The following is a 115,343-nucleotide window of genomic DNA, read 5'->3' as shown; positions in this document are numbered from 1 at the left end:
CTACGTCGGTAATGCAATTCCCATACAATGATTGCCTAGTAAACCTACTAGATACTCCAGGACACGAAGATTTCTCGGAAGATACGTACCGTACGCTAACAGCGGTTGATTCATGTTTGATGGTTATCGATGCTGCGAAAGGTGTCGAGGATCGTACTCGTAAACTAATGGAAGTAACACGTCTGCGTGATACGCCAATCGTAACGTTTATGAACAAACTTGACCGTGACGTTCGTGACCCAATGGAAGTGCTTGATGAAGTAGAGAGCGAGCTAGGTATGGCTTGTGCTCCAATCTCATGGCCAATTGGTTGCGGTAAAGAGTTTAAAGGTGTTTACCACATTCACCGTGATGAAACGATCTTGTATGAATCTGGCCACGGCCACGAGATCCAAGAAGTTCGTATCATCAAAGGTCTAGATAACCCTGAGCTAGATGAAGCAGTAGGTGCTGATCTTGCGGAAAGCGTACGTGAAGAGCTAGAGCTTGTTATCGGTGCTTGTCCTGAGTTTGACCATGAATTATTCCTAGCGGGTGAACTAACGCCGGTTTACTTCGGTACTGCATTGGGTAACTTTGGTGTTGACCACATGCTTGATGGTCTAACGAAATGGGCTCCAGCACCTCAAACGCGTCAAGCGAACGAGCGTGATGTTGAAGCGACAGAAGAGAAGTTCTCTGGTTTCGTATTTAAGATCCAAGCAAACATGGACCCTAAACACCGTGACCGTATCGCATTCATGCGTATCGTATCAGGTACTTACGACCAAGGCATGAAGATGAACCATGTTCGTACTGGTAAGAACGTAAGTATTTCGGATGCGGTAACCTTCATGGCGGGCGACCGTGCGCGTGCTGAAAAAGCATACGCTGGTGATATTATCGGTCTACATAACCATGGCACAATCCAGATTGGCGATACCTTTACTCAAGGTGAGAGCCTTAAGTTCGCTGGTATTCCTAACTTCGCACCTGAGCTATTCCGTCGTATCCGTCTACGCGATCCACTGAAGCAGAAGCAACTTCTAAAAGGATTAGTTCAGCTTTCAGAAGAGGGCGCAGTACAAGTATTCCGTCCTATGCAGAACAACGATCTGATCGTTGGTGCGGTTGGTGTACTTCAGTTCGACGTGGTTGTAGCGCGCTTGAAAGCGGAATACAACGTAGAAGCTATCTACGAAGGTGTTAACGTTGCAACAGCTCGCTGGGTTGAGTGTGACGACGCTAAGAAACTGGAAGAGTTCAAACGTAAGAACCAATCTAACCTAGCGCTAGATGGCGGTGACAACCTGTCTTACATCGCACCAACTATGGTGAACTTGAACCTAGCTTCTGAACGTTTCCCTGAAGTTCAATTCCGAGCGACGCGCGAGCACTAATTTCTCCGCGATCTATTAGAGTTAAACAAAAACGTCTATTGTTCTGCAATAGGCGTTTTTTAATGCGTTTTATTTGAGGTTTAAAGGCTGAGGTTAGAGGCAGTTATGTTGGGTTGGATAAAAACTTGGGTTAAAAGATACGATAAGTGGTGTGAAGAGCTTGGGTTAACGCCTGAGAACAAGCGCAGTTGTGTTGCTTATCGCCGTGATCCTCAAGGGAAACAAACAGAGAGTAGGGAAGATGACACAGCAAATAAGTGACTTTCCGCTGTTTGATACTCATTGCCACGCGGATTTTGAGGCGTTTGAGCAAGGTTTTACACCTGAACAAAGTATTGATGGCTATCTTAAAGAAGCAAAGCAAGCTCAAGTTGAGAAGTTAATCATCCCTTCTATTGGCCAAAGTAACTGGAGGAAGCTCGATGAAATCGCTCAATCTCACCCCAATGTTTACTATGCATTAGGCTTCCATCCTTACTTTTTAGAGCAGGCCAATGACGAACAATTTTCGGAACTTCGCCAATTACTCTCTTCAAAAAACAGCCAATGTGTCGCGATAGGTGAGTGCGGGCTCGACTTTTTTGTGGACGTTGAACGAGAGAAACAAGAGCGCTTTTTCATCCAACAAATGGAGCTTGCGAAGGAGTTTGACCTGCCTTTAATCATCCATGAGAGGAAGTCTTACAACCGACTTATCGAGCTAATAAAGCAGCATAAGTTCACCTTAGGTGGTGTGATTCACGGTTTTTCTGGGAGTGAACAGCAAGCTTTGGCGTGGATCAAGCTCGGTTTCTATATTGGCGTCGGTGGAACGATAACTTACCCAAGAGCGCAAAAAACACGCACAACCATCGCAAAATTGCCCCTTGAATGTCTGGTATTGGAAACGGATGCTCCGGACATGCCCATGTATGGAAACCAAGGAAATGTTAATCATTCCAAATATTTAGTTACGATCTTAAATGAACTTTTTTTGCTTAGAAAAGAGCCAAAGCAATCGATTGCAGCGCAAATTTGGCAAAATAGCCATCGCGCATTCGGTATATGTGAATAAAATCGAAGGTTTTTGTTTATCGTTTGCGTAAATTGCACTGAGCTTGTGATTTGGGTCACATTTGTGTGTGAATGGTACATGAATCTTCTACGAAAGTGTGAGGACGGCATTACTTTATTAGTGGTCGCATGAGTATAATTGCCTCCGCTTTATAGCCCCATTTTGTAACACGCCAATAAATAACTAATAAGGAAGTCATAAACTATGAGCCTGTTTATGAGCCTAGTCGGAATGGTTGCACTGATCGCAATCGCAGTACTACTATCTGACAACCGCAAAGCTATTAATCTAAGAACAGTGGGTGGCGCTTTCGCTATCCAATTCGCACTTGGTGCATTCGTACTTTACATCCCTTGGGGTCGTGATCTACTTGCAGGTTTCTCTGCTGGTGTAGCAAACGTGATCGACTACGGTAAAGACGGTACTGGTTTCCTATTCGGCAGCCTAGTTAACTTCTCAGTTGACGGTATCGGTTTCATCTTTGCGTTCCAAGTACTACCAACTCTGATTTTCTTCTCTGCACTTATCTCTGTACTTTACTACATTGGTGTTATGCAAATTGTAATCAAAGTTCTTGGTGGTGGTCTTCAGAAAGCTCTAGGTACTTCTCGCGCCGAGTCTATGTCTGCAGCAGCAAACATCTTCGTTGGTCAAACTGAAGCACCTCTAGTTGTTCGTCCATTTGTTCCTAAAATGACTAACTCTGAACTATTCGCAGTAATGTGTGGTGGTTTGGCTTCTGTAGCTGGTGGTGTACTAGCAGGTTACGCATCTATGGGTGTACCTCTAGAGTACCTAGTTGCAGCGTCATTCATGGCAGCACCTGGTGGTCTACTATTCGCTAAAATCATCAAGCCTGAAACAGATACGCCAGACGACAACATCGCTGACGAAATGGACGGTGGCGATGACAAACCAGCTAACGTTATCGACGCAGCAGCAGGTGGCGCATCAGTTGGTCTACAACTAGCACTTAACGTTGGTGCAATGCTACTAGCATTCATCGGTCTAATTGCTCTAATCAACGGTATCCTAGGTGGCATCGGTGGTTGGTTCGGTATGGAAAACCTAACTCTAGAACTTCTTCTAGGTTGGATCTTCGCACCGCTAGCATTCATCATTGGTGTTCCATGGGAAGAAGCAACTATCGCTGGTTCTTTCATTGGTCAGAAGACAGTTGTTAACGAATTCGTTGCATACCTAAACTTCGTACCATACGTTGGTGAAAACGCTCAAGTTGTTGCAGCAACTGGTCAAGTGATGTCTGAGAAGACTCAAGCTATCATCGCATTCGCACTATGTGGTTTCGCAAACCTTTCTTCAATTGCGATTCTTCTAGGTGGTCTAGGTGGTATTGCACCAAGCCGTCGCCACGACATCGCACGTATGGGTGTTAAAGCGGTAATTGCTGGTACTCTATCTAACCTGATGGCAGCAACAATTGCTGGCTTCTTCCTGTCTTTCTAATTAGTTAGAAATCGATATATAGACGCCATAATAATATCGCCCCGTAGCAAGAAATTGCTGCGGGGCTTTTTTGTTTTTAGGCCTGCCGTTTTTAGTATATGCACGCGCTTATGCTTAGATTCGATGTAGGGTCTAGAATGTTTTTTTGAGATACAAACCGTTTGCGTTCTAAGGAGCACTACAATTTATTGATGGATACCTATAATGTATAAGCTAAAGGGATAGGATGTCTCTGTTGGCAAGAAAGTAACCTCGAAATCAACTCGAACGTTATTCTTCTGGGATTAAGCCAAAATTAGCGATACGCTATAGATGTTAGACACAACATGACTGATTTGTTGTGCCATAGACCAAACTGGTACTGTGCGGTGACAAGGATTGCAATTGGTAGTGAAAGTTATCAAGTCTTCAGGGAACCAAGTCCGTTCATTTGTGGCTACTGAGCATTACTAAAATATCCATCTATACTGGATGGAGGGCGAAGTAGTTAACTATTTGAATATATTGATCGGAGATAGAAATGAGCGATTTAAAAGCAGCAGCTCTACGTGCACTTAAACTTATGGACCTAACTACGCTAAATGACGACGATACTACTGAAAAAGTAGTGGCGCTTTGTCATGACGCGAAGACTGCAGTAGGCAACACCGCTGCAATCTGTATTTACCCTCGCTTTATCCCAGCAGCTAAGAAAGCGTTGCGTGAGCAAGGTACTCCAGAAGTACGCATTGCGACTGTAACTAACTTCCCTCATGGTAATGACGACATCGAAATTGCTGTTGCAGAAACAAAAGCAGCGGTAGCGTACGGCGCAGACGAAGTTGACGTAGTATTCCCATACCGTGCTCTTATTGCTGGCAACGAAGAAGTTGGCTTTGAGCTAGTTAAACAGTGTAAAGCAGCTTGTGGTGACATCACGCTTAAAGTGATCATCGAAACAGGTGAACTGAAAGAAGAAGCACTAATCAAGAAAGCTTCTCAAATCTGTATCGAAGCAGGTGCAGACTTCATCAAAACTTCAACAGGTAAAGTGCCAGTAAACGCGACTCCAGAGTACGCGCGCATGATGCTTGAAGTTATCCGTGACATGGGCGTTGCTAAAACAGTTGGTTTCAAACCAGCTGGTGGCGTACGTACTGCTGAAGATGCAGCACTATACCTAGCAATGGCTGATGAGCTACTAGGCGCTGAGTGGGCAGACAACATGCACTACCGTTTTGGTGCTTCAAGCCTACTAACTAACCTTCTTAATACATTAGAAGTGACAGACCAGACTGCTGATCCAGCAGCATACTAATATCCCAATCGGGTGTAACAAGATTTAGTCTGTTTGATGGAGTGGCGTTAAGTCACTCCACATTACCTCTTTCCCTACAAACCATACTCACTAGAGTTTGGGAGGCACTAATGTATCTACCTCAAGAAATTATTCGCAGAAAACGTGACGGTGAAGTCCTAACAGCTGAAGAGATTAACTTCTTCATTCAAGGCGTAGCTAAGAACACGGTTTCTGAAGGCCAAATTGCCGCATTCGCAATGGCTATCTTTTTTAATGAAATGACGATGCCAGAACGTATCGCACTAACGTGTGCAATGCGTGATTCAGGCATGGTGATTGACTGGAGCCACATGAACTTTGATGGCCCAATCGTTGATAAACACTCTACTGGTGGTGTTGGCGACGTTACTTCTCTGATGCTTGGCCCAATGGTGGCAGCATGTGGCGGTTTCGTTCCAATGATCTCTGGTCGTGGTTTAGGCCACACTGGCGGTACGCTAGACAAGCTGGAATCTATTCCGGGTTACAACATTACACCAACCAACGATGTGTTCGGTGAAGTAACGAAAGATGCTGGCGTGGCTATCATCGGTCAAACAGGCGATCTAGCTCCTGCTGACAAGCGTGTTTACGCAACTCGTGATATCACAGCAACAGTCGATAACATCTCGCTGATCACGGCTTCAATCCTATCTAAGAAACTGGCTGCGGGCCTTGATTCTCTAGTGATGGATGTAAAAGTAGGTTCAGGCGCATTCATGCCGACTTACGAAGCATCTGAAGAGCTAGCGAAATCTATCGTTGCAGTAGCAAACGGTGCGGGTACTAAAACAACAGCAATCCTAACGGACATGAACCAAGTGCTGGCTTCTTCAGCGGGTAACGCAGTAGAAGTTCGTGAAGCGGTTCAGTTCCTAACGGGTGAATACCGTAACCCTCGCTTGTTAGAGATCACTCTAGCATCGTGTGCTGAAATGCTGGTGCTCGGTAACCTAGCTAAAGACTCAGACGAAGCGCGCGAAAAACTGATGGCAGTACTGGATAACGGTAAGGCAGCAGAGTGCTTCGGTAAAATGGTAGCGGGCCTTGGTGGTCCAGTTGATTTCGTAATGAACTACGATAACTACCTAGAAAAAGCAGACATTATTAAGCCAGTGTACGCGTTAGAAAGCGGTGTGGTATCAGCAATGGATACTCGTGCAATTGGTATGGCTGTGGTTGGTATGGGCGGCGGTCGTCGTGTAGCAACTGACAGCATTGATTACGCAGTCGGTTTTGATCACTTCATTCGCCTAGGTGAAGTAGCAAGTGAAGATAAGCCATTAGCAATGATTCATGCTCGTAACGAACAACAGTGGCAAGAAGCTGCAACTGCATTACAAAATGCAATCACTGTGGGCGGAGAATATACAGCAACGCCAGACGTTTACCGTCAGATTCGTTCTGAAGACGTGTAAATAACAGATATCGGTATGCCTCGCGTATACCGATAAACAGAGTTCTGGTGCAAAGAGCAATAAGTTGGTGAAGAAAATGAAAAGAGCATTTATTTTAGTTTTAGATTCATTCGGTATCGGTGAAACAGCGGATGCAGACAAATTTGGTGATGTAGGTTCTGACACTATGGGCCACATCGCAGATCATTGTGACCAAGGTCTTGCAGACAATGCAGATCGTAAAGGTTCACTGACGCTGCCAAACCTGTCTAAGCTAGGTCTAGCGATGGCTCACAAAGAGTCTACGGGTCGTTTTGCTCCTGGTATGGATGCAGACGCTGAGATCATTGGCGCTTACGGTCACGCTGCTGAGCTGTCTTCTGGTAAAGACACGCCATCAGGTCACTGGGAAATCGCAGGTGTTCCTGTACTGTTTGACTGGGGCTACTTCACCGACAAAGAGAACAGCTTCCCAAAAGAACTGACTGACCGCATCCTTGAGCGTGCAGGCCTGTCTGGTTTCTTGGGTAACTGCCACTCATCTGGTACGGAAATCCTAGATAACCTAGGTGAAGAGCACATGAAGACTGGTCTGCCAATCTTCTATACTTCTGCAGACTCTGTTTTCCAGATCGCTTGTCACGAAGAGACATTCGGCCTGCAAAACCTATTAGATCTTTGTCAGATTGCTCGTGAAGAGCTAGAAGATTACAACATTGGTCGTGTTATCGCTCGTCCGTTCATTGGCCCAGGTAAAGGTCAATTCGAACGTACTGGTAACCGTCGTGACCTTTCTGTTGAGCCACCTGCAGCTACCATTCTTCAGAAGTTGGTTGATGAGAAGGGCGGTAACGTTCACTCAATCGGTAAGATCTCTGATATCTACGCGGGTTGTGGCATCACTCAGAAAACCAAAGCAACAGGTATCCCTGCGCTATTTGAAGCAACCAAAGATGCGATCAATGAAGCGGGCGACAACACTATCGTGTTCACTAACTTCGTTGATTTTGACTCAGCTTACGGCCACCGCCGTGATGTTGCTGGTTACGCAGCGGCACTTGAGTACTTCGATGGTCGCATCAATGAAATCATCGATATGATGAAAGAAGACGATGTGCTTATCTTAACTGCTGACCACGGTTGTGATCCGACATGGCCAGGTACAGACCATACTCGTGAGCACATCCCTGTGATTGTTTACGGTCAGAAGGTTCCAGCCGGTTCTTTAGGCCGTCGCGATACATTTGCTGATATCGGTCAAAGCTTAGCGTCATACTTTGGTACATCGCCAATGGGACACGGTACAAGCTTTCTATAATAGTTAACGAAGAGAGAGGGAAACTTCTCTCTTCTTTTTTTGTTTTGAGATTAAGGATATTTTCAATGGCTACTCCACATATTAATGCTGAAATGGGTGATTTCGCTGACGTAGTTTTAATGCCAGGCGATCCGCTACGTGCTAAATACATCGCTGAAACCTTCTTAGACGAAGTGGTTCAAGTGTGCGACGTTCGCAACATGTTTGGTTACACCGGTACTTACAAAGGTCGTAAGGTTTCGGTAATGGGACACGGTATGGGCATTCCATCTTGTTCTATTTACGCGACTGAGCTTATCAAAGACTTTGGTGTGAAGAAGATCATTCGTGTGGGCAGTTGTGGTGCAGTGAGCGAAGATATCAAAGTGCGTGATGTGGTGATCGGCATGGGCGCATGTACTGACTCTAAAGTGAACCGTATTCGCTTTAAAGATCATGACTTTGCGGCGATTGCGGATTACAAAATGGTGCGCGCGGCAGAAGATGCAGCCAAAGCTCTCGGTGTCGGCGTAAAAGTCGGTAACCTGTTCTCGGCTGAGCTGTTCTACACGCCAGATCCAGAGATGTTCGAAGTAATGGACAAATACGGCATTGTTGGCGTAGAGATGGAAGCGGCTGGCATCTATGGTGTATGTGCTGAATACGGCGCAAAAGCTCTAACGATCTGTACTGTTTCTGACCACATCAAGACTGGTGAGCAAACGACATCAGATGAACGTCAAACGACTTTCAACGACATGATGGTTATCGCACTAGACTCAGTGTTGCTTGGTGACCAAGAATAATCTTGATTTGTCTTAGCTTGATAAGTGAACAGATAACAAAAAGCCCCGTTGCTGCCTGAGCGTCGGGGCTTTTTATTGGATTGCTGTACTTATTCTGAGTCTAGTATTTATTGTCAGCCTAGTGTGTTTATGAGCTTACATTTTTCAATAGTAAGTTCTCACCAGACTTAGTTGGTCTTCTGCGAATCAGCATGATGAACAACACGCCACTCACAAACCCCATCAACACCATACCGATCATGTAGCGATCACTTTTGCGGTAGTGGTGATCAGAAATCGCCGTCATCTTACCGGTTTCAAAAGTCACTCGAATAAAGCCGATGATCGTTTTCTCTGGTGAATAAATAGGTTCAACTAATTGTTGTCTGCCGATACTTGCTGTTGAAAGTGGCGTATCTAAGCCAAGAACCTCACGTACCGAGAGGGCTTTTTCGCTCGAAGCCAGTCGAATACCCTCTGCATCATAGATGGTGGTATCGAACACCAGTCGGTCTTGAGATAGCTGGTTAGTCAGATCAAGCAATCGCTCTTGGTCTTGTTGCGTGATCATCTTGCTGGCTGAAAGTGATGCCTGAGAGATAAGCAGCTTGGTAAGAGTTTCCAACTGTTTTGCTTGGATCTTCTCGTTACCTTTACTGATCACGACCGTATTTTTAATCGTTACAACGAACATGGTAGCCAACAAAATGAGGGCTAGCATTCGTAAAGCGTTACGTATTGAGAACAATGATTCATTCATGTTTCACGAAGCCTGAAATAAACAAATGTTATGATTAAGACATATTGAGACTTGCGTTTTCAAATTGCAATAGGTTAACGTTTAGCATAGTTAATTAGGAATCATACACATGGACGCTCAGAAATATCTGCCGATAAAAAGGCATACGACATTATTAACTCGACTCCCCGAGACTCGTTTCGCTTCTCAACTCGCTAAATCCAAGGCCAATTGGATTGTGTTTGGTGAGTACCTATCTCCACAATCTTTCGATGACATCGACTTTTTCACTGGCACTTACAACACCATCCTCGATACGTGGAAGGTTGGGCATTATGAAGTGGCTTTGATGTCAGGCAATCTAACGCCAGCACACGAAGAAATCCTCCAAGCGCTAAAGCTTGATTATGCTTGCCTTAGCGAGGTACCAGACTTATCTAAGCCAGGTTTGATCGTGATGGATATGGATTCCACAGCGATTCAAATTGAATGCATCGATGAGATTGCCAAGCTAGCTGGAGTGGGAGAGTTAGTCTCTGAAATCACAGAACGAGCAATGCAAGGCGAGCTCGACTTTGAACAGAGCCTACGCCAGCGAGTAGGAGCACTGAAAGGTGCGGATGAATCGATATTAGAGCAAGTGCGTCAGTCATTGCCATTCATGCCAGACTTGGTCGGGCTGGTGAATACTCTAAATAAGCTTGGCTGGAAAACGGCGATTGCATCAGGCGGTTTTACTTACTTCTCTGACTACCTGAAAGATACCCTTGATCTAGACCATGCTCAATCAAACACGCTTGAGATCGTCAACGGTAAGTTGACGGGTGAAGTCTTAGGCGATGTTGTTTCGGCGCAGACCAAAGCGGATATCTTGGTAGAGTTGGCTGAAGAGTACGAATTGGAACTACATAATACCGTTGCCGTTGGTGATGGTGCCAATGACTTGGTGATGATGGGCTCTGCAGGTTTAGGCATTGCCTACCACGCAAAACCAAAAGTAGAGCAGCAAGCTCAAACTGCTGTTCGTTACGCAGGTTTAGGCGGTGTGCTGTGTATCTTGTCGGGTGTATTGGCTAAGCAACAGAAGATCAGCTGGCAAGCGAAACCTTAGGGGCTCTACCTAAGTGCTATTGGCTATGTATCTTATTTAGCAATAGTGGCTCAGACACAAAAAAAGCAGGCTATCAGCCTGCTTTTTCAATTTTCATGCTTAAGTTAATACGCCACTCGAGGCTAGCGTGTTAGCTCCAATCGAATCAGCACTTCATCGGTAATGTCCTCTATCTCGCCATAACCGATAAACGCCGTCACCTCATTCTCTAGCTTCTTAGCTTGATGCATACTGATGCGTGAAAGCTCTTCTAAATCCGACTGGAATAAACTCGTTAGCGGATTAAAGATAGGTGCCGTGGTGACTCGCAATACATACACATCACCTAAGTGCTGCGCTTTCTTGATGAATAAGATGCGTTCCTTTGCTGAGGCGAAGTCTTTGACCAACTTGGTGTGTACCGACTGGATTTTGTCGCCAAACTTCACTGCAGCAATGTACACGTCATGATGCTTAGGCTCCGCACCTTCAATTCTTTTTAGTGGCTCAGCCAACAGTGAGTTGGTGTGACCCTTGAAGATTGGCTCGAGTGAGAACTTTTGATTATGGCCAAGCTTAGCAAGTAACGTTAGATGCTTATTCAGTGGGAAATTCACACCAATGATCTTACAGCGCAGCGTTGAACTTGGCTTATCAATGAATATTGGGTTACTGACCATCTTGCTCAACAAAATGTTGTGCAGTGATTCGAGTAGCGAATGTGTTGGCAGTATCTCTTGCTTCTTAATCAGCTTACTTTGGTTTTGATCGATAAGCCCATTAAGGAAAGCGATGGTACGCATTGTCTTGGCGTTCTCGGCAATAACCAACTGCACGTTGCGACCATTCGGACTCACTCGAATTACGTGGTAAGGCACTGTGCTCAGTGGCAGGTTCTTGTCATAGAGCTGCAGTTCATTGAAGTTCACTAATACCGGATCATTAATCTTGAGTACCATTGGGTGTTCAAGGCTAATGCTCAGTCCACGCTTCGAAATATCTAAGGTGTGTCCGTTCGCCGCTGTGCCATCTTGTGATGTAAGTTGCAACGGTGACTTAAATTGGTATCTCGGCTCTTTACGACGAGTCTGAGAGTCAAAGTAGATGCTTTGAATATTGCCGACGACAGTACGCGGGTGACGGAAGCGGTTCAATTCACTGCTTGGAATGCGTGGCTTTTCACTCAGAAGATAGTCCGCCGCACTTTCGTGATCGCCAATCTCTTGCAAGATTCCGCAATGCGTCAGTTGAGCTGAGCTTTGAGCCAGCGTATCCGAGTGTTTAGCTAATGCTTGTCGCTCAGTGTCTGAAAGTTCGAAAACCGAGAACTTGAACGCCTTCCAACTTTTACGTTTGCCACCGATGTGCCAGAACAGCTGTCTTTGTTCACGAGAGGCTTCAGGCAGCATCATTGAATAGAACAAGGTCTTGTTTTGGTGTTCATGGGTAAAAGAGTAGATAACGTTACTGGTTCCCTTCACTCCTGGTTTCGCCAACAGGTTCATACGTTGCTCGTTGAACAGGGTACCCAGCGCTTGTTGATTTCGTTCGTCGTGCCAATATTGCCATAATGGATGGTTGTTATCCGTCAGTAGGGCAAGCTTTAGTTCGCTGCCGCTGAAAAACAGGGGTAGGTTACAAGTATGCTTTAGATAGGTATGTTCGATTCCTCGAGTACGAGTTCGAATAATCCTATCTTGATTCTCATGGCTGGTTTTCTTACTGGTGCTATTTAAAGACTCATCGAGTAAGCGAGCCACAATATTGTTGTCGCTTACCTTGATGGTTCTTAGAAATTTGACCGCGTTGTTCTCATAAGATTCGTCGATACCCAAAACACGAAATTCAACCGCTTGGTTAACATCGTTTTCTTGGGACTTTTCGATAAGCTCTGAGAACTTAACGCTGATGATCTCGCCGAGGTTGTATCGAAAGGCGCTCGGTACTTTGAACTTTGCACCCGACGGGGAGATATCAACCGTTACACCATGTAGGCTTTGCCCTTTCGATGTGGTGATCTCGACCTGCGAGCTAATCTTGAGTCTGTTCTCTTGGCGTTTTAAGTCGTAACCTAGGTTAATAGCTTCCGCTTCGTACGGGCTATTGGCGCTAGTAATGTCGTGGTTACCTTGAGAAGATGTTTTAACAACGCTCAGAGGCTGAGTTCGCGGAGTCATTACTAACTCCCATGCGCCTTCTGTGTAACCTTTAAACTTTTTCGTACCACGTTGATATGCGTTTAAAGCGATATCATCGAGCCAGTGCTTACGGCCATCGAGAGTGAACTGACGACACTCATTATCAATACGCCCGCGTAAATCAATGCTCTTTGTACACGGAGCCATGATACGATTCAGTTCCATTTTAACGAGCAGTTTTAGAGACGGAGATTCGCCTTCTGTCATTTGAGAAAGAAGGAATTCGAAATCTTCGGCGTGGTAGGCCGGGATAAGACGTTCTGCTACAGATAGAATTTCAGATTGCTGCATACTTTTCTTGTTAGAATGGACGGTGCATTTATGTTATCGACTAGTTTAAATCGATCTTTAAGTATAAGTGGTATGACTGCAACGTTTATTTTCACCCGTACGGTCAAATAAGTCACAAATTGACAACATCATTGTGTAACTGAGTAAATTATTGAGGTTTTATGGCTAAGGCAAAACGAGCTTATGTGTGTAATGACTGTGGTGCTGACTTTCCACGTTGGCAGGGGCAGTGCAACGCATGTGGTGCTTGGAACACGATTACAGAAGTTAGGTTAGCCGCTTCACCTCAAGTAGCGCGCAATGAAAGATTATCTGGTTATGCAGGTGCAGTAACAGAATCGAGCGTTCAGACATTATCTGAAATTAATCTACAAGAAGTACCACGCTTTAGTAGTGGCTTTAAAGAGCTAGACCGCGTACTTGGTGGTGGTGTCGTACCGGGTGCTGCGATCCTGATTGGTGGTAACCCGGGTGCCGGTAAATCAACGCTGCTATTACAAACCATGTGTCAGCTTTCTTCTCAATTACCGACTCTCTATGTAACCGGGGAAGAATCTCTGCAACAAGTCGCGATGCGTGCGTCTCGACTTGGATTGCCAAAAGAGCACCTAAAGATGCTCTCAGAAACGAACGTGGATAAGATTTGTCAGGTTGCAGAAAAAGAACAACCTAAGATCATGGTTATCGACTCGATCCAAGTTATGCACGTTGCGGATGTTCAATCTTCTCCGGGCAGTGTTGCACAGGTTCGTGAATCGGCAACCGCATTAACGCGCTACGCAAAACAGAATAACGTTGCTGTGTTCTTAGTTGGACACGTAACTAAAGACGGCACCTTAGCAGGGCCAAAAGTACTTGAGCACATTATTGACTGTTCTGTTTTATTAGATGGCGGAACCGATAGCCGTTTTAGAACGCTACGCAGCCACAAAAACCGTTTTGGTGCAGTGAATGAACTGGGTGTGTTTGCGATGACAGGCCAAGGGCTAAAAGAAGTCAGCAACCCATCCGCTATCTTCTTGTCTCGTGGTGAAGAAGAAACCTCGGGCAGTTCTGTCATGGTGGTGTGGGAAGGGACGCGTCCACTTCTTGTCGAAATCCAAGCGCTGGTGGATTATTCACAGCTGGCTAACCCACGTCGCGTCGCTGTCGGCCTAGAGCAAAACAGGCTTTCTTTGTTATTAGCGGTGCTGCATAAACACGGCGGCTTACAAATGGCTGACCAAGATGTGTTTGTGAATGTCGTCGGTGGTGTTAAAGTAACCGAAACCAGTGCTGATCTTGCGTTGGTGATGGCTCTACTTTCTAGTTTCAGAGATCGCGCATTGCCAAAAGATGTGGTGGTATTTGGAGAAGTAGGCCTAGCGGGTGAGATTCGACCTGTACCGAGCGGACAAGAGCGTTTAAATGAAGCATTTAAACACGGCTTTAAGAAAGCGATTGTACCGGCGGCTAACATGCCTAAAGGTGGCATTCCAGGAATGCAGATCCACGGTGTGAAAAAATTATCGGAAGCAATTAATGCTTTTGATGAGTTGTAATTGAACTCACTTCAGCTACTCTATACAGCAGCAATTCAGCCTAACCTTAACGCCGATTAGGCTTTAGGTTAGCACTATAATTAACAATCATTTAGATTGTTACTACTGAGTGCCTTTTTCTATATGTTAGAAAAAGGCAAAGTTTTTTAGTCCCAAATGCATGCAAAGCTATCAGTCTTCACAGATTGTGATATACTCTGCGCGCATTTTATATCCTATTAACAGAGTAAGACAATGGCAGATTTATCGAAATACAGAAACATTGGTATTTTCGCGCACGTTGATGCGGGTAAAACAACTACCACTGAGCGTATCCTTAAGCTAACTGGTCAAATCCACAAGACTGGTGAAGTACATGATGGCGAATCAACGACTGACTTCATGGAACAGGAAGCTGAGCGCGGTATTACTATCCAATCAGCAGCTGTAAGCTGTTTTTGGAACGATCACCGTCTAAACGTTATCGATACTCCTGGACACGTTGACTTCACAGTTGAAGTATACCGTTCTCTTAAAGTTCTTGATGGCGGTATCGGTGTATTCTGTGGTTCTGGTGGTGTTGAACCTCAATCAGAAACTAACTGGCGCTACGCTAACGAATCAGAAGTATCTCGTCTGATCTTCGTTAACAAACTAGACCGTATGGGTGCAGACTTCTACAACGTTGTTGACCAAGTTAAAAACGTTCTAGGTGCAACTCCTCTAGTAATGGTTCTACCAATCGGCCGTGAAGACGAGTTCGTTGGTGTTGTAGACCTACTAAGCCGTAAAGCATACGTTTGGGATGACACTGGTCTTCCTGAAAACTACGAAATCAAAGATGTTCCAGCGGACATGGTTGATGACGTTGAGCAATACCGTGAAGAGCTAATCGAAACTGCTGTAGAGCAAGACGATGACCTAATGGAAGCTTACATGGAAGGTGAAGAGCCTTCTATTGAAGACGTTAAGCGTTGTATCCGTAAAGGTACTCGTGATATCGCATTCTTCCCAACGTTCTGTGGTTCTGCGTTCAAGAACAAAGGTATGCAACTTATCCTTGATGCTGTAGTAGATTACCTACCAGCACCAACTGAAGTTGACCCTCAGCCTCTAATGGATGAGAACGGTGAAGAAACTGGCGAACACGCTATCGTTTCTACAGATGAGACTTTCAAAGCGCTTGCATTCAAAATCATGGATGACCGCTTCGGTGCTCTAACTTTCGTTCGTATTTACTCTGGTAAACTGAACAAAGGTGACACGATTCTTAACTCATTCACTGGCAAGACTGAACGTGTTGGCCGTATGGTTGAGATGCAAGCTGATGACCGTAACGAACTAACTAGCGCACAAGCTGGTGACATCATTGCGATCGTTGGTATGAAGAACGTGCAAACTGGTCACACTCTATGTGATCCTAAGCACCAAGTAACGCTTGAGCCAATGGTATTCCCAACTCCAGTAATCTCAATCGCTGTATCTCCAAAAGATAAAGGCGGTTCTGAGAAAATGGGTATCGCTATCGGTAAAATGGTTGCAGAAGATCCATCTTTCCAAGTTGAGACTGACGAAGAGACTGGCGAAACTATCCTGAAAGGTATGGGTGAACTTCACCTAGACATCAAGGTAGATATCCTTAAGCGTACATACGGCGTTGACCTAACTGTAGGTGCTCCTCAAGTTGCTTACCGTGAAACTATCACTCAAGCAATTGAAGATAGCTACACGCACAAGAAGCAATCTGGTGGTTCTGGTCAATTCGGTAAGATCGATTACCGTATCAAACCAGGCGAAGCAGGTTCTGGCTTCAAGTTCAACTCTGTAGTTGTGGGCGGTAACGTTCCTAAAGAATTCTGGCCTGCAGTTGAGAAAGGCTTCGCATCTATGATGGAAAACGGCGTACTAGCTGGCTTCCCAACTCTAGACGTTGAAGTTGAACTTTTCGATGGTGGTTTCCACGCAGTCGATTCATCTGCTATCGCATTTGAAATCGCAGCGAAAGGCGCATTCCGTCAATCTATGCCTAAAGCTGGCGCGCAACTTCTTGAGCCAATCATGAACGTTGACGTGTTCACTCCAGACGATCACGTTGGTGATGTTATCGGTGACCTTAACCGTCGTCGTGGCATGATCAAAGATCAACAAGCTGGCGTTACTGGTGTTCGTATTAAAGCTGACGTACCTCTTTCTGAGATGTTCGGCTACATCGGTCACCTACGTACTATCACTTCTGGTCGTGGCCAATTCTCTATGGAATTCGCACAATACGCACCATGTCCAACTAACGTTGCTGACGAAGTGATTGCAAAAGTTAAAGCAGAAAAAGAAGCTGGTAAGTAATTAGCCCTTTTCTCAATTAGCTAAAAAAGCCCCGCAAGTGAAAGCTTGCGGGGCTTTTTATTGCTTGTAACATACTGCGAGATGCGAGATGCGAGATGCGAGATGCGAGATGCGAGATGCGAGATGCGAGATGTGATATTGATATTGATATGGCCCCTAAAAAGTAGACACAGGGGTTGTCCCGTATTTAATCAACACGGGACAGATAAAGTAGGGAGAGATTAACGCTTTAAGTCGATGTAAATCTGCTCTACCTTGGTACGAGCCCAATCTGTTTTACGCAAAAATTTTAAGCTCGATTTAATGCTCGGGTCTTTTTTAAAGCAGTTGATGTTCACCATGTAACTCAACTCTTCCCAACCGTAATGTTCAACTAATTCAGTCAGTAGCTTCTGTAGAGTGATACCGTGAAGTGGATTATTGTCTTGTGTCATGAGATGTTCTCGCCATTTATTTGAGCTAAGTATACCAGTTTCGCTTTATGAATTATCCGACCATTTGAGTTCGTAATCGGTGTGGATAATCGAAAGCTCTTCTCTACCTGTATCACCAAATAATTTAACCTGAGCCTGCATCCATTCTTCGAAACGTTTTATCTTCTCTCGATGGAAGTAACCTGGAGGCGCGCATAAAAAGTAATTGTATTTAGGCTTCAGCGCGATATTACCGATTCGGACGAGTTTCTTTTCCTGCAAATAGCGATACACCAAGCTGTGCTTAACCAAGGCAACGCCCTGAACGGATAATGCACCCTCTAAAACAAAATGTGAGCCGTCAAATTGCAATGATGAACGTCCTGCCTTCGCCCCAGCAACGTCTAACCATAGATTCCAATCCATATCAGGCCAACGGTCTTCAATTAACTCTGCTTTATGCAGATCGCTGATGTCATAGATTCCATATTTTTCTTGATAGATAGGATGACAGACAGGGTAAACAACTTCGTCCATTAACCAACGTGATTCAATATTTGGGTAGTTACCATGACCATATCGAACACAGACATCGACAGCTGAGTCTTCAAAGGTAACCAGTTTGTTGGTCGGTTCTATTAACATAGATAAATCTGGGTGACGGTCGCGGAAGTCGCCAATTCTAGGCACTAACCAATGTTGTGCAAAAGAGGGTACGGTCGAAATCGATAACTGAGTGGGGTTGGGGTCTTGGTTTATTCGTCTTACTCCATCTTGAATATGAGCAAAGCCTTTCTTCGCTTGTAGATAGAGCACTTCACCTTCATGAGTTAATACTATTTTTCGGTGCTGGCGAATAAACAGGTCTGCGCCTAACCATTCTTCAAGTTGGCGAATTTGTTGGCTGACTGCTGCAGCCGTGACAAATAGCTTTTCTGCTGCGAGCTTGAAACTGCCAGTTTCAGCCGCAGTATAAAAATAGTAGATCCCTTGGAATGGTGGCGTTCGCTCTCTCACATTAGTTTTCCTTAACTGAGTACCAGTATCTATCGTTTGTCGCTAATGCGTCACTGGTCGATTATTGACCATAAGAAAGCAAAGCGTCAATAGGAGAGCGATTATGAACACGATAACAACGACATCAAATACTCATCATTCATTCTTATCATCATTATCAGGTAAGAAATTCTATTCTAAATTTAGGATTTATCTTCAGAATCGTAGGACGAGAAAACACCTAGCAGAGCTATCGGATCATTTACTTGAAGATGTTGGTATTACCCGAGAGCAGGCTAATGAAGAGATGAAAAAATCTTTTTGGGAGTAAATAAACTTCACGCACGTAACTCTATCTATATAAAAGGAGTTACGTGAACGCGGAGTGTGATAAGTAATGCTGAGTTATCTTTGCAAAGCCAAAGCAAAAGCCAAAGTTAGCTCTTAGATATTTCAGACACTTCTTCATGCAACCACTCAGTAAATGCCTCAATACGTTCTTTCCTCGGCGAGCTAGGGTCAAAACATAAGTTAACTTGAACCCCAGGTGTCATGCCTATATCAAAGGGTTTCACTAGTAAGCCGCGTTCGATGAAGTCACCAGCCAAGCTGTCTGTAGCTAGGCAAACCCCGTGACCCGCCATGACTGTGGTTAGACCCATATCAAATGTGCCTACTTCTACCCATTGGACAGTACTACTTTTGATTGGAACATTTACTCGTTTGAACCACTCCTCCCAAAGATAGTGCCCCCCTTTAAATTGGATCAGCCAACACTTTAGAAGCTGTTCTGGTGACGAAAACTTCAAAGAGTTAGCAAGAGCAGGTGAGCAAAAGGGATATAAAGGTTCATTGATTAGGACTTCAAGCGATAGACCTTGCTCAACAGGGAGATCCTCACCTTGAAGAATCGCGACGTCAATCTCATCATATTTTAGTTTAGGAGTATCATTCTCGGTGAGGAGTTTGATTGGTATTTCGGGGTGTTTGACTGAAAACTTCCACAACCGAGGTAATAGCCAACGCGATGCAAAAGATGGCAGACTTCGAACCACGATAACGCCTTGTAAGGGTTCAGACTGGATCTTGTTCAACCCGACAACAAGCTCTTTAAATCCATCTGACACATGTTGGAAGAGAGTCCGACCCTCTTTAGTCAATGCCATTTCACGCCCTTTCCTAATGAACAGCTTGCACTCTAGTTGTTCCTCTAACTGACGGATCTTTTGGCTGACAGCAGCTTGGCTAACAAAGAGCTCTTCTGCTGCCTTGCTGTAGCTACTCAAGCGAGCTGCGACTTCGAAGTAACGAAGTCAGGAAAGGTGGCGTAGTCTATTATCCATAACGTCTTCTTATAGTTCTTGTTAGAAATGGTTGTTCGCTTATCGAACAGGTTGTTTTCATAATAACGACAGAACGATGGCAAATACAAGAGAGTAATTATGGAAGCATTAATCCGTTGGACAAGATTTTATGGGACTAAGTTGTTTAAAAATAATAAGATCAAAGGAGGTAAGGCTAAGGCGAAACAGAATAAGGTTTTATGTGCAGAACAGCTGAGTCGTAGGATGAAAGAAGATATAGAGTAAGAGAATAACGATGCTTCTGATTATACTAAATGTTTATAATCATGACTTATGTATCCATTAGCGTGAAGGCTAGTTTCGCTGGTTCTATCTCGGCCACAATATTCATTTGTACTCGCTTAATCCAGCCTGACTTTACCCATTAATCATCGAGTACTTATAAAAATCCATTCCTACTAAACTAAATGCTTATTTTTCAATTTACGTTGTCTTATTTTTGAGACTTTAACTCTGATTTATATAAAAACAAGCGTCATAATGTTTTTTTCCTTTCTTTGTCTAATGGATATAAAACAGACAGTTATTTTTGGGATTAATAAATGAAAATTAAATTACTATGTTTTATTAGAACCTTTAATTTTATATAAGCAATTGAATTAAATTAAATTAAACAAAAAACAGTTTGAATCCACCTCCGTATTAATAGTGTTGAAATTGATTAATTGAATGCTGCTTGAATAACTCATTTATCAATTCTATATCTGTAATGTTGAGTCTTTCTATATCTCCTAGGATTCTATTGGGCTAGATAGGGTGAATAGAAAGACGAAAGGGTGGGGGCTGTATGAAATTTATTTCAAGAGGTTCAGAAGGTAACCGCTATCGAAGCGGTCTAAAATCCAAAATAAAAGGTATCGCTATTATCGAATTTACGATTGTGGTGAGCCTGTTTTTTGCGCTTTTTTTAACGGTTGTTGACCTTGGTATTTATGGGTTCGTTAAACTGACCATGCAACACTCGGCAAGGGAGGGGGCAAGATATGCCATTACAGGTCGTTCTGACTTGGATCCTGACTCATCGAGTGATCGCGAAGCGGCTATCTTGGAAAAAATCTCTCAATCGTCGAGCGGTTTACTCGATAAAGTGATGGATGTTCAGAATATACGTGTTGAAGATGTCTATGGTAATGCAATCACCGGCTTTGGCGGTTCTGGAGACATTATTTCTATTCATCTTGATTGTGAGTGGCCATCTGTAAATCCCTATATGTATGTTTTGCTCGATGATGGAAAATTCAAATTTACCGTCAGCGCAGCGATGAAAAACGAAGCTTTTTAGGGAGGGACTGGATGTTTCCTTTTAAATTGAAAAAAGCCGCTCAGAAAGGTTTTGCAGCAATCGAAATGACGTTGATAGCGCCTTTATTTATGCTACTGATCGTGGCGGCTGTCGACATAACACATCTCATTCAAGCTAACCACGTTATTATCAGTATCAGTCGAGAAGGTGGAAACATTATCTCGCGAAGTAACACTGATACCCCACAAGAAGTCATGGACATCATAGCGACAACATCAGGCACTTTGGATTTAACGCAAGACGGCGTTATTTACATTACTGAGTTGGTCGGTCAAGAAGATGCTTCTCCATACATTAAAAGTCAGTATCGATGGAACCAGCACGGGTTAAGTAAAAACAGTGCTATTTGGGCGAGCTGCAGCAATTGGGCCAATGATGGAGAGTGCTCGGATGTGGATGCTGATGATCCTCCTGTTGTTAACAACTTAGCGGTTGCACTTGATGATGGAGAGATTGTGTACAGCGTTGAAGTCTTTTACGACTACTCGCCTATTTTTAGTCGAGTGTTTGATGATGAATACATTCTGAGCGACACAACATATATGTAAGGGAGGTCGATATGGATAAGGGAACCCCAATCAAATATCGTTACAGTCGTGGGTTAGTGGCTTTGATGTCAATTATTGCGCTGCCTTTTATACTCTTAGTTGTTGGTCTTTCTGTTGATGCTGGTCGAGCTTATATTGTTAAGTCGAAATTATTTGCCGCGGTCGATGCAGCCAGCATTGCGGCTGCAAGGGCGGTCGCTAATGGCGAAGATGCTGGACGGGCAGCTGCTCAAAAATATTTTGCAGCTAATATCCCCGCAGACTTCTATTCAGCCACTCCTAGCTTAGGCGCAGTCAATTTCGCTAATGATTCGTTTGGTAATATCTCTATCGATATCTCAGCAACAGCGCAAGTGCCCACTGTCTTTTTGCCATTGATAGGGCTAGACACGTTTAACCCTGGTGTATCCGCACAGTCGATCCGCCGCCCTGTAGATTTAGTGTTAGTGATTGATAACACAACATCTTTGAGGTTAGGGAGTATCGGCGACGTGACTCAAGATGTCATCGATAGGTCTAAGTCATTCGTTGAGAATTTTCATGAAGGTTTTGATCGTATCTCGTTGGTGAAATTTGCGTTTGGGGCAGAGGTACCTGTTGGGTTCACATCGACTCGAGGACACAGTCGAAGCACTATCAAATCTGAAATTGATAGCTTTAACTTTGGTAGTACCTCGAACGCACAATATACCAATGCATCGGAAGGGATGTATCGAGCTCTGAATGAACTGAGAACGGTGACTGATCCGGCAAATTTGAAAGTGATCGTGTTCTTTACCGATGGAGCACCAAACACCTTTGCAACCACGTTTGATTTTGAGGACGGGGATTCACATACGGGCGCTATTCGATCAAGCGATGGTTCCAGTGGTACGCCGAGAGGGCTTTGGAGGCATGACTCGATAGCCACCACTTTATCTGGTGGCTATGAGGGAAATGATATTGATGACCATATCAGTGAGATGCCCCAGTACTACACGACTCATGATTCAAGCGCCACCGAGTTCAACATTCTAAATCCGTCTCATGCGTTGCGTCCAGTCGCGCAATATGATCCAGATAGTCATTCAGCGAATGATTTGTATACCCGTGTAAATCGGGTTGCGCGTAATCTCGTCGAAGATATTGCGGAAAAAGCCAGAACGGAAGATATTTATGTATTTACGTTAGGGTTAGGTTCATCTCTAACATCAGCGACAGGACCTGATAGCGAGTTTGGTGAAGACTTATTGCTACGGATGGCGAATTCTAGTGCGCTATTAGATGATCCTGATCTTAGTGCGGATTATGACCCTGCTCAGCTTGAAGGAGTGTATTGTCATGCCATCGATGAAGAGGCGCTAGGTCCTTGTTTTGATGAGATGTTAGACGTAATTATCAGGTTAACCTTGTAATAGTTGTCTGCGGGTCGGTTTACTTGCAATAAGGCTGTCAGTAGAAAAACGGTCAATAGGAAGAAAGGCCAACAGAAAGTGGGTCATATAAAAAGAGGGAGCTCTCAAGCTCCCTCTTAGTGCTAGTTTCAGTTTAGTAGCACTCTTTATTCAGTGTTAGGTGGAAGTCATGGTTATTCTTCCCAAACCACCAATTTATCTTTCGGCCAGTTATGACCAACTTCATGGTATTTCTGCTCAAGGATATGTCGCTTGATTTTGAGAGTCGGGGTTAACACGCCATTCTCAATGCTCCATGGTTCCTTAATCATCAATACACCTTTGATCTTCTCATGTGAACCGAGCTGCTCGTTCATTTTCTCGATAACGCGCTTTGTCGTTTTCTCATAGCGAGCTCTATCGAAATTAGGGAAGTCATGCGGTACCACAAGTAGGATTGGGCCTGGTAGGCCAAGCCCTATCAAACACATCATTTCTACGCGGCTGTACTCAAACAGTTTGTTTTCGATTGGTACAGGGGCAACAAACTTACCTTTAGCTGTTTTAAAGGTATCTTTCTTACGCCCACGAATCGTTAGGTAACCTTCACTATCGATATCACCGATATCACCGGTATGAAGCCAACCATCCGAGTTAAAAGACTCTTGGGTTGCAATATCATTCTTGTAGTAACCAGAGAATAAGCCTTTGCCTCGAACTAGAATCTCTTCATCTTCAGCTATTTTGAGTTCGATCCCTGGACCTGCATTACCAACCGTACCAATTTTATCGGCTCTGAATGGGTAGTTGAGCGTGCTGTAGGCGAAAGACTCTGTCATGCCCCATGCCTCGGTAATGTGCAGGCCAACACTCTCATACCATGCGAGTAGAGCGGGTGATACAGGTGCAGAACCACAGCCGAGAACACGAGCTTGGTCTAACCCTAAGCCATCAGCAAGCTTCTTCTTAATGATGTTGTTGATAAACGGAATCTTCAATAAGAAGTTCAGTTTCTTCTGTGGCAATTTGTCTTGGATTCGCTGCTGGAACAGAGTCCATAAGCGAGGAACTGAAATAAACAGTGTAGGGCGATGCATTTTCACATCATCAATAAAGGTGTCTAAAGATTCTGGGAAAGCCGTAACCACGCCCCCCATTACTGAAGAACCAAAGATGTAAACGCGTTCTGTAATATGAGCAAGCGGTAGGTAAGAAAACAGGCGATCGCCAGGTTGGATCCCAATATGGTCAATCAACCTTTGAACAGACCAAGTAAACGCACCGTACGTGAGCATTGCGCCTTTTGGTAACCCTGATGTACCCGATGTATAAACAAGTGACATAAGCTTATCGTCGTGATGCTGAGGGCGTTTGGTTGATCGTTCATGTGTATCAATGAGCTGTTCGAAAGTGTGTTGGCACTTCGCTGCACTGTCGTATGGTAGTGAAATACTCACTAAGCTCGGATTGTCATCAAGTACTTTTTGAGTGGCTTTAGGATCGTCAAGCTTACCCGCAATCACAATTTTACTTTCACTGTGTTCAATACAGTACTGAATGGTGTCTGCACCCGCTGTAGGAAAGATTGGGACGCTGACAAAATCTCCTAACATCATGGCAAGATCGCAGATGAACCATTCTGCACAGTTTTTCGATACGAGAGCGACTCGATCGCCAGGTTGGGCTCCGAGTCCTTCTAATGCTGACGCCAATTTCAGTGCTTTGTCTGCTACTTCTTTATAAGTAAATTCGACAAATTGGCGATTAATAATCTGTTTCAAATAGACTTCATCTGGGCGTTCTTCTGCCCATTTTAAAATCATGTCATTGGGTGTAGGGAGAGCTGTTGCTTGTTCTTGGCTAAACTCGTTAGGCTGAATCATTGTCTAACTCCATGTTTTTCGCTAAGTTATTTTTGGTTATTTTTGTTAAAATCATGTTAAATGTACCATGATTTTTTCTTTTAGGGAGTAAAATTAGCGTTTTCTGTTATCTGTGCAGGCACGTCTATAGCTTGCAGGGGTTACGCCCGTCCTTTTCTTAAAAATTCTTGAAAAATACGACACATCCTTGTAGCCACATTGATAAGAAATTACAGCTATTTTTGATTCGGTATCGGCTTCGATTAACTTCTTGGCTAACAGGATTCGTTTATCGCACACAAAGTCTCTAAAGCTTACTCCAAAGTGTAGATGAAACTTCTTAGAAAAGTAGGTTGCTGAGCAGTGACATTTTTCAGCTATGTCTGTTTCTCTTATTTCCTTGTTAATGTTATCCATAACAAAGTTAACAACTTCAGAAGTAAACTGTTTTGTCGGTTCTTGGTTATTGTTATTCATGTCTCGATCGAGGTCGAAATGTGCTTCAAAGATGTGTTGGGTTTTATGCTTTAGTTCTTCGAATGAACTGGTCAGATGATGACTGATTGTTTCAATTACGAAGAATACATTCTTATGATTTCGAACGTTATTAGGTATCTGACCTGTACAAATAATAACAATTCGCTTGTTCAAGTTTTCACAAATAGATAGTGCCATTTTAAGTAGTTGAAGTTCATCCGTTTTATTCAATATAAAAAATACTAACCTTACATCTAAGTGGCTGATTATAGATATGTCCTGTTTATGGTTTTTTATGAGAAAGTAACGACTTATTTTATTGATGATGATTGAATTAAAGTCGCTATCTATATCTGACAGTAAAGGTGTAATTATATTCATAGTTATTAAACCGGTATCATACTTAAATAAGCAGTAAGAGAAGTATTGATGAATGTGTTTATTTAAATAGATTAGAAGTGCGACAAAAAAGTGCAAGTAAATGGCAAGAAAATCCTAACCGAATATATGGTTCGGCTCTAGATTTAGTTTACAGGTAAATAAAACCTGATACGTAAATCAAGGAGAGATTCTTATGAGTAACTTATTGAAAAACATTAAAGAATTCATGAATGATGAAGAAGGTCTGACGGTCATAGAATATGTGATCGGTGCTGCTATGCTCGTTTTAGGATTGACAACTATATTTAGTGGAATAGGTAGTGCGTTATCAACGAAACTAAGCGCGATTGTTGGTGCGATTAGTACGACGACAGCACCATAGAAACTATGAATATTAAGAGAATAAAAAAGCAGAAAGGACTAACCATTGTCGAATACATTATCGGTGCGGCTTTGCTTGTTTTTCTCGCTTGGGCAATATTCTCTGGTATAGCTGTATCCTTGTTCAGTAAATTTCAATTAATTGTGTCAGGTATATGAATGAATGATAAGTGAATCTCTAGTTTTTTGGGTGCTATTGGTTGTGGTATCAGTATTTGATGTGAAAGAAAATCGAATACCGAATAAGGTTCTGATTTTATTTGTATTGTTGTACTTTATTATTGCGATTAATAGTGGATTAACTTGGGGTTCACTTGGCACTTCTTTGGTTGGGGCGGCTGTTTTTTTCTCTTCGGGACTTATCTTATATTTCTTGAGAGCAATGTCTGCTGGCGATGTGAAATTTTTGGGTGTGATAGGGCTATATGTTGGATGGGGTAACCTACTCGATATTACTTATTATATTATCATTTCCGCGGGAATAATTGCTGTGTTTTACTTACTTTATAACCGTGCGAACAGCGAGTCTCTAACGGTAAAAGGTTATTTTGAAGAGAAACTAATGTTAGTTAGTGGAATGTCAACCAGCACAAAAACTGTGTCAACGGTTCATTCTAGGTATTCAAATAAGGTGACGATGCCTTTCGCACCTTCAGTTGTTATAGGCTTAGCGATGTATAGCTATTTTACGTAATTTAAATTGAAATTCGATGTGTTGGAGAGAACATATGGATATTAGAGGGATACCGTCCCCGAGTAATTTAAAGCCTCAAATATCAGCTCCTTTGGTTCCGACTTCCATTGAATCGCTTGGTATACCTGAAGTTGTGATTGAAAACTTATTACTTAAACACTTATCCGCTTACCCTAAGTCTGATGTGTTGGAGCTTTCTAACCATTTGTGTGTGGTTACCCATATTGTTGAGAATGGACTTGCGGTACTTAGAAAGAAATCATTCATTGAAGTCTTTCAACCAACTTCAGCTTTATCTTTAGACTCCTCTTCACACAGTCATGTTCGCTACTCCTTATCAGAAAAGGGCATAGAAGAAGCAGATCTCGCTTTTACTCGAGATGCTTATTTAGGCCCGGTTCCCGTTTCACTTGCTCAATACAGTGACATTGTAAAACAACAAGACTTGCGAGCGGAATTGGTGACCAGACCACATGTTGAAGCGGCTCTTAGTGATGTTTACGGCGTAGACAAAATGATCTCCGTGCTAGGCCCGGCAATTAACTCGGGACGAGCTCTGCTTTTGTATGGGCATGCCGGTACAGGTAAAACATTTGTTGCGACACGCATAGTTAATGCATTACACACTTCAGTTTTTATCCCTTATGCAGTCTATGCCTTCGGTAACATTATTAAGGTTTTCTCTACGCAACACCATAAACCGCTTGATCACAACGGCAGTGAAACATTGGTTTCTCTTAAGGATCAGTACGACAAGCGTTGGCTCAATTGTGAGAGACCGAATATTCAGGTGGGCGGAGAGCTAACCATGGATATGCTTGAAGTTAATCATTCAGAGAACAGCCGAGTGTGGTTGGCACCGTTACAAATGATGGCGAATAACGGAATTCTGGTGATTGATGACCTCGGGCGTCAGCCAATGCCAGTCGATAACCTGCTCAATCGATGGATTGTTCCAATGGAATATTACTTCGATCATCTTTCGTTGCCGAATGGTCAGCAAGTGACAATGCCATTTGTGTTGACCCTCGCTTTCTCTACTAACTTAAATCCGGAGAAGATCAGTGATCCGGCATTTTTGCGTCGCTTGGGTTATAAAATCGAATTCAAGCCTCTTAATCTGCGTGACTATGAATCCTTGTGGATGAATGTTGTGGCAGAGAAAGAGCTAGAACTTCAAAGCGGTTTCTTTGAGCGCTTATCTCAAATGCACACGCTTTACAAAGTGCCTCTTTTCCCTTGCTTACCTAAAGATCTCGCTGGTATTAGCAAAGATATCCTTTCATTTGAGCAGCTCCCGCCCGTTATTACTTTCGATATTCTTTCCATGGCATGGGAAGTCTACTTTACCTCTGATGGACACGAGGAAGAAAATAATGAATAAGAGTCAGGTATTCCTATTGTTTTTACTGTCCGTAGTATTCGGCTTAGCGGCTGTATTTTTTGCTAAGCAATGGATGGACAACCAAGTTCAACCGACGATAGAAGTCGAAGAAGTTGAACGTCACCCGGTTGTAGTGGCCTCTCAAGAAATTGAAGCTGGAACCATAATTGAAGAGCAGTATTTAACGACGAAGTTGATGGAAGTTGATTGGATCAATGAAAACAACTATTCGGATAAATCTGAGCTGATTGGTCAGGTTGTCGCTAATACCATTTATGCCGGAGAGGTGCTTCACAAGCTGCGTTTCACAGTTCCTGGTGAAGGCTCCACACTTGCGGCTTTGATTCCTGAAAATAAACGAGCGGTAACAATTCGAGTCGATGACGTTATCGGTGTAGCTGGGTTTCTATTACCCGGGAACAAGGTCGATATTCTCAATACCGTTTCCTACGGTAAAAACTCTGCGGCCACTCGAACTGTGTTGAAAGACATTAAAGTGCTCGCGGTAGACCAGACCGCCAGAACCAAAGAAAACAGCCCCATTATTGTTCGTGCGGTAACACTTGAGGTGACCCCCAAAGATGCAGAAAAGCTTCTGACGGCTAAGAGCAAAGGCAGTATTCAGCTTACCTTAAGAAATCCTCATGAAGTTGAGAAGAAAGTCGTTCGTCGATACGTGCCTAGACCAAGCGTGACCATTATCAAGGGTACGGAAACATCTAATGTGCGCGTCAAGGATTGAGGTGAGATATGAGAATAATATTAGCGTGTGTTTTGAGCCTGCTTTGTTTTTCGAACGTAAGTTTTGCTGCATTGCAAACCGGAAAAACAGTCACGGTTCCGCATCATAAATCGACGCATGTCGTGTTATCAGGTAAAGCGAGCAAGGTTTCACTTGGCGACCCTGATGTTTTGGACATCGTGATTTTGAAATCTAACGAAGTGTTTTTGATTGGTAACAAGTTAGGTGCAACCAACTTGATGGCTTGGGATTCTCGAGGCCAGTTGATTGAGTCTATTAATATCGAGGTGACTCATGATCTTAATAGCCTGAAATCCAAGCTGTATGAGTTTCTTCCTGACGAGACTATCGAGGTACATAGCGCTCAGAATCGCTTGCTGTTGAGTGGGCAAATCAGTAATCAACAGAAGATGAATGTCGCTATGAGAATTGCTGAAACCTACGCCGCAGGGCAGGCTGCAGATGATTCTAAAGAGAGTGGTAGTGAGCAAGCTGCTGCAACTGGTGTTATCAACTTAATGTCTATCGGTGGCGCCCAACAGGTGATGTTAGAGGTAACTGTCGCCGAGGTTCAGCGGAGTTTAGTGAGAAAGTTCGATGCTAATTTCCACTTCTTCCAAACCAGTGGTTCCAACTTTTCGTGGGGAGCTTCATCTGTTCCTGCTGGTGTACTGGGTGCAACACCAATCTTCGATATTCCTACCTCAACTGATTACGGGATTCTAGGGTCTTTCATCGATAGTAATACCTTATTTACCTTTGCATTGGATGTCGCCAAGCAAAATGGTGTCGCGAAGGTATTAGCAGAGCCGAATTTAACTGCATTGAGTGGCTCTAAGGCCGAGTTTCTAGCGGGTGGTGAATTTCCAATTCCAGTTCCGGATGATGATGGGATTACCATTGAATACAAAGAATACGGGGTAGGGCTGAAATTTATACCGACCGTACTCAGTGATAAAAAGATCAACCTGAACTTAGCGGTTGATGTAAGTGAAATTGCGAACAGCAGTTCATTGACTATCGACCCCGGCTCGACCAACGCGACTTACTTTATTCCACCAATTACACGTCGAAGCGCCTCTTCTACGCTTGAGCTTGCAGATGGACAAACCATCGGTATTGCAGGGCTACTGAGCGAGAACGTGCGTGATATCAGCAACAAAATGCCGGGTATTGGTGATGTGCCGATCCTAGGCCAGCTTTTCAATAGTCAAGAATACGTATCGGGAGAAACAGAGCTTGTCATTCTTGTTACTCCTCGACTCGCTAAACCAGTGGACAGAAGTAAAGTCACATTGCCAACAGATGCCTTTGTTGCCCCTAATGACCTGGAATATTACTTGTTAGGTAGAAGCGCTTACATTGCTGAGCCTTCTGATTCTGAAGGCAAGAGTAATTCAAGTTCCGCTAAAGACATTGCGCCAACTGATGGTGGTAGCGAAGGTTCATTTGGTCATGATTTATAAGGAGATAGATATGATTAGAACAATGATGGTCTTTCTCGCACTGGTATTAGTAGGTTGTGCGAATGACGCGCCTTTGGGGCAGTCGGTTGCTAAGTTGAAAATGGAGCAAACATACAACCCAAATGCGACTCAGGAAAACTTGCAGGTTTTACCTGATGGTACCGGAGAGCGCATGCAGGCTGGTTACGACAGCTACGTGGGTAAAGGCGATGAAGATCTTTCAGAGAGCAATAGTCAGGTCTTACAGAGCTTTAATTAGTTTGGAGGTACTTTATGTTGTATCAAGTATCAAGAAAACCTAAAAAACAGGGCGGATTGGTTGTCATATTTGTGACTATCGCGTTGCTTGTCTTCCTTGCTGTGTCAGCGTTAGCCGTGGATATCAACCATATGCTAGTGAATAAAACGCGCTTACAGAATGCGGTTGACTCAGCGGCGTTAGCGGCAGCGACTATTTTGGATAACAGTAAAGATCAAACCGCGGTATCTGCAGAAGTTACATCAACATTGAATGCTATGGCGGGGGCTTCTGGTAATCATGAATTTGATTTCTCAACTGCAGTGGTTAGCGTTGAATACTCTAACGACCCTCAAAGCTTTGCGGGGACCCCTACGTTTGGTGCTGATGATGATGTATATGTTCGAGTTAATGTCAGCTCATTAGATATGGATGAATTCTTTATTCAGATGTTTGGTTTAGCAAAAAGCGTATCGGCAACAGCGGTTGCAGGACCAAGCTCAGGACTGCAAGTTGTGAATAATATTGTACCCATTGGAGTGTGTACTGGTGACGGGACTTCAGATAACGATATTAACGAAGATGGTTATGATGATGCTACCGGTGAGGCAATTACCAATGTCTTTGGTTATGAGGTAGGTACAGTTCATGCTCTAAAAGTGGGCGATAAAAAACTGTCTCAAATGGGAAATGGTAATTATCACCTACTGGACTTTGGATCTGGAGGTAGCACGGTAAAAGAAGCCTTGGCTGGTTACTATGATTACTCTGTCGCTATTGGCGATAGTGTTACTACCAAGCCTGGGGGAACGGTTGGGCCTACAGCTGATGGTTTAAATACTCGTTTTGGTGATTATGGTGGCGGCTTATCAAGTTCAGATTACCCATCTGATTATGTAACGACTGAGCCCAGCTCTGAAATTAAGATAGACAGTAAAACGGGTGATATTGATTTTGATGGCTCTTATACCTATTCCCAATATGAGGCTGACACCAACGCATGTATAGCAAGTATGGGCTCTGGTTGTGTGTCTGGTGGTACAGCATGGCGACGTATTCTTCCTATTCCTATGGTCGATTGCTCAGGTAAAAGTGGTGGAGTAACCAGTTTTACCGTTCAGAAAATAGGGTGCTTCTTCTTATTACAAAAGGCGCCAACTAACAATTCCGGTACTCCTGCAGTATTTGGTGAATTCATACATTCTTGCAGTGTTGCTGGCGGTTCTGGTGGGGCTGAGTCATCAACTGAAGGTCCTTACAAAATTGTTTTGTATAAAGACCCAGATGGAGGAGGCTCTTAGTTATGGATAACAACTTTAAAAAACAACAGGGCCTCGCTGCAATTGAAATGTTGATTGCGACACCAGTATTACTGTTTTTCTTGGTGTTGGTTCTTGAACTGGGAAACATCCTAATTCACTACAATGTCATCTCAAAATCGGTTCAAAACGGAGCTCGTTATGCTGTAAGTGAGGTGTATGGAACAAAGGGTGGGACATTAGCTCCTACTGCGGAAATTCAAAATATTGTGGTTTACGGTAAGAACACTGTAGGTACGGCGATACTTTCTAGCCTTGCAACTTCTGATGTAGTTGTCACTCCTCCTTCAGCAGACAGTTATGTGAGAGTAACGGTTAATTACGACTATGTTCCTCACTTTTTATCGATTCCATTTTCATCTGAAAGCTTATCTGTTCCCTTAAGTGTGTCGTCTGTTATGAGGGTTTTCTGATGAAACCAATCAACAAGCACAACGGCTTAGCCATTATCGAGTTTACGATAGTTTCTTGGTTGGTTTTCTTGCTGATTTTTCTGATTTTGGCTTTGGGGGCTTATGTATTCTCACTCCAGATTGTTAACGAGGCGACGAGAAAAGCGGCAAGGCTAGCGACCGTTTGTTACGTCTTAGACCGCGATAACATTGCGGGGATTGTTGTAGAAGACATTCCACTACTGGGGTTTAGCGATAGCAACTTGGAGGTGGCGTATTTGGATGCTGCTGGCTCTGAAATTACCTCTGATTTCGAAACCAATTTTAGTGCGATTAAGTTTGTACGAGCAAGAGCGACAGGCTATGGCATTCAGCTGATCAGCAACCTCAGCTTTTTAGGGACAAATGGGTTTCTTGCGGCACCTGCGTTTGAGACGATTTTACCCGCTGAGAATTTAGGTGTAATCAAAGCCAATACAAATACTAGGACAAGATGTCCGGAACAAATACAGGGTGGGTAATATGGGCGAAGCAATTGATATTTTACCGAATGAAGACGATGCGATTCGCCTTAAAACCAACTTGAATGTATGGCTTATCTATAGCAATGAAAACTTTCATGCTCATATGAGGCAGCAATTGAAACGTTGTCGAAATGTTCATATCGACTCTTTTTCATTATTAGGCATGACCGAAGAATATGTGAGAAGCCTAGATACTCCCGACCTTATCTTTGTCGAAGCGAGTGGTGGTTGGGCTCAGAAAATGGTCGATCTGCAAAGCTACAATTTGCAGTTGGAAGAGTATGATTTATCTTTGGTCGTGTTTGGTGATGAGAGTGACAATGGGTCATTGAAAATAGCACTAAGACTGGGTGCTTCTGACTTCCTATCTCATGACATTTCTATCTCTGGTCTCTTACCGTTACTTAAGAAAACCGCAGCGGAAAAAATCGAAAACTCTAGTTATGGTGAAGTGTTCCTATTTATTAATACCAAAGGTGGAATGGGGGCAACAACCTTAGCGTTAAATACAGCTGTTGAAATCGCGAGTTATCATCCTGATGAAGTGCTTTTACTCGATATAGATCTTCAGTTTGGTGTTATCCCTGAATATTTGAATATCACCCCGGCCTACAGTATTTCGGATGCTATCGACAGCTCAAATGATTTGGATGAGATGTCTTTGAATAGCTTAGTTAACAAGCACTCATCGGGGTTACACGTTTTAAGCTTCAAACATGAAAATAACGCGGATGATTATGAACATGCCCAAAAGATTGGGAGGTTATTACCCGTATTACGTCGCTTCTATCGCTACATTGTTATCGATTTCTCTCGAGGGTTAGATCATATCTTCGCATCGGCTATCTCCCCTGCGACTAAGGTGTTACTCGTTACTCAACAAACCTTAGTGTCGGTCAAAAACAGTAACCGTTTAGTCAGAACTCTGAAATTTGAGTACGGGTTACAACAAGACGCAATCGAGATCATCGTGAATCGTTATGAGAAACGACAAACCATTAAGTTATCAGACATAGAACAAACCGTTGGGAAGCATGATATCCATTTAATGCCTAACGATTTTAAGGTCGCATTGGAGAGTGCCAATTTAGGTCAACCATTGGTTGAGTCAAAAAAGAAGAGTTCGATTACACGCTCGATCATCGATTTGTCTCATATCCTTTCTCCTCCAGAGCAAGAAGAGAAGAGTTGGCTCAAAAAGATATTTTCATAGGTTGTTTGTTCTAAGCATAGATGAGGGATCGTTATGTTCTTTAAACGAAAAAATATAAATCCGGAGTTTGAAAAAAAAGTAGAACAGTTTTCGCAACAAGAAAGCGAGAACATTGCTGCCTTTCCTCAAGGAGCCGTTAGTGATTCTGTTGTTCTTAAAGGGCTAGATGCCAACGAAGAACAAGAAAAATCGGTTAATGAAGCAAAAAAAGTCTTAGAACAAGAGCTTTCAATTAAGCACTATTTTCATAAACAGCTCTTAGAGACACTTGACCTTGGTCTGCTTTCAAGCCTTGATAAAGAGCGCGCTAAAGTTGACCTTCATGAAGCGATTGTTCAGCTAATGGCAGACGATCAAAGCCATGCTCTGAGTGCGGAAGGCCGGAAAAGAGTGATCAAACAAATCGAAGATGAAGTGTTTGGTTTGGGGCCTTTAGAGCCATTGCTAGCCGATAAAACCGTATCTGATATTTTGGTTAATGGGCCTAAAAATGTGTTCGTTGAGCGAGGTGGTAAGTTAGAAAAGACCCCTTATACGTTTTTGGATGACCGACATCTTAGAAACATCATTGACCGTATTGTTAGCCAAGTGGGACGTCGAATTGATGAAGCCTCTCCTATGGTGGATGCACGATTGGCCGATGGCTCTCGGGTAAATGCAATTATCCCACCTCTTGCCTTAGATGGCCCATCGGTATCCATACGACGCTTTGCGGTAGACAGCCTAACTATGGACAACTTGCTGGAATATAAGTCAGCCTCTCCGCAAATGGCGAAATTTGTCGAAGCGGCCGTTAAAGGTGAGCTCAATATATTAATTTCAGGCGGTACGGGGTCAGGGAAAACCACGACGCTTAATATCTTTTCTGGTTTCATCCCACGAGATCAACGAATCATCACAATAGAAGATTCCGCAGAGCTTCAACTCCAGCAACCCCACGTTATTCGTCTTGAAACTCGTCCGGCAAACCTTGAAGGAAAAGGTGAGATAAGTCAGCGAGAGCTAGTGAAAAACACGTTACGTATGCGACCTGACCGTATCGTTGTCGGGGAGGTGCGTGGTAGTGAAGCGGTCGATATGTTGGCTGCGATGAATACCGGGCATGACGGTTCCCTTGCAACCATTCACGCCAACACCCCTCGTGATGCACTAAGCCGTGTAGAGAACATGTTTTCGATGGCGGGCTGGAACATTTCTACCAAAAATCTCAGAGCGCAGATTGCTTCTGCTATCCATCTAGTAGTTCAGATGGAAAGGCAAGAAGATGGTAAGCGCCGTATGGTTAGTATCCAAGAGATCAATGGTATGGAAGGAGAGGTCATCACTATGTCTGAGATCTTCCACTTTCAGCGTCAAGGCATCGATGAGCATGGCAATATTTTAGGTTATTACACCGCAACCGGTGTAGTGCCTCAGTCTCATGACCAATTGGTTAAGCGTGGTCTTGATCTGCCTTTTGAGCTCTTTACTGAATCACATAGCTGAGGAACGGATTATGGATAACGTAACTGTCTCGCTGGTCCTATTGTTTGTTGCGGTGTTGTTTATTTCGCAAGCCTTGTTATTGCCAGCAGCCGGGAAAAAAGCCAAACACAAAGAGTTATCTCGCCGTCTAAAAGAGACACAAAGAAATATTGATGAAGAGAGCTTGTCGCTCTTAAAAGAGCACTACAACAAAGAGCTATCACCGCTCGACCGAAAATTAATTGTGATTCCTTTCTTTGCCGACCTAAAACGTATGCTGGAATTAGCGGGTCTCCACCTTACGTTAAGTCGCTTTTTGTTCATCGTATTTTTGTGCGGAACCTTATTGGCTTTAATGGCTTTAGTGTTTAATCAAGTGTGGTTCATTTGTGTAGCCGCTTTCGTCTTCGCTTGGGTTGTCGCTTATCTGTTTGTCCAAAATAGAGTGACATACAGGATGGCTCGATTCGAAGAGCAGCTGCCAGAGGCTCTGGATATTATTCGAAGAGCCTTACAAGCGGGGCAGCCATTGGTTCAGTCTTTCAATGAGGTGGGTGAAGAGATGCCTGAGCCGATCGGTGTTGAGTTTAAGAACACCTATAACCTGCTTAATTATGGCTACGACTTGAGGCTCGCGATCATGCAAATGACAGAGCGAGCACCGACCGTTTCGATGTTGGCTTTCTCAAGTGCCGTCATGTTGCAGAAAGAGACAGGGGGGAACCTCTCTGAGAATCTGCAAAAAGTATCTGAGGTATTAAGAGCCCGCTTTAAACTCGAAAGAAAGATCAAAACCCTCTCAGCTGAGAGTCGCCTTTCTGCTTGGATACTGACCCTTTCTCCGTTTGCCCTGTTTTTCGGTCTTAAATTCGTAAACCCTGAATACATTGAGCCTTTGTACAGTGACCCTAGAGGAATATCGATGGTCAGTATTGGAGTGATCTTGTTGGCGATTGGGGCATTGTGGATAAGAAAAATAATAAATATCGAGATATAAATTATGGAATTCTTTGATTTAGAAGTATGGAAACAAGCACTCTCTGAGTTCGGGATCAGCAGTCAAACCTTACTCTACGGGATGATTTTGCTGACCACGATGTTACTTACCCTCACTCTTGGTTTTCTTTTTGTTGGCGCTCGTTCACCGTTGGATAAAAAGTTAAAACAGATTTCTGGAGGTAGCCAAACGGGCAGCCGGAAGTCTTATGATTTTACGAATACCTTGGAGTCGTTAACGCCATTTATTGGGCGAGGGAACAAAAAGGACAACGAAAGCTATTCAGAAAAGCTCATGCACGCTGGATACCATGAAAAAAGTGCGCTTTCAGTCTTTTATTCCATCAAAGTGCTTTCCGCTCTTATCGGGTTTGTCTGTGCGTTCGTGGTGTTTTATCTGGCGATTGGTGACAGTTATAACAACTTATTGATTGTGACTTGTATCTTTGTCGGCACGTTTTTACCCAACTTTGTATTGAGTAAAATGCAAAAAGAGAGACAGAGAAAAATTAGAAATGGGGTACCTGACGCGCTCGACCTTTTGGTGGTTTGTACTGAATCAGGCCTTGGCTTTAATGCGGCGCTGGGACGAGTTGCTAATGAGTTATACATCTCACAGCCCGAACTTGCCGATGAGCTGGATACGGTTTTTGCCAAAATTCAGGCGGGTGTCACGATGCCAGATGCTTTGAGTCAACTTGTCGAACGGACTGGCCTTCATGAATTAGACGGGCTCGTCTCTTTGCTCTCACATGCCTCCAGAATGGGGGGGAGCTTAGCGCAAACGTTACGAGACTATACCGAAGATTTTCGAGATAAGCGCCAACAAGCTGCGGAAGAGATTGCAGCAAAAATACCAACTAAAATGTTGTTTCCTATGTTGTTATTTATTTGGCCGTGTTTTTTTATTGTTGCCCTAGGACCTGGGATGATGATTGTTATGGACGCATTAAGTGCGCCAGGAGTTGGTTTATGATGCTAATGAACAGAATGGTTTTACTTTTGCTGCCGCTATTAGTTTTAGGGTGTGCTTCTTCTGATGAGCCAACCAATCAGTTTGATGCTGAGTTGTATTCGGGGAAGCCCATTGACACCTTAACCAGTGACGATCCTCCGGTTAGTGAAAAAGAAGCGATCATGCGTGGTGATGTGGCGCTGAGAGATAACAATATCGATCTAGCGCTTTATGAGTACATCCGATCTCTGTCTTTCCCTGAGCAAGAGTTTCACGATAAAACGCTGTTTACGATTGGCCGAATTCACTCATCGAGAGGCAACTACGCGCTCGCTGAAAAAGCCTATTTGGCGGCACTAGATTTTAATCCGGCGCATACTGAAGTGTTGGAGCAACTTGGGGTTCTATATACCAAGCAGCGCCGCACCGATGAAGGACGAAGTTATTTTTTTAAAGCGATTAATGCCGATCAAGTTCGCTTGAAAAGCAGTGAAACGACTAAAAATTACCAAGCGTTAAGCCAAAGTGAAGTTGCTGGCTTGAAGGTGGATAGCATGTCGCCAGCACTCGCTTATATGGGAATTGGGGTATTGGAGGATGTTGAAGGTAAGCATCAAATAGCTCAAGAGTATTTTAAAAAGTCGCTCACTATCGATAAAACCTCAGTAAAAGCCTTGTTGAACATGGGCTACTCCCATTACATGTATGGCAACTACAAAGAAGCGTATCAATACACTCGTTCGGCGTTAGAGATTGAGCCTAACAATGAGAAAGCTCAGAATAACCTTGCCCTTATTTACTTAGCTTCCGGCGATGTGAAAAAGGCGATCAACGTTTTTATGCGTCATATGGATGCTCCCGAAGCGTTGAATAATGTCGGGTATTTTTTAATTCTCCAAGGTCGACCTGATGAAGCGATTCCTTATCTTCAACAAGCGATCGATAAAAAGCCGTCTTACTACAAAATTGCTAATGAGAACCTAAATAGAGCGTTGGCAGAGGTAAGGGAAATGAAAGCCAGCACCCCGATATAACGCCCTATCAAGTTAAGTCATTCTAAATAAGATAGCCCCTGATGAGTTTCCTGATCAGGGGCTATTATTTGTAACTCAGTTTAGTATCTAAAGTTGGGTATCTAAGTGCTTAATTATAAATAGTTAAGCATCGCACCAGCGGCGATAAAGGTACCCACTAAACCTACAATCGGCATCTTAATTGTTTTCAATAACCACACACCAACAATGATCAGAGCGAAGTCTATGCCGCTGCTTACTGCGCTTGTGAAGATCGGTTGATATAGCGCTGCCAACAATAAACCGACAACCGCCGCATTCACACCAGTAAGAGCGCCTGCCACCAAAGGTTTGCTTGCAATCGCCTGCCAGTTTTTCAATATACCGAGTAGCAATAAGAAGCCCGGTAAGAACACAGCAATCGTTGCGAGTAGTGCGCCTGTGATCGGTGCCGATGGCATCAATACATAACCTAAGTAAGTCGCAAGTGTAAACATAGGCCCTGGTACTGCCTGTGCTGCTGCATAACCTGTTAGGAAGGCATCTTGAGACAGTTGGTCACCAATACCATTTTGTAGCAACGGAAGTACCACGTGGCCGCCACCGAATACTAAGCTACCTGCTTGGTAGAACAGGCCAAATACTTCAATACCTTGAGAGTAAGCACTGAATAGAGGCAGACCAACCAGCAAAGTAACAAAAATCACCAGAGGCGTTACCGATATTTTTTGCGTTGAAGGTATCGTTTTTAGCTCTTGAGACGTCAAGAACTTACTGCCAACCATCGCTGCAAATAGAAGCACTAAAACTTGAGGCCAGATGCCTGGAATCAGTAGTAGTACAATCGCGGTAATCACACATAAGGCGGTCGCTATCTTCGATTGGCAAAAGTTCTTGTACATACCAAAGGTTGCATCAGCTACAACCACTACCGCTAATAACTTAAGCCCGTGAATGATTGAATTGAAAAGTGGAGCTTCCAATAGCTGGTTGCTGACTAACGCCAATATCAGCATCAGAATCACAGATGGGGAAGTGAAGCCGACAAATGCAGCAATAGCACCTGTTAATCCACCTTTCTTGTAGCCGACCGCAAAGCCAACCTGACTTGAACCTGGGCCCGGTAGAAATTGACTAAGAGCGACAATCTGCCCGTACTCTTCGTCGGACAACCAGTTCAGTTTCTCAACAAAGGTTTTACGGAAGTAGCCAATGTGTGCTGCTGGTCCACCAAAGCTAATCCAGCCAAGCCAGAAAAAGGTTTTAAAAATTGAAAGCATGATCGATTCCAGATAAATGTTTAGCGTAATTTAGGTGGAGTTGAACTATGATTCAAATTAATTGTTTTAATTATAACTATGAATAAAATGGGTTAGTTGACATGGCTGATTTTAATTGGAAAGGGATCGACCTTAACTTGTTGATTGCACTGCAGGCTTTGTATAAAACGAATAGCGTGAGTAAGGCTGCTGAGCGTTGTTATGTAAGCCAATCTGCGATGAGCCATAGCTTACAAAGGCTACGAAAGTTGTTTGATGACCCTTTGTTTGAGCGTGTAGGTAGCAAGATGGAGGCGACCGACCGAGCCATTGAACTATCGAGCACAGTGGACGCGCTACTGAATACCATCCAGTCTGAAGTTCTGTTATCTAAACGTTTTGAGACCGAGAGTTTCAAAGGGAGCTGGAAAATAGGGTTGACGGATTACGTAGAGCAGATGTTTGGCCCAATGATATTCGATTTGATCAAAGAAGCTTCACCAAACTCTCAAGTCGCATTTTTTAATGTTAATCGAGGCAACTATCAGCAAGTATTTGAAGAGGCAAAGCTGGATATCTCGATAGGTAGTTTTGGAGAGGTGCCTAAGCTGTTTGGTATTGATCAACTCTACACCGAGCAGCATGTTTGCTTACTTGATAGCTCAGTGCTTGGTGTTGAACTGCCGATGTCGCTAGAGACATTTGTGTCTGTCGAGCATGCATTAGTTTCCCCCAATGGTTCTCTAAAAACGGGTGTAGATATTAAATTAGCGGAACTCGGTTATACGAGAAAAGTGGCGATTGCATCGAGTAATTTTTTGACGGTAAAACGACTGATAAGTGGCAGGAAGTTGCTGTGTATCGTGCCTAAGTTGGTCGCCCGAACTGACCCTAATGTGGAGAGCTCGCTGATAGCCGTTGCCCCGCCGATAGAGGTTCCTGATTTTGACATTCAACTTGTTTACCGCAAGGGAAAGCAACTCGATGATAAAAGTATCCACCTGAGAAAAACCATTAGTCAGGCTGTTGAAGAAGTAACGGGTCGAAGAGATTAACTCGTTATCCGATGTGATAAAGGGTGGGACATATCTAGTTTATGGAGCTTTGATTGGTGGTGTCCGTCTTCGCAACCAGTAACCAATAGCGTGCCAAAGAGCGACGACTAATATCGCCCCTAAGTATCCGTCGATTGCATAGTGCCAAGCCAAGTGAACGGAGCCGATCTGGACAATAAAAGCATAACCCCACGCCAAATATCCCAGCTTTTTGTTCAACCTAAATGCTGTCATTGCCATTAACACTGCGATAGTGACATGCAAACTAGGCATCGCAGATATTCCCGTTCCTCGGCCTCTTATGCCAGTAACATAGCTATCCCAAAGCATATCCTGCGCGGATAGCATCCAAAGTGGGAATAGATTCGCTTGCTTTAACTGGAGGTCTTGCGCTTGTAGACGTTCCATTAACCTAAGATAGAGATCTTGTTCATAGAAGTGGTGAAAGTAGGCGGGTCCCGCAGACGACAACAGCGTCGCTATGACGTTACCTAGGAGAAACCAAGATATCAAAAAGGTCAGGATAAACTGATTACGAAGTTGGTCATCTTTTCGATAGATGATGAAAAAAAGTAACATTCCCCACATCAGAAAAAACCATAAGTTGTATAAGAAGTTCATCACCAAAGTTGAAGCTGCATTTGGCAGGAAGAAGTGTGTGAGTTCCCATGGAGATACGCCAAAGTGCAACCACTTATCTAAGTGGTAAAAAGCGAGGTCTAAAGTGTAAGGATTGAAGTGCGGGATGAGTGATTTGATAAACGTGTAACTCGAAAATGAGATGTTCAAAGCGAGCATTAACAAGACAAAGTAAATGGGTTTCGAGATAGGAAATAGCAGTGATTTCACTTTTTTGATGAATCGTATAGTCGGTTTTTTTTCTCTCTTAAACAGTAAATAACAGTAATAATACGTTGCCCAGATAATAAAAGTGACATAGCAAATGGTAATTAAGACATCGATATAACTATAGATGTCATACTTCATATTATTTGGGACAAATAGGTTGATGGTTAAGGTGAGCGGAGCAATGAATGCCACGTACCATAAAATCAGTTTGTTTCTTCTAAATTCATGGAGTAGGGAAGCTAGCAAGGTTGATTGTTCTTTTCGAGGCGCGGGCTTGGCGGTGGTCGTTTCTGAATCCATATAGCCCCTCCTCAAGATTTCCAATCATGATTAAAGGTTAGTTCATCTGAGCTGTTTTTCTACTCTGGGCTTGGTCTCTGCGACAAAAATAAATGAAATAATTCCTTCCATTTTTCACAACCCGACTATACTTAATTTACGACTCAAGGCAGTCGTAAAGAATAGGCTTTTTGATTTACCTAAGTAAAAAAATTGGTTATATCCTCATGATATAGCTTAAAAATCTACCAGGCTAAACGGACTTAGTTGGTCTTAAAAGCGCTAGCTCCCCCTAGCGCTTTTTTCTTTTGGTCGAGATAAATTTCGAAGTATCAACAACAACCTAAAAAGAGAATCGAGTCCATTTCTTAGCTCGCCAGCGATAGGCCATGATGATTCCACGGAACCACTCGTCCATCGCGATTGCCATCCAAGCACCCAATACGCCATAACCCCAATGCACGCCAAGCAAATAGCTCATGGCAACCCCAATGCCCCACATGCTGAGAATGCCCATTTTGATCGGGAATTTAATGTCGCCAGCAGCCTTTAGACAAGAGATAAAGATAAGGTTAAATACTCGTCCAGCTTCAAGAATGATGGAACCTGCAATCAGTGCCGCCGTTAGCGCCATGATCTCTGGATCTTGCGTGAACAGATCGAGAATTTCGAAACGGAACACATAAACCATGCAGGTAATCGCAGTTGAGGCGATAAAGCCAACCACAAAGTAACGTTGCACGCGCTTGGTGATCTCGTCGATCCAACCCTTACCAATGTAATAGCCTGTTTGGATTTGGCTGCCTTGACCAATTGCCAGTGCAAATGCAAAAGAGAGACGAGCGATGTTTTGTGCGTAAGTAAACGCAGCCAGTGAAGATGTGCCCATCTGTACCACGAAGAAGGTAATGCTGATCTGAGCCATGTTATAAGAGAGCACTTCTCCTGCGTTCATCGAGCCGATCTTAATGATTTTTTGATAGATGGCTTTAGGCACAGATTTAAACTGCTTCACTGGTAGATCAATCCCTTTGCTTCTGACCACACCAATCAAGATCAACATCCCGATCACTTGGCTAATGACGGTCGCGGTCGCAACCCCTTGCACGCCGTATACTGGCAAACCAAAAGGTTGATATAAGGCGCAGTAGTTACCGAATACGTTGATAACGCCTGCAATCATGTTGATCACCATCGGTGACTTTGAATAGCCATGACTGCGCAAAATAGTGGTGAGAACCACACCTATGGTTACATTGAAGGTGAGAGCACCACTGATGAACAGGTATTCTTGCGCGTACTGTTCGACTTGAGGTTCGAGTTGATAAAGCGGGATAAAATATTCAGCAACAAGAACGGCAATCACACTCAGTAGCACACCGGCAATAATGGCCAGAATGATACTTGCTACACCCACGTGAGCGCTCTCTTGAGTGCGGGAAGCACCATTGTATTGCGCGATTAGAATACCCGTACCACTGCTGACCATGGTCGAGACAATGATCAGGAAAAAGGATATCTGAGAAATAACACCAACGGCAGACACGGCTTTGTCCGAGTATCCCGATAACATGAATACATCACTGGTGTTGAGTGCGGTTCTTAAAAGAACTTCGATAAAAATTGGCCAGGTGAGCGCAACGATTCCCATACGTTTGTTTAGGGTGGAATCAGCATTAGGCATTTAGGTTTTCTCAAAAAAGGGGTAGGCGACGCTATAGTTTAGCTATTATTTAGTAAACGACTATCAAATTAATGTCCGGAAGGCTAATAAGGATAAATAAAATTCGAATAAGTCTTCAGAATTCAATATTTCAGTGAGGGTGATGAAATTTTTGAATGGGATTTCATAGCAAGAGCACTCTTTGCTTTTTGTGAGTAAAAGCTTGCCTGTGTTAGCTGAGTACAACGAACAGAGTAAAAGGATTATGGTAGGCCAAATGGTCTAAGTGCTTGTTTTTCGCTTACGTTACTTCAGATATAAAAAAGGCACTCAGCGAGAAACTGAGTGCCAAAGTCTGAAATTTATGAGGTTAGATTTTCATTGAATTTCAGAAGACAGGTATAGGTTTTTACTTACTCTGCGTCAGTAAAGAAATCGTTGTATAACATGTATAGGTGGGCAGCACTCCAAGAGAAGTTTGGAGCACCTTGTTGTTCACCGTTTAGCGGGTTGTAGTTCTCACGGATAGGACCGTCTTGTACCAAGCCATCGGCGTGGTCGAAGAATGCGCCTGCCATTTCAATCGCATCGTCACGGTAGCCGTAGCTGTCCATACCTTTTAGGCCGAAGTAGAACTGGTCTACCCATACACGTCCACGCCAGTAAATATCTGGGCCAAATGCTGGGCTAGAAAGCGCTGCTGTGCCCAGTGGAACGTAGGTGTTGAACTCTGAGGTATCTTTCATCACAGAGACCACGGCATCAGCGTGAGCTTGTGTTGCTGCACCGTTGAACAGTGGTGACCAACCCTCAGGGCCTTTACCACGCTCGACAATCGGTTTGCCTGCGCAGCCATTGGCTAAAGGCTTGTCTTCAATACGAATGTCATAGAAGAAGTTAGTGCCTTCGTCGAACATACAGGTGTTGATGTAGTTCGATAGGTGCTCTGCTTTTTCACGGAACTCTTTCGCTTCTGCGTCTTTACCTAGAATGTCAGCCATTTCTGCTAGGTACTTGTTATCGCTGTACATGTAGCTTGCTTGGTCAACGGACTCTTGCAGTAATGAATAGCCAAGCAAAGTGCCGTCTTCAGCGCGGTTTTGAGCGAATTCAACATCCCAATCACTGCGCTTGCCACCGTTAGCAACGTACGCGTCTAGCTGGTCTTTATCGATGAAACCGAAGGCTGCTGCATCATCACGACCTGATTCCCAAGACGCAGCGGTTTGAGCTGGGCTCTCGATGTAATCGTAGTTGCCTTCTGCTACCACTTTATCCAGTTCAGCTTGGCCTACGACTGTTTCGTGTTTATCGCCACGAACCACGGTGAAGTACATTTCACCTTCAGGTGTGTTGTGTGCTTTGTCGCGTGCTGCGCCGTATTCTGGAACACCGTTGCCGTTGTTATCACGGTTGCGTAGCCACCAGTCGTGGTAAGCCACTAGCTTTGGATACATCTCTTCTAGCCAAGCTTCATCGCTGGTGGTCTTGTAGACTTCCATCACGGCCCATGCAGCTAGGCTTGGTTTGGTATTACGTTCGTTCCAGTTACCGCCGTCGCCGCCACGTTCTGGGCTTAGGTTGTAAGCCAATAGATCTGGCACGTAACCTTCATCCCAAGGGCGAACAGGATCGTCAGCTTGAATTTGGTAGGCAAACATCGCGCGGATGTTATCTTTCGCTACATCTGGGTTGAAGTGAGCCATTGCGTAGGCTTGCTTCCATGTGTCCCAAGGCCAAGTTTGGTTGCCCGAGAACCAACGCGCCGTCACGGATGGTGTCACAGAGTCAAACTCCATCGCACCTGCAGCGCCACGCCAGTTACCGTTTAGGGTTTCCATCGCTTTAACCGCAACACGCTCTTGCTCTGGTGTCGCGTTCGGGTTGGTTAAACCCATCTCAAGATAGCCTTCCCAACGTTCTGCTGATGCGGCTAAGAAGTCGGTAGGGTTTGCCATGATCTTTTTGATTTCAGGCTGTTCCGCTTGCGCTTCTTCTGCCGTTAGAACATGCGAGTATGTGGTGTAGATAGTCGTCGATGCTTCAATGTTTGCCGTTGAAGTAAACGCTAAACCATCAACCGTGGTTTTCGTTGGAATCGACTTGTGAACTTGGTATTCAGACTCACCAGAAGTCAGTAGATCCCATGTCGAACGAACCTTACCGAAGGTCACCTTTAGGCCATCGTCGGTTGCGACGATTTGACGGTCATATTCAGGGTAAGTTTCAGCGATTGTTTTGTCGGTTTGTGCCACGCCTTCTTTGGCGTGCGTCTTTTCTAGCAGTTCACCATCCCACACTAATTCAACCGGTGAGTCGGTAGTGATTTTTGTTTCTAGCAGAGAGGTACGGTTTGAAGCAAAACGCATCGTCATTTCTACGGTCACATCGTCAGATTTTAGCGTCTGAACCAATGCGCCCGGTAGGCTATAAGCTTCCATAGTGAAAGCCACTTTTTTGCCGTCTTTGAACACGCTTAGGCGGTCGAAGTTATCAGCCATGAAGTTGATATATTCTTCGGTAAGCAGTGCTGTACCTGGGAATCCGCCCATGCCTTCTGCACTGTCTGGCAGCAGATGACCGTGCCATGCACCTAGGTCGAAGAATGGGTTAAAGCGTTGGTGGTCATCGAAGTCGTAGTCACGCATGTATTCAGGTGAGCCAGTACGGTCGATAACGTTCTTAAATTCGTTGGCTTGCAGTTGCTCTGTGTCAGAGCCTGAGCCTGAGCCTGAGCCTGAGATTGAGTTTGAGTTTGAAGCACAACCAGTAACGACAAGGGCTGCACCGATAGCGAGAGCTGCGAATGATTTATTCAGTTTCATGATCAATTCCTGTTATTACCAGTAGAAGTATTGCATTGCGAACACCTGAGCGTCGCCGATTTCAGTGTCGCTGCCTACGCCAAAGCGGCTATCGAAAGCAGTCGCAAACGCGCCGTTGCCGTATTCATACCAAACGCCAGCATTGATGTAAGAGGTGATTTCTTTGTCGCCATTGTCACCGTCAAAGTTTGCGTAGTTGTAGGCTGCAGATAGGTAAACGCCTTGTGCCGCTTCGTACCATGCACTGGTTTGAATACCAGACTCGCTACCGAAAGACTCTTGGTTGCCTTTATCTGTATCGTGCCAAACACGAGTGGCGAAGTTTTTGTACTCAGCACCCAATAGCAATAGTTCACCACCATCGTTGTTACGAACTTCACCACCACCCATTAGGGTTAAGTCGTCGGTCAGATCGTATTGAAGGTAACCATTGACCATGGCGTTCTTATCTTTCCATTGGTCTGCGAAGCTGTCGTATTTACCGAAGTGAACAAGAGCATCGTCTTCCGAGAAGTCAGACTCTGGCGCGAAAGAAACGCTGTAGCGAAGCTTGCCTTCTAGGTTTTGAATCTTCACACCAAGGTGCACGTCTCGCGTGTTTGAGATCGCGTAGCCGTATTCAACCGTAGGGTCACCCCACCATTGAACGTCATCTAATGAAGAGTCCATACGACCAATCATGAATTCTGTTTTGTTATCTGTGCGGTAGCCAGCGTAAAAGCGGTTGAAACCACCTTCAAAACCGCCCCAGCCGTGGCCCGTTGCCCAAGCATTGCCTTCGTCATCGGCTTGTACTGTCCAGCCCTCCATATAAGCAAGACCAAACCAATTACCGTGCTCGATAGCCAAGCCAGCTTCAATGTAAGTACCGTCTGCGTAGCGGCCTTTATCATCACCTTCGAGTGCCACGTGACCACCAAGGCCAAGCTCACCATAAAAGTTAAATAGGGTTTCAGTTTCTGTCTGAGGAGGCTGAGTATCACTGTGGTTTGCTGCGGACTCTTCCGCGTGGGCAGTGGTACTTAAGGCAGCAAGAATACAGCTTGTAATAAGAGTGTTTTTAGTAAAACTACTTTTCATTTTAATCACTTCTGTGTCGGGGTTATAAATGAAGGTTCGCAAGCAGTTCTGACTTCTAATATGGGGTGCTCTTCAAGGCGTATTGGTCAGGTTACTTACGATCGCAAAACCAATATTAATGATAATTTTGATGTTTAAAATTAATTAAGTTTAAAAGTGTGATCTATTTTTAGTAAATATTTACTTTGTTTTTATTTTGACTTTCAGTTGAATTTGCAGAGGTATGGCTAGGGTTGTAAGTATTCGGGAGGTGAATTGTTTGATGGGTGGTTAGATTGTTGGTTCGAATGTTTTGATTCTTGAATGGCTTTGATTTAATCGAGATGGTTAGTGGAAATGTACCGACAAATAAAAAGGCACTCACCAAATGTGAGTGCCTGAAGTTTAAGTCAGAGTGCAGGGTAAACTAAGCGTTCGCCGGTTCAGGTTTTGCTTCTAGTTTTTTCTCTTCTGGAGATAAGCTTTTTTCATATTTTCCGTACTTCCACCACGCGTAGCCAAGGAAGATAACAATCCCGCCCACGTTGTAGAAGATGATGGTCATGATGTCAGCACCTGTTGGGAAGGTTGACGCAAAGAAGCCAACAGTGAAAATGCCGATCAGAATCGAGACCACGGTAATGCCTGTCATACGTGAGCCCATTCTGAAATCACGAGGTAAGTGATCCAACTTCAAACGTAAATTAAGGTACGCGATCATGATGAATAGCGGTGGCAACATCGATGCTGCAGCTGTCATGTTGATGATGGTGCTCATCAAGTCTTGCACTGTGTCAGACGCCAACGTTGGGATGAACATCAGTGGAATCACGATGAAGAACTGAACCCATGCCGCACGCTCTGGAACGCCTTGTTTGTTTAGAGCGACCGTTTTCTCACCGAAGATACCTTTAGGGATTTCAGAGAAGAAAATCTTAACGGGTGTTGCCGTCCACATCAGCAGAGAGCCCAGCATCGCCGTGAATGAAACCACACCAACGAAACGGTTCATCAAGATTTCAGACAGGCCAAAGTGTCTTGCTAGCCCTTCAAATACCTGAACTGAGCCGCCTGTGAATTTAAGCTCTTCACGCGAAACAAACACGTTTGCTAACACAGATCCTACCGAGTAAAGCGCACCGATGAAGATACCGGCAATGATGATGACTTTAACGAAAGACTTGTGACCGCCTTTGATGTCGTTAACGTAAACCGCGACCGATTCTGCACCGCCTGCCGCCATGAAGATCCAAGTGATTACGCCAAGGAATGCCCAGTTGAAGCTTGGTGTCATGGCTTCGATGGTGATTGGGTCAGCTGGCTCGATACCGCCTACCAAAGCCCCGCCAGATAGCAAGATGTAAGACATCGTTAGCAGCAGCATCAGTGATGATGTTAGTGAGGTGATAGGGCCCAGTAATTTTGCGCCGTTATTCGAGATATGAGTCGCGACCGCAAACAAAATGGTACTCAGAATCGCGGTGGTCATTGGCGTGAATATGTACTCGAAACCTAAGAACGCATACGACGCATAAGCGATGATTCTAGGCAGCAGAGAGGTGAAGAAGAACAGGTTAACAAACCAGTAGGTGTAAGCTGAAATAAACGCCCAGCGACCGCCTAGAGAGCTTTTAACCCAAGAGTAAACACCCGCTTCAGAGTCTTTATTCAGTGACACAAACTCTGCAACGATCAAACAAAATGGCACAAAGTAAAAGATGGTTGCTAGAAAGAACATCGGAGCCGAGGAAAGGCCGATCTCGATGTTGTTATTAATGATGTTATTGAAGCTGTATACCGCCGCGAAGGTCATAGACAGTAGGGCAAATTTGCCTATCGTACTGCGTTTATTTTCGGACATGATGTTCTCCGGTGAATCACGTTGATGATCGTTATAACTTGGTCCTAGAGAGGGAAGCTCTAGGCCGCACTTTTATTGTTATGTTGGTTTGGCAAACACCCGCTTTGTTTTGTCAGGGTTGGCTCATTGTTGTTTTTATAGATTTACGATCGGACTTCTTTGGGATTTTTTTCTTTGGTATTTCAGTAAACTTATTACCAAAACAAAGAGTTAAAGATTAAGAAGTTCATTGAAGAGATTGCTTGTTTCATGAGCGACGATTTATAAGGCGTGTAGGGGCTTTTTTGTCGCTTTCTTTATATGAATCAGTTTGTCTCTTCAGCAAGAAGATTAAAGATTAAGCGGCGGGAAGTTAATCGAAATTGATCAAATATGTGACCTTGAGTAAATAAATTTAGTTAATGTTTTACCTTGGTTTTTATTTGAGTTTTATTACCTATTAATTGGTGTTTTTCGTGAACTGAAACCTTGACGGAACGCCGTTTTTATTTTTGGGTTTTTTATTTTAATTGTCTGATTTAAAACAAAAAAAGCGCCAATTAAGGCGCTTTTAACTAGATGTATAGATTCTGGATTACGACTGCTTAGCCGTTTCTAGCTTTGCTTCTTTACCTGCTTGCTTCTTTTCAAAGCGAGAGATCCACCACCATGCGATACCAGAGAATACCGCTGTCATGAAGACGTTGATGAAGAAGGCTTGAACAAGGTCAACACCTGTCGGGAATGCCGATGCTGTCATGCTCACAATGAAGATACCAATCAGTACCGATACTACTGCCATACCTTGAACTCGAGTACCCATGCGGAAATCACGCGGTGTGTCGTCGTGTTTCAAGCGGAATACAAAGTAGGCCACCATGATGAAGATTGGCGGTAGCATTGCGGTACCTGCTGTTAGATTGATTGCTGTATTCATCATGTCTTGTACAGATTCAGAGCCGAAGCCGTTCACCACAAGCATCACGAATACAAACGCGAACTGCCACCAAGCTGCACGTACTGGCACGCCGTGTTCGTTAAGCTCTGTTGTCTTCTCGCCGTAAACACCTTTAGGGATTTCAGAGAAGTGAATTTTTACTGGAGCTGCTGTCCACATCATCATCGAACCGAACATAGCAACGAATAGGATAATACCGACGAAGCGACCCGTTAGAGATTGTGAAATGTCGAAGTAGTTCGCCATACCTGTGAAGATTTCAACCATGCCGCCAGCGTAGGTCAGTTCATCACGAGCAACGAATACGTTTACTAGAAGAGAGCCCACTGCGTACATTGCGCCGATTGCGATACCTGCACCAATGATAACCTTGATGAAAGACTTGTGACCGCCCTTAACATCGTTTAGGTAAGCGGCTGCGGTTTCTGCACCACCGGCTGCTTGGAAGATCCAACACATGATACCTAGCGTTGCCCAGTTGATGGTCGGTGTCATTGCTTCAAGCGTGATTGGTTCTACTGGCTCATGGTTGCCGCCCAGTGCCATTAGTGCACCGATAACGTAGATTGCAAACAGAGCGAATACACCGTAGGCCACGATCTCGGCAATCTTACCTAGCCAGCTCGCGCCTTTGGTTGAGATGTGAGTTGCTGCAGCAAACAGAGCAATCGAGATAGCCGATGTGACGACTGGCGAGAAGGCGTATTCATAGCCCAACATCGCGTAAGACGCATAGGCGATTACGTTTGGTAGCAGGGATACAAACCAGAAAAGGTTTACGAACCAGTATAGGAAGGAACCTAGGTAGGCTGCTTTTGAGCCTAGTGGTTTTTTTAGCCAGTCATACATGCCTGACTCAGAATTTTTATTTGCTGATACGAATTCAGCAATGATGAACACGAACGGAATGAAGTAAATAAGGGTCGCGAGCAAAAAGATAGGGGCTGAACTCAATCCCAATTCGATGTTGTTGTTTACAATGTTGCGAACGTTAAATACCGCTGCAAATGTCATGGAGAGTAGGGCAAATTTGCCTAACTTACCGCGTACAGATTCAGACATAGTGTCCTCCGAGGAATCACGTAATTATAGTCGTTATTTCTCAATGCTTCCTTGTAGGGAGGAAGCATTGAGGCTTTGTTCAGCATGTTGGAGCCTTGAACGGCAAGGCTCGATACATACTGTGAATAGATAGCGTTATTGTTTATTTATTGAGGAAGTAACCGTCTTCAATGGTCACTTTCAGTACCACTTTTCGAACTCGGTTATCACCGTGGAAACGGTAAGCCTGATTGTTGTCAAAGATCGCCACTTGGCCTTCAGCTAGCTCACGAGTTTCACCGTTCCCCATTAGGTGTTCGCGGTCGGTTTCATCGCTATAAGCTTGGATCTGCTCTAGCTCTGATTTCGCTGCGAATTCAACCGTTTCACGGCCTTCTAGGTAGTAGTGCACGTCGAAGTAACGACGATTACCGGTGAAGTTTTCTGTGTTACGAGCCACACCGTCTTCAATCATGTAAGCCAGTGAATCACCAATTGAATACATCACGCCATCTTTGATGTTTCCGATGTTTTCAATCGCTTCTACACAGCGTTGCCATTTACGACCATCGCGGTAGACGACTTTAAATTGTTCTAAGTTCTCTAAAACGATCATCGCTTATGCCTCGTTCAGTTGTGGTTGAGCTTTTGGTGCATTCACCGTAAAAAACTCATCGCCAAAGTTGTGATTGATTAGGTGCTGCGCATCGCAATCGCCTGCTTGGAATGGAATCAGAGTTAAACCGTAGCGGAACTCGTCCATGTAAACGCGGTAAGAATCGAGCACTTCGCTGCCCCAAGAGTTAGAGCCTAAGCCCATCACTTGGTGATCTAGGTTTAACGTGATGTAACCGCTTTTCTCTAGCTCAATGGTGTGTTGTGCTTGGTGCAGGTTTTGGTTGGTGTAGAACCATGCGCTGAAGTTGATTTCTTGCTGTGGTTTTACTGCAATACCATTACCCGCGCGGCTTGAAAGCGCAGCCCAACGAACGTGTTGGCGGTTGCCGTTGTTCTGTGGGAACGGGTAGTTCTCGAACATGTCTGCAACGGTTGATTGGTACACATCAATCATGTTGGCTTGCTTGCTGTCTTGGTAGTTCTCTTCAGGGCCGCGTCCGTAATATTGGACTTGGTCGAAGTCGCCGTTGATGCCCATATCAAAACCAATCACAGGAATTACATGAGGGTACTCACCGTAACGTTCGCCGCTTAGCTCAACGTTCAATTGGCCTTCAGCATTAACTTGGTAGCGATATTCACAACGCATGCCGAAATCGAATACTGGTGGAGCAATGATGCTGGTGGTGGTGATCTCTACCTTGCCATTTACCTGTTCAACGTTAACGCATTCAAGGTCAATGCTACGGAAGTGCTCCTGCATAATTTGCAAGTGTGCAGGCTCCCAGTAACCATCGTGCTCTTGTTTATGGTTATCGATCATTGGCTTGAAGAAGTTGATTCGTGGTTCTGACTTAATCATCTCTTCGCCATTGACCAACCATGACGTCAGCTTGCCGTTCACTTTCGAGAAGTTCAGTGCGAAGTTGTGGCCTTTGATTAGGTAAGCTAAACGAGACTCTTCCACATTCAGTGCTGTCGCATTGTTGTTAGTGAAGGCTTCTAGCTGTGCTGTGTTCTCTTTCACTTGGAATTGATACACCGCGATGTCGTGGTTCGCTTCGCTGTAAGGCGTACGAGAATCCTTGCGCACGGTAAAGTTCACAAACACTTCGCGCTCATCAAGTTGTGGCAAGTTAAGTGTCAGTTCACGGCTCGAGTTTTCTGCCAGTTCTTCAATCTTGATGTGTTGCACAGCAATGGTTTCACCTTCAGCACGGATTTCCGCAGTGATGGTGTAGTCATCGATGTTTGAGAACCAAAGTTTGTTGTCTACCGTGAAGATGCCCGTTTGTGCATCGAAATCGCGAAGCTTCACTGGGGCAATCACTTGCTTGTACTCTTTCAAGCCAGGGCCTGGCGTTTGGTCTGGGTAGATCAAACCGTCCATGCAGAAGTTGTAGTTGTTCGGGTAGTCACCGTAGTCACCGCCGTATTTGTAGAACTCTGTGCCTGCTTCATCACGCGCTAGAATGCCGTGGTCACACCATTCCCAAACATAGTGACCTTGAATTGCGTCATGCTTGTAGAACACGTTTTGGTATTCAGTTAAACCACCCGGGCCGTTACCCATTGCGTGTGCGTATTCGCAGATGATGCGTGGTTTTTCGTGTGGGAATTCACCGAAGGCATTCATCAGTTGAGCACGTGAGTACATGGTTGAAATGATGTCGACTACTTCAGCATCACGGTCTTCTTCATAATGAACCAGGCGCGTGTCATCAATTGCTTTTGCTGCATCGTACATAGAGCGGATGTTGCAACCGTAACCAGACTCGTTACCTAGCGACCACATGATGATAGAAGGGTGGTTCTTCTGAGCGTGGATATGACGTTCGATACGTTCAACAAACACCGCTTCCCATGCGGCATCGTTAGTGATGCGGCTTAGGTCGCCAACGTTAGCAAAGCCGTGAGTTTCAACATCGGTTTCGCCCATCACGAATAGGCCGTAGATGTCACACAATTCGTAGAAGCGTGGGTCGTTCGGGTAGTGCGCTGTACGTACTGAGTTGATGTTGTGTTGCTTCATCAGTACTAAGTCTTTTTCTACGCGATCCATGCCCACAGCACGACCTTTCAGGTGGTCGTTGTCGTGACGGTTCACACCGTGCAACATCACGTACTTGTTGTTGATGTAGAACAGACCATCGCGAACTTTAATATCACGGAAACCAACGCGTTGTGGAATCACTTCCAACACCTTGCCGTCAGCGTCTTTCAGCGTAAGCAACAGTTGGTATAGGTAAGGGTTTTCAGCGTTCCATTGAACAGGGTTCACGACATCGATAGAGAATTGAGTATCTACATTGCCACCAGTCTTATGATTAGGGACGGCTAAGCTATCTACAGAGCCTTGCGAGATAACTTGGCTGCCATCAAGCAATGCGTACTCAAGGGTTGCGTTTACCGCTGCTGCTAGGTTTTCTAGTTCCACTTTGCACGACAGAGTAGCGCTTTGGTAAGCGTCGTCGAAGTCAGTGCGAACGGTAACGTCTTGAACGTGCAGCTGTTCTTTACCTACTAGGTAAACGTCACGGAAGATACCGCCCGTCCACCACATGTCTTGGTCTTCAATGTAGGTTGAATCGGCCCACTGCATCACACGAATAGAAAGTAGGTTGTTGCCTGCTTTTACATGGTTAGAGATATCGAATTCAGCGGTGAGGCGGCTGCCTTTGCTGAAACCGACGTATTCGCCGTTTACGTAAACTTCGAAATAAGTTTCAACGCCATCAAATTTGATGATTGTTTGCTTCTCGTCCCAGCTTTCGCCAAGGAAGAAAGAGCGTTGGTATGCACCGGTTGGGTTGTCTGATGGTACGAAAGGCACATCAATTGGGAATGGGAAACCTTCATCTGTGTATTGAAGATCGCCGTGGCCTTCCATTTGCCACATGTTTGGAACCGTGATGTTTCCCCAGTCGCTCATTTCCTGAGAATAGAACTCTTCAGGAACCAATAGCGGATTGGTGAAATAGCTGAAATTCCATTGGCCACTCAATAGTTGGAAGTGGCTGCTCAGTTCACGCTGAAACGTTTTTGCATTTTTTTCTGATGCGTACGAGAAGAAGTATGCACGCGGTGCCATACGGTTCTCATGTAAGTTCAGGAAGTTTTCCCAGTTGTTCACGTTGCCTCTCTCTCGGTCTAAATGCAGTTTGCTGACCGACGTTCTTATGCGTAATTGGGTCGTAGTGAATACGAGTATTTTTGGACTGAGGTAATTATTAGTAAAAGTTTTACTAAATGAAATTGGTGAAAACGTTTTACTTTAACTTCATCACGTTTTTTATGGTCTTTTTACGGTGCTGTGTGATCCACTTAAAAGAATGCTATTGGCTGTTTTATGCAGCAGGTTAAAGAGGGGGACATGTGTCGATTGATGTATGTGACGGGCACAAAAAAGGCCACCTTCAACAAAGGTAGCCTTAATTTATCTATTTGATATATTTAATTATTTTGTTGTATCGCGCAGCTTGAGTTTGCTTGGTACATAGACGCGTAGTGGGATGGTTCGGCCGTCGCGTACTTTCTCAATCAGCAGATTAACGCCTTGAATTCCCATCAATTCAGAGTGAATACGAACAGTTGATAAAGATGGGAAGGTAAATTTAGCTGTTGGGATGTCGTTTACACTGATCAGCGCAATATCTTCAGGGATGTTTAATCCGTGCTCATGAACTGCTCGTAAAACGCCAATTGCGATGGAATCTGACGCAATAAACATGGCTTTAGGGTAGTCGCCCGTCGCGAGCATCTGTTTTGCAAGCTTGTAACCTGATGAGCTAGAGAAGTCACCACGGTAGATGTCTTGCTCACTGACAACGTTCTTGAGGCCACCATATTCAGCAAAAGCGACTTCACGAATATCAGGGGTATTGACGTCGTCTTGGCCACCAATAAAGCCGATGCGCTCATAGCCTTGGTTGATAAAGAAGTTGGTGATCTCTTTGCTGATCAAAGCCAGGTCGATATCGACAGAGTCATAAGGTTCTGAGTGATCGGTAAAATCGACATAACAGATATTATCGCTCAGCTTTTTAGCTTGCTCGATAACCTCTGGTGTCATTCTACCCACCAACAAAACACCTGTGATTGGTGCTGAATTGATCTGTATTTTACTTTCATAACAGTTGGTTAGCTTAACTTCCATCTTTTCACATTGGGTTTCAATCCCGTGGCGAATCGATAGATAGTAAGGGTCGTTAACTTCCGCTTCTTGCTTGTAGTTATACAGTGCTAGGAAGTGATGGTTTTGTTTTTTACTGCTAACGGTTTTTCGTGAGCTGCTGGTTTTGTATTCCAACTTCTCTGCAATTTCAAAGATACGCCTTTTGGTCTCTTCCTTGACGCTTAATGTTGGATCTTCATTGAGAACCCTTGAAACTGTAGCCAATGATACATTCGCTTCAGTCGCGATATCTTTTAACGTTGCCATACTCACTTCCTGTTATTGGAACATTGCGCTGCTTTGAAATTGGTATTTAGTAAAAAAGCAATGCACCTCTTTATTCTACAGACCTATTGTAATCAAACTGGACGTCATTGCATTAACTTTTAGTAAAATAAATGCTCAACTCATCTGTGATGTCTCAAATCTAACTATCTATAATTATCTTATTAAAATTCAATAAATTAGAGGTTAACAGCTATACATTTCCTCTATGTCATGATCAGTACGAATGATGAAAGTTAGTGTAAACGTTTACACTTCGTGGTTTTGATCACAGAATTATAGTCAAAATGGCTGCTACTATTTCTGACATACGGTGCTACTGAGCTGAATGTCAGTTCGAGTTAGCCCACGAATGACGACAAAGAGAGGTTGATTGTGAAAGTACTGGTTACGGGCGGCATGGGTTACATCGGAAGTCATACATGCATTCAAATGATACAGGCAGGTATGGAGCCGATCATTGTTGATAACCTTTGCAACAGCAAAGAGCTAGTGCTGGAACGAATCGAGTCGTTAACTGGCAAGCGCCCAACGTTTTATCTTGGCGACATTCGTGACCAATCTTTTCTAGATAGCGTGTTTTCAGAAAACGATATCCAAGCGGTGATTCACTTTGCTGGCCTGAAAGCGGTAGGGGAGTCGGTGGCTAAGCCTTTGGAGTACTACGATAACAACGTTAATGGTTCACTAGTGTTAGCTCGCAGCATGAAGAAAGCGGGCGTGAAAAGCATCGTATTTAGTTCTTCGGCTACCGTTTACGGTGATCCAGAAGTAGTGCCGATTACTGAAACTTCACCAACTGGCGCGACAACTAACCCTTATGGTCGCAGCAAATATATGGTGGAAGAGTGCTTGAGCGATCTGTTCAACGCGGAGAACGACTGGAGCGTCACTTTACTGCGTTACTTCAATCCAGTTGGCGCACATCCATCGGGCACTATGGGTGAAGACCCACAAGGTATCCCAAATAATTTAATGCCGTTTATTGCTCAAGTAGCGGTAGGTCGCCGTGAAAAACTGGCTGTTTTTGGAAACGATTACCCAACAGTCGATGGCACAGGCGTTCGTGACTATATTCATGTAATGGATTTGGCTGATGGCCACGTAGCAGCACTAAAAGTGGTTGGCGAGAAAGCGGGCTTACACATTTACAACCTAGGTACGGGCAAAGGCTCAAGTGTACTCGAGATGGTTGAAGCCTTCGCACAAGCATCGGGCAAACCGGTTCCTTATGAACTTTGCCCACGCCGCGCAGGTGACATTGCCGAATGTTGGGCAAGTACTGAAAAAGCAGAGCGCGAGCTTGGCTGGAAGGCGACGCGTAGCGTGATGGAGATGACGGCGGATACATGGAATTGGCAGTCGAATAACCCACAAGGTTACTAAAGAACTTTTAAGCTATTGAAAAAATAGAGATTCCAGATATCTCGTACCTTTATTCTGGAATGACGGATGAGCATAAGGCTATGAAGTGGTGGCCTTTGCACAAATAGCACAACGAGATTACACGTCATTCCCTACAGCGAGGCACGAGCGTGATAGGGAATCTCCTTGTAGAAGAATTATTCATCTTGGTGAATTGACCAAGACACAAAATTTGAGAGCAATCTAAACATGTCAAAAGTTGAATTTAACCCAGTAGACCACCCGCATCGTCGTTATAACCCATTAACGGGTCAGTGGATCTTAGTATCACCGCACCGAGCAAAACGTCCTTGGAGTGGCCAAGATGAAAAACCATCGACTGCGCAGCTTCCTGCGTATGAGAAAGAGTGTTTCTTGTGCCCAACCAATACGCGTATCTCGGGCGACGAAAACCCAGATTACGACGGCACTTATGTATTCAGTAATGACTTCGCGGCGTTGATGCCTGATTCACCTGACGCTCCAGAGTCTGATAACCCTCTATTCAAGACTCAAGGTGTTCGCGGGTTGAGCCGCGTGATCTGTTTTTCTCCGGACCACAGCAAAACGCTGCCAGAGTTACCAGTAAACAAGATTCGCGGTGTTATCGACACATGGAATGAACAGATTGAAGAGCTAGGTAAAGACTACCTATGGGTTCAAGCGTTTGAAAACAAAGGCGAGACCATGGGCTGTTCTCAGCCTCATCCGCACGGTCAGATATGGGCAAACAGCTTTTTGCCCAACGAGATTGAACGCAAAGAGAAATTGTTAAAAGAGTACTTCGAACAACAAGGTTCGAATCTTTTAGTGGATTACGTTGAAGCTGAAATGAAAGACGGCTCTCGCACTGTGGTTGAAACTGAACATTGGATTGCGGTGGTGCCTTACTGGGCGGCGTGGCCATTTGAAACCATGTTGCTACCAAAAACACACATTCGCCGTATGAGCGAACTGACTGACGAGCAGCGTGATGATTTAGCGCTTGCGATTAAGAAGCTGACCAGTCGTTACGACAACTTGTTCCAGTGTTCATTCCCTTACTCAATGGGCTGGCACTATGCACCGTTCTTCGAAGAAGGTACGGACATCGATCACTGGCAACTGCATGCGTTGTTCTACCCGCCGCTACTACGCAGCGCATCGGTTCGTAAGTTCATGGTGGGCTACGAAATGTTGGCTGAGTCTCAGCGTGATTTAACTGCAGAACAAGCCGCGCAACGTCTTCGTGATTTGAGTGACGTTCACTATAAAGAGCAGGAATAGCCTACTTCGTAGATAACGAGCGAGATTCCTGATATCTCGTCCCTCGATTCTGGAATGACGGCAGGTGAAAGGCTGATGTTGTCATTCCCTACCGTGAGAGACGAATGAGATAGGGAATCTAAAAGAATTAAAGTGGTGCCGTGAAGGGGCCATAGCCAATTGAACAAAGAGTTTAACCAGAGAGTTTACTTATGTCTGACCTAATCCAAAACGTGAAAGCATCTTTTGAGCAAGTCCTTGGTTACCAAGCGACTCATATTATCCAAGCACCAGGTCGTGTGAACCTGATCGGCGAGCACACTGACTACAACGATGGTTTTGTTCTACCGTGTGCCATTAACTACCAAACGGTAGTCGCCGCGGCTAAGCGTGACGACAACATTGTTCGCGTAGTATCAGTGGACTACGGTAATGCAGTCGATGAGTTCGATTTAACTCAAGAGATCACATTCCAACAAGACAAGATGTGGGCGAACTACATTCGTGGTGTGGTGAAGTGCTTAAAAGGTCGCGGCTTTGAATTTACAGGTGCAGACATCTCTGTAACGGGCAACGTGCCTCAAGGTGCAGGTTTAAGTTCTTCTGCGGCGCTGGAAGTGGTGATTGGTCAAACATTCAAGGTGCTTTATAACCTAGAGATCAGCCAAGCTGAAGTGGCGCTAAATGGTCAGCAGGCCGAAAACGAATTTGTGGGCTGTAACTGCGGCATCATGGACCAAATGATCTCTGCAGAAGGTCGCGCAAACCACGCGATGCTTTTGGATTGTCGTAGCCTAGAGACTCAAGCGGTTTCAATGCCAGAAGATATGGCTGTGGTTATCATTAACTCAAACAAGAAACGCGGCTTAGTCGACAGCGAATACAACACACGTCGTGAACAGTGTGAAGAAGCGGCGCGCATCTTTGGTGTTCCGGCACTTCGTGATGTGACCATTGAGCAGTTCAAAGCGAAAGAGTCTGAGTTAGATGAAATGGTCGCGAAACGTGCTCGTCACGTGATTACTGAAAATGACCGTACTGTTGAAGCGGCTCAAGCTCTGCGCACTCATGATATGAAACGCATGGGTGAGTTGATGGCTGAATCGCATGCATCAATGCGTGATGATTTTGAAATCACGGTGAAAGAAATCGATACGCTGGTTGATATGGTCAAAGAAGTGATCGGTGAGCAAGGTGGCGTGCGTATGACTGGCGGTGGTTTCGGTGGTTGTATTGTGGCATTGGTTCCACCTGCATTGGTTGATGAAATCAAAACAACCGTTGAACAGAAATATCAAGCGGCGACGGGTCTAAAAGAATCTATTTATGTGTGCCAAGCGAAAGACGGAGCAGGCTTAGTTGAAGTAATCTAACGGCTTCGAGACTTAATATAGAGCTTACCAAGTAAAAAGATCATGGTAGGCCAAATGCTAAAGCCTTTACTTCAGGTAGAGGCTTTTTACTGGCACTAGAAGGAATTTAGAATGACACAAGAGCAAAACCTGCATCAATCCATGGCGCAGACTCCAGCCTATGATGGCCAACCCGCTCAGTTAGTGACGCTATCAAATACGCATGGGATTCAAGTGACATTCATGGATATTGGTGCAACATGGTTGAGCTGTATCCTGCCAGTAAAGGGAAACAAAAGAGAAGTGTTGTTGGGTGTTAACTCAATGGAGAACTTCGATAAACAAGCCAGCTATATGGGCACAACCGTTGGCCGTTATGCTAACCGCATTGCTAATGGTCGTTTCAAAATTGATGGTCAGAATTACAAGCTGGAAACCAACCAAGCGGGCAATACCTTACATGGTGGCCCGAACGGATTTGATAAACGCCGTTGGAATATTGCCGAGCAAACCGAAACGTCAGTGGTGTTCAGTCTAGAGTCTGCTGATGGCGACCAAGGATTCCCGGGGAATTTGAATGTGTCGGTACGTTATGACATCACCGAAGACAATCGAGTGTCCATTAATTACTCTGCAACCACAGACAAGCCGACTGTAGTCAACCTAACGAATCATGCGTACTTCAATCTACTTGGCGCTGAAGCTGGACACGATTGTTTGTCACACATTGTCAGTATCAATGCTAATCAGTTCTTACCGACCAATTCGGTGGGTATTCCGTTAGGTAACCTTAAATCAGTGAAATCGACCAGCTTTGACTTCAATCAGCCTATGATGATCTCAGAGCGTTTGTTGGGCGATGAACAGCAGAAAGCAGCAAAGGGTTACGACCACTCTTTCTTATTGGCTGATGGCTGCAAACGCACTCAATGCGCCGCGACCGTAACCTCACCGGATGCACTCGTCACACTAAAAGTATTTTCAACCAAACCTGCGATGCAGCTATACACCGGAAACTGGCTTGGTGGCACACCAAACCGAAGTGGTGGCAGCTATGAAGACTACGCTGGTTTGGCGCTAGAAACCCAGTTCTTACCTGACTCTCCTAACCACCCAGAGTGGAAGCAGGACAGTTGTATTCTCAAGCCTGAACAAGAATATAACTACAGTACCTGTTACCAGTTTGAATTTTCGGGGGATTCTTCAAACTAGTACGCTCTAGCTCAAAGCGGTTACGTCAATATCTTTTGTTTGTGAATAGGACGATGTGAATTATCGCGTTGTTCTTGGGGGATGAGCAAAAGTGGCGCTCAACAAGAGTGCGGTTTATTAAGCGCGATTGTTGAGTATCTGAGTAAGGTAGGAAAGCCCTAACAGAAGCGATTCTGTTAGGGCTTTTTTTTGTTTATTGCTTGATGAGTCGACCAGAACCTAGACTTTCTCTACCGAATTACGGCGTACCAGAGTTGGAGAGAACATCATTGGTTCAGTTGAGGTGTTTTCACCTTTGGCTAAGTGCAACGCGAGTCGTGTCGCTTTCTCTGCCATCATCTGAATCGGGTAGCGAATAGTGGTGAGCTTTGGATGAACATAGCGGGCAATCAAACCATCATCGAAACCGATGATCGACATTTTGTCCGGCGCTTGAATACCGTTTTCATCAAGGACAGACAAAGCACCAGCTGCCATGTAATCGTTGTACGCCACAATGCCAGTGATTGGCAGTGATTTAGTCAGAAGGTTAGTCATGGCGTATTCGCCACCGTCACTAGTCGGCGCTGAGTATTCAATATAGCTGTCAGAGAGCGCTATTTTGTAATCTGAGAGTGCCGCTAAGTAACCTTGGATACGCTCATCGGCATCTTCAATGCTATGCGATGAGGCGATACAGGCAATGTTCTTATGGCCATGGCGGATCAGATATTCCGTCGCAAGATACGCACCTTTTTTGTTGTCTAAGAAAATACAGTGGTTGGCAATCTCAGCAATATAACGGTTGATCAGTACTAAGCCTTTGACCTCTTTTGCATAGGCAATCAGTTCTTCGTCGGTGAGGCCTTTAGAGTGGATCACCAGGGCGTCACAACGGCTGTTAATCAGCAATTCAATCGCTTGTCTCTCATCTTCACGATCGTGCGAGCCATTACCGACAAGGATATGTTTTCCGTTCTCACGAGCGACATTGTCGACAGCCTTAACCAGCGTGCCAAAAAAGGGATCGGAGATGTCACCGACCAATACACCAACAGTGTTCGTGCTTTGGCTTACCAGCGCTCGAGCATTGGCATTCGGTCGATAGCCAAGTTTAGACATCGCTTTAGTTACAGACTCTACCGAGCTTGCACTCGCCTTGGGAGACTTGTTGATCACTCGAGATACGGTTGCAACAGAAACACCAGCTTCCTTTGCTACATCTTTAATTGTTGCCATTTTTAACCTCTATACATTGCTTCATCTATTTAACACCGACAATGATAGTAAGGCAACGAAACTCTCATTTTACTTCCAGTAATGAGAACTTTACCGCTTGTAATTATTAGGCTTAATGCTAGTGTAAACATTTACATTTTACTTAATTTTAGTAAATGATTTAATGAGTGAAAATAAACCAATATAGGAAGTGAGAAATGGATACTGTCTCTTATGGTGACTTTGCTAAGTTAGAAATGCGTGTGGGTAAGATCATTGAGGTTGTGCGTCATGAAAACGCCGACAAGCTTTACATAGTGCAAGTGGATGTTGGTGACAAGACACTGCAAACGGTGACCAGCCTAGTCCCTTACTACACAGAAGAAGAGTTGATGGGTAAGCAGGTTGTTGTTTTGTGCAATCTAGCGAAGGCGAAGATGAGAGGCCACACTTCTGAGTGCATGTTGCTTTGTGCAGAAACGGAAGATGAATCTGAAAGTGTATTGCTAACACCTGAACGTGCGATGCCAGCAGGTATTCGTGTCGTTTAAGCTCACTTTAGGTTGGTGAGTCAATGTGTTCACCAACCTAAATCAACTAGCTGCGTACAGTTAGTATCAAGCCATCAATCACACTGTGATGGTGATCGGAAACCCCAGCAAGGTTGCCGTATTTAGGCTGGTGGCGATCATTTTCTAATGGGTGATGCCAACCTTGTGTGTGTTTAACGAAGTGCGCCGCAAAGCTTTCAGACACCTCTAAACATCCTGCTAATACAGTATCGACGTAGGTTTGAACGATAGGGCTGTTTTCGCAAGGTGCTTCAATCTCGTCTTTGATGTAAACCCAGATCGGTTGATCCTGTTTGAATTCATCTTGGCTTTCTATCTGAGAGGCCTTTAATTCGATACGGTGATAACCACGCTCACGGCGATCAAACTCAGCCAGTGCAATATCATCCACCTCAAGCAACACACCATTCACTTGTCCTTCGCCGAGATTGACGATCAAAGGGGATAAGACATAGCTGTCATCGATCTTGCTCCAATGGCGAATCAAGCCATGAACAATCGCAGGGATCGCTTGCCCTGTCTGACCGGTAAGCTGGCGTGAAGATGAGTTGATTAAACTGCCATAACCAAAAATATACATCGCATTCCTTGTCTGAGTTGTTCCATTTAAGTCTAGTCTTACTATATGTGGCGAGATACCAAAAGTCAGTAAGTTTCTATTTATACATCTATATGTCCTTATGACTCTTTTGGTTGTGTTTTTTTGACTTGTTTATTGGCTAGTGAATCTCGTGAGTCGCTGTTTTTACTGGTTTTATCTAATTGGCGCGTTTCATGCAGTGTTATCTGCATATTGCATCGGATTTGATGCATACAAAATTTGGTTTAGGTAATACCTTGGCCGCTTATCTGAGAATTAGGAGCGAGTTTGTTAAATATCACAGATAAAAGTGTAGAAGACGCGATTCCAGCCTACCTGCGTTTAGGCTTTCGACCTTTCTTCTTTTTAGGCAGTCTCTATGCAGTGATCGCGATTGTCGCTTGGGTCATCATGTTCCAAAACGGTCAGCCTGAGATTTTAAAAGTTCCCGCACTGTGGTGGCACGTGCATGAGATGCTGTTTGGTTTCTCAATGGCGATAGTGGTCGGTTTTGTGTTAACGGCAGTACAAACGTGGACGGGTGTCAATGGCACCAAGCATTATCGATTAGCTGCGCTAGTCGGTTTGTGGCTCGCACCTCGTATTCTGTTTTGGACACCCGCTCCGTTATGGCTGATCTCGTCGGTTGAGGCGCTGTTCTTAATCTTCGCCGCCTACGAAATTGGTTTCCGAGTCGTGAAGTCGAAAGGCTGGAAGAATCTATTCTTTGTGCCACTGTTTATATTGGCTATCGTGGCGAACTTTGCTAGTTACGCGACCATTAAGGGGATGCCTCCATTCCCATCGTCTGCAGTTTGGCAGGCTATGTTGTGGTGGTTTACCTTGCTCTTATCAGTGATGGGTGGGCGAGTAATCCCATTCTTCACAGCGCGTCGTTTTGATTTCGAAAAAGCGCAGCCCTTGGTTTGGTTGGAATGGTTAGCCAATCTACCTTTGGTTGGCTTATTTGTGTTGAGCTTCTTCCCATTGACCTTTGCTCAAGTCGGCAATGAGTTGATGGTATTTGCAGGTGTGACACAGTTGGTGCGCTTTATCCGCTGGAAGCCTTGGACAACACTATCAGAACCCTTGGTGTGGTCGCTGCATGCGGCTTACCTATGTATCCCTCTCAGCTTGCTGTTACGCGGTTTGCTAGATAACCCGTTCGCGAGCCATAACATGCTGCACCTGTTTGCGATTGGCGGTTTGAGTGGGTTAATTCTGGCGATGATCACGCGCGTGACAATGGGACATACTGGCCGTGCTATCTATAAAGGGCCAAGTATGGCTTTGGCGTTCTCGGCTATATTTATCGCGGCATTCGTTCGTAGTTTAGGTGTGACATTCTTCCCGGCGTATTTATTTGAGATGGTCAATATCAGCGCGGGTTTATGGACGTTAGCGTTCGGTCTATTTATCTGGAAATTTGGGATGATGCTGTTAACGCCAAGAGTGGATGGTCACCCGGGCTAAGCCAATTAGTTATCTATTGATATAGATAGGGAAGCTCAGAGCTTCCCTTTTTGATCTTGATAACTCATTAAGTACTCGCAGCAAGGTATTGGCGTACCTGTGTGATGAGATCTTCCTTGGCGTGAGGCGAGATAAAACTGGCTTCGATGGCATTAATACTGAACTGCGCCAATTCGTTTTTGGTCACTGGGTGAGCATTGGCGACGGCGAGGAAGTTATCATTCATATAGCCGCCGAAGTAAGCCGGATCATCGGAATTGATGGTGACGCACAGCCCTTTTCTCAGCAACTCGACGATGTTGTGCTCTTGCATGGTCTCAAACACCTTGAGCTTGGTATTCGATAGCGGGCAGACTGTTAGAGGTGTGCGTTTTGCTATTAGCTGTTCCATCAGATCCTCATCTTCTACACAGCGAACGCCATGATCAATTCGGGTAATGCCTAACAAGCTCACTGCGTCGATAATATTTTGTGCTGGGCCTTCTTCTCCGGCGTGCGCGACAGTCAGAAAGCCTTGGTTGATCGCTTCTTGGAATACATGTTTAAACTTCTCTGGCGGATTGCCCTGTTCTGATGAATCTAACCCAACGGCAATGATCTTATCTTTATAAGGAAGGGCTTGTTTGAGTGTTTCAAAAGCGCTGTCTTCATCGAGATGACGCAGAAAGCACATGATCAGTTGGCTGCTGATACCAAGCTCTTGCTCCACTTGATTCAAAGCTCGAGTAATCCCGCCAACGATGACTTCAAAGTCAATGCCGCGTTCAGTGTGAGTCTGAGGGTCGAAGAAGATCTCAGTATGAACCACATTATCTTGCTGACACTTCAACAGATAAGCCCACGTCAGGTCGTAGAAATCTTGTTCATGAATCAGTACGTTTGCACCTTGGTAATAGATATCGAGAAAGGATTGAAGATTGTGGAACTGGTACGCGTCTCGAACTTGGTCTGGGGTCTCAAAGGGAATCGACAGGTTATTACGCTTGGCGAGTTGGAACATCAGCTCAGGTTCTAGCGTGCCTTCAATATGTAAATGCAGTTCAACCTTGGGTAAATGTTTGATGAAGCTATCCATAGCAACTCCTTAGCTATTTTAATTATGGGCGGAGTAGGCGAGACAGTAGAGTCTGTAAACCTGAGCCTGCAGGTTATCTCTTTCATTTATCTCTGTTTGAGCATAGTTCATTTCATTGTTGTCGATAAAGTTGCACAGAAGTTGATGATGAATCGAGAGTTACGAACCCATTGAAATCCGGCGCAAACGATTTGCAGCATGGGAGTGTGATCCGCTGCAAATATTTGCAGCAATATTCATTGATTTGTGCTCTAATACCGCGCTTACCAAGGGATGGTGTTAAAAGATGCTCACTTAGATGGAGTTATCAAAGTGACCGATCCCTTAATGATCTCCCTTAGGAAAAAATAGAACATGTCTAAGAACAAAAAATTTGATATCCGCCTTACAGAAAAACGCAACGGTTGGTGTGCAGAGATTACTCGTCAAGTAACGTCTCGCAGCACAACAGTATCTAAGCGTGAGTCTGGTTTCGAAACTGAAGCTCTAGCACAAGAGTGGGCAGAGAAAGAGCTAGCATCTTTCATCTCAAACCAAGCTGAACGTAACGAGCGTAAATCAGAGCAGCGTAAAGAGCGTGACGAACTACGTCACACTAAAGAGCTTAAAGCTGAGCAAGCACGTGAAGCACGCGCAAAAGCTCGTGAAGAAGAGCAAGAAGACGCTGAGTAATCCAGTGCACAATTAATTTACAGGTCCCTTAATTTTAAGATAAGGGACAAGTAAAAAAAGCCCCGATATAGCTTTTCTCTTTCTAGTTAAAAGTTTATCGGGGCTTTTTCATTTGTGGCGTACTAGTCTGGATTACGTAACCACTCATGGCTGGTGGCTACGTATCTGATTCACTAATTACCCGAATTCGGTCCTTAGTTGTTTAGCGATGTCAGCCAATCGTCTTCTGCCACTTCTTCAATGTAGCTTTCTACTGATTGTCCTACTTCTTCATCGTCTTGCTTGAAGTAAGCGATGTGGAACACAGCATCACCTTCGTTGACCAAAGGCAGAGTTTGCTGACCAATCACGATACCGCCTTTGGTTGTGATCACTTGGCCTTCTTGGTGACCCAATGGAGAGCTGATGTAAGCAAGGGTTTGTCCTGCTTCAACCTGTTCGCCAAGTCTTACCATGTTACGCAAAATACCGTCTGATTCAGCGCGGATCCAGCTGGTGGATTTACTCAATACTGGCTCTGGTAACTTCTTACGGTTAGGGCGCAGCATGCCGATTTCTTTCATCACTTGATGCACGCCAAGGTAACCCGCACGAATCGCGAGGTGATCAAAACGCAGCGCTTCACCACCTTCGTAAGTTAATACAGGAATACCCAGTTTTTCCGCTTCGCTACGCAGTGAACCGTCGCGCAGTGGAGAATCAATAATCACGGGTGTTGCGAACGCTTTTGCGATGCGCAGTGTCTCAGGGTTCGATAGGTTTGCACGAATCTGTGGCAGATTGGTACGGTGAATCGCGCCCGTGTGTAGATCCAGAATGTAATCACAGTGCTTTGCCACGTTCTCAAAGAAGGTGTAAGCGATACGTGATGTTAACGATCCTTTCTCACTGCCAGGGAAGCAACGGTTTAGGTCACGACGGTCTGGTAGGTAACGAGATTTATGGATAAAGCCAAATACGTTAACGATAGGCACAACAATTAATGTCCCTTTCAGTTTCTTTGGATCAATCGCATTGGTCAGTTGTCGTGCAATCTCAACACCGTTTAGCTCATCGCCGTGGATAGCCGCATTTACCATCAGTGTTGGGCCTGCTTGGCGACCGTGAATAATTTCAATCGGGATCGAAAGTGGAGAATGCGTGTAAAGCTGAGCCGCTTGCAGTTCAATCTCCATTCGCTGTCCTGGCTGAACAGTATAACCAAGTAATTCGAATGGTTGATTAGGTTTTAGTCTTGCCATTTAGGTTGTTCTCAACATGGTGATAATTCGTTAACACGGAATGTAGCAATCGTTGATTTTTAGTACGAATCAATCGCTTTACGGTGACGACAAAAGTTTTTTATGAAGGGGCTTCTGAATTGGTTTCAGTTTTTTATCTGGCTAATTGAAGGGTGTTTAAAATTTTGAATTTTCTGACAATACATTAACTTAGAGCTGATATTTGTCATTCAGTTCGTTGGTATTATCCACCGCCATTTTTTGGCGGCCAAATTCATATATCGAGATAAAAATGAAAAAAACAATTTCAAAAGTCGTTGCACTGGCGGTGGTTTCTGTCGCTTTATCTGGCTGTGTTGGTAGTAACGCAGTAACCGGTTACCTAATGAAGTTTAACGTTAAGGCTGTTGATAACCGTTACGCACGTGGTGGCTTGAACATGCTACTAGCGCCTGCTTACGGCCTAACAGTTGCTGCCGATTACCTGGTATTCAACTCACTAGAGTTCTGGACTGGTAGCAACCCACTAACTGGTTCTCCGCACATCTTTGATACAAAGACTGATACTTACCTAGACATCAACCACCAACTTGATCCGTCTCTAACGGAAGCGCCAGTGGGTCCTATCACGAGTGCAGATGTGATCGAAAAAGGTCAAATGCAGCAGATTGATGAAAACACGATCCAAATGGACATTACTTACCAGTCTGGTGAGCGTGCGACGTTAATCGGTGTTCGTGATGGCGAGATGGTGACGTACTTCATCGATGGCGAAGTTGTGGCACAAACTTCAATTGATGAGCTAGAAAGCTACGCGGCTTCACGCGCTTAATTGTTTATTTAGTCACAAGTAGCAGTGACAAAGATTAGATACAAAAACAGGTACTCATTGAGTACCTGTTTTATTTTGTCTCAGATAAACGGTGTTTACTGTAAAACACCATTTACTGAACAAACATAGCTTATCGAATTAAGCTTTTTCTGGGATCGCTTCAAGCAATGCAACCATTTGGTTCCAGAATAGCTCAACGGTGTCGATCTTCACTTTCTCATCAGGAGAGTGCGGAAACTTGATGGTTGGGCCGAAAGAAACCATATCCATGTTCGGGTAAGGTTCTTTGAATAGACCACACTCAAGACCAGCATGGATAACCATGATGTTTGGCTTGTGACCGTAGATACCTTCGTACATGTCACGGAAGATATGCATGATTTCTGAATCTGCGTCTGGTTTCCAACCTGGGTAAGCACCAGAGAACGCGATGTTAGCGCCTGCTAGTTCAGCAACAGAGTGAAGCATGCTTTCTACTTGGCTACGACCTGAATCGATAAGAGAGCGGATCAGGCAAAGTACTGTGATTGAGTTCTCTTCTGTTGTGATAACACCTACGTTTAGAGACGTTTCCACAACACCTTCAATCTCGTCACTCATACGAATCACGCCGTTTGGACATGCGTTAAGTGCCGCGATAAAGCGAGCTTGGTCTGCTGACGCAAGTGCGCCCATTTCTACAGAAGCTTCTTCATTGAAAGTCACGATGCTGTCTTCTACTTTACCTAGCTCTGTTGAAAGCAGCTCAGTGTAGTAGTTGTATAGAGAAGCCAGTTTCTCTTGGTTTGCAGCAGGTACTGCAACCGTTACGAAACCTTCACGAGGGATCGCATTACGTAGGCTACCGCCTTTGAATTCGACGATGCGTAGGTCTAGCTCTTTCGCGTGACCCGCTAGGAAGCGAGCAAGCAGTTTGTTTGCGTTTGCACGGCCTGTGTGGATATCACAACCAGAGTGACCGCCTTTAAGGCCTTTCAACGTTAGCTTGCGTGTTACGAAATCAGCAGGAATTGCATTACGTGCAACTTCAAATGTCATTGCGCCGTCGATACCGCCAGCACAACCCATGTACACTTCGCCTTCTTGCTCTGAATCGGTGTTAAGAAGGATATCGCCTTCTAACCAACCCGCTTCAAGACCGAAAGCACCAGTCATGCCTGCTTCTTCATCTACTGTTAGTAGAACTTCGATAGGGCCGTGCTGGATTTCGTTTGAAGCAAGAACCGCTAGGCAAGAAGCCATGCCCATGCCGTTATCAGCGCCAAGCGTTGTCCCTTTTGCTGTAACCCACTCACCATCGATGTATGGTTGGATTGGATCTTTAGCGAAGTCATGAACGGTGTCTTCGTTCTTTTGTGGAACCATATCGATGTGAGCTTGTAGCACCACACCTTTTTTGTTTTCCATACCCGGCGTTGCTGGCTTCTTGATGAATACGTTGCCCGTTGGGTCACGACGTACATCTAGGCCTTGCTCTGTTGCCCAAGCAATAATGTATTGAGCAAGCTCTTGTTCATGCTTTGAAGGGTGTGGGATTGAGCAAATCTTATCGAAGAACTGCCAAATAGGGGCAGGGGATAATTTACTGATCTCAGAATGGAATTCAGACACGGATGACTCCTTTTTTATTTGATAACCATATGTTTAGGGTTTTTATAGGTGAAAACTTAGAACAAAAATCTAAAATATGGGTCTGTTTTGATGGCAACAGCATACCACTAGAGTGTTTTGACGAGTAGCGGTTCTAAACCTCAAATAGCTCAAATTTTGAAAGCGATCTTGTCCATCTGATCATGATTAAGCGCTTTGATGCTTATAAATGACACGGGCAAACGTTTGTTTAATTCTTTTTTTGTAATTTAATTACAAGAATAAGTTTGCAAAATAACCATAAGTAGCCAAAAGTGTGACGTATAGCAAAAAATACTTGTAATCTTTTTTCTTTGGGGTATATTAATAACCAACTTCTGAGACGAAGAGTAAATGCTCAAAGGATGAGTCCGTTTTATCGCCTCCAAGGAACCGAGAAATCAAATTTGTTTTTTATTGATTTATTAAGGTGATAGTTATGAAAGGTTTACCATCTGCAATGTTCTGGCTTAACAGCTCTGTTTACACTAGCAACTTTGCATACCCTACAAGCTTTGGTTACTAATACCGTAAGCATGTAACTCGAACAGTTTTGTTCACCCCTATATATTGGAATTCTTTTACAGCCCTTTTGGTTGACAGATTCTACCGCCACTCAGTTTTGAGTGGCGTTTTTTTTGCCTGCTACTTTTCCAAACCGCTTTCGCTTGTCACTTTCCTTGCTGTTCTGCGTGGTTGTTTTTTAAACGCCGAAATATCAATTTGCGCCTTATTACTGATCCTGTTGAAAAATACATAACTATTGTGAGTTTGAATTCAGAATTTACTGGCTAGATTATCAATGAAAATAACCGATGGTAGAAAAAACAACCAACTAGTTTTAGTGAGTCTATTGTTGTTAATTGTTTGTTTTTAATGGTTATTTATCGATGATATCTTCATTTTTAATCGCTTTGTTTCATACGGCATTCTGATAAATATCGATTAGAGCCTTAATTCTATCTGGAATTTGTTATTTGATAACTTTATAATCCACAGCCAATCGATTACGCAACCGTTTACTTTTTACCCTTATAGGATTCGATAATGTTCGAAAAGCTATTCAAACTCAGTGAAAATGGCACCAATGTGCGCACTGAAATCATCGCAGGTCTAACAACCTTCCTAACAATGGCTTACATCATTTTTGTAAACCCAATGATTCTAGCTGATGCTGGTATGGACCATGGCGCTGTATTTGTAGCAACCTGTTTAGCGGCTGCTATTGGCTGTTTCATCATGGGCTTTGTTGCTAACTACCCAATTGCTCAAGCTCCAGGCATGGGTTTGAACGCATTCTTTACCTACGCTGTTGTAATGGGTATGGGTTATACGTGGCAAGTTGCTCTGGCAGCGGTTTTCGTATCAGGCGTAATCTTCATCTTCTTAAGCATCTTTAAGATCCGTGAATGGATTATCAACTCGATCCCTATGTCTCTGCGTGTTGGTATCTCTGCAGGTATCGGTCTTTTCCTAGCGTTTATTGCGCTTAGCAATGCAGGCATCGTTGTTTCTAACCCAGCAACTAAAGTTTCACTGGGCGACATTACCGCGATTGCTCCTATCCTAGGCTCACTTGGTTTCTTCCTAACGATTGCTCTTGTTCACCGTGGCGTGAAAGGGGCAGTAATGATTGCGATTCTAGCTATCACAGCTCTTGGCATTGTTATTGGTGACGTTCAATACGGCGGCATCATGTCTACACCACCAAGCCTTGCTCCTACATTCATGCAGCTTGATTTCTCTGCTGTATTTGAAATCGGTATGATTTCAGTGGTATTCGCGTTCTTGTTCGTCGATTTGTTCGATACAGCGGGTACTCTGGTTGGTGTTGCAACGAAAGCAAACCTAATCAAAGAAGACGGCAAACTACCTCGCTTGAACAAAGCACTGCTTGCTGACTCTACAGCAACATCTATTGGTGCACTGCTAGGTACATCAAATACTACTTCTTATGTTGAGAGTGTTGCGGGTGTTGCTGAAGGCGGCCGTACCGGTCTAACGGCTGTTGTTGTTGGTATCTTATTCCTACTGGCTCTTTTCTTCTCGCCACTTGCAGGTATGATTCCGGCTTACGCAACATCAGGTGCACTTTTCTATGTAGCAATTCTGATGATGTCTGGCCTAGTTGGCATTGATTGGCGTGATCTTACGGAAGCAGCACCAGTCGTGGTAACATGTCTGCTTATGCCGCTGACGTACTCTATCGCTGAGGGTATCTCACTAGGTTTCATCGCTTACGCTGCAATTAAGCTGCTAAGTGGTAAAGGTCGCGACGTTTCACCTGCTGTGTGGGTAATGTCGGCTATCTTTATTCTTAAATACATTTTCGCTTAATCGTCTAGATTTCTGCTTAATCGCTGAAGAGGCTATGTTTGAAATAGCCTCTAATAACATGACAAAATTATTAGGTTTTATACTATGAGCAACAAATTCGTTATCACTTGGGACAACATGCAGACTTACTGCCGTCAACTTGCTGAAAAGCAAATGCCAGCAGAGCAGTGGAAAGGCATCTGGGCAGTAAGCCGTGGTGGTTTGGTTCCTGGTGCAATCTTGGCTCGTGAGCTAGGTATTCGTCACGTAGATACGATTTGTATTTCTAGCTACGACCACGATCACCAACGTGATATGACAGTAGTTAAAGCACCTGAAGGTGACGGCGAAGGCTTCCTAATCGTTGAAGACTTGGTTGATAGTGGTGACACTGCACGTAAGCTTCGCGAAATGTACCCTAAAGCGAAACTGATCGCTGTATGTGCAAAACCATCTGGCGCTGATTTGCTAGACGAGTACATTGTTGATATCGCTCAAGACACATGGATTGAGCAACCTTGGGATACTAGCCTAAGCTACGTAGAGCCAGTAAATCGCAAGTCAAAATAAGCGTAAACTTAGTTTTTTGAGAAATGACCCTTTATAGGGTCATTTTTTTTTATATTATTAGTGACAACCATTTCTTATTAAGTATCCCAATGTCTGAACCAGAAGAAACGAGCTCGAACCTTTCGGAAACTTTGTTTGTAAAGCACAAGCAAGCGAAAGAGACCTCAATGTTGACACAATACATGCCAAGCTCTGAAGCGCTATTGGATGAGAAACGTGAACAGCAAAACTCATCATGGTATCGAAACCTAAGACGTCTTCAGTGGGTATGGCAAGGCGTTAATCCAATAGAGCAGGAAGCGGTATTGGCTCGCATCGCGTCATCAGATAACTCTCGTACAACCGATGAGTGGCTTGATACGGTCATGGGTTACCGAAGTGGTAACTGGGCATACGAATGGACCAAGCTGGGTATGCAGCATCAAAATCGTTCTAATGAGAAGAATGGTGAAGAGATGGCTGAAGAGCTATTTTCCGCATCGTTGTGCTTCAGTATTGCGGGTTACCCACACCTCAAGAACGACAACTTGGCAGCTCAGGCTCAAGTGTTGGCCAACGCAGCCTATTCTGAAGCGATCAAGCACACTAAGTTGATCGTCAAACAGATTGATATCCCATACCAAAACAAGAAGATCAAAGCGAACTTGCATCTAACCAAGACAGATAAACCACAACCGGTTGTGATTGTCAGCGCGGGTCTAGATAGCTTGCAAACCGATATGTGGCGCCTGTTTAGGGATTATTTAGCACCTAAGAACATTGCTATGTTAACGGTAGACATGCCATCAATAGGGCACAGTGCACATTGGCCGTTAACAGAAGACTCATCTTGTCTTCACCAAGCAGTGCTGAATGAATTGCCTAACATCCCATGGGTCGATCACCACAAAGTCGGCTTGTTTGGTTTCCGCTTCGGTGGCAATGCGATGGTGAGATTATCTTTCCTTGAGCAACATAAGATTAAAGCGTGTATCTCTTTAGGCGCGCCAATTCACGACATCTTTGTTCATGCCGACAAACTGAAACAGATGCCTAAGATGCATCTAGATGTGTTGGCTTCGCGTCTTGGTAAAGGGGCGGTCGATATCAATAGCCTTTCTGGGCAGTTGATGGCGTGGTCACTCAAGGTACAAGGCTTGCTGTCAAACAGTAAAACCAGTGTTCCTATCTTGGCATTGGCTCTGGAAGGTGACCCGGTTTCACCGCCAATGGATAATCAACTGGTTGCTATTTACAGTGATTACGGAAAAGCGAAGAAAATCAAAGCTAAGTCAATTACACAAGGTTATGAGCAATCCCTCGAATTGGCGATAAAGTGGCTTGAGGATGAATTATTTAGATGACATTTCTCCTAAATTAGTTAAGCATGAAAAGTGTACAAACTAAGTACCTGATACTCAGAGATAATTTATAAAATCCAAATGCGTAGTTTCTACGTATAACAGTCTGAGTAACGTCATTCTTAACATTGAAAATGGAGATTCAATATGTCAGAAGTGACACAACAACCTACGCATTACCGCTTGTTGAATGTTTTAAAGGCGATCGGGCCTTACTTAAGGGAACCGCAATCAGAAGAAGGCCACTATATCTTTGATTGCTTGTCTGTATGTGTGAACGATAAAAAATCACCAGAAGAACGCGAGTTCTGGGGCTGGTGGCTGGAATTGGATAAGTCGGAAGAGGGATATTCGGCGAAGTACAATATCGGCAAGTACAACATCGATGGTAACTGGGATTCTTTGCCGTTACCTAAAAAGGCGGTCGCTGAGGTCTCTCGAACTCAAGAAGCCTTCCACAAGAAACTGGTTGATGAACTTCAAAGTAAGTTTGAAATCAGTATCCAATTAGACGAAGAGTCTGTCGAATTCGTCTAATTTTAAAGGTTACTCTTCTATACAAAGCAAAAAGGTGCGATTTCGCACCTTTTCTGCTTGTGAATTCCCCTTTTGATTGCTAAAACATCACCTCTTATTTGTTTTATCCATAAAAGACTTCATGACAACAAATCATCAAAGCGGGACAACAACACAGCGTAAAACTGTCGTTGTTAAACTGGGTACCAGTGTCTTAACTGGTGGAACATTGGCATTAGACCGCGCTCATATGGTTGAGCTGGTTCGTCAATGTGCTGAATTAAAAAAACAAGGCCACTCTGTGGTTATGGTTTCGTCTGGTGCAATTGCAGCAGGACGTGAGCACCTTGGTTACCCCGCACTTCCCAACTCAATGGCGAGCAAACAGTTGCTTGCGGCAGTTGGGCAAAGTCAGTTGATTCAAGTTTGGGAGTCTTTGTTTGCTATCTATGGCCTTAAGATTGGCCAGATGCTACTGACTCGTGCTGATCTCGATGATCGCGAGCGTTTTCTTAATGCACGTGACACGATCAACGCACTGGTTGAGCACGATATTATTCCGGTAGTAAACGAAAACGACGCAGTAGCAACCAACGAAATTAAAGTGGGCGACAATGATAACTTGTCGGCCTTAGTGGGTATTTTGTGCGGTGCTGATAAGCTTTTGCTACTAACAGACCAAAAAGGCCTGTTTACGGCTGACCCTCGTAAAGATCCAAATGCTGAGCTCATCAAAGAAGTGAAAACCATTGATGACACGCTGCGTAAGATCGCAGGTGGCAGCGGTACTACGTTGGGTACTGGCGGCATGGCGACAAAACTGCAGGCGGCTGACATTGCTCGTCGCGCAGGCATCGAAGTGATTATTGCTGCGGGCAGTGCTGAAAATGTGGTGTTTGATTCACTGAGTGATAACCCACAAGGCACACGTTTCTTGCCTTTAGCGGAAGCGCTTGAAAACCGTAAACGCTGGATTTTAGCGGGCCCTGCTTCAGCAGGTGACATCGTGGTTGACGACGGCGCAGTAAACGCAGTCAACACCAAAGGCAGCAGCTTGTTGGCGAAAGGGGTTGTTCGAGTTAAAGGCGAATTCTCTCGTGGTGAAGTTACCCAAGTCACAGACAGCAAAGGCAAAGTAATTGCGCGTGGTATCGCCAGTTATTCAAGCCAAGACCTAGCAAAAATTGCAGGCAAGCACAGTAAAGATATTGGCGACATCCTTGGATACGATTATGGGTCAGAAGTCATTCACCGTGACGACCTAGTTGTAATCCAAGAGTAGCTCGTGATGATAAGGTGAATCACCTTTTTGCATCCAAAGACAGACAGAATTTAGGGAGAGTTAAACGTGGATTTAACTAACATGGGTATCGCAGCAAAAGACGCTGCTTTCCACCTAGCGACCGCATCTACGGCGCAAAAGAATAAAGCATTGGCGATTATCGCTGATGAGCTAGAAGCAAACGCAACAACGATTTTAGAAGCGAACGCGAAAGACATCGAATTAGGTCGCGAAGCGGGTTTAACTGACGCACTGCTTGATCGTCTACTTCTTAACGAAGAGCGCTTAACCGGTATCGCTAACGATGTTCGTAACGTGATTAGCCTGAATGACCCAGTTGGCAGCGAAATTGACAGCAAAGTACTAGAAAACGGTATGTCGCTGTCTCGTCGCCGCGTGCCACTTGGTGTGGTGGGTGTTATCTATGAAGCGCGTCCGAACGTAACCATCGATATTGCAGCTCTGTGTCTGAAGACAGGTAACGCAAGCATTCTACGTGGTGGTAAAGAGACGTTTTTCTCGAACATGGAACTGGTTAAGGTTATCCAGTCTGCATTAGAGAAAGCGGAGCTTCCAGCCGCTTCTGTTCAGTACATCGAGAAGCCTGATCGTGAACTCGTTTCTCAACTGCTTAAACTGGACGACTACGTGGATATGATCATTCCTCGTGGCGGCGCTGGTCTGCACAAGATGTGTAAAGAGAACAGCACCATCCCAGTAATCATCGGCGGCTTTGGTATCAGTCATATCTTCGTTGATGAAAGCGCTGATCTTGAGAAATCTGTCGATGTGGTCGAAAACTCAAAAGTTCAACGTCCATCGGCGTGTAACTCGTTAGATACACTGCTAGTGCATGAAGCGGTTGCTGAAGCTTTCCTAACTAAGCTGAAACAGCGTTTAGCCGGCAAGGTAACCTTAGTTGCTGATACCAGTGCAAAATCGCTGCTAGCGGGTTTTGAAGACCAACGTGATGCGGTTGAAGGCGACTTTGACACTGAATGGCTAAGCTACACGCTAGGCGTGAAAGTGGTAGCGGATGTGGCAGAAGCGATTGACCACATGCGTGTACACAACGCGAGTCATTCAGATGCGATCATGACCAATAGCTTAGAGAGCTCAGAGCGTTTCATTAACTCTGTTGGTTCTGCAGCGGTTTATGTGAATGCATCAACACGTTTCACTGATGGAGCACAGTTTGGTTTAGGTGCTGAAGTTGCCGTGTCTACTCAGAAATTGCATGCTCGCGGCCCAATGGGCTTAGAAGAGCTGACAAGCTACAAATGGGTAGGTAAAGCGAACTATTTAGTCCGCGGTTAACGCTGGTCGTTAATTTTACTCCTCAGCTCATTTTTGAAATGGCGGTCGAGTAGCAATAATCAATGAATCACCACACAAAAGGGCCTTAATTGGCCCTTTTTCTTTCCTAACGTTTGGCAATTCCGTTACACTGATATTCAATTATTTGGAGGTGATATGCATTGTCCTTTTTGTTCAGAGAACGACACTAAAGTAATCGATTCAAGACTGGTAGCCGATGGCCATCAGGTTCGTCGTCGCCGTCAATGCCTTGCATGTAGTGAACGTTTTACTACGTTCGAATCGGCAGAACTTGTGATGCCTAAAGTCATAAAGTCGAATGGAAACCGCGAACCATTTAATGAAGATAAAATGGTGGGTGGTGTACAGCGCGCCCTAGAAAAACGCCCAGTGAGTGCTGACGCGATTGAACTTGCGATCAGTACGATTAAGTCACAACTCCGTGCAACTGGTGAGCGTGAAGTACCAAGCGAGATGATTGGTAATCTTGTGATGGGCCAATTGAAAGAATTGGATAAAGTGGCGTACATTCGTTTTGCCTCTGTTTACCGCAGCTTTGAAGACATCCGAGAGTTTGGCGAAGAAATCGCTAAATTAGAGGATTAACTCCTCAATCATGTCAAACTTAACTCCCCTAGATTTTCAAATGATGTCGCGTGCTATTCAGTTAGCAAAACGCGGCATTTACACTACTGCGCCAAACCCTAATGTGGGTTGTGTCATTGTACAAACCGACGGTCAGATCGTTGGTGAAGGTTTTCATGCCAAAGCTGGCGAACCTCATGCTGAAGTACATGCCATGCGAATAGCAGGCGACAAAGCAAAAGGTGCGACGGCTTATGTCACGCTAGAGCCTTGTTCTCATTACGGTCGAACGCCGCCTTGTGCTGAAGGTTTGATTAAGGCTCAAGTAGCCAAAGTGATTTGTGCCATGCAGGACCCAAACCCAAAAGTCGCAGGTCGTGGTATCAAAATGCTACGCGATGCGGGTATTGAGGTTGAAATCGGTTTGCTAGAGCAAGACGCTCTCGACTTGAACCCTGCATTTATCAAGCGTATGCAAACTGGCATGCCATTCGTTCAGTTAAAGATGGCCGCTAGCCTTGATGGGCAAACGGCATTGGAAAATGGCCAAAGCCAGTGGATCACATCGCCAGAAGCACGTCGTGATGTTCAGAACTACCGAGCAAAATCAGGCGCTGTGTTGTCAACTAGCCAGACGGTGATTGAAGACAACGCGTCGTTGAATGTTCGTTGGGCAGAGTTGCCAAGCAGTATCAAAGGTCATTACGCTGAAGACGAGCTGCGTCAGCCGATTCGCGTGATTCTTGATCGTCAAAACCAACTGCGTCCTGAACTCAAGTTATTCCAGACTCCAACATCGGTGTTGAGAGTTGCCGAAGCATCTGCTGATATTGAAGTCGCAACCACAGATGCAGGTCAGCTCGATTTGCACGATCTGATGCGTCAATTACCTGCCAATCATATCGACCATATTTGGGTCGAAGCGGGCGCAACATTGGCAAAAAGCTTGATTGAAGAGCAGCTGGTGGATGAGCTAATCCTTTATTTAGCACCTAAACTTATGGGCAGTGACGGACGAGGTTTGATGGGTGCATTAGGGCTCACTTCAATGTCTGACGTTATTGACCTAGAAATTAAAGATGTTCGACAGGTTGGTGTGGATATTCGCATCGTTGCGAAACCCGTATTTCGAAACAGATAGTAACGAAACCACAGTTGAAATAGTTACTCCAACTACATACGTGTCGTTGACAACAAAAAGAGTTTTAAAATGTTTACAGGAATTGTAGAAGCCGTAGGTACATTGAGTGCAATCACTCCCCGCGGAGAAGACATCACCGTAACGGTTAATGTTGGTAAGCTTGATATGGCTGACGTTAAGTTAGGCGACAGTATCGCTACCAATGGTGTGTGTTTGACAGTTGTTGAATATAACGACCACAGCTACAGTGCAGATCTTTCGCTTGAGACCCTGAAAAAAACGGGTTTTGTCGATTACCAAGCGGGCGATAAAGTTAACCTTGAGAAAGCAATGTTACCAACCACGCGTTTCGGTGGACATATAGTGTCTGGTCACGTTGATGGCGTGGGTGAGATTGTTGAACGTAACCAAGTTGGCCGTGCGATTGAATTCTGGGTAGAAATGCCAGCAGAAATCTCAAAATACGTGGCTCAAAAAGGCTCAGTAACAGTTGATGGCATTAGCCTGACTGTGAACGATTTACGTAAGAACGCATTCAAGCTGACTATCGTTCCTCATACTTCTTCAGAAACCACCATCGACCAATTCAATGTCGGTCGTAAAGTGAATCTAGAAGTTGATGTATTAGCACGTTACATGGAGCGTTTACTGCAAGGTCAGCAACAAGAATCTGAGCCTGAATCTCGATTAACGATGGAATTCTTACAGCAGAATGGTTTTGCCTAACCGTTGATACAAAGTGCGTTAAGCGAGACTTTGTAAAGCGAAGCAATATCATCAGGTTTAAATAGTGTCGGTTCTAGGAAGCAGAACCATTTCAAAGGATATAGAACAATGCCAATTAGTACTCCTCAAGAAATTATTGAAGACATTCGCCTAGGAAAAATGGTTATCCTGATGGATGATGAAGATCGCGAAAATGAAGGCGATCTGATCATGGCAGCAGAACATGTGACGCCAGAAGCGATTAACTTCATGGCGATGTACGGCCGTGGTTTAATTTGTCTGACGCTAACCAAAGAGCGTTCAAACCGCATGGGTCTAGCGCCTATGGTTCAAGATAACAACGCACAGTACACCACTAACTTTACTGTTTCGATTGAAGCGGCAGAGGGCGTAACAACGGGTATCTCTGCATCAGACCGTGCAGTGACGGTTCAAGCGGCAGTGGCGAAAGATGCGAAAGCGGCTGATCTTGTTCAACCTGGTCATATTTTCCCACTGACAGCGCAAGATGGCGGTGTTCTGACTCGCGCAGGACACACAGAAGCAGGTTGTGATTTAGCACGTCTTGCAGGCTGCGAGCCAGCATCGGTTATCGTTGAGATCCTTAACGACGACGGTACTATGGCTCGTCGCCCTGACCTTGAAGTGTTTGCTGAAAAACACGACATCAAGCTAGGCACGATTGCTGACTTGATTGAATACCGCAACAACACAGAAACAACGATTGAGCGTGTAGCACAATGCCATTTACCAACAGAGTTTGGTGATTTCGAGCTGGTGACTTACCGCGATACAATTGATAACCAGATCCACTACGCGATGCAAAAAGGCGACCTATCTGAAGGTGCTCCTTTGGTACGTGTTCACCTGCATGACACGTTCACCGATCTGCTTCATTCAGACCGTGGTACTGAACGCAGCTGGTCGCTAGATAAAGCGATGAAGCGTATTGGCGACGAAGGCGGTGTGTTGGTTATTCTTGGCAACGAAGAGTCGTCTGATTCTTTGATTCACAAAGTGAAGACATTCGAAGCGCAAGACAAGAACGAGCAGCCAACTATGGCGAAGAAGCAGGGTACCTCGCGTCGTGTTGGTGTCGGTTCTCAGATTCTTCAAGATCTAGGTGTGCACGATATGCGTCTGCTTTCTTCAAGCACTAAGCGTTACCACGCATTGGGTGGTTTTGGCCTTAACGTTGTTGAGTACGTTTGCGAATAAACCATGCGTTAGCAAGCAGACGTTTCTCTGTTTGTAGCAACATAATTTACCGATGATTTCAGTGGCTCTTTTGGTGATAAATCTTGCCAAAAGAGCAAAGTAGCCAAGTCCGACTCAAAACGTGTTCAACACACAAACTTGGTTACTCGCTGTTCCTATATGCTTGGGATCAGCGCTGCATTATCATCTTTACATTGCCGGTGTCTGTTCTTCTAAATTACCATTAGATATTGCTCACAGTTTTGTGCTAGAATCCGGCGATTCTCACTTGATGAAAATAGTTAAAGGAAGGCTTATGAAAGTGATCGAGGGTGGCTTCCCAGCGCCAAATGCAAAAATTGCTATCGTTATTGCTCGTTTCAACAGTTTTATTAACGAAAGTTTACTTTCTGGTGCAATCGATACTTTAAAGCGTCATGGACAAGTAAGCGAAGACAACATCACTGTTGTTCGTTGCCCTGGTGCAGTAGAACTTCCACTTGTAGCGCAGCGCGTTGCAAAAACAGGTAAGTTCGATGCGATTGTATCTCTTGGTACAGTAATTCGTGGCGGTACACCTCACTTTGACTATGTTTGTAGTGAATGTAATAAAGGTTTGGCACAAGTGTCTCTGGAATATTCTCTTCCAGTAGCGTTTGGTGTTCTTACTGTTGATACGATCGATCAAGCTATTGAACGCGCAGGAACCAAGGCTGGTAATAAGGGTGCAGAAGCAGCACTTAGCGCACTTGAGATGATCAACGTTCTTTCTGAAATCGATTCCTAATGGGGGCCAGTGTGAAACCAGCCGCACGTCGTAACGCACGTCAATTTGCTCTACAAGCAATTTATTCTTGGCAAATTACTAAAGAAAATATTGCTACCGTTGAAGAACAGTTCTTATCTGGTGGTAAGTATGATGAAGAAGAGCATCATGCTGCAGAGCCTGCTCTTGCTATGCCAGAAACAGACGTTGCATACTTCCGCGACCTACTAACTGGTGTTGCTCTTAGCCACATGGAACTTGATAGCAAGCTTCGTCCATTCGTATCTCGCCCTATGCAAGATCTGGATCTGATGGAACTAGCGCTTCTACGTTTAGCTATGTACGAGATGACTCGTCGCGAAGATGTACCATACAAAGTGGTTATCAACGAAGCTATCGAGCTTGCAAAAGTATTTGCAGCAGAAGACAGCCATAAGTTTGTTAACGGTGTGCTTGATAAAGCTGCACCGCACGTTCGTAAGAAATAAGACGTTCGTATATTGAATCTAAAGGTCAGCTTTATGCTGGCCTTTTTTGTAACTAAATTTCTGTAATATCCATGATTACGGCGATTTTTATGAGACTAAAGATAGGGCATGTGATGTCTGGCGAATTTAACCTGATTGAAAAATATTTTGTAAATCGACAACCACAACGTAAAGACGTTCTTCTAGCTGCTGGCGATGATTGTGCTTTGGTCAAAGCGCCGGGCAATGTTGAGATAGCGATCAGCACGGACACCTTAGTGGCTGGTACCCATTTCTTAGCTGAGGCGAATCCGGCTTGGGTGGCACACAAAGCGTTGGCTTCCAATATCAGTGACCTTGCTGCAATGGGCGCGACGCCTGCTTGGGTGTCTTTTGCTTTAACCATGCCTGAAATCGATGAAGCATGGCTTGCTCCCTTCTGTGACTCCTTTTTTAAACTCGCAGACTACTTTGGTATTCAGTTAATTGGTGGCGACACAACCAAAGGTCCACTAAGCCTGACACTGACGGTACAGGGCTTTGTTCCTGAAGGACGAGCGCTGCGCAGAGATGGCGCGAAAGTGGGCGACTGGATTTACGTAACAGGTAATCTAGGTGACAGCAAAGCTGGCTTAGAAGTGTTACTTAACCCTGAGCAGAACAGAGCGAAGCCCTATGCTGCTGAGCTTGAAGAGAGACATTATGTGAGCGCCCCACGAGTGTTAGCGGGTCAGGCTCTAGTGAACCTTGCTTCATCTGCGATTGATATCTCTGATGGCGTTATTGCTGATTTAAAACATATCCTTAAGCGTTCTCAAGTTGGCGCGAGTATTGATGTAAGCACGCTGCCTATCTCTCCAGAGTTACGTCAGTTCGCTCCTGATATCACTTCAGCTCAGCAGTATGCGCTAACGAGTGGTGAAGAGTACGAACTGTGCTTTACTGTACCAGAAGAGAATAAAGGGTCGCTGGAAAGTGCTTTGTCACACACTGGTACAAAAGTCACCTGCATTGGCCAGATAAGACCTGTAGAATATTTTGAATTACACAATAATGGTGAACCACTAAGCTGGAACTTAACTGGTTACGATCACTTTAAGGTTAATTGATGACAAACCCACTTTCTCTTATTTCTCTTAAAAATCCTTGGCATTTCTTAGCAACGGGTTTTGGCAGTGGCTTATCGCCTATTATTCCCGGCACAATGGGCACGCTTGCGTCAATTCCGTTGTACCTATTGTTGGTTCAGCTACCGTTTCCTGCTTACGTTGCCGTGGTGGTGGTAAGCTGCATTATTGGTATTAAGATCTGCCAAGTAACGTCTGATGATATGGGCGTGCATGACCACGGTTCTATCGTTTGGGATGAGTTTGCGGGCTTTTGGATCACCATGAGCTTAGTGCCTATGCTGAATATCCCTGCCGATGACTGGAAATGGCTTCTGACTGGTTTTGTGCTTTTCCGCTTCTTTGACATGGTAAAACCTTGGCCGATTGGTTGGCTAGATGCGCGAATTCACGGCGGCTTGGGTATCATGATTGACGATATTGTAGCGGGTATTATGGCGGCTATTTCGTTGTATGCCGTGGCACATTTCGCAGGTTGGTTAGTGTGAGTTAACTGAAGGGCTAAGGTTTAGTTGGCGATACACCAAACTAATTAGCAGATACTAAAAAGGTTGACCCTAGGGCCAACCTTTTTTGTTTGCGGAGCTTACGAGCTTACGTATTAAAGCTACTTGGCAAGATAGTCAGTGATAGACTTCTCAATGCCTTTCGCGTCCAAACCAAGCTCTTCATGCAGTTCGCCTTGCGTACCTTGAGCAATGAACTTGTCTGGTAGGCCAAGGTTCAATACTGGCATCAGCAGTTTCTCTTGCATCAAGAACTCAATCACACCTGCGCCCGCACCACCTACAATCGCATTCTCTTCGATAGTTACCAGTACATCGTGGTCAGCAGCAAGTTGTTTGATCAGAGCTTCATCGAGTGGTTTCACAAAGCGCATATCTGCAACTGTCGCATCGATGACGTCAGCGGCTTGAAGTGCACTCTCAAGGAAAGTACCAAAGCTTAAGATAGCGACTTTCGAGCCATCTTTTGTTTTTTCGCTTTCGCGAACGATACGACCTTTACCAATCTCAAGCGCGGTAAATTTATTTTGTATCTCAGTACCCATACCATTACCGCGAGGGTAACGAACGGCACTTGGACCTGTATGCTGGTGGCCAGTGTAAAGCATTTGGCGACATTCGTTTTCGTCGCTTGGCGCCATGATCACCATGTTTGGAATACAACGCATAAAGCTTAAGTCGAACGCACCTTGGTGTGTTTGACCATCAGCACCGACAAGACCTGCACGGTCAATAGCGAACATGACCGGTAAGTCCATGATAGCCACATCGTGGATCAGTTGATCGTAGCCACGTTGTAGGAACGTCGAGTAGATAGCGACAATCGGCTTATCACCCGCAATCGCCATACCCGTTGCTAGGGTCACAGCATGCTGCTCAGCAATTGCTACGTCGAAGTATTGTTCTGGGTACTCTTTCGAGAAACGCACCATGCCAGAACCTTCACGCATTGCAGGCGTGATCGCCATTAGCTTAGGATCTTGCGCCGCCATATCACACAGGAAGTCACCAAAAATCTTAGAGAAAGTTGGTTTAGAGCTGGTGCTCTTAGGCAGACTTGAGTGTGCTGGATCGAATTTCGGTACGCCGTGGTAACCGATTGGATCTTTCTCAGCTGGCTCGTAGCCTTTGCCTTTCTTAGTCATGATATGCAGGAACTGAGGGCCTTTAAGGTCTCTCATGTTCTTAAGCGTTTTAATCAGCTCATTGACATCGTGACCATCAATTGGGCCAATGTAGTTAAAGCCTAACTCTTCGAACATGGTGCCAGGGACAACCATGCCTTTTAGATGTTCTTCTGTACGACGAACCAGCTCTTTAATCGGCGGAACGCCTGATAGCACTTTCTTGCCGCCCTCACGAATTGACGTGTAAAGACTGCCAGAAAGAACTTGAGCTAGGTGGTTGTTTAGCGCACCTACGTTTTCAGAGATCGACATCTCGTTATCGTTCAGGATAACCAGCATGTCATTGTGAATATCGCCCGCGTGGTTCATGGCTTCAAATGCCATACCCGCAGTAATCGCGCCATCACCAATCACACTCACGACTTTACGGTTCTTGCCTTCTTTCTTCGAACTGATAGCCATACCAAGTGCAGCACTGATCGATGTTGAGGAGTGACCAACAGAAAGGGTGTCGTATTCACTCTCTTGACGCCATGGGAATGGGTGCAGTCCATCTTTTTGACGGATAGTCGACAAGCGGTCGCGACGACCTGTAAGAATTTTGTGCGGGTATGCTTGGTGACCAACATCCCAAACCAACTGGTCAAAAGGCGTGTTGTACACATAGTGCAGAGCAACAGTCAGCTCTACTGTACCTAAGCCTGACGCTAAGTGACCACTTGACTGGCTCACCGAGTTAAGAAGATAGGTACGTAATTCATCACAAAGCTGTGTAAGCGTCTCTTTTGGAAGTAGACGCAAATCCTCTGGCTTATCAGCCAAAGCAAGAGTTGGGTACTTTGATATATCAAGAGTCATAGGTAATGCGCGCTTATTGTCTTAGTTCTTGCGCTCGATGACGTATCGGGCGAACTCTTCGAGTGACTGGGTATTGTATGGGATTGCAGCCAAAGCTTGAAGCGCTTCCTGTAGCAGAGTTTGCGCTTTTTCTTGAGCGCCCTCTAAACCTAACAAAGAAGGGTAGGTGCTTTTGTTCAAATCTTGGTCAGAGCCCTGTGGTTTACCCAAAGTTTCGGTATCGCTAATGATATCTAAAATATCATCCTGAACTTGGAAGGCTAACCCGATTGCATCGGCGTACTTATCTAATTGAGGCATCACTTCAAACGCTTTTTCGCCAGCAGCCAGAGCACCTAAACGAATCGCACTCTTCATTAGAGCGCCAGTCTTGTTACGGTGAACTTCTTCTAACTCTTCTAGCGTGACCGAGCGGTTTTCAGCTTCAATATCAAGAGCCTGTCCGATGCACATACCTTGTGCGCCAGACGCTTCAGCTAGGCGTTGAATCATTCGAACGCGATTGCTTTCCCCGTCAGCACTTAATGTGCCTTCCGCAAGTATAGTAAACGCGAGAGTTTGTAGGGCATCGCCAGTTAAAATTGCCGTTGCTTCGTCGTATTTGATGTGACAAGTCTGATGGCCACGACGAAGTTCATCGTCATCCATTGCTGGAAGGTCGTCGTGAATCAGAGAATATGCATGAATACATTCGATTGCAGAAGCTGGAGTATCGAGTTCTTCAGCGGTACAGCCGAGCATTTCCCCTGTAATGTAGACAAGAAATGGACGTGCGCGTTTGCCGCCTAAAAGTAACCCATAACGCATCGCGTTGATAAGGTTCTGATTTTGGTGTGGCAGGCGATCAAGCCAAAGGTTCAGTTGCTCGTTATTACGTGCTTGATAAGACAATAAAGTCTCGATCATAGGGGATCTCATACAATTCGTTATTCTGGTTGTGGGTTAAAGTCACTAAGTTCTGCATTTTCATCATTTTGCAGTAAGATGCTAACACGCTGTTCAGCATCGTTTAGTTTACTTTGACCAGCACGAGCGAGGGAGATGCCTCGTTCGAACTTTTTCAGCGCATCATCTAAAGCTAGATCACCATTTTCTAGTTGATCAACCAAGCCATCAAGCTCTTCGATAGCCGCTTCAAAGCTCATATTTTCAGGTTTCTTAGTAGCCATAATAAATCTGCGTTTGGAAATATGAACGAACGTTACCCTAGGCCGCTGAGATGGTCAAATGTAACCAAGAAATTTTGCTAGAAAGTTCGTTTTTAAGGGGCTTGAACTCACTTTGGTTGAATAACCTTAGCTTTATCGAGTTTATGCGCTAAGGATAAGAGCAAAGTAAGCCAATAATTGTGATTCAAAAACGAAAAGTGTGATATTTAGGCCAAGAATTTACTAAAAGATCTTATAGTCTGGCCGATAAAAAGATTATCGTCGACGTAGAGCTACAAAAAAGCATGAGGAGTGCTCAGTGGATTTAGCAACCCTAATAGGTTTGATTGGTGGATTTGCCTTTGTAATCATGGCAATGATCCTAGGTGGAAGCCTCGGGATGTTCTATGACACGACATCCATTTTGATCGTGGTGGGTGGTTCAACGTTTGTTGTTCTAATGAAGTTCACCATGGGACAATTCTTTGGAGCAACTAAAATCGCTGGCAAAGCATTTATGTTTAAGGCCGATGAGCCTGAAGATCTTATCGCTAAAGTGGTAGAGATGGCGGATGCAGCACGTAAGGGTGGCTTCTTGGCACTTGAAGAGATGGAAATCAGCAACAGTTTCATGCAAAAGGGCATCGACCTATTAGTAGATGGCCATGATGGTGATGTGGTGCGTGCTGCACTGCAAAAAGACATCGCATTAACCACAGAGCGTCATGAGCAGGGAGCGAAAGTGTTCTCTGCATTTGGTGATGTAGCACCCGCGATGGGTATGATTGGTACCTTGGTTGGTTTGGTTGCCATGCTTTCTAACATGGATGATCCAAAAGCGATCGGCCCTGCGATGGCGGTAGCACTTTTAACGACCCTGTACGGTGCAATTCTTTCGAACATGGTGTTCTTCCCAATTGCGGACAAGCTTGCGCTGCGTCGTGACCAAGAGACACTCAACCGTCGTTTGGTTATGGATGGTGTATTAGCGATTCAAGATGGTCAGAACCCACGAGTTATCGATGGTTACCTCAAGAGCTACCTCAATGAAGGTAAGCGCACGATCGATGGTGAACCCGCTTAATAGGATTTGAAGATGGATGAAGAAAATCCATGTAAATGTCCTCCTCCGGGGTTACCTCAATGGATGGGGACATTTGCTGACTTGATGTCACTGCTGATGTGTTTCTTCGTACTGCTGCTCTCATTCTCTGAGATGGACGTACTGAAGTTCAAACAGATCGCTGGCTCGATGAAGTTCGCATTTGGTGTGCAGAACCGCCTAGAAGTCAAAGACATCCCGAAAGGGACCAGCATCATTGCACAAGAGTTTCGCCCTGGTCGCCCAGAGCCAACGCCAATTGATGTGATCATGCAGCAAACGATAGATATCACTCAGCAGACGCTGGAATTTCATGAAGGTGAATCTGAGCGCGCTGGCGGTACCATGCGTGACCAAGGCAAGATGACCGGAGGCAAGTCGCCAGAGGTTTCGACTCACGACAATCAGAACTCTGAGTCAGACCAACAGCAACAACAAGCTGAAGCTCAATCGCAAGAGATGGAAACCTTGATGGAAAGCATCAAGAAGGCGTTGGAGCGAGAGATAGACCAAGGCGCGATTGAAGTTGAAAACCTTGGCCAGCAGATTGTGATTCGAATTCGTGAGAAGGGTGCATTCCCATCGGGTTCTGCTTTCCTACAGCCTAAGTTCCGACCTTTGGTGAGACAGGTTGCTGAGTTGGTGAAAGATGTTCCGGGTATCGTTCGAATCTCAGGGCACACCGATAATCAACGTCTTGATTCCGAGCTTTATCGCTCTAATTGGGACTTGTCATCACAGCGAGCAGTGTCTGTTGCTCAAGAGATGGAAAAGGTGCGTGGTTTCTCTCATCAACGCTTGAGAGTACGCGGCATGGCGGATACCGAGCCAGTCGAGCCGAACGATACTGAATGGCAACGTAGCCTCAACCGCCGCGTTGAAATCAGCATCATGCAGGGCGAGCCGCTTTACAGTGACGAAGTGCCTGTTATTAATGAATAGCCGATACGTGTACACACGGTAGCATGCAGATAGCATCGAAAGCCCAACCTTATAATGAGGTTGGGCTTTTTGTTTGCTGGTCTTCAATGGTTCTCTCTGCGGCATTTATGTCGTTTCGAAACCTGCTACTGTTAATAACAAGCGGTTTAATGATGGTGTTGCAGCAAGCACTCTTTTCCTTGCTTCACTTTCTCATGTATAATTCGCGCCCTTAGATTTAGATATGATCTATTCTTGCTTCAAGTGCTGTGTAAATTCTCTAATTTACTTGGCGATGAGCGTTTTCAAAATTTTGAACATTAATGTTGTGAAAGTACTATGAAATTTATTGTTAAGCCCCATCCGGAAATTTTTGTAAAAAGTGAATCGGTGCGTAAGCGCTTCACAAGGATTCTAGAGTGCAACATTCGTAACGTTATTCAACGTCGCTGTGAAAGTGTTGCGGTATTCAACCGTCGCGATCATATTGAAGTGACGTCTGAGAGTGACCAGTACTACGCAGAAGTGTTAGAGGCTCTGACTCACACTCCAGGTATTCACCACTCTCTTGAAGTTCAACAGTCTGAATTCAAAGACTTGCACGATATTTACGAGCAAGTACTAGAACGCAGCCGTGCTGACATTGAAGGCAAGACTTTCTCTGTACGTGCTAAGCGTCGTGGTAAGCATGACTTTACCTCTATTGAACTTGAGCGCTACGTAGGCGGCGGTCTAAACCAAGCAGTTGAGTCAGCGAAAGTTCGACTTAAGAACCCTGATGTAACCGTTAAGGTTGAAGTGGCTAACGACAAGCTAAACCAAGTTCTAGCTCGTCACAAAGGCCTCGGTGGCTTCCCTCTTGGTACTCAAGAAGATCTACTGAGCTTGATCTCTGGCGGCTTTGATTCTGGTGTTTCAAGCTACCTGCACATCAAACGCGGCTCTAAGGTTCACTACTGTTTCTTCAACCTTGGTGGCCCAGCGCACGAGATTGGTGTTAAACAAGTGGCTCACTACCTATGGAATAAATACGGCTCATCTGCAAAGGTGAAGTTCATTTCTGTAGACTTTGAACCTGTGGTTGCTGAAATCCTTGAGAACGTAGAAGACGGCCAAATGGGCGTTGTTCTTAAGCGTATGTTCATGCGTGCTGGTGGTATGGTTGCAGACAAGTTCAAGATCGAAGCGTTGGTTACTGGTGAAGCACTAGGTCAGGTATCAAGCCAAACGCTAACTAACCTGCGTCACATCGACAACGTGACAGATACTTTGATTCTTCGTCCGCTTATCAACTGGGATAAAGAAGACATCATCGACCTTTCTCGTATCATCGGTACTGAAGACTTCGCTAAGGTAATGCCTGAGTACTGTGGTGTTATTTCTAAGAAGCCAACAGTGAAAGCGAAGAAAGGCAAACTGGAAGCAGAAGAAGCTAAGTTTAACTTTGAAGTGCTGGATCAAGTGATCGAGAACGCTCGTGTTATGGATATCCGTGACATCGAGAAAGAGAGCCAAGAGCAAGCGCCTGAAGTTGAACAAGTTCAAGCTGTTGCTGAGCACGCTATCGTTCTTGATATCCGTAGCCCAGAAGAAGAAGACGAAAGCCCATTAGAGGTCGAGGGTGTTGAAATTAAACACATCCCATTCTTCAAGCTTTCGACTCAGTTTGGCGACCTAGACCAAGCGAAAGAGTACTTGCTGTACTGTGACCGTGGTGTAATGAGCCGTCTACAGGCACTTTACCTACAAGAGCAGGGCTTCCATAACGTTAAGGTTTACCGCCCATAGTGGTGTGTTGACCAAGCGTTAATCATTTTGCAAAGCCGTTTACTGAAAAGTAAGCGGCTTTTTTATTTTCTATTGTGAATGATTTACAGTAGTCAGACAGAGGCGTGAGTTTGGGCGTGCTATCGTCATGCTCAGCTTTGAAATTTTTGATTGATAGAAAGAGTGTGTTCTAAACGGGTTTATAAGTACCGAAGAAGTGTGAGTATCTTGAAGTATTCTGTTACTTTTTAGTGCAACTCAATGGTGCTATTTGTATGTGTTCAGTTGATTATTTGAGTGGGTGTCTGATTCTGTGATTGGCGATGAAAAATAATAAAGATTAATTAGCACAGCTATTGATAAACTTGTTGTTACATTTCTTTGCACATAAAAAAACACCGCCCATAAGGCGGTGTAAACAAATTTGACAGACAGGTCAAAATAAATACAGGAAGTACATGCCTCGTTTCAGTATAAACTGCAACAAAACATTTGGTAGAACTCTACCCAACTCGAAAAGAACGAGTTTGCAAACACAACATCGCAGGAGCTAAGCCAATTGATTCTAGAGAGAATCAAGCCGTTCAGGCTAGCTGCTGCGGGATGAAATATAGAATTTCTCTGGCTGCTAGGCAATGGACAAATTATAATGTTTCAGATAAAAAAAACTAATGCTTATTTAGAGAGTAACTATGTCTCGTCGATTACCCCCATTAAACTCGCTAAGAGTGTTTGAAGCTGCAGCTCGACACTTGAGTTTTACGCGTGCTGCAGAAGAGTTGTTTGTTACTCAAGCGGCAGTCAGTCATCAGATCAAAGCGCTTGAAGAATTCTTATCTTTGAAGCTGTTTCGCCGAAGAAACCGCTCTTTGCTGCTAACTGAAGAAGGTCAAAGCTACTTCTTAGATATCAAAGATATTTTCACATCACTAGCAGAAGCGACAGACAAAGTGCTGGAGCGAAGTGAGAAGGGCGCATTGACCATCAGTTTACCGCCGAGTTTTGCTATTCAATGGTTGGTACCAAGGCTCGCTGACTTTAATCAGCAAGAGCCTGATATTGATGTAAGAATCAAAGCCGTTGATATGGATGAAGGCTCGCTAACCGATGATGTAGACGTCGCTATCTATTATGGCCGAGGTAATTGGTCGGGGCTTAGAGCCGATAAGCTTTACCAAGAATACTTGATCCCTCTTTGCTCACCTTCCGTGCTGCTAGGAGTAAAACCATTAGAATCTCTCAGTGATTTGGCATGTCATACGCTACTGCATGATACATCTCGAAAGGATTGGAAACAGTTTGCTAAGCAAAATGGTATTGATGGGGTAAACGTTAATCATGGCCCTATCTTCAGTCACTCAACCATGGTATTGCAGGCGGCCGCTCACGGGCAAGGTATTGCTTTGGGTAATAATGTGTTGGCGCAACCTGAAATCGAAGCAGGTCGTTTGATTGCACCTTTTGATGAAGTGTTGGTAAGTAAGAACGCCTTCTATGTAGTGTGTCATGAGAAACAAGCTGACATGGGGCGTATTGCGACTTTCCGTGATTGGATGTTGGCGAAAGCGCAAAGTGAACAAGAGGACTTACTTGATGAATAACCTCATCATTGATGGTGAAGACAACCCAATAACCTTTATCTTTGCACATGGTGCTGGCGCAGGTATGGATCATGAGTTCATGCAGTCGGTAGCAAAAGGGTTGGCGTTTAAAGGGATACGAGTGATTCGTTTTAATTTCCCTTACATGATCAAACGTGCTGAAGATGGTAAGCGTCGTCCACCTGATCGAGCCCCTAAACTGCTCGAAGCTTACCAAGATATTATCGGACAGGTAGATGCCGATAAGCTTGTGATTGGCGGTAAGTCGATGGGAGGACGTATGGCGAGCCATTTGTCTGAAGTTGATAAGGTGGCTGCAATGGCCTGTTTAGGCTTTCCTTTTCATCCGCCAGGCAAACCAGAGAAATACAAAGGTGAGCACTTGGCTGAGTTAGCAAAGCCGTGTCTTATTCTGCAGGGTGAACGTGATACCTTTGGTAAGCGAGAAGAGTTTGCTGATTTCGACCTGTCGGATTCGATTCGTGTTGAGTTTATTCCTGATGGCGATCACAGCTTTAAGCCTCGTAAGAGCTCTGGCTACACCGAACAGCAGAACATAGCGTTAACCGTTGAGAAACTATCGGCGTTTATCAAAGAGGTGCTTAATGAGAAGTAAGTATTTACTCACTTTTGCAGGTATCTCTGGCGCAATAGCCGTAATGCTAGGTGCCTTCGCCGCTCACGGGTTAAAAGCTGTCTTGCCAGAGTATCTGCTAGGCGTGTTTGAGACAGGTGTTCAGTACCAGTTTATCCATACACTAGCAATATTGGCGTGTGGTGCTCTGCTACAGATGAAACTTGGTGCTAAATCACAAAAATATTTTTTCATTGCGGCAATTTGCTTTATCATCGGCATCCTTTGTTTTAGTGGCAGCCTTTATGGCTTAGCACTGACAGGAATAAAATGGTTTGGCCCTATAACACCGTTTGGTGGTCTACTATTTATCATTGGTTGGGGAGTCTTCTCCTTCGCTGCTTTGAATATAAAAGAGGTAACTCAGTGAAACACGTACTACTTTATTGTCGCTCTGGTTTTGAAAAAGAATGTGCTGGCGAAATTCAAGACAAGGCAACACAACTGGAAGTGTTTGGTTTTCCTCGCCTAAAGAACAATACAGGTTTTGTATTGTTTGAATGTTACCAAGCAGGTGAAGCGGACAAGTTGATCAAAGAGATCGATTTCCAATCACTGATCTTTGCTCGTCAAATGTTGGCAGTGGCTGTTGAAATTAAAGACCTGCCAACCGATGACCGTATTTCTCCAATTCTTGAGGCGCTTTCTGAGAAAGAAGGTTTCCCTCGTTGTGGTGATATCCGTATTGAAACGCCAGATACTAACGAAGCAAAAGAGCTTTTGAAGTTCTGCCGTAAATTTACCGTGCCGATGCGTCAAGCGATGCGTGGTAAAGGCCTGATGACAGCGAAAGATAACGCTAAGAAGCCTGTGCTTCATTTATGCTTCATCGCTCCGGGCCACTGTTTTGTTGGTTACTCTTACCCAACGAACAACTCCCAGTTCTTTATGGGTATCCCTCGTCTGAAGTTCCCATCAGATGCGCCAAGCCGTTCTACATTGAAGCTAGAAGAAGCATTCCACGTATTCATCCCTCGTGATGAGTGGGACGAGCGTTTGGCTCCAGGTATGTGGGGTGTTGATTTAGGTGCATGTCCAGGTGGTTGGACTTACCAATTGGTTAAGCGCTCGATGTTCGTTCACTGTGTTGATAACGGCATGATGGCAGACAGCCTAATGGAAACAGGTCAAATTAAGCACCACATGGTGGATGGCTTTAAGTTTGAACCAGACCGTAAGAACGTAACTTGGATTATCTGTGACATGGTTGAGAAGCCAGCTCGTGTTGCTCACCTTATGGGTGAGTGGATCATCAAAGGCTGGGCGAAAGAAGCACTGTTCAACCTTAAACTGCCTATGAAAGGCCGTTACGATGAAGTACTGCAAGATATCGAGAACCTAAAAGTGTTCCTGATTGAGAACAAAGTGAAGTTCAAGATGCAGGCTAAGCACCTTTACCACGATCGCGAAGAGATCACGGTCCACATTCAGGCGCTTTCAAACATCTCACCGCACTAATATTTACGTTAGTGTGTCAGTGATAAAAAATGCTCCTTTAAGGGGCATTTTTTGTATCAATATTATCGAGTCACAGCGACTTAAGCGTTTGCTTCGTAACGAATATCTTGCAGGTTGAACCCTAAATCAATATCGGTTTTGAGTGCCGATACTTGCTTACATACACGAGCGGATTCGATGTGTTCGTCGAACTTCTTACGATATTTTTTCGGCAGATCTTCTGCTTGATAGGCCGCTTCGATATCTGGGAAAGTGGTTAAGATTTCTTTTGCAGCTTTTGGTCCTATACCTGGAATCCCCGGTACTTGGCTAGAGCTCACACCGGTTAAGCCCCAGTAATCTGCAAGTTGCTCTGGTTTTACGCCGAACTCAGCTTCGATAAAGGGCTTATCTAACCAGCGATGTTGGAAGTAATCGCGGATCTGTAGTGTAGGTGATAACAGTTGGCAGTAACCTTTATCGGTAGAGATTATCGTAACTTTTTCACCATGGTCAGCCACTTTTTTTGCGAGTGTTGCTACTAAGTCATCAGCTTCATCGCCATCAGATAACAGCGAATCAATACCTAATTCCCACCAAGCTTGTTGGATAGCATCGAGGCCTTTCAGTAATGGCTCAGGCATTGGCTTTCGGTTTTGTTTATAGGCAGGAAGGACTTCTGCACGCCAGCCCCGATCTTGTAAGTGGTGATCGAATACCGCGATGATGTGAGTTGGTTTAGACTCCGCAAGAATCTTATTAAGAGTACGAGTCGTGGTAGTGATGGTTCTTGCTATATCGGTTGGATCCGGCTGAACTGAGTGAACGCGTCGGATTAGGTTCAAGGCATCGATAATAACAAGATGGATAGACATAAGTTTCCACTAAATAGGCAATAAATAAGGGGCTGCTAGCCCCTTATAGTAACGTATCACTTGGTGAGTTGAAACGCTGGTGACGTAAACGTCATGACTTGTTTAGCTTTATGCTTACGGCTTTGTTATCAGTCAGATATTATCATCAGCTGCTTGGCGCAATTTTATAACAAGGAACGTAGTCGGTACCACCCGGCAGTTTCATTCGATCTTGTTCAACAAAATCATTTAGCAGTTGATCCATCTTAGTCATCAACTCTTTGTCGCCATCAATGAGGAATGGCCCATGCTTCTCAATCTCCAGAATACCTTCGGCTTTGACGTTACCTGCCACAATACCTGAGAACGCTTTACGTAAATTCGCAGCAAGGCTCTCTGTTTTCTGATCCATGTGCAGATCGAGTGCCGCCATAGATTCGTGAGTAGGGTCGAAGGGGAGTTGGAACTCAGGCTCAATATGCAGTGACCAGTTGTAGCTGTAAGCATCGCCTGTTTCTTTACGGTGAGAGCGTACATCTGGCATTGCTTGCTTCATAATTTTCGCAGCACGTGCTGGATCATCAATGACAATTTCATAGTGCTTTTGCGCTTCTTCACCCAATGTTTCACCAATGAACTTATCAATTGAACGGAAGTAAGCCTCGCTCTCTTTAGAGCCAGTTAGAACGATAGGCATTGGTTGGTCTGCGTTGTTTGGGTGCATCATGATACCTAGGATGTACAGCAGTTCTTCGGCGGTTCCTGGGCCTCCAGGGAAGATTATGATGCCATGTGCCATACGAACAAACGCTTCAAGACGTTTCTCGATATCGGGCATGATCACCAGTTCGTTCACTATCGGGTTTGGCGGCTCAGCCGCAATGATTGATGGTTCAGTTAACCCTAAATAACGATGTTCAGTATAGCGCTGCTTAGCGTGACCAATAGCCGCACCTTTCATTGGCCCCTCCATCGCACCTGGTCCACAACCCGTACAGATGTTGAGTTCACGTAGGCCAAGTTCATTACCGACTTCGCGAGTATATTGGTATTCAGTGGCATTAATTGAGTGACCACCCCAGCACACGATCAGGTTCGGCTCAATGCCGGGTGTGAGTGCTCCTGCGTTTCTCAAAATACCAAACACAAGATTGGTGATGTGAGTTGCGTTGGTGAGGTTAAGCCTTTGGTTATCGGCCAAGTGCATGTTGACGTAGACAATGTCACGCAGCACTGAGAATAGATGTTCTTGAATACCCTTGATGATTTCACCGTCGACAAAGGCATGCTCTGGTGGGTTGCTTAGTTCGAGCTTGATACCACGCTCACGACGCACCACTTCAACATCAAATGACTGATACTTGTCGAGCAATTCTTTGGAGTTGTCGGTATGGCTACCCGAGTTCAGTACCGCTAACGTACAGTTACGATACAGTTGGTACAGATCACTAGATGCGGTTTTTTTAAGACGCTCAACTTCAAGTTGAGAGAGTAAATCCATGCTACCGGCAGGGCTGATATGAGTGATCATAGTGCCTCCTTGTTGAGAAGAGCAGAGGCGACTTTTGAAGTGACCCTCTGGCTCGAGAGTGAGAAGCAAACGTTGAAAGTGTTTGGTTAAAGGTGAGAAGAGTTAACCAGACGAAACGGTTACGACAGCGTTGCTTTATGGATTGTATGGAATTGCTTAAGGGCTAATATCGAGTTGCTTAAGATCTTATAAACAGCATGACTTGTCAAGAATGCTTGTTAAGCGAATGTTAATCATAAGCTTAGCAAACATTGAGGGAATTGGTATGTGATAAGTATTTGAAAAAAAGAAATAAATTAAATCAGGCCTAGTTTAATTCCAAACCAATTGGTTAGTACCACGTTGTTTGGCTTTGTTTAGCGTTTTATTGAGTCGCTCTAGTACTTCTTCAGGTGTATCTGACTCTTTGAATTGAGTACTTGCTGCACACAAAGTAATCGTGATTTGTTGATCACGGAACTTAAAGGGTAAACGGCTGACTTGAGTCTGGATGTTTTGAATTACCTGGTGGCAATATTCATCCGTTTGCTCTGGTAATAACAAGATAAATTCCTCACCAGAAAAACGAGCCACACTATCGGTAGCGCCGGTCTCTTTGGTGATGGTTCTTGCGATAATTTTGAGTGCTTTGTCACCCGCTGTATAACCAAAACTATCATTGATGGCTTTGAAATTGTCGATGTCCAGAAGTACTACGCGCAGTGAGTGTTGTGCGCGGATCCAGCGGCGATACTCAAGCTCTAAGCGATCAGTAAAGGCAGTGCGATTGTAAACCTTGGTTAGAGGATCAAGCAGCATACGCTGAGCCTGATCTTCCAAGCGCTTACGGTAATCTTGCGTCACTTCATAGAGTGAATCTAACTGAGTCTTTCCGTAATTCATTCTCTCTATCAGAGCTTGTTCTTTTTGCTCTGCATGATTCAATCTTTCAGAAAGAGAGGCGATTTCACTAAGCAGAGGATTAATCGTCTGCTTTAAGTTATCAATGTCCGTTGCTTTATCTACAGAACTCTGGCTCTTGATGACAAGCTCATTTAGCTCAGAGTTCAGGCCTTGGCGATGCTTAAAGTAGCTTTGGCTTTGGTCTGCATTTTGATCTGCGGTTTTGATGCTAGACGCGAGTGAAGAATTAAGCTGGTCAATAAACTGTTCAGACTTTTTACGCTCTAGATTGGTGCCCTCTATGACTAGTTTGAGAATTTGAAGCGTCAGCTCAAGGAGGTTTTGTGTAGAAACACCAAGCAGCAGTTTGGCTCGAATATCGGTAAGTAGCTCACCCGATTCACCCTCAAAATCGAGTTCGGTGATCAGATGTTGTAATTCGTTTGATAAGTCGGCAAGGAGTTCTTGTTCAGGCGATTGCGCAGCGTCGGCAAAATGAGTACGAGAGTTGTTCGCCATGATCTTTATGGCACGCTCGTAAATACCGAGGAGTTTCATGGCGTGGTCGACTTTCTGACTGCCATTGCATTCGGAGAAGCTAAGTAAGTTTCGTAGGTCGCGTTTGAGCTGTGCTGGAAGGCCAGTTATGCGCTGCAGCGTTTCCCCACTGTGCTTAATGCTATCGTCCAGATACCCGTTCTGTTTATCCATAGCCAACGTTTTCTGCTTAAGCATCCTTTCTAATACTGCCAGTTTTGGGATCATTGAGCTAATGTCTTTTTGCTTTTCTAGCTCTTCCCTAAGGGCAATGAGGTTTTCATCTAAATGGCTGTTACTACCAACACATGCATCACTTAAAGACGTGACGATACGCTTTAGAACTTTCTGTTCTCTAATAAACTTGAACGAGGTGTCTCTTTGCGTCAAACGGACCTGCTCCAACTGAGATTTCAGCTGGTGGAGTTGCGCCTGAATGTCTTTTTCAAGAATGCCCATAGATGTATTTATTAGCGCCGCGTAGACCGATCTCGATCATTTTGATGAAATTCCGTTGCATCGATAATAACAAAACTAAAAATAAGGTCACGGCTTGCCGCTCTTAACCGCTCGCAAATCAGTCATCTTTTAGCATTTTTTTGATGTTGTCCTCATTCTGGTATGACGATTGTATCTTTATTAACCCTTGATTAATCGCATGTTTACACGCTTCTCGTATGTTACCAGTTGCAAGGCTTGCCGCTGGTGCGTTATCGATAGCTTTGAGGTATACCCATTGGCTAGTGCGTTCTTTCAAGCTGATTTCACGCGCTAGGTTGGTCGACATCAACAATACATCTAATAGCTCTTGGTCATTAATAGCGGTGTAAGCTCGTGGTAAAAACGGGTAGTCAGCGATGCCCATTCGAATCGTTCGGTTGATATTACGTTCTGGCTCGAAGTCATTTACCCACGATTGAATCTTTAGGAACATCGCTTCTGGTGATGAATCACGATCTGAATTTGGCTCTATATAAAGCAAGTTCGCATCTGAGAAATGATAGACGCGAGCTGGGCCTTCCAGTTTTGATTTTAAGAAATCACCGAAAGCATCTTCGAGCTCTAAGCCCGCTTTATAACCATTTTGCGTATACATGTTGCGCAGGAAAGGTAAGTCAATCATAACGAAGCGTAAGCGGTCGTTTAATGGTTCATAAATCAACTCCCCAAGCTGCCATTGCTCGAAGGTTTGGCTGGTTTGCTCTAACGAATTTGAGAGCTTAGCATTGAGCATTCTTAGGTTCGGAAGCTTTGAACGTGAGTGCGTAAAAAGATCAGTACGCAGCGAATCCACTTCTTTAGCTAAGGTTTGGATGAGGTAGCCTCTGCGTAGTACAAAGAAGAATAGGACGATGCTGAACAGAAATAGGGCGAAGGATATCTTTTGGAATTTACGATGCTCTAACTTATACCTTTCTAATTCTTGCGCTTGACCAGCGTAGTGCAAAGTTTGTTCAGCAAACTCTTTCTGCTGACGGAATGCATCCTCACCTACACGATTTAGTTTTTGCTGCTCTAAAGAAACTAAACTATTGTACTGCTTGAGATTCGCTAATGCTTGTTGAGGACGACCTGCTTGTTCATAGCCTAAGGACAGTAAGTAATACGAACGCTGTGACAGGTGCATATTTTCTATCTGACGTGAAATTTCAAGTGCACGTGTCGCATGCTTGATTACGTCATCGCTCTCTTGTAGATGATAAGCTAACCCTGCCGACAGCAGCGCAGCGCGGCCTTCCAGTTTTGGAATATCTGTGTACTCCAACAGCTCAAGAGCGCGTGTTAGGTATTGTTCTGCAAGAGGGTAGTTATAAAGGCGTAAGTAGGTAGCTGATAAACTCAGACGAATATCAATGACTTGTTGGATATCTCGGTCGGTGCTTTCATGGTCCAAAACGTTGAAGAAATGCACTAACGCAAGGTTATATTTTCCTTGAAAGAAGTATACATCACCCATTTTTTTAAGCACTTGTGCCAAAACAGGTGAGTTTTCAAAGCTATCATAGAAATCAGCAGCTTGAGATAAGTGCTCGAGAGCTTTATCTAACACTTGGCGTTCAAAGAAAAGCTGAGCAAGCAGGCGGTTTACTTTTGCTAAGCGTGAGCTCAGATTACCTTCTACGGATTTCCAGTAGCCATACAACAACTCAGATAGTGCGTGGTTGTACTCTTTATGGGTTAGATAAAATTCACCGACCGCGATGTGGTAGTCGATAGTCACTTTTTCTGAGTAACGCTGATCGAGGTAGGTTTTCGCTTCTTGGTAGAACTTCTCGGCTTCATCGACCTTATTGTCATAAGAGGCAATATCAGCTTTCAGCATGATCAAACGATAGGTAATACCTTCTGTTAAACGCAAGGTTTTATTCACCGATTCTAGGTTTGCTTCGATACTCGCCAGCTCTGTTTTTGCTTTGGCTGATTTCCTGTCACTCAGCCAAAGTAAGCGTACTTTTAGGATCTCAAGATCCAGTTTTAGGTACTCAAGCTTATAGGTTTTCGCAAGCTCAAATGCTTTGTCGATATGTTGAATCGCAATATGAATATTACCAAGGTTGTATTCTGCTTTCGCTAATATCTTGTAGGCATCAATACTGCTGTTTGGGGTTCTGATCGAAGAGTCTGTCTCTTCGCGAGAAATAGCCGATGGGCTTTTCTCGCTTTGGTCTGAAAGGATACGTAGCGTTAGGTAGCTGTTGGCCATTTGTTTTGCTTGGCTCGGCTCGATCTCAACCAAATTATTGGCTTCATTGAGTAGCGCCGACGAATAAACCGACGCATTGACCGATGTGCTTAAGCTTAAAATAAATAGACTAACAACGTATAACCAACGCATTTCAATGTCCCTTTAAAGATTTGGTAGGTTCAAATAAGTGTGGGTGGTTCTCGCCTGATTATTGGCGAGCCATACGCTTATTGTGGCTTGGTCTATCTTGCTCTGTTGAACGGTATGGGTTGATATCCAGACCACCACGACGTGTGTAACGTGCGAACACAGTTAGCTTCGAAGGTGCACAGTATTTCATGATGTCAGTGAAGATACGCTCAACACATTGTTCGTGGAATTCATTGTGCTCACGGAAAGAAACTAAATAGCGTAGCAGAGCTTCACGGTCAATTTGCTTACCAGAATATGCGATCTCAACGCTGCCCCAATCCGGTTGATTGGTGATCAAACAGTTCGACTTCAATAGGTGGCTGTGCAGTGTTTCTTCAACGTCTTGTTCGCCAGCAGCGCCTTCAAGCAGCGACGCTTCAAAGTCGTAGCTAGTGATTTGGATGTCTTGGTTGTCGATACAGTCACCTTCCATCGTCACGATAGGTTGGTTAGTGTAGTCGGTTACTGAGTTTACATTCACAATCACCGTTTCGCCTGCACATGCCGACAAATCTTGGGTCAGGCGCTCGGTTACTTGATCCCAGTTTTCAAATTGAGTCTGGTTGTAGCTGTTCAGGTACAGCTTGAAAGATTTTGATTCAATTAAATTTGGGCTGGTTGCTGGGATGAAAACTTCACCGACAGCCACTTGTGGTAGACCATTGGTGTTTAGCCACGAAAGCTCGTACATCGTCCAAATATCATGACCAACAAAAGGCAGCTCGCCGTTTAGCGCAAGATCATCGCGATTAAGGCTACGAGGCACTGGTTGCAATAAACTTGCATCGTATTGGTTAGAGTACTCAGTTTTTTGGCCAAGGGTTAAACCCGCTAGCTCTTTTGCGTCAGAATATTTGCTCATACTTTCGTTTCAAATTCGATTAGAATGGGGTCGATTTTACTGAATCCCCCTTACCCTGTCATTAAGTCATCGCTTAATCGGCGCGGAAAGGGCTCGGATTCTATTTATTATTTTGTGTTTAGGAGATTTTCATGACTCAACGTGCTCAAGACGCACTACTTTCTTTTAGTCAGCGATACGTTGACGCGTGGAAGCAGAAACACCAAAGCTTACCTCGTAATGAGGAGTTGGTGGACATCGTATCGCCATGCGTAGAAGAAAAGAGTGGCGATGCCGTGTTGTGGAAGCACTATCCACGTGAGCAATTCGCGGATTTCACCAACGTTGAAACCGGTATTGAGTTGACTCTGCATGAAGACATCAAAACTTTCTACGGCGCACAATTCAGCGCAGATATGAACGCAACTTTCGATGGTAACGAATTGACTCTGTTACAGATTTGGAGTGATGAAGACTTCGAATGCCTACAAGAAAACATTTTGGGTCACCTAGTAACTCAGCGTCGCTTGAAGCTAAAACCAACGGTTTTCATTGCCGCGACCGATGCTGAGCTGGATGTTATCTCTATCTGTAACCTAACGGGTAACGTGATTTTGGAGCGCTTAGGTACCAAAAATCGTGATGTGCTCGCCGAGACATTGGCAGAATTTTTAGAAAAGCTACAACCAGCGGTATAAATAGATGTACGTACTAGAACTTCAATTTGAGTGTTTTGATAACACAACGGTAAGCGCTGTCGACAAGGCGGTTAATGGCTTAATGGATGCACTTCGTTATAACGGACAAGTGTTAGGTCGTGAGTTCCCAATCGTGATGGGCGATGGTGAATTCTATGTTCGCGTTGTGTGCCCGGAGCAAGATAGCTTGCACCCGCGTAATCACTCAGACTTTGTGAAAGTGTGTTTTGATCGCTTGTCTAACGCGAGCCTACTAGCGCCTAAAATGCGTTTGCTAGGTCGAGATCTGAACTCAGAAGAAGTGGCAGAAGATGAAACACCAAGCTGGCAGGTGTTATACACGACATTCGTGCACACCTGTTCACCGCTGCGTAGTGGCGATAGCTTGCTACCAATCCCTTTGTATCGCAATCCACCTACCTTCAATGGCGACCATAAAGCCGTGTTGAAATGGCAGACCGAATGGCAAGCCTGTGATGAAGTACAAATGGGTGGTGGTTGTCGCGCGGAACATGCAACGCTAACCGAGATCAGTGACACGAAGAGTGTGCTGTTTAAACGCGGTTGGGGTCTAAGAGGGCGCATTGAGTATCTGACTAAGGTTCCAACCTACTACTACTTATACCGTGTCGGTGGGATCAGCCTGAAAGATGAAAAAGAGCGCAAATGCCCGCAATGTGGTGGTGAATGGCTGCTAGATGCGCCTATCCACGATATTTTCTATTTCAAGTGTGATGACTGCCGATTGGTGTCAAACATCTCTTGGGATCACCTGAAGTAATCGACTTTGTTTCGCTTAAATCTGAGATGCTTTACTTTCTAGCAAATCTTTATCATTAAAAAAGGGGCTGACGTTATGTCAGCCCCTTCGGGTATCTATACAGTGCTGTCGTTTAGTTGATTACCAACCTTTAACGACGCCACCTTGGAAGATGTCAGAAGCTGCGTTGTACACTTCTTCAGTTTGGTAAGCTTTAACGAAGTTTTGTACGTTTTCAGCGTTTAGGTTGTCTTCACGAGAAACGATTAGGTTTACGTAAGGAGAATCTTTGTCTTCAACGAATACGCCATCTTTTTGTGGAGTCAGGTTGATAGAGCTCGCGTAAGTTGTGTTGATGATAGATAGAGCAACATCATCAAGAGAACGTGGCAGTTGAGCTGCGTCTAGTTCAACAATCGTTAGGTTCTTAGGGTTACCCACGATGTCGCGAACTGTAGCTAGAAGACCTGCGCCTTCACGAAGTTCAAGAAGACCTTGTTGCTCAAGAAGAAGTAGAGAGCGACCTAGGTTTGTAGGGTCGTTTGGTACAGCAATACGAGCACCGTCTTGGATTTCGTCTACCGATTTCACTTCTTTAGAGTAACCCGCAATTGGGTAAACAAACGTGTTACCAGCGATAGTTAGCTTGTAGCCACGGTCAGCCACTTGCTGATCTAGGTACGGTGCGTGTTGGAATGCGTTGATGTCGATAGAACCATCATCTAGAGCTGCGTTTGGTGTTACGTAATCCGTGAAAGTAACCAGTTCAACGTCTAGGCCGTATTTCTCTTTCGCTACTTTAGCTGCCACTTCAGCAACTTGCGCTTCTGCACCTGCCATTACGCCAACTTTTACTTTAGAAGTATCCACTTCTTTATCGCCACAACCTGCTAGAACTAGCGCTGAAGCTGCTGCTGCGATAGTTAGTAAACCTTTAAGGTTAAATTTCATAATAATCTCCTTTTAATAAATCTATTTAATTAGGTTCAGACGACTCTACTCTTTATGTGTGAGTCTTTATCTGTGGTCAACACGGCGAACTAATGAATCACCGATTGATTGAATAATTTGTACCAGCACAATCAACATCACTACTGTCACAGCCATGATGGTCACATCGTAGCGGTGGAATCCGTAACGAATCGCGACATCACCTAGGCCACCTCCGCCTACAGTACCGGCCATTGCTGAGTAGCTCACCAGAGTCACTAGCGTAATCGTTACTGAGTTGATGATAGTCGGTAGTGCTTCTGGAAGCAGAACCTTATTGATGATTTGTGTTGGTGTTGCGCCCATTGATTGGGCCGCTTCCACTAGACCTGTTGGTACTTCAAGTAGTGCACTTTCGATAAGTCGAGCCACGAATGGGATAGCGCCAATCGTCAGTGGAACAATCGCTGCTGTTGTACCGATGAAGGTACCAATCAGCATCTTAGTCAGTGGAATAATCGCAACCATCAAAACTAAGAAAGGTACTGAACGACCCACGTTCACAATCGCACCTAGAATCTTGTTTACTTTGGTGTTCTCTAACAGGCCACCTTTTTTAGTCGTATGCAGAATCACGCCTAGTGGAATACCGACCGCGAAGCCAACAATGCCTGCAACAGCAACCATGTAAAGCGTTTCGCCTGTTGCGCCTAATAGAAGGTTACCGTTAAGGCTGATCCAGTCAGCAATCTCGTTGAAACTAAAGGACATAACCAAGCACCTCTACTTTTACATTGTTGTCGCGTAGGAATTGGATAGCAGCATTATCATCTGCTTCATTACCGAACAGTTCAGCGACCATCATGCCGAACTTCACGCCACCGGCGTAATCAAGGTCAGAACTTAAGATGCTGACATCGATATTGAATTTACGTGCGATTTGCGTCATTAGCGGAGCATCAACCGTTGCACCAGTAAACTCAAGACGCACCAGCGGGTAGCTGCTGTTTACGCGAGTCTCTTGCAAACGTGCTTGGTAATCTTCAGGGATCGTCAGATCCAACGTTGAGCGAATAAACTGATGCGCTAGCTCTGTCTTCGGATGAGCAAAGATGTCACCGACTGTACCTTTCTCTACCAATTCACCGCCGCCAATGATCGCAACCTCGTGACAAATGCTTTTAACCACATCCATCTCGTGTGTAATAAGCAGGATAGTGATGTTCAGCTTGCGGTTGATTTCACGCAGCAGCTCAAGGATAGATTGAGTTGTTGCTGGATCCAATGCGCTGGTGGCTTCATCACATAGCAGTACTTTCGGGTCAGAGGCCAGTGCGCGAGCAATCGCCACACGCTGCTTTTGACCACCACTTAGGTTTGCCGGGTAGGTGTCACGCTTATCAGCAAGGCCAACCAGTTCAAGTAACTCGCTGACTTTCGCTTCAATAATCGCTTTATCTTTACCAGCAAGTTCTAGAGGCAGTGCTACATTGTTAAATACAGTACGAGAAGACAGCAGGTTGAAGTGCTGGAATATCATGCCGATGTTACGGCGCGCTTCGCTAAGCTCTGATTTGCTGAGTTTTGTTAGGTCGATACCATCAACAATCACTTCACCCGAAGTCGGGGCTTCCAACATATTTACACAGCGGATTAGGGTACTTTTGCCTGCACCTGAAGAGCCGATGACTCCAAAGATTTGACCTTGAGGAATGTGGAGGTTGATATCAATTAAGGCATTGATTTCTTTAGTGCCTTGATAAAAAACCTTATTGACTTGATTCACTTTAATCATAGAGAAACCCGTGCAGGTAGAACAGAATAATATGTCGATAGCTCGCTCGATTTACAGACGATGCTATGGTGTTCTATGATCTAAGTCAATAGATATTTTTACGTCTAGACGGCTAAACGTCGATTGTATGGCTAAGCTAGAAACAAATCGTTAACGAACGCAAAACTAAATAGATAGTGATGAAGCAAATAAAGCGTGTAATAATTAATGATTAATAGAGAGTTGATAGAGAACAAAATTTTGTCTAAACCTGCTGTTTTTTTAGATCGTGATGGAGTGATTAACGTTGATCACGGCTACGTACATGATGAGCATGACTTTGAATACATCGATGGTGTGTTTGAAGCGGCGAAAGCGTTTAAAGATATGGGTTATTTATTGGTGCTAGTGACCAACCAATCTGGTATTGCTCGCGGCATGTTTAGTGAAGACCGTTTTCTTTCTTTAACGCAGTGGATGGATTGGAACTTTGTTGATAATGGTGTCGAGCTCGATGGCATTTATTACTGTCCTCACCACGCTGAGCACGGTATTGGTGACTACAAGCAAGATTGTGAATGTCGTAAGCCAAAGCCAGGCATGTTCATTTCTGCTCGTGACTTTCTGAAGATTGATATGGCTAACTCGGTCATGATCGGCGATAAAGCGGAAGACATGATGGCTGCAGAAGCAGCAGGTGTTGGTACTAAAGTCTTGGTAAGAACGGGTAAACCCATCACTGAAAAAGGTGAAGCGTTGGCTAGCGTGGTACTTGATAGCATTAAAGACGTACCCGCTTTCTTAAAAGGCTAAACGTTTTATTTATCACTAAGGTATGGACCTATCATTAGGCACTTACATTAGGTTTGTTCGAACCTGTGAATAGGCTAAGTGTCGTTGACTATATAAAGATGAGGAACGAAGTATGAAAGCTATGTTGGTAGCATCTCTATGTACAGTAGCATTGGTTGGGTGCTCTAAATCAGCAGCCCCTGAGACTGATAGCGCAACATCGAATGATCAATTCGCGACTTATCAATGTGAGTCTGACGTCTCGTTTGATGTGTCTTACCTTGATAATGAAAAAGCGGTACTACGCTTGCCTGATAATGAATACCGCCTGACTCAAGTTCCAGCGGGCTCAGGAACCAAATACATCTTAGATGATGGCACTTCAGAGATGATTAACAGCATCACTTTGCGCACGAAAGGTGACAATGCGCGTCTAGAACTTGGTCGCGTAGTCTATCGAAATTGCCAAAAGTAAGTCATAGTAAGAACTGCTAGTATTTACAAACAGTTAAGTGAGGGAATCTACCCTCACTTTTTCTTCTCTTCCCTTTAACGTTAGACTTTTTATGAGCAAAAAACTCACTATTCTTGATATTGCAAAGCTGTCCGGTGTTGGTAAGTCAACCGTATCACGCGTTCTGACCAATGATCCAAAAGTGAAACCTGAAACCCGTGAAAGGGTGGAAAGAGTAATTCAAGAATCTGGGTACACGCCTTCAAAATCTGCGCAATCGATGCGCGGTGGCAGCCAAAAAGTCATCGGCGTGATTATCTCTCGTTTGGACTCTCCCTCTGAAAACAAAGCCGTTAGCACGATGCTGGCCGAGTTGTATCGAGCGGATTACGATGTCGTGATCATGGAAAGCCAACTTGATAGAGATAAAGCCAATGAGCACCTGCAAGTTCTAAAGCGTCGTAACGTTGATGGCATTATTGTATTTGGTTTTACTGACTGCGATATTCCGGCAATCGAAGCTTGGGAACACAAAGCGGTGGTGATTGCTCTGGATACCGAGAACGTGACGTCGATTAACTATGATAACCAACAGGTGATCAATAGTGCGTTAACGCATTTAGCAGATCAGGGGATCTCTGAGGTTGGCTTCATTGGTGTTGATCCTAGTGATAAATCAACCGGTGAACTGCGTCTTAAGGCTTATCTCGAGTGGTGTGAAAATACAGGTTCAATTGCGAACTATCGTACTGGTCAACTTCATCACGAAAGTGCTTATCAGCTGGTGGATGAGGTGTTAACTCCCGCGACTCAAGCGATCGTTTGTGCCAGTGATACGCTGGCTCTTGGTGTAATCAAGCGTCTGCAAGAACTACAACGTGAAGATGTGGTCGTCACTGGCGTTGGTGGTAATGATCTTCTCTCCTTCTTGTTCCCACGAGTATTTAGCATTGATCCTGGTTACCAATCTGCAGGTAAGTTGGCTGCTAATCTATTGATCTCTCAGCTTTTAGGCAATTCAGAGATCTCTCATCATACGCAATCTCCTATTCTATAATCCACTCAATTAAGCGAAATTGAACGGCTTAGATTAAAATTAGAGTGTGATCTCTTTCAATTAATGGGATTGTTCCCATTTTAATTTATCATTCATACGGGCATTATAATAACCGTAATTGGGAATGTTCCCATAAATCTAAGTCTGAGTGATTATAGCTTGCATGGTTTAGATGAGTAATTGAATGAAACCAGGGTGGGGTAGTATGAGTAAGATAGCGAAGCAAGACGTTGCGCGTCTTATCGAGTTAGTCGGTGGTAAAGAAAACATTGCGAGTGTCAGCCACTGTCTGACTCGACTGCGTTTTGTATTGAACGATACAGAGCAGGCCAACAAAGCTGAACTCGAAAAACTGAAGCTAGTAAAAGGCTGTTTTACTAATGCAGGCCAATTCCAAGTTGTGATTGGCACTGAAGTTGATGAAGTGTACGCACTTCTGATTGAACAGACAGGTAAAGAGGCATCATCAAAAGATGAGGCGAAGCTGGCTGCTCGTCAAAACATGAACTTCCTTGAGCGTGGTATCTCCCATTTAGCCGAAATTTTCGTACCACTGCTGCCTGCCATCATTACAGGTGGTTTGATTCTTGGTTTCCGTAATGTGATTGGCGACATTCGCATGTTCGACGGCAAAACCCTCGTTGAAATCAGTCAATTCTGGGCAACCGTTCACTCTTTCTTATGGTTGATCGGCGAAGCTATTTTCTTCTTCCTACCGGTTGGCGTGTGTTGGGCTACGGTTAAGAAGCTTGGCGGAACCCCTATTTTGGGTATCACGCTCGGTGTGACCTTAGTTTCACCACAACTCATGAACGCATACATGATAGGTAAATCGGTACCTGAGGTATGGGATTTTGGGCTGTTCGTGATTGAGAAGGTCGGTTATCAGGCTCAGGTGATCCCAGCGATGTTAGCGGGTGTGGCTTTGGCGTTCATTGAAACCAATCTTAAGCGTATCGTCCCTGCTTACTTGTACCTAGTGGTTGTGCCATTTGTATCGATTATTTTGTCTGTGATTCTAGCGCACGCTTTCATTGGCCCATTCGGTCGTATGTTAGGCGATGGTGTGGCATTCGCGGCTAAAGCTGCAATGACAGGTGATTTTGCGATTCTTGGTTCAGTGGTTTTTGGTTTCCTATACGCACCTTTGGTTATCACGGGTATTCACCACACCACCAACGCGGTGGATCTGCAACTGATGCAAGACTTAGGCGGGACACCAATTTGGCCTTTGATTGCACTATCAAACATTGCACAAGCATCGGCAGTAGTCGGCATCATTATCTTGAGTAAGCGTGAAGGTGAACGAGATATCTCGGTTCCTGCGGCAATCTCAGCCTACTTAGGTGTAACAGAGCCTGCGATGTACGGTATTAACCTTAAATACAAATTCCCAATGCTGAGCGCAATGATTGGTAGTGCTGTTGCAGCCGCAATCTGTGGTAGCGCGGGTGTGATGGCGAATGGTATCGGTGTCGGCGGCTTGCCGGGCATCCTATCGATTCAACCTCAATATTGGTCGATTTACCTAGTCGCGATGCTGGTGGCGATAGTACTGCCTATCACGCTAACCCTGTTTTTCTACAAGCGAGCCCAATCCAAGGGTGAGTTAGAAACCGCGAACGCGTAATGCATTGAATAAGCGATGACTCCAAAATGAGTTATCGCTTTTTCTCTTAGTTATAGCTTTTTCTTTTAGTTATAACGGCTATTCGACCATGATTCACATGGTTATTTTTATTTTATATTTTCTGGTAAGTGAGTGTTAGAGATGGCGATGACTGAACATGATGAAAGCTGGTGGAAAACCGCAACCATCTATCAAATCTACCCAAAGAGCTTCTGCGACAGTGGCAGTAAAGGTACTGGCGACATCAAAGGGATCATTTCGAAACTGGATTACCTCAAACATTTGAGTGTCGATGCGATTTGGCTAACCCCGGTTTACGCATCTCCTATGATCGATAATGGTTACGATATCTCAGACTACTACGCGATTAATCCTCAATTCGGCACCATGGAAGACTTCGACTTATTGCTGTCTGAAGCGCACCAACGTGGTATCCGTATCGTGATGGATATCGTGGTAAACCACACCTCGACAGAGCATGCATGGTTTCAATCTGCTTTGGGCGACAAAAACAGCTCTTACCGCGATTACTATATTTGGAAAGATCCCGTAGATGGTCAAGCACCAACTAACTGGCAGTCTAAGTTCGGTGGTAATGCGTGGGAACTAGATGAGGCGACTGGGCAATACTTCCTACACTTATTCGCCAAAGAACAGGCTGACCTCAACTGGGAGAACCCGGTTGTACGTGAAGAAGTGAAAGACGTTATCAGCTTTTGGGCAGAAAAGGGCGTTGATGGTTTCCGCTTGGATGTGATCAACCTGATTTCGAAGCAGCAAGACTTTCCTAATGATGATATCGGTGATGGCCGTCGTTTCTATACCGATGGTCCACGTGTACACGAATACCTGAAAGAGATCAGCGAAGCCGTATTTCAGAAGTACGGCAGCGTGACCGTAGGCGAGATGTCTTCAACCACGTTGGAACACTGCCAGCAATACTCAAACGTTGATAACAGTGAGCTATCGATGGTGTTTAACTTCCACCACCTTAAGGTCGATTACACCAATGGTGAGAAGTGGACCAATGCGCCGTTTGATTTCTTACAGCTCAAGTCGATCTTCAATCATTGGCAAACGGGTTTGAACGGCAAGGGCTGGGGCGCATTGTTTTGGTGTAACCACGACCAACCGCGAGTGGTGAGCCGCTTAGGTGATGATCAGCAATATCGTGTTGAGTCGGCCAAGATGTTGGCTGCTTCTGTGCACATGATGCAAGGCACGCCTTATATCTATCAAGGTGAAGAGATTGGTATGACCAACCCTGGCTATACTGACATCAGGCAGTATCGTGATGTTGAGAGTACCAATATGTACGACATCATGGTTAACCGTGATGGTGTGGCCCATCAAGATATGATGGCGATTCTAGCGCAGAAATCTCGTGATAACTCTCGTACACCAATGCAATGGAATAGTGAGCCTTACGCCGGATTCTCACAAGCTCAGCCATGGCTTGATGTAGCGAATAATTACTCTGAGATTAACGCTGAGCAAGCACTGGAAGACAAAGACTCTGTTTTTTATTTCTACAAGGCTTTGATTGAGTTACGTAAACGAGTACCGGTGGTTACTCATGGTAGCTATCAAGACCTACTGCCTGAACACTCATCCATTTTTGCGTATGCACGTGAGAACGAAGGGCAAACCTTGCTGTGTATTAACAACTATTATGGCGAAGAGGCGGAATGCGTTTTACCGGAACGTTTTGATATGACTAAGGCAAAGAGTTTGTTGTCTAACTATCAACAAGCGAACACTTCAGTTGCATTACATCATCAAGTGTTACGTCCTTACGAGACTCGTATTCTCTTGATTGAAGGGTAACCTTGTTTCATTTCAATGAGCCTAATTTTGATTCCCCTTAAAAGATTAGGCTTCTACAAAGGCTTTGGAGTGCTTCCCAAAGCCTTTTTTGTTTTAGTGATGGCTGGAATATCGTGCCTCGAGTCTACTTGCTAGAAGTTTGAGCATCGAGTGCCAGCAACGACAGAGCAGGTAATGAACTTTAAGACGCGTAATTCACCGAGTAGCGAGTTGGTTTGTGGTTCATTGCCAATACGATGTTCAATACTGCGGTGCCTAATACAGATACGGCAATCACCCAAGGTGACACGAAGAAGAACGATGCAAACAGAATACACGCATCAATACCCATTTGTGTTTTGCCTACCGAGATACCGTAGCGGTCTTGGATAAACAAGCACAGTACGTTGAAGCCACCCAGACTTGAGCGGTGACGGAATAGGATTAGCATACCTAAGCCCATTAGTAAGCCGCCGGCAACAGCACAATAGATCTCGTTATGAACTTCTAGCGAGATAACTAAGTATAAATGATCGGCAAACACAGACACTAAAGCACCAGAAATCGCACTGCTAATAGCAAAGCTACGGCCGAATCGTTTCCATGCTAATAAATAGAATGGACAATTGGCAACAAAGTACAAAATACCAAAGGTTACAGGCAAGAATTGACTCAAAAGCAGAGCCAAGCCAGTAGTGCCCCCGGTAAGCAGGTTCGCTGACTGTAAAAAGAAGACGCCTAACGCCACTAAAAACGTGCCAGTGAGAATCGCTACCCAATCTTCTTTACGTGAGTGTTTTTCCATCGTTTTTATAATTACCTAACCAATAAAGGCGTGCATAGTAGAGAAAAACCTTAGCTTTCGGTAGCTTGAGGGGCAAAATTAAGGTAAACCTATGTAATCTGCGTTTTACAGGGTGTAAAGCGTAAAATTGACAGTAAGCGCCATCTTTGGTTGGATAAGCCAAATAACCATGATGAATCTTATTTGTGATTATGAAAAAACTGCATGATAAAATTGCAATTAGCTCTTTATGACCTAGATCAAATTATGTAGAATGCGTCACATCAAAACGGTGACGGAAACGTTTGCTTTCGGTCGTTGTGTGGTTTTTTTGAAACTTTCAGTACAATCTGAGTCAGGAGATACAGATGCTTAAGCGTGACATGAACATTGCTGATTACGATGCGGATCTATTCGCAGCTATCCAAGAAGAAACTCTTCGTCAGGAAGAGCATATCGAACTTATCGCTTCAGAAAACTACACAAGCCCACGTGTAATGGAAGCTCAAGGTTCTCAGCTAACAAACAAATACGCTGAAGGCTACCCAGGCAAGCGTTACTACGGTGGTTGTGAGTACGTAGACAAAGTTGAAACTCTAGCAATTGAACGTGCATGTGAACTATTTGGTGCAGAGTACGCAAACGTACAGCCTCACTCAGGTTCTCAAGCAAATAACGCTGTATACATGGCACTACTAAATGCAGGCGATACGGTTCTAGGTATGAGCCTAGCACACGGTGGTCACCTAACTCACGGTTCTCCAGTAAACTTCTCTGGTAAGCTTTACAACATCATCCCTTACGGTATCGATGAAGCGGGTCAAATCGATTACGAAGAGATGGAAAAGCTGGCTATCGAGAACAAGCCTAAGATGATCATCGGTGGTTTCTCTGCTTACTCTCAAATCTGTGATTGGAAGCGCATGCGTGAAATCGCTGACAAAGTAGGTGCTTACCTGTTCGTAGATATGGCTCACGTAGCAGGTCTAATCGCTGCAGGCGTTTACCCGAACCCAGTGCCACACGCTCACGTAGTAACTACAACGACGCACAAAACGCTTGCGGGTCCTCGTGGTGGTCTAATCCTTTCTAACGAAGGCGAAGATCTTTACAAGAAGCTGAACTCAGCAGTATTCCCAGGCGGCCAAGGTGGTCCTCTAATGCACGTTATCGCTGGTAAAGCAGTAGCGTTCAAAGAAGCTCTAGAGCCAGAGTTCAAAGAATACCAAGCACGCGTTGTTGCTAACGCAAAAGCAATGGTTGCTGAATTCCTAGCTCGTGGTTACAACATCGTTTCAGGTTCTACAGAGAACCACCTGTTCCTAGTTGACCTAATCAACAAAGACATCACAGGTAAAGAAGCAGATGCAGCACTAGGTGCAGCAAACATCACTGTAAACAAGAACTCAGTACCAAACGACCCACGTAGCCCATTCGTTACTTCAGGTATCCGTATCGGTTCTCCTTCTATCACTCGTCGCGGTTTCTCAGAAGCAGACGCGAAAGAGCTAGCAGGTTGGATCTGTGACATCCTAGATAACATGGGCGATGAGTCTGTTATCGAAGCAACGAAAGCAAAAGTATTAGAGATCTGTAAGCGTCTACCTGTTTACGCTTAATTTTTCTGGCTCAAATAGCTTAATTTCTGTGTCAAAGGTGCTCATTTACATTCGTAAACTCCGCGCCTTTTCCTTGAACTAAAGCTATTTGATTGAAAAATACGATTTGAAAGGCTCCTGTTGGGAGCTTTTTTTGTTTTTTTGGGTATTACGTTGTCGAGCATGCTCACTTACATCCGTAAGCTCCGCGTGCTCTCCTAGAATTTCAAACGACTACTTTGAAAAATACTTTAAAGGGGCTCATTGAGTCCCTTTTTGTTTTAGGGTGTCCCGTCCTGAAATGTGTTTACACATTGAGGACGAATTATGGCTACTTCAAAT

Annotated in this window: 100 protein-coding genes and 2 pseudogenes (1 of these 102 running past the window's edge); 68 read left to right on the top strand and 34 right to left on the bottom strand. The window is 44.6% G+C overall.

Annotated elements, in window-relative coordinates; all coding sequences use genetic code 11:
- From prfC to deoD, 8 genes are all read left to right on the top strand, one after another.
- Nucleotides 1-1,379, top strand: the 3' portion of a protein-coding gene (gene prfC / locus AB6D93_RS05475; RefSeq protein WP_017063282.1) for a peptide chain release factor 3. Its footprint begins 202 nt before the window's first position; 1,379 of the gene's 1,581 nt are visible here — the last part of the coding sequence; its start codon lies off the left edge, out of view; its stop codon occupies nucleotides 1,377-1,379.
- Between the two features lie 105 nt (nucleotides 1,380-1,484).
- Nucleotides 1,485-1,640, top strand: a complete 156-nt coding sequence (locus AB6D93_RS05470) for a DUF5363 family protein (protein ID WP_157938685.1) — start codon at nucleotides 1,485-1,487, stop codon at nucleotides 1,638-1,640.
- Nucleotides 1,621-2,433, top strand: coding sequence for a TatD family hydrolase (locus tag AB6D93_RS05465; RefSeq protein ID WP_102331944.1), 813 nt, complete (start codon nucleotides 1,621-1,623; stop codon nucleotides 2,431-2,433). The genes AB6D93_RS05470 and AB6D93_RS05465 overlap by 20 nt, the downstream gene beginning before the upstream one ends.
- A gap of 204 nt (nucleotides 2,434-2,637) precedes the next feature.
- Nucleotides 2,638-3,900, top strand: coding sequence for a NupC/NupG family nucleoside CNT transporter (locus tag AB6D93_RS05460; RefSeq protein ID WP_017058833.1), 1,263 nt, complete (start codon nucleotides 2,638-2,640; stop codon nucleotides 3,898-3,900).
- 520 nt (nucleotides 3,901-4,420) lie between these two features.
- Nucleotides 4,421-5,197, top strand: coding sequence for a deoxyribose-phosphate aldolase (deoC, locus tag AB6D93_RS05455; RefSeq protein ID WP_010436196.1), 777 nt, complete (start codon nucleotides 4,421-4,423; stop codon nucleotides 5,195-5,197).
- 110 nt (nucleotides 5,198-5,307) lie between these two features.
- Nucleotides 5,308-6,636, top strand: a complete 1,329-nt coding sequence (deoA, locus tag AB6D93_RS05450) for a thymidine phosphorylase (protein WP_017063283.1) — start codon at nucleotides 5,308-5,310, stop codon at nucleotides 6,634-6,636.
- A 76-nt stretch (nucleotides 6,637-6,712) separates the two neighbouring features.
- The gene (locus AB6D93_RS05445) at nucleotides 6,713-7,933 is read left to right on the top strand and encodes a phosphopentomutase (RefSeq protein ID WP_102331945.1); all 1,221 of its coding nucleotides are present in this window, start codon (nucleotides 6,713-6,715) and stop codon (nucleotides 7,931-7,933) included.
- Nucleotides 7,934-7,998: 65 nt separating this feature from the next.
- Nucleotides 7,999-8,718: a purine-nucleoside phosphorylase gene (deoD, locus tag AB6D93_RS05440; RefSeq protein WP_102331946.1), complete on the top strand. Its 720-nt coding sequence runs from the start codon at nucleotides 7,999-8,001 to the stop codon at nucleotides 8,716-8,718.
- Between the two features lie 127 nt (nucleotides 8,719-8,845).
- Here deoD and AB6D93_RS05435 read toward each other — a convergent pair whose 3' ends face one another.
- Nucleotides 8,846-9,457 (bottom strand): YtjB family periplasmic protein, encoded by a 612-nt coding sequence (locus AB6D93_RS05435; RefSeq protein ID WP_076655999.1) that lies wholly within the window; start codon nucleotides 9,455-9,457, stop codon nucleotides 8,846-8,848.
- A gap of 109 nt (nucleotides 9,458-9,566) precedes the next feature.
- Here AB6D93_RS05435 and serB point away from each other — a divergent pair, with 109 nt between their 5' ends.
- On the top strand, nucleotides 9,567-10,547 hold the full coding sequence (gene serB, locus AB6D93_RS05430) for a phosphoserine phosphatase (protein WP_017058828.1): 981 nt from the start codon (nucleotides 9,567-9,569) through the stop codon (nucleotides 10,545-10,547).
- Between the two features lie 122 nt (nucleotides 10,548-10,669).
- Here the strand turns inward: serB and AB6D93_RS05425 are convergent, their stop codons facing one another.
- Entirely contained in the window at nucleotides 10,670-13,015 is a 2,346-nt protein-coding gene (locus AB6D93_RS05425) for a PilZ domain-containing protein (RefSeq protein ID WP_017058827.1), read from the bottom strand.
- A gap of 161 nt (nucleotides 13,016-13,176) precedes the next feature.
- On the opposite strand from AB6D93_RS05425, the gene radA reads away from it, so the two are divergent.
- Both radA and fusA read left to right on the top strand, forming a co-directional pair.
- Nucleotides 13,177-14,556 carry a DNA repair protein RadA gene (radA, locus tag AB6D93_RS05420; RefSeq protein ID WP_017058826.1) on the top strand — a complete coding sequence of 460 codons (1,380 nt, stop codon included), beginning with the start codon at nucleotides 13,177-13,179 and terminating at the stop codon, nucleotides 14,554-14,556.
- A gap of 234 nt (nucleotides 14,557-14,790) precedes the next feature.
- Nucleotides 14,791-16,878: an elongation factor G gene (gene fusA, locus AB6D93_RS05415; protein ID WP_017058825.1), complete on the top strand. Its 2,088-nt coding sequence runs from the start codon at nucleotides 14,791-14,793 to the stop codon at nucleotides 16,876-16,878.
- 221 nt (nucleotides 16,879-17,099) lie between these two features.
- On the opposite strand, the gene AB6D93_RS05410 is transcribed toward fusA, so the two are convergent.
- Both AB6D93_RS05410 and AB6D93_RS05405 read right to left on the bottom strand, forming a co-directional pair.
- Complete coding sequence (locus AB6D93_RS05410) at nucleotides 17,100-17,312, bottom strand: VF530 family DNA-binding protein (protein ID WP_012604684.1); 213 nt, start codon at nucleotides 17,310-17,312, stop codon at nucleotides 17,100-17,102.
- A 45-nt stretch (nucleotides 17,313-17,357) separates the two neighbouring features.
- Nucleotides 17,358-18,308, bottom strand: a complete 951-nt coding sequence (locus tag AB6D93_RS05405; protein WP_017068220.1) for a LysR substrate-binding domain-containing protein — start codon at nucleotides 18,306-18,308, stop codon at nucleotides 17,358-17,360.
- A gap of 103 nt (nucleotides 18,309-18,411) precedes the next feature.
- On the opposite strand from AB6D93_RS05405, the gene AB6D93_RS05400 reads away from it, so the two are divergent.
- Nucleotides 18,412-18,618: a DUF1127 domain-containing protein gene (locus AB6D93_RS05400; protein ID WP_102331947.1), complete on the top strand. Its 207-nt coding sequence runs from the start codon at nucleotides 18,412-18,414 to the stop codon at nucleotides 18,616-18,618.
- A gap of 106 nt (nucleotides 18,619-18,724) precedes the next feature.
- Here AB6D93_RS05400 and AB6D93_RS05395 read toward each other — a convergent pair.
- Nucleotides 18,725-19,630 (bottom strand): annotated as a pseudogene (locus AB6D93_RS05395) (LysR substrate-binding domain-containing protein).
- A gap of 99 nt (nucleotides 19,631-19,729) precedes the next feature.
- Between AB6D93_RS05395 and AB6D93_RS05390 the strand changes: the two are divergent.
- From AB6D93_RS05390 to AB6D93_RS05375, 4 genes are all read left to right on the top strand, one after another.
- Entirely contained in the window at nucleotides 19,730-19,876 is a 147-nt protein-coding gene (locus AB6D93_RS05390; protein WP_170967431.1) for a hypothetical protein, read from the top strand.
- Between the two features lie 562 nt (nucleotides 19,877-20,438).
- Nucleotides 20,439-20,933, top strand: a complete 495-nt coding sequence (locus AB6D93_RS05385) for a TadE family protein (RefSeq protein ID WP_017063294.1) — start codon at nucleotides 20,439-20,441, stop codon at nucleotides 20,931-20,933.
- 11 nt (nucleotides 20,934-20,944) lie between these two features.
- The gene (locus AB6D93_RS05380) at nucleotides 20,945-21,502 is read left to right on the top strand and encodes a TadE/TadG family type IV pilus assembly protein (RefSeq protein ID WP_017063295.1); all 558 of its coding nucleotides are present in this window, start codon (nucleotides 20,945-20,947) and stop codon (nucleotides 21,500-21,502) included.
- Nucleotides 21,503-21,513: 11 nt separating this feature from the next.
- Complete coding sequence (locus AB6D93_RS05375) at nucleotides 21,514-22,896, top strand: VWA domain-containing protein (protein WP_017063296.1); 1,383 nt, start codon at nucleotides 21,514-21,516, stop codon at nucleotides 22,894-22,896.
- 173 nt (nucleotides 22,897-23,069) lie between these two features.
- Here AB6D93_RS05375 and AB6D93_RS05370 read toward each other — a convergent pair whose 3' ends face one another.
- Both AB6D93_RS05370 and AB6D93_RS05365 read right to left on the bottom strand, forming a co-directional pair.
- The gene (locus AB6D93_RS05370) at nucleotides 23,070-24,758 is read right to left on the bottom strand and encodes an AMP-binding protein (RefSeq protein ID WP_017068215.1); all 1,689 of its coding nucleotides are present in this window, start codon (nucleotides 24,756-24,758) and stop codon (nucleotides 23,070-23,072) included.
- A 93-nt stretch (nucleotides 24,759-24,851) separates the two neighbouring features.
- Nucleotides 24,852-25,595 carry an AraC family transcriptional regulator gene (locus tag AB6D93_RS05365; RefSeq protein WP_017068214.1) on the bottom strand — a complete coding sequence of 248 codons (744 nt, stop codon included), beginning with the start codon at nucleotides 25,593-25,595 and terminating at the stop codon, nucleotides 24,852-24,854.
- A 193-nt stretch (nucleotides 25,596-25,788) separates the two neighbouring features.
- Between AB6D93_RS05365 and AB6D93_RS05360 the strand changes: the two genes are divergently transcribed.
- The 14 genes and pseudogenes from AB6D93_RS05360 (at nucleotide 25,789) to AB6D93_RS05295 (ending at nucleotide 38,397) form a co-directional block, all read left to right on the top strand.
- On the top strand, nucleotides 25,789-25,977 hold the full coding sequence (locus AB6D93_RS05360) for a Flp family type IVb pilin (protein WP_017063299.1): 189 nt from the start codon (nucleotides 25,789-25,791) through the stop codon (nucleotides 25,975-25,977).
- 162 nt (nucleotides 25,978-26,139) lie between these two features.
- The gene (locus AB6D93_RS05355; RefSeq protein WP_017063301.1) at nucleotides 26,140-26,670 is read left to right on the top strand and encodes a prepilin peptidase; all 531 of its coding nucleotides are present in this window, start codon (nucleotides 26,140-26,142) and stop codon (nucleotides 26,668-26,670) included.
- A 34-nt stretch (nucleotides 26,671-26,704) separates the two neighbouring features.
- On the top strand, nucleotides 26,705-28,054 hold the full coding sequence (locus AB6D93_RS05350) for an AAA family ATPase (protein ID WP_102331948.1): 1,350 nt from the start codon (nucleotides 26,705-26,707) through the stop codon (nucleotides 28,052-28,054).
- Nucleotides 28,047-28,796 (top strand): Flp pilus assembly protein CpaB, encoded by a 750-nt coding sequence (gene cpaB, locus AB6D93_RS05345; protein ID WP_102331949.1) that lies wholly within the window; start codon nucleotides 28,047-28,049, stop codon nucleotides 28,794-28,796. Before AB6D93_RS05350 ends, cpaB begins: the two co-directional genes overlap by 8 nt.
- A gap of 8 nt (nucleotides 28,797-28,804) precedes the next feature.
- Entirely contained in the window at nucleotides 28,805-30,262 is a 1,458-nt protein-coding gene (locus AB6D93_RS05340; RefSeq protein WP_102331950.1) for a type II and III secretion system protein family protein, read from the top strand.
- Entirely contained in the window at nucleotides 30,252-30,521 is a 270-nt protein-coding gene (locus AB6D93_RS05335) for a hypothetical protein (RefSeq protein ID WP_017063305.1), read from the top strand. Before AB6D93_RS05340 ends, AB6D93_RS05335 begins: the two co-directional genes overlap by 11 nt.
- A gap of 14 nt (nucleotides 30,522-30,535) precedes the next feature.
- Nucleotides 30,536-31,801: a Tad domain-containing protein gene (locus AB6D93_RS05330; RefSeq protein ID WP_017070364.1), complete on the top strand. Its 1,266-nt coding sequence runs from the start codon at nucleotides 30,536-30,538 to the stop codon at nucleotides 31,799-31,801.
- A gap of 2 nt (nucleotides 31,802-31,803) precedes the next feature.
- Complete coding sequence (locus tag AB6D93_RS05325; RefSeq protein WP_017063307.1) at nucleotides 31,804-32,232, top strand: TadE/TadG family type IV pilus assembly protein; 429 nt, start codon at nucleotides 31,804-31,806, stop codon at nucleotides 32,230-32,232.
- A complete protein-coding gene (locus AB6D93_RS05320; RefSeq protein ID WP_017063308.1) occupies nucleotides 32,232-32,732 on the top strand; it encodes a TadE/TadG family type IV pilus assembly protein in 501 nt (166 codons plus the stop codon). Before AB6D93_RS05325 ends, AB6D93_RS05320 begins: the two co-directional genes overlap by 1 nt.
- A 1-nt stretch (nucleotide 32,733) precedes the next feature.
- Nucleotides 32,734-33,948: an AAA family ATPase gene (locus tag AB6D93_RS05315; RefSeq protein ID WP_017063309.1), complete on the top strand. Its 1,215-nt coding sequence runs from the start codon at nucleotides 32,734-32,736 to the stop codon at nucleotides 33,946-33,948.
- 174 nt (nucleotides 33,949-34,122) lie between these two features.
- A pseudogene (locus AB6D93_RS05310) lies at nucleotides 34,123-35,433 on the top strand (CpaF family protein); the annotation flags it as partial.
- Nucleotides 35,434-35,443: 10 nt separating this feature from the next.
- A complete protein-coding gene (locus AB6D93_RS05305; RefSeq protein ID WP_017063311.1) occupies nucleotides 35,444-36,409 on the top strand; it encodes a type II secretion system F family protein in 966 nt (321 codons plus the stop codon).
- A gap of 3 nt (nucleotides 36,410-36,412) precedes the next feature.
- Nucleotides 36,413-37,384, top strand: a complete 972-nt coding sequence (locus AB6D93_RS05300) for a type II secretion system F family protein (RefSeq protein ID WP_017063312.1) — start codon at nucleotides 36,413-36,415, stop codon at nucleotides 37,382-37,384.
- On the top strand, nucleotides 37,381-38,397 hold the full coding sequence (locus tag AB6D93_RS05295) for a lipopolysaccharide assembly protein LapB (protein WP_017063313.1): 1,017 nt from the start codon (nucleotides 37,381-37,383) through the stop codon (nucleotides 38,395-38,397). Before AB6D93_RS05300 ends, AB6D93_RS05295 begins: the two co-directional genes overlap by 4 nt.
- Nucleotides 38,398-38,510: 113 nt before the next feature.
- Here the strand turns inward: AB6D93_RS05295 and chrA are convergent, their stop codons facing one another.
- A complete protein-coding gene (gene chrA / locus AB6D93_RS05290; RefSeq protein ID WP_102331951.1) occupies nucleotides 38,511-39,656 on the bottom strand; it encodes a chromate efflux transporter in 1,146 nt (381 codons plus the stop codon).
- 101 nt (nucleotides 39,657-39,757) lie between these two features.
- Between chrA and AB6D93_RS05285 the strand changes: the two genes are divergently transcribed.
- On the top strand, nucleotides 39,758-40,690 hold the full coding sequence (locus AB6D93_RS05285) for a LysR family transcriptional regulator (RefSeq protein ID WP_017070360.1): 933 nt from the start codon (nucleotides 39,758-39,760) through the stop codon (nucleotides 40,688-40,690).
- Nucleotides 40,691-40,729: 39 nt separating this feature from the next.
- On the opposite strand, the gene AB6D93_RS05280 is transcribed toward AB6D93_RS05285, so the two are convergent.
- The 9 genes from AB6D93_RS05280 to ebgR all read right to left on the bottom strand — a co-directional run bounded on the left by AB6D93_RS05280 (nucleotide 40,730) and on the right by ebgR (nucleotide 56,263).
- Nucleotides 40,730-41,839, bottom strand: a complete 1,110-nt coding sequence (locus AB6D93_RS05280; protein ID WP_017063316.1) for a phosphatase PAP2 family protein — start codon at nucleotides 41,837-41,839, stop codon at nucleotides 40,730-40,732.
- A 322-nt stretch (nucleotides 41,840-42,161) separates the two neighbouring features.
- Nucleotides 42,162-43,502 carry an MATE family efflux transporter gene (locus AB6D93_RS05275; RefSeq protein ID WP_102331952.1) on the bottom strand — a complete coding sequence of 447 codons (1,341 nt, stop codon included), beginning with the start codon at nucleotides 43,500-43,502 and terminating at the stop codon, nucleotides 42,162-42,164.
- A 392-nt stretch (nucleotides 43,503-43,894) separates the two neighbouring features.
- Nucleotides 43,895-46,306, bottom strand: coding sequence for an alpha-glucosidase (gene ygjK, locus AB6D93_RS05270; protein ID WP_102331953.1), 2,412 nt, complete (start codon nucleotides 46,304-46,306; stop codon nucleotides 43,895-43,897).
- A gap of 15 nt (nucleotides 46,307-46,321) precedes the next feature.
- A complete protein-coding gene (gene ygjJ / locus AB6D93_RS05265) occupies nucleotides 46,322-47,386 on the bottom strand; it encodes a protein YgjJ (protein WP_004734431.1) in 1,065 nt (354 codons plus the stop codon).
- 406 nt (nucleotides 47,387-47,792) lie between these two features.
- Nucleotides 47,793-49,226, bottom strand: coding sequence for an amino acid permease (locus tag AB6D93_RS05260; RefSeq protein WP_102331954.1), 1,434 nt, complete (start codon nucleotides 49,224-49,226; stop codon nucleotides 47,793-47,795).
- Between the two features lie 574 nt (nucleotides 49,227-49,800).
- Complete coding sequence (locus tag AB6D93_RS05255; protein ID WP_017063320.1) at nucleotides 49,801-51,225, bottom strand: amino acid permease; 1,425 nt, start codon at nucleotides 51,223-51,225, stop codon at nucleotides 49,801-49,803.
- Nucleotides 51,226-51,367: 142 nt separating this feature from the next.
- Nucleotides 51,368-51,820: a beta-galactosidase subunit beta gene (locus AB6D93_RS05250; RefSeq protein WP_017066026.1), complete on the bottom strand. Its 453-nt coding sequence runs from the start codon at nucleotides 51,818-51,820 to the stop codon at nucleotides 51,368-51,370.
- A 3-nt stretch (nucleotides 51,821-51,823) separates the two neighbouring features.
- On the bottom strand, nucleotides 51,824-54,955 hold the full coding sequence (gene ebgA / locus AB6D93_RS05245; protein ID WP_102331955.1) for a beta-galactosidase subunit alpha: 3,132 nt from the start codon (nucleotides 54,953-54,955) through the stop codon (nucleotides 51,824-51,826).
- Between the two features lie 324 nt (nucleotides 54,956-55,279).
- On the bottom strand, nucleotides 55,280-56,263 hold the full coding sequence (gene ebgR, locus AB6D93_RS05240) for a transcriptional regulator EbgR (RefSeq protein ID WP_017069515.1): 984 nt from the start codon (nucleotides 56,261-56,263) through the stop codon (nucleotides 55,280-55,282).
- Nucleotides 56,264-56,656: 393 nt separating this feature from the next.
- Between ebgR and galE the strand changes: the two genes are divergently transcribed.
- The 4 genes from galE to galM all read left to right on the top strand — a co-directional run bounded on the left by galE (nucleotide 56,657) and on the right by galM (nucleotide 61,494).
- A complete protein-coding gene (gene galE, locus AB6D93_RS05235; protein ID WP_017070355.1) occupies nucleotides 56,657-57,667 on the top strand; it encodes a UDP-glucose 4-epimerase GalE in 1,011 nt (336 codons plus the stop codon).
- A gap of 228 nt (nucleotides 57,668-57,895) precedes the next feature.
- Entirely contained in the window at nucleotides 57,896-58,951 is a 1,056-nt protein-coding gene (locus AB6D93_RS05230; RefSeq protein WP_017060800.1) for a UDP-glucose--hexose-1-phosphate uridylyltransferase, read from the top strand.
- Nucleotides 58,952-59,142: 191 nt separating this feature from the next.
- Nucleotides 59,143-60,303, top strand: coding sequence for a galactokinase (gene galK / locus AB6D93_RS05225; RefSeq protein ID WP_048612261.1), 1,161 nt, complete (start codon nucleotides 59,143-59,145; stop codon nucleotides 60,301-60,303).
- Nucleotides 60,304-60,414: 111 nt separating this feature from the next.
- On the top strand, nucleotides 60,415-61,494 hold the full coding sequence (gene galM / locus AB6D93_RS05220; RefSeq protein ID WP_017063325.1) for a galactose-1-epimerase: 1,080 nt from the start codon (nucleotides 60,415-60,417) through the stop codon (nucleotides 61,492-61,494).
- A gap of 219 nt (nucleotides 61,495-61,713) precedes the next feature.
- Here galM and AB6D93_RS05215 read toward each other — a convergent pair whose 3' ends face one another.
- Entirely contained in the window at nucleotides 61,714-62,712 is a 999-nt protein-coding gene (locus tag AB6D93_RS05215; RefSeq protein WP_017060797.1) for a substrate-binding domain-containing protein, read from the bottom strand.
- A gap of 197 nt (nucleotides 62,713-62,909) precedes the next feature.
- Here AB6D93_RS05215 and AB6D93_RS05210 point away from each other — a divergent pair, with 197 nt between their 5' ends.
- Nucleotides 62,910-63,242 carry a tRNA-binding protein gene (locus AB6D93_RS05210; RefSeq protein ID WP_017060796.1) on the top strand — a complete coding sequence of 111 codons (333 nt, stop codon included), beginning with the start codon at nucleotides 62,910-62,912 and terminating at the stop codon, nucleotides 63,240-63,242.
- 46 nt (nucleotides 63,243-63,288) lie between these two features.
- Here the strand turns inward: AB6D93_RS05210 and AB6D93_RS05205 are convergent, their stop codons facing one another.
- Complete coding sequence (locus AB6D93_RS05205; protein WP_017060795.1) at nucleotides 63,289-63,843, bottom strand: gamma-glutamylcyclotransferase family protein; 555 nt, start codon at nucleotides 63,841-63,843, stop codon at nucleotides 63,289-63,291.
- A gap of 288 nt (nucleotides 63,844-64,131) precedes the next feature.
- Here AB6D93_RS05205 and AB6D93_RS05200 point away from each other — a divergent pair, with 288 nt between their 5' ends.
- The gene (locus tag AB6D93_RS05200) at nucleotides 64,132-65,316 is read left to right on the top strand and encodes an NnrS family protein (protein WP_102331956.1); all 1,185 of its coding nucleotides are present in this window, start codon (nucleotides 64,132-64,134) and stop codon (nucleotides 65,314-65,316) included.
- Between the two features lie 67 nt (nucleotides 65,317-65,383).
- Here AB6D93_RS05200 and AB6D93_RS05195 read toward each other — a convergent pair whose 3' ends face one another.
- Entirely contained in the window at nucleotides 65,384-66,391 is a 1,008-nt protein-coding gene (locus AB6D93_RS05195) for an adenosine deaminase (protein ID WP_102331957.1), read from the bottom strand.
- A 354-nt stretch (nucleotides 66,392-66,745) separates the two neighbouring features.
- Between AB6D93_RS05195 and AB6D93_RS05190 the strand changes: the two genes are divergently transcribed.
- On the top strand, nucleotides 66,746-67,063 hold the full coding sequence (locus AB6D93_RS05190; protein WP_004734416.1) for a DUF3622 domain-containing protein: 318 nt from the start codon (nucleotides 66,746-66,748) through the stop codon (nucleotides 67,061-67,063).
- Nucleotides 67,064-67,257: 194 nt separating this feature from the next.
- Here AB6D93_RS05190 and AB6D93_RS05185 read toward each other — a convergent pair whose 3' ends face one another.
- Nucleotides 67,258-68,304, bottom strand: coding sequence for a succinylglutamate desuccinylase/aspartoacylase family protein (locus tag AB6D93_RS05185; RefSeq protein WP_102331958.1), 1,047 nt, complete (start codon nucleotides 68,302-68,304; stop codon nucleotides 67,258-67,260).
- 271 nt (nucleotides 68,305-68,575) lie between these two features.
- On the opposite strand from AB6D93_RS05185, the gene AB6D93_RS05180 reads away from it, so the two are divergent.
- Nucleotides 68,576-69,115, top strand: a complete 540-nt coding sequence (locus AB6D93_RS05180; RefSeq protein ID WP_017066819.1) for a DUF3332 family protein — start codon at nucleotides 68,576-68,578, stop codon at nucleotides 69,113-69,115.
- Nucleotides 69,116-69,253: 138 nt separating this feature from the next.
- On the opposite strand, the gene AB6D93_RS05175 is transcribed toward AB6D93_RS05180, so the two are convergent.
- Nucleotides 69,254-70,726 (bottom strand): aminoacyl-histidine dipeptidase, encoded by a 1,473-nt coding sequence (locus AB6D93_RS05175; RefSeq protein WP_065584009.1) that lies wholly within the window; start codon nucleotides 70,724-70,726, stop codon nucleotides 69,254-69,256.
- Between the two features lie 1,065 nt (nucleotides 70,727-71,791).
- Here AB6D93_RS05175 and AB6D93_RS05170 point away from each other — a divergent pair.
- The 14 genes from AB6D93_RS05170 to pgpA all read left to right on the top strand — a co-directional run bounded on the left by AB6D93_RS05170 (nucleotide 71,792) and on the right by pgpA (nucleotide 84,582).
- Entirely contained in the window at nucleotides 71,792-73,081 is a 1,290-nt protein-coding gene (locus AB6D93_RS05170) for an NCS2 family permease (protein ID WP_017060789.1), read from the top strand.
- 84 nt (nucleotides 73,082-73,165) lie between these two features.
- Nucleotides 73,166-73,630 carry an oxytetracycline resistance phosphoribosyltransferase domain-containing protein Tet(34) gene (gene tet(34) / locus AB6D93_RS05165; RefSeq protein ID WP_009847475.1) on the top strand — a complete coding sequence of 155 codons (465 nt, stop codon included), beginning with the start codon at nucleotides 73,166-73,168 and terminating at the stop codon, nucleotides 73,628-73,630.
- An 89-nt stretch (nucleotides 73,631-73,719) separates the two neighbouring features.
- A complete protein-coding gene (frsA, locus tag AB6D93_RS05160) occupies nucleotides 73,720-74,973 on the top strand; it encodes an esterase FrsA (protein WP_017060788.1) in 1,254 nt (417 codons plus the stop codon).
- Nucleotides 74,974-75,117: 144 nt separating this feature from the next.
- Nucleotides 75,118-75,507 (top strand): sigma factor-binding protein Crl, encoded by a 390-nt coding sequence (gene crl, locus AB6D93_RS05155; RefSeq protein WP_017060787.1) that lies wholly within the window; start codon nucleotides 75,118-75,120, stop codon nucleotides 75,505-75,507.
- Between the two features lie 76 nt (nucleotides 75,508-75,583).
- Nucleotides 75,584-76,768: a glutamate 5-kinase gene (gene proB / locus AB6D93_RS05150; protein ID WP_012604650.1), complete on the top strand. Its 1,185-nt coding sequence runs from the start codon at nucleotides 75,584-75,586 to the stop codon at nucleotides 76,766-76,768.
- A gap of 66 nt (nucleotides 76,769-76,834) precedes the next feature.
- On the top strand, nucleotides 76,835-78,085 hold the full coding sequence (locus tag AB6D93_RS05145; protein ID WP_017060786.1) for a glutamate-5-semialdehyde dehydrogenase: 1,251 nt from the start codon (nucleotides 76,835-76,837) through the stop codon (nucleotides 78,083-78,085).
- A 156-nt stretch (nucleotides 78,086-78,241) separates the two neighbouring features.
- Nucleotides 78,242-78,691, top strand: a complete 450-nt coding sequence (nrdR, locus tag AB6D93_RS05140) for a transcriptional regulator NrdR (protein WP_004734394.1) — start codon at nucleotides 78,242-78,244, stop codon at nucleotides 78,689-78,691.
- Between the two features lie 40 nt (nucleotides 78,692-78,731).
- On the top strand, nucleotides 78,732-79,811 hold the full coding sequence (gene ribD, locus AB6D93_RS05135; protein ID WP_102331959.1) for a bifunctional diaminohydroxyphosphoribosylaminopyrimidine deaminase/5-amino-6-(5-phosphoribosylamino)uracil reductase RibD: 1,080 nt from the start codon (nucleotides 78,732-78,734) through the stop codon (nucleotides 79,809-79,811).
- A gap of 69 nt (nucleotides 79,812-79,880) precedes the next feature.
- Nucleotides 79,881-80,537: a riboflavin synthase gene (locus tag AB6D93_RS05130; protein WP_010436361.1), complete on the top strand. Its 657-nt coding sequence runs from the start codon at nucleotides 79,881-79,883 to the stop codon at nucleotides 80,535-80,537.
- Between the two features lie 108 nt (nucleotides 80,538-80,645).
- Nucleotides 80,646-81,755 carry a bifunctional 3,4-dihydroxy-2-butanone-4-phosphate synthase/GTP cyclohydrolase II gene (ribBA, locus tag AB6D93_RS05125; RefSeq protein WP_017060784.1) on the top strand — a complete coding sequence of 370 codons (1,110 nt, stop codon included), beginning with the start codon at nucleotides 80,646-80,648 and terminating at the stop codon, nucleotides 81,753-81,755.
- Nucleotides 81,756-82,050: 295 nt separating this feature from the next.
- Nucleotides 82,051-82,521 (top strand): 6,7-dimethyl-8-ribityllumazine synthase, encoded by a 471-nt coding sequence (ribE, locus tag AB6D93_RS05120; RefSeq protein ID WP_004741508.1) that lies wholly within the window; start codon nucleotides 82,051-82,053, stop codon nucleotides 82,519-82,521.
- A complete protein-coding gene (nusB, locus tag AB6D93_RS05115; RefSeq protein ID WP_004734399.1) occupies nucleotides 82,521-82,988 on the top strand; it encodes a transcription antitermination factor NusB in 468 nt (155 codons plus the stop codon). Before ribE ends, nusB begins: the two co-directional genes overlap by 1 nt.
- A 113-nt stretch (nucleotides 82,989-83,101) precedes the next feature.
- On the top strand, nucleotides 83,102-84,076 hold the full coding sequence (gene thiL, locus AB6D93_RS05110; RefSeq protein WP_017066823.1) for a thiamine-phosphate kinase: 975 nt from the start codon (nucleotides 83,102-83,104) through the stop codon (nucleotides 84,074-84,076).
- On the top strand, nucleotides 84,076-84,582 hold the full coding sequence (gene pgpA, locus AB6D93_RS05105) for a phosphatidylglycerophosphatase A (protein ID WP_017060782.1): 507 nt from the start codon (nucleotides 84,076-84,078) through the stop codon (nucleotides 84,580-84,582). The genes thiL and pgpA overlap by 1 nt, the downstream gene beginning before the upstream one ends.
- A gap of 119 nt (nucleotides 84,583-84,701) precedes the next feature.
- Here pgpA and dxs read toward each other — a convergent pair whose 3' ends face one another.
- From dxs to xseB, 3 genes are read right to left on the bottom strand one after another with little or no spacing between them, the layout of a single operon-like run.
- Nucleotides 84,702-86,585: a 1-deoxy-D-xylulose-5-phosphate synthase gene (gene dxs, locus AB6D93_RS05100; protein ID WP_102331960.1), complete on the bottom strand. Its 1,884-nt coding sequence runs from the start codon at nucleotides 86,583-86,585 to the stop codon at nucleotides 84,702-84,704.
- A gap of 21 nt (nucleotides 86,586-86,606) precedes the next feature.
- Nucleotides 86,607-87,491, bottom strand: coding sequence for a (2E,6E)-farnesyl diphosphate synthase (gene ispA, locus AB6D93_RS05095; protein ID WP_004734404.1), 885 nt, complete (start codon nucleotides 87,489-87,491; stop codon nucleotides 86,607-86,609).
- A gap of 20 nt (nucleotides 87,492-87,511) precedes the next feature.
- The gene (gene xseB / locus AB6D93_RS05090) at nucleotides 87,512-87,754 is read right to left on the bottom strand and encodes an exodeoxyribonuclease VII small subunit (RefSeq protein WP_004734405.1); all 243 of its coding nucleotides are present in this window, start codon (nucleotides 87,752-87,754) and stop codon (nucleotides 87,512-87,514) included.
- Nucleotides 87,755-88,052: 298 nt separating this feature from the next.
- Here xseB and pomA point away from each other — a divergent pair, with 298 nt between their 5' ends.
- The 7 genes from pomA to rlmM all read left to right on the top strand — a co-directional run bounded on the left by pomA (nucleotide 88,053) and on the right by rlmM (nucleotide 95,216).
- On the top strand, nucleotides 88,053-88,817 hold the full coding sequence (gene pomA / locus AB6D93_RS05085) for a flagellar motor protein PomA (protein ID WP_004734406.1): 765 nt from the start codon (nucleotides 88,053-88,055) through the stop codon (nucleotides 88,815-88,817).
- A gap of 12 nt (nucleotides 88,818-88,829) precedes the next feature.
- Nucleotides 88,830-89,777: a flagellar motor protein MotB gene (locus AB6D93_RS05080; RefSeq protein ID WP_017060777.1), complete on the top strand. Its 948-nt coding sequence runs from the start codon at nucleotides 88,830-88,832 to the stop codon at nucleotides 89,775-89,777.
- Nucleotides 89,778-90,095: 318 nt separating this feature from the next.
- Complete coding sequence (thiI, locus tag AB6D93_RS05075; protein WP_017063338.1) at nucleotides 90,096-91,544, top strand: tRNA uracil 4-sulfurtransferase ThiI; 1,449 nt, start codon at nucleotides 90,096-90,098, stop codon at nucleotides 91,542-91,544.
- 671 nt (nucleotides 91,545-92,215) lie between these two features.
- Nucleotides 92,216-93,124: a transcriptional regulator GcvA gene (locus AB6D93_RS05070; RefSeq protein ID WP_012604639.1), complete on the top strand. Its 909-nt coding sequence runs from the start codon at nucleotides 92,216-92,218 to the stop codon at nucleotides 93,122-93,124.
- Complete coding sequence (locus tag AB6D93_RS05065) at nucleotides 93,117-93,740, top strand: alpha/beta fold hydrolase (RefSeq protein ID WP_017069501.1); 624 nt, start codon at nucleotides 93,117-93,119, stop codon at nucleotides 93,738-93,740. Before AB6D93_RS05070 ends, AB6D93_RS05065 begins: the two co-directional genes overlap by 8 nt.
- Nucleotides 93,730-94,128: a DUF423 domain-containing protein gene (locus tag AB6D93_RS05060; protein ID WP_017069500.1), complete on the top strand. Its 399-nt coding sequence runs from the start codon at nucleotides 93,730-93,732 to the stop codon at nucleotides 94,126-94,128. Before AB6D93_RS05065 ends, AB6D93_RS05060 begins: the two co-directional genes overlap by 11 nt.
- Nucleotides 94,125-95,216, top strand: a complete 1,092-nt coding sequence (rlmM, locus tag AB6D93_RS05055) for a 23S rRNA (cytidine(2498)-2'-O)-methyltransferase RlmM (protein ID WP_017070491.1) — start codon at nucleotides 94,125-94,127, stop codon at nucleotides 95,214-95,216. The genes AB6D93_RS05060 and rlmM overlap by 4 nt, the downstream gene beginning before the upstream one ends.
- Nucleotides 95,217-95,296: 80 nt before the next feature.
- Here rlmM and xni read toward each other — a convergent pair whose 3' ends face one another.
- The 5 genes from xni to queF all read right to left on the bottom strand — a co-directional run bounded on the left by xni (nucleotide 95,297) and on the right by queF (nucleotide 102,739).
- Nucleotides 95,297-96,070: a flap endonuclease Xni gene (gene xni, locus AB6D93_RS05050; protein WP_102331961.1), complete on the bottom strand. Its 774-nt coding sequence runs from the start codon at nucleotides 96,068-96,070 to the stop codon at nucleotides 95,297-95,299.
- 145 nt (nucleotides 96,071-96,215) lie between these two features.
- The gene (ppnN, locus tag AB6D93_RS05045; RefSeq protein ID WP_010436397.1) at nucleotides 96,216-97,580 is read right to left on the bottom strand and encodes a nucleotide 5'-monophosphate nucleosidase PpnN; all 1,365 of its coding nucleotides are present in this window, start codon (nucleotides 97,578-97,580) and stop codon (nucleotides 96,216-96,218) included.
- Nucleotides 97,581-97,892: 312 nt separating this feature from the next.
- Nucleotides 97,893-99,458: a GGDEF domain-containing protein gene (locus AB6D93_RS05040; RefSeq protein ID WP_017063344.1), complete on the bottom strand. Its 1,566-nt coding sequence runs from the start codon at nucleotides 99,456-99,458 to the stop codon at nucleotides 97,893-97,895.
- A 118-nt stretch (nucleotides 99,459-99,576) separates the two neighbouring features.
- On the bottom strand, nucleotides 99,577-101,835 hold the full coding sequence (locus AB6D93_RS05035; RefSeq protein ID WP_017063345.1) for a lipopolysaccharide assembly protein LapB: 2,259 nt from the start codon (nucleotides 101,833-101,835) through the stop codon (nucleotides 99,577-99,579).
- Between the two features lie 58 nt (nucleotides 101,836-101,893).
- On the bottom strand, nucleotides 101,894-102,739 hold the full coding sequence (gene queF, locus AB6D93_RS05030; protein ID WP_017060768.1) for an NADPH-dependent 7-cyano-7-deazaguanine reductase QueF: 846 nt from the start codon (nucleotides 102,737-102,739) through the stop codon (nucleotides 101,894-101,896).
- A gap of 131 nt (nucleotides 102,740-102,870) precedes the next feature.
- Between queF and syd the strand changes: the two genes are divergently transcribed.
- Both syd and AB6D93_RS05020 read left to right on the top strand, forming a co-directional pair.
- Complete coding sequence (gene syd, locus AB6D93_RS05025; protein ID WP_017063346.1) at nucleotides 102,871-103,416, top strand: SecY-interacting protein; 546 nt, start codon at nucleotides 102,871-102,873, stop codon at nucleotides 103,414-103,416.
- 4 nt (nucleotides 103,417-103,420) lie between these two features.
- Entirely contained in the window at nucleotides 103,421-104,197 is a 777-nt protein-coding gene (locus tag AB6D93_RS05020; RefSeq protein ID WP_017060766.1) for a Zn-ribbon-containing protein, read from the top strand.
- A 120-nt stretch (nucleotides 104,198-104,317) separates the two neighbouring features.
- Here AB6D93_RS05020 and AB6D93_RS05015 read toward each other — a convergent pair whose 3' ends face one another.
- From AB6D93_RS05015 to metN, 3 genes are all read right to left on the bottom strand, one after another.
- Nucleotides 104,318-105,127: a MetQ/NlpA family lipoprotein gene (locus tag AB6D93_RS05015; protein ID WP_017060765.1), complete on the bottom strand. Its 810-nt coding sequence runs from the start codon at nucleotides 105,125-105,127 to the stop codon at nucleotides 104,318-104,320.
- A 66-nt stretch (nucleotides 105,128-105,193) separates the two neighbouring features.
- The gene (locus AB6D93_RS05010; RefSeq protein ID WP_017060764.1) at nucleotides 105,194-105,877 is read right to left on the bottom strand and encodes a methionine ABC transporter permease; all 684 of its coding nucleotides are present in this window, start codon (nucleotides 105,875-105,877) and stop codon (nucleotides 105,194-105,196) included.
- Nucleotides 105,867-106,901: a methionine ABC transporter ATP-binding protein MetN gene (metN, locus tag AB6D93_RS05005; RefSeq protein ID WP_017060763.1), complete on the bottom strand. Its 1,035-nt coding sequence runs from the start codon at nucleotides 106,899-106,901 to the stop codon at nucleotides 105,867-105,869. The genes AB6D93_RS05010 and metN overlap by 11 nt, the downstream gene beginning before the upstream one ends.
- 207 nt (nucleotides 106,902-107,108) lie before the next feature.
- On the opposite strand from metN, the gene gmhB reads away from it, so the two are divergent.
- The 5 genes from gmhB to treC all read left to right on the top strand — a co-directional run bounded on the left by gmhB (nucleotide 107,109) and on the right by treC (nucleotide 112,640).
- Entirely contained in the window at nucleotides 107,109-107,693 is a 585-nt protein-coding gene (gene gmhB, locus AB6D93_RS05000; RefSeq protein ID WP_017060762.1) for a D-glycero-beta-D-manno-heptose 1,7-bisphosphate 7-phosphatase, read from the top strand.
- A 112-nt stretch (nucleotides 107,694-107,805) separates the two neighbouring features.
- Nucleotides 107,806-108,147 carry an MliC family protein gene (locus AB6D93_RS04995; protein ID WP_017060761.1) on the top strand — a complete coding sequence of 114 codons (342 nt, stop codon included), beginning with the start codon at nucleotides 107,806-107,808 and terminating at the stop codon, nucleotides 108,145-108,147.
- Between the two features lie 91 nt (nucleotides 108,148-108,238).
- Nucleotides 108,239-109,183, top strand: a complete 945-nt coding sequence (treR, locus tag AB6D93_RS04990) for a trehalose operon repressor TreR (RefSeq protein WP_102331962.1) — start codon at nucleotides 108,239-108,241, stop codon at nucleotides 109,181-109,183.
- Between the two features lie 205 nt (nucleotides 109,184-109,388).
- Entirely contained in the window at nucleotides 109,389-110,813 is a 1,425-nt protein-coding gene (gene treB, locus AB6D93_RS04985; RefSeq protein WP_017063347.1) for a PTS trehalose transporter subunit IIBC, read from the top strand.
- Between the two features lie 141 nt (nucleotides 110,814-110,954).
- Nucleotides 110,955-112,640, top strand: a complete 1,686-nt coding sequence (treC, locus tag AB6D93_RS04980) for an alpha,alpha-phosphotrehalase (RefSeq protein WP_102331963.1) — start codon at nucleotides 110,955-110,957, stop codon at nucleotides 112,638-112,640.
- Between the two features lie 181 nt (nucleotides 112,641-112,821).
- On the opposite strand, the gene AB6D93_RS04975 is transcribed toward treC, so the two are convergent.
- Nucleotides 112,822-113,424 (bottom strand): YitT family protein, encoded by a 603-nt coding sequence (locus AB6D93_RS04975; protein ID WP_017060757.1) that lies wholly within the window; start codon nucleotides 113,422-113,424, stop codon nucleotides 112,822-112,824.
- Between the two features lie 347 nt (nucleotides 113,425-113,771).
- On the opposite strand from AB6D93_RS04975, the gene glyA reads away from it, so the two are divergent.
- Complete coding sequence (glyA, locus tag AB6D93_RS04970; RefSeq protein ID WP_017066387.1) at nucleotides 113,772-115,022, top strand: serine hydroxymethyltransferase; 1,251 nt, start codon at nucleotides 113,772-113,774, stop codon at nucleotides 115,020-115,022.
- Nucleotides 115,023-115,343 lie beyond the last annotated feature (321 nt).

Source organism: Vibrio sp. 10N.247.310.23, assembly GCF_041467155.1.
Lineage (GTDB): Bacteria > Pseudomonadota > Gammaproteobacteria > Enterobacterales > Vibrionaceae > Vibrio > Vibrio crassostreae_C.
This window is presented reverse-complemented; position numbering and strand designations above follow the sequence as displayed.

What these genes read in the sequence shown, in the direction of transcription:
- AB6D93_RS05210 (WP_017060796.1), top strand. Translation starts at nt 62,910, where the DNA reads ATGGATACTGTCTCTTATGGTGACTTTGCTAAGTTAGAAATGCGTGTG.
- AB6D93_RS05250 (WP_017066026.1), bottom strand. Translation starts at nt 51,820, where the DNA reads ATGATCGTTTTAGAGAACTTAGAACAATTTAAAGTCGTCTACCGCGAT.
- AB6D93_RS05360 (WP_017063299.1), top strand. Translation starts at nt 25,789, where the DNA reads ATGAGTAACTTATTGAAAAACATTAAAGAATTCATGAATGATGAAGAA.
- crl (WP_017060787.1), top strand. Translation starts at nt 75,118, where the DNA reads ATGTCAGAAGTGACACAACAACCTACGCATTACCGCTTGTTGAATGTT.
- AB6D93_RS05365 (WP_017068214.1), bottom strand. Translation starts at nt 25,595, where the DNA reads ATGAATATAATTACACCTTTACTGTCAGATATAGATAGCGACTTTAAT.
- AB6D93_RS05425 (WP_017058827.1), bottom strand. Translation starts at nt 13,015, where the DNA reads ATGCAGCAATCTGAAATTCTATCTGTAGCAGAACGTCTTATCCCGGCC.
- AB6D93_RS05205 (WP_017060795.1), bottom strand. Translation starts at nt 63,843, where the DNA reads ATGTATATTTTTGGTTATGGCAGTTTAATCAACTCATCTTCACGCCAG.
- AB6D93_RS05325 (WP_017063307.1), top strand. Translation starts at nt 31,804, where the DNA reads ATGGATAACAACTTTAAAAAACAACAGGGCCTCGCTGCAATTGAAATG.
- radA (WP_017058826.1), top strand. Translation starts at nt 13,177, where the DNA reads ATGGCTAAGGCAAAACGAGCTTATGTGTGTAATGACTGTGGTGCTGAC.
- AB6D93_RS05335 (WP_017063305.1), top strand. Translation starts at nt 30,252, where the DNA reads ATGATTTATAAGGAGATAGATATGATTAGAACAATGATGGTCTTTCTC.
- AB6D93_RS05465 (WP_102331944.1), top strand. Translation starts at nt 1,621, where the DNA reads ATGACACAGCAAATAAGTGACTTTCCGCTGTTTGATACTCATTGCCAC.
- AB6D93_RS05280 (WP_017063316.1), bottom strand. Translation starts at nt 41,839, where the DNA reads ATGGATTCAGAAACGACCACCGCCAAGCCCGCGCCTCGAAAAGAACAA.
- AB6D93_RS05015 (WP_017060765.1), bottom strand. Translation starts at nt 105,127, where the DNA reads ATGAAATTTAACCTTAAAGGTTTACTAACTATCGCAGCAGCAGCTTCA.
- pgpA (WP_017060782.1), top strand. Translation starts at nt 84,076, where the DNA reads ATGACAAACCCACTTTCTCTTATTTCTCTTAAAAATCCTTGGCATTTC.
- AB6D93_RS04995 (WP_017060761.1), top strand. Translation starts at nt 107,806, where the DNA reads ATGAAAGCTATGTTGGTAGCATCTCTATGTACAGTAGCATTGGTTGGG.
- AB6D93_RS05185 (WP_102331958.1), bottom strand. Translation starts at nt 68,304, where the DNA reads ATGGCAAGACTAAAACCTAATCAACCATTCGAATTACTTGGTTATACT.
- galK (WP_048612261.1), top strand. Translation starts at nt 59,143, where the DNA reads ATGTCTGACCTAATCCAAAACGTGAAAGCATCTTTTGAGCAAGTCCTT.
- ribE (WP_004741508.1), top strand. Translation starts at nt 82,051, where the DNA reads ATGAAAGTGATCGAGGGTGGCTTCCCAGCGCCAAATGCAAAAATTGCT.
- treC (WP_102331963.1), top strand. Translation starts at nt 110,955, where the DNA reads ATGGCGATGACTGAACATGATGAAAGCTGGTGGAAAACCGCAACCATC.
- AB6D93_RS05330 (WP_017070364.1), top strand. Translation starts at nt 30,536, where the DNA reads ATGTTGTATCAAGTATCAAGAAAACCTAAAAAACAGGGCGGATTGGTT.
- AB6D93_RS05070 (WP_012604639.1), top strand. Translation starts at nt 92,216, where the DNA reads ATGTCTCGTCGATTACCCCCATTAAACTCGCTAAGAGTGTTTGAAGCT.
- AB6D93_RS05320 (WP_017063308.1), top strand. Translation starts at nt 32,232, where the DNA reads ATGAAACCAATCAACAAGCACAACGGCTTAGCCATTATCGAGTTTACG.
- AB6D93_RS05040 (WP_017063344.1), bottom strand. Translation starts at nt 99,458, where the DNA reads ATGGGCATTCTTGAAAAAGACATTCAGGCGCAACTCCACCAGCTGAAA.
- AB6D93_RS05065 (WP_017069501.1), top strand. Translation starts at nt 93,117, where the DNA reads ATGAATAACCTCATCATTGATGGTGAAGACAACCCAATAACCTTTATC.
- AB6D93_RS05260 (WP_102331954.1), bottom strand. Translation starts at nt 49,226, where the DNA reads ATGTCCGAAAATAAACGCAGTACGATAGGCAAATTTGCCCTACTGTCT.
- AB6D93_RS05080 (WP_017060777.1), top strand. Translation starts at nt 88,830, where the DNA reads ATGGATGAAGAAAATCCATGTAAATGTCCTCCTCCGGGGTTACCTCAA.
- AB6D93_RS05315 (WP_017063309.1), top strand. Translation starts at nt 32,734, where the DNA reads ATGGGCGAAGCAATTGATATTTTACCGAATGAAGACGATGCGATTCGC.
- frsA (WP_017060788.1), top strand. Translation starts at nt 73,720, where the DNA reads ATGTCTGAACCAGAAGAAACGAGCTCGAACCTTTCGGAAACTTTGTTT.
- AB6D93_RS04975 (WP_017060757.1), bottom strand. Translation starts at nt 113,424, where the DNA reads ATGGAAAAACACTCACGTAAAGAAGATTGGGTAGCGATTCTCACTGGC.
- AB6D93_RS05470 (WP_157938685.1), top strand. Translation starts at nt 1,485, where the DNA reads ATGTTGGGTTGGATAAAAACTTGGGTTAAAAGATACGATAAGTGGTGT.
- gmhB (WP_017060762.1), top strand. Translation starts at nt 107,109, where the DNA reads ATGATTAATAGAGAGTTGATAGAGAACAAAATTTTGTCTAAACCTGCT.
- ppnN (WP_010436397.1), bottom strand. Translation starts at nt 97,580, where the DNA reads ATGATCACTCATATCAGCCCTGCCGGTAGCATGGATTTACTCTCTCAA.
- deoC (WP_010436196.1), top strand. Translation starts at nt 4,421, where the DNA reads ATGAGCGATTTAAAAGCAGCAGCTCTACGTGCACTTAAACTTATGGAC.
- ygjJ (WP_004734431.1), bottom strand. Translation starts at nt 47,386, where the DNA reads ATGAAAAGTAGTTTTACTAAAAACACTCTTATTACAAGCTGTATTCTT.
- thiI (WP_017063338.1), top strand. Translation starts at nt 90,096, where the DNA reads ATGAAATTTATTGTTAAGCCCCATCCGGAAATTTTTGTAAAAAGTGAA.
- AB6D93_RS05255 (WP_017063320.1), bottom strand. Translation starts at nt 51,225, where the DNA reads ATGTCTGAATCTGTACGCGGTAAGTTAGGCAAATTTGCCCTACTCTCC.
- treR (WP_102331962.1), top strand. Translation starts at nt 108,239, where the DNA reads ATGAGCAAAAAACTCACTATTCTTGATATTGCAAAGCTGTCCGGTGTT.
- nrdR (WP_004734394.1), top strand. Translation starts at nt 78,242, where the DNA reads ATGCATTGTCCTTTTTGTTCAGAGAACGACACTAAAGTAATCGATTCA.
- AB6D93_RS05350 (WP_102331948.1), top strand. Translation starts at nt 26,705, where the DNA reads ATGGATATTAGAGGGATACCGTCCCCGAGTAATTTAAAGCCTCAAATA.
- AB6D93_RS05230 (WP_017060800.1), top strand. Translation starts at nt 57,896, where the DNA reads ATGTCAAAAGTTGAATTTAACCCAGTAGACCACCCGCATCGTCGTTAT.
- AB6D93_RS05385 (WP_017063294.1), top strand. Translation starts at nt 20,439, where the DNA reads ATGAAATTTATTTCAAGAGGTTCAGAAGGTAACCGCTATCGAAGCGGT.
- AB6D93_RS05410 (WP_012604684.1), bottom strand. Translation starts at nt 17,312, where the DNA reads ATGACACAAGACAATAATCCACTTCACGGTATCACTCTACAGAAGCTA.
- cpaB (WP_102331949.1), top strand. Translation starts at nt 28,047, where the DNA reads ATGAATAAGAGTCAGGTATTCCTATTGTTTTTACTGTCCGTAGTATTC.
- AB6D93_RS05370 (WP_017068215.1), bottom strand. Translation starts at nt 24,758, where the DNA reads ATGATTCAGCCTAACGAGTTTAGCCAAGAACAAGCAACAGCTCTCCCT.
- AB6D93_RS05170 (WP_017060789.1), top strand. Translation starts at nt 71,792, where the DNA reads ATGTTCGAAAAGCTATTCAAACTCAGTGAAAATGGCACCAATGTGCGC.
- glyA (WP_017066387.1), top strand. Translation starts at nt 113,772, where the DNA reads ATGCTTAAGCGTGACATGAACATTGCTGATTACGATGCGGATCTATTC.
- queF (WP_017060768.1), bottom strand. Translation starts at nt 102,739, where the DNA reads ATGAGCAAATATTCTGACGCAAAAGAGCTAGCGGGTTTAACCCTTGGC.
- ribD (WP_102331959.1), top strand. Translation starts at nt 78,732, where the DNA reads ATGATGTCGCGTGCTATTCAGTTAGCAAAACGCGGCATTTACACTACT.
- dxs (WP_102331960.1), bottom strand. Translation starts at nt 86,585, where the DNA reads ATGACTCTTGATATATCAAAGTACCCAACTCTTGCTTTGGCTGATAAG.
- ribBA (WP_017060784.1), top strand. Translation starts at nt 80,646, where the DNA reads ATGCCAATTAGTACTCCTCAAGAAATTATTGAAGACATTCGCCTAGGA.
- AB6D93_RS05060 (WP_017069500.1), top strand. Translation starts at nt 93,730, where the DNA reads ATGAGAAGTAAGTATTTACTCACTTTTGCAGGTATCTCTGGCGCAATA.
- AB6D93_RS05375 (WP_017063296.1), top strand. Translation starts at nt 21,514, where the DNA reads ATGGATAAGGGAACCCCAATCAAATATCGTTACAGTCGTGGGTTAGTG.
- AB6D93_RS05195 (WP_102331957.1), bottom strand. Translation starts at nt 66,391, where the DNA reads ATGGATAGCTTCATCAAACATTTACCCAAGGTTGAACTGCATTTACAT.
- AB6D93_RS05035 (WP_017063345.1), bottom strand. Translation starts at nt 101,835, where the DNA reads ATGCGTTGGTTATACGTTGTTAGTCTATTTATTTTAAGCTTAAGCACA.
- deoA (WP_017063283.1), top strand. Translation starts at nt 5,308, where the DNA reads ATGTATCTACCTCAAGAAATTATTCGCAGAAAACGTGACGGTGAAGTC.
- AB6D93_RS05190 (WP_004734416.1), top strand. Translation starts at nt 66,746, where the DNA reads ATGTCTAAGAACAAAAAATTTGATATCCGCCTTACAGAAAAACGCAAC.
- AB6D93_RS05390 (WP_170967431.1), top strand. Translation starts at nt 19,730, where the DNA reads ATGGAAGCATTAATCCGTTGGACAAGATTTTATGGGACTAAGTTGTTT.
- AB6D93_RS05355 (WP_017063301.1), top strand. Translation starts at nt 26,140, where the DNA reads ATGATAAGTGAATCTCTAGTTTTTTGGGTGCTATTGGTTGTGGTATCA.
- AB6D93_RS05285 (WP_017070360.1), top strand. Translation starts at nt 39,758, where the DNA reads ATGGCTGATTTTAATTGGAAAGGGATCGACCTTAACTTGTTGATTGCA.
- serB (WP_017058828.1), top strand. Translation starts at nt 9,567, where the DNA reads ATGGACGCTCAGAAATATCTGCCGATAAAAAGGCATACGACATTATTA.
- AB6D93_RS05215 (WP_017060797.1), bottom strand. Translation starts at nt 62,712, where the DNA reads ATGGCAACAATTAAAGATGTAGCAAAGGAAGCTGGTGTTTCTGTTGCA.
- AB6D93_RS05275 (WP_102331952.1), bottom strand. Translation starts at nt 43,502, where the DNA reads ATGCCTAATGCTGATTCCACCCTAAACAAACGTATGGGAATCGTTGCG.
- AB6D93_RS05300 (WP_017063312.1), top strand. Translation starts at nt 36,413, where the DNA reads ATGGAATTCTTTGATTTAGAAGTATGGAAACAAGCACTCTCTGAGTTC.
- thiL (WP_017066823.1), top strand. Translation starts at nt 83,102, where the DNA reads ATGTCTGGCGAATTTAACCTGATTGAAAAATATTTTGTAAATCGACAA.
- AB6D93_RS05020 (WP_017060766.1), top strand. Translation starts at nt 103,421, where the DNA reads ATGTACGTACTAGAACTTCAATTTGAGTGTTTTGATAACACAACGGTA.
- galM (WP_017063325.1), top strand. Translation starts at nt 60,415, where the DNA reads ATGACACAAGAGCAAAACCTGCATCAATCCATGGCGCAGACTCCAGCC.
- ygjK (WP_102331953.1), bottom strand. Translation starts at nt 46,306, where the DNA reads ATGAAACTGAATAAATCATTCGCAGCTCTCGCTATCGGTGCAGCCCTT.
- AB6D93_RS05295 (WP_017063313.1), top strand. Translation starts at nt 37,381, where the DNA reads ATGATGCTAATGAACAGAATGGTTTTACTTTTGCTGCCGCTATTAGTT.
- fusA (WP_017058825.1), top strand. Translation starts at nt 14,791, where the DNA reads ATGGCAGATTTATCGAAATACAGAAACATTGGTATTTTCGCGCACGTT.
- AB6D93_RS05400 (WP_102331947.1), top strand. Translation starts at nt 18,412, where the DNA reads ATGAACACGATAACAACGACATCAAATACTCATCATTCATTCTTATCA.
- ispA (WP_004734404.1), bottom strand. Translation starts at nt 87,491, where the DNA reads ATGATCGAGACTTTATTGTCTTATCAAGCACGTAATAACGAGCAACTG.
- xni (WP_102331961.1), bottom strand. Translation starts at nt 96,070, where the DNA reads ATGTCTATCCATCTTGTTATTATCGATGCCTTGAACCTAATCCGACGC.
- nusB (WP_004734399.1), top strand. Translation starts at nt 82,521, where the DNA reads ATGGGGGCCAGTGTGAAACCAGCCGCACGTCGTAACGCACGTCAATTT.
- metN (WP_017060763.1), bottom strand. Translation starts at nt 106,901, where the DNA reads ATGATTAAAGTGAATCAAGTCAATAAGGTTTTTTATCAAGGCACTAAA.
- AB6D93_RS05380 (WP_017063295.1), top strand. Translation starts at nt 20,945, where the DNA reads ATGTTTCCTTTTAAATTGAAAAAAGCCGCTCAGAAAGGTTTTGCAGCA.
- syd (WP_017063346.1), top strand. Translation starts at nt 102,871, where the DNA reads ATGACTCAACGTGCTCAAGACGCACTACTTTCTTTTAGTCAGCGATAC.
- AB6D93_RS05130 (WP_010436361.1), top strand. Translation starts at nt 79,881, where the DNA reads ATGTTTACAGGAATTGTAGAAGCCGTAGGTACATTGAGTGCAATCACT.
- AB6D93_RS05445 (WP_102331945.1), top strand. Translation starts at nt 6,713, where the DNA reads ATGAAAAGAGCATTTATTTTAGTTTTAGATTCATTCGGTATCGGTGAA.
- AB6D93_RS05340 (WP_102331950.1), top strand. Translation starts at nt 28,805, where the DNA reads ATGAGAATAATATTAGCGTGTGTTTTGAGCCTGCTTTGTTTTTCGAAC.
- AB6D93_RS05460 (WP_017058833.1), top strand. Translation starts at nt 2,638, where the DNA reads ATGAGCCTGTTTATGAGCCTAGTCGGAATGGTTGCACTGATCGCAATC.
- deoD (WP_102331946.1), top strand. Translation starts at nt 7,999, where the DNA reads ATGGCTACTCCACATATTAATGCTGAAATGGGTGATTTCGCTGACGTA.
- AB6D93_RS05180 (WP_017066819.1), top strand. Translation starts at nt 68,576, where the DNA reads ATGAAAAAAACAATTTCAAAAGTCGTTGCACTGGCGGTGGTTTCTGTC.
- chrA (WP_102331951.1), bottom strand. Translation starts at nt 39,656, where the DNA reads ATGCTTTCAATTTTTAAAACCTTTTTCTGGCTTGGCTGGATTAGCTTT.
- xseB (WP_004734405.1), bottom strand. Translation starts at nt 87,754, where the DNA reads ATGGCTACTAAGAAACCTGAAAATATGAGCTTTGAAGCGGCTATCGAA.
- ebgR (WP_017069515.1), bottom strand. Translation starts at nt 56,263, where the DNA reads ATGGCAACGTTAAAAGATATCGCGACTGAAGCGAATGTATCATTGGCT.
- AB6D93_RS05435 (WP_076655999.1), bottom strand. Translation starts at nt 9,457, where the DNA reads ATGAATGAATCATTGTTCTCAATACGTAACGCTTTACGAATGCTAGCC.
- AB6D93_RS05010 (WP_017060764.1), bottom strand. Translation starts at nt 105,877, where the DNA reads ATGTCCTTTAGTTTCAACGAGATTGCTGACTGGATCAGCCTTAACGGT.
- AB6D93_RS05305 (WP_017063311.1), top strand. Translation starts at nt 35,444, where the DNA reads ATGGATAACGTAACTGTCTCGCTGGTCCTATTGTTTGTTGCGGTGTTG.
- treB (WP_017063347.1), top strand. Translation starts at nt 109,389, where the DNA reads ATGAGTAAGATAGCGAAGCAAGACGTTGCGCGTCTTATCGAGTTAGTC.